The following is a 92433-nucleotide window of genomic DNA, read 5'->3' as shown; positions in this document are numbered from 1 at the left end:
AGAAATCTACTGCGATGAACATGGCCGCGTTAAGCTGCATTTCCCTTGGGACCGCTACTCCTCAGGGGACGAACACAGCTCATGCTGGGTACGCGTGTCACAAGGTTGGGCTGGCGCGCAATACGGCATGATGGCACTGCCGCGTATCGGCCATGAAGTGATTGTCTCGTTCTTAAACGGTGACCCAGACCAACCTATCGTCACGGGGCGTACCTATCACGCGACCAACACCGCGCCGTATGCCCTGCCTGAGCACAAGACCAAAACCGTGTGGCGCAGTGAGACGCACCAAGGGCAAGGCTTTAATGAACTGAGTTTTGAAGACCAGGCCGAGTCAGAAAAAGTCTACCTGCACGCGCAAAAGGACTTTGAAGCAGATGTGCTCAACGACCACACCACGCAAATTCAGCACGACAAGCACCTTACGGTAGACAACGACAGTTTTACTCAGATTAAGAACAACCATCACTTGACGGTGGAGGGCGAAAGCCGCAACAAAATCGCTAAAGACCAGACGCTGATGGTCGATGGCAGCGTGCATATCAAAGCGGGAAAACTCTGGGTCAACGAAGCGGGTAGAGAAATACACATCAAAGCAGGCCAAAAGATTGTCATTGAAGCGGGCTCAGAACTCACCGTCAAAGCAGGCGGCAGTTTTGTCAAAGTGGATGCCTCCGGCGTTAGCATCGTCGGCCCAGCGATCAACCTAAACTCTGGCGGCAGTCCCGGCAGTGGTAGCGGATTTTCTGGGCAGATAGCGACACTTCCTTTGGGGTTGGAGGCTGTGACAGAACCAGAAGAAGCACTTTACGCTCCAATATCACCAACTATGACTAGCTTATTACCAGCTTTGGCTACATTGGACTTATCTATTGCTGAGCTATGCCAGAAAAAAACAGATGGAAGTTGTCCAAAAGCTAATTGTGAGTGTGCCCAATGATTGATGGTGGCGAACTATACCTTATGTTGGTCGATACTCTTAGAGTTCTTGATGCTAAGCAAATCTGTGCACAAGAAGAGAATGAATGGGAACCTCTTTATCTCGGAACAGATTGGCAGCCTCAACTCGACAACAGCCCAATTTGGATCAAAGTAAAGCCAAATGACGCTATTTGGCAGCGCTGGGAAAACGAAGTGAATTGGGCTACCAGTGCAATCGTGTTCATTTACAGCACCGGCATTCTATTACAGGATGCAATCAATGCCTTAAAAAACAATATTACAGCCTATAGCCAAGATGGACGCTTGTTCTTTCTGCGCTTTTACTCACCTTATACATTATCTCTCATTGCAAAACATGGAGATGAAACTGTTACAAATAAGATCTTGGGGGTATCACACACCGCACGTTTATCCCCTTTAGTTAGCGCCGACTACGACGTGGATTCAATAGTACGAACAAACACAAATAATAAAAATTCATCCCTCGTTCTACCAAACACACTTATTGAGGAACTACTGCAATGAGTACTCACGAAATTAAACGCGGTGATACCTTGTCTGTGCTAGCGAAGCGATACAATACAGATGTTAGTACACTGCAACGTTTAAACGCCCAGCAAATTAAAGACATTGACCTCATCTATGATGGGAAAACTCTTGTTATACCCGACGTTTCAGACTTAACGAGTGGTGAAAGGGAAGAAAAACAGATCCTATCAAGTGAAAAGCTCCAATTAACAGAGTGCTCAAAGCCTCAATTCGTTGATGCCTTATATGTTCCGGAGCATCCCAACACTCAAAAGCAAATGCTTATACTGCTCACTGAAGAAGCAAAGAAGTATATTGTAGAAGATGATAAGCGTTGTAAGGCGGCATTGGAAGGAGACAAAGAAACTGTTCTAAAACAACTAACTAAATTAGGTGTAATGGATCAGTTTAATAGCATTGCCCACGAAGCATTTTTAAAACGTATAAGTGCAGATAAAGCCAATGACTACCGCAACTCCCTCCTAGAACACCGGGCATTATCTATCTGTTGTCGAGAAAATGAGCTGAATTTCCCTCAAGAAAATCCACGCATTGGGTTGGTTAAAATTGAATCACGCATCGCTGAAATTGAGAACCAATATCAACACGACTTGGATGATGTAAAAAAACTATCCAACGGAGCCAAGTGGTTACCTATCGAAGGAACTAGCTTTGGGGAAGTAATGCTGACGAAGGATGCAATCGCCGGAGTAGAAGCTAAGCGCATCTCACAATTGAAGAAATTACAAAAAAAGTTACTTAATAAACTTAAAAAGAACATCCAGGATTTCGAAAAGGAAGCAATCGACTTTGCGGCCAAAACATCCATTTCAGAAGAGGGACATCACTATGAATTCTCGACCAAACATGCGTATTACAGCTCAAACGTCGACTTAAAAATATACAAAGCGCTTGAAACAGTAAAAAAAGAGCGTCACAAACTAGGTTTAGACGACAGTATTACAAAAGAACAGCTAACAGTCGACACACCTATCCCATCTTTAGAAAAAGCTTATAAAAGTTATAAGTATTGGCGTGATTATGCTGACCCAGTATTAAATAGGCTAAGTAATCAGAAGTACAAATGGAATCCAAGGTCCTTTATTACAAGTTCAAATGCTGATAATCGACTGGATAATCCGAGTTTCTATGCGGCCGTATATCAATTGAATCAAACAGGCACCTTACTAAAGGAACAATGTCTCACAGAAAATCAGTTGTTTAAAGGCTGGGCTCAAGTTGAAACCGTTCGTTCTGCAATAACAGAAAAGCGCGCAAGCATCTCTGACTTAAAAAGCCTATTAGACAGTATTAATAAAAGTACACCTGTTGCCAGTGAGATGGGTTATTACGCTGTTTATACATTAAACCTAATGCTTTTGCGCGAAGTAGCACTACGCATAAAAGAGTTCTCTGAGTTGATAGGAGAGAATTTAGAATATGCTAAGTACGTAAAAGCTTTGTTTCGCTATGCAGAGCTAGCCCAACAACGCTTCGACGATCTGTTACAAATAGCTGAAGAAAATACCAAAAAGCCTCAGTGGAACTATCAAAAAGAACAAATAAAGTTTGCAGGAGAGATTCCATATTTAGAAGAAACCACTCGAACAGTGATAGTTCGCGAGTCACAGTGGCAACCTCGTAACCTCAATAATCAAATTTTCGTTGACAGCGGTATGAATCAAAGAACTGTCGTTGAGTGTGCGTTTTCGTCCGATCCGACTACTCGCTTATATATTTTATCTGACAGCCCTGTGCTTTCATCTGATTTGTCTGAAAACAAAAAATGTACATCGATCGTCAATCTAAACTTATCGAGCTCGGCGGGAAGAGAGAAAGGTAAAATTAGTGATGGTCTAAAAAGTGCTCTTGGTAGTGAAGCTGTTTTATCTAGCTTAAAATTCGAACAAACTGCCTCTTGGGCAAATGTGGAAGATATTGTCTTTCCTTGGCAGATGAAGCGTTACGAGAACGAAATGTTTGGCATTAACACCGCCTATGAAACAAGCGGTGGTGCCCAGTTTGCACGCTATGTTTATAGTGCGGGCACTGGTATTGATCATGAAGTTCTCAGCTCTGACAAACTCAGCCTTAAAGCAGACTTTAGCCTTGGGCTTTCACTTGCTAGTGTTGAGCGAACCGTTAAATTACGTTTCCCTAGTTCAGGAGAAATGTCTCTAGACATTCCCTATAGAATAAAAGATAGCAAAGAGCGTAAAACTCAAAACATTGGAACTTCTGTACTAAATATTGAAGGTAAAGTGTATGGGATTGTAGGCGCTAGTCTGAAATTGGGCACTCAACTCCACATAGGCAACATCGAAGAAAATAGTGAAGGTTTTGGTGAGCACACCGTCAAACCATTGGGCATTAAGGGGACGGTTCCAAGTAAATCAGACTACAGCTCCTACTACACCTCAGCAATTGGCAACCGAGAAGTAAAAAAAGCAAACATAGCGGCTGGTGTTAAAGCCGAAGCTTCCGCTTTTGCTGGTTTAGAGGCGGGTGGAATGCTGAGCTGCAGTTATGATTGGACTAAAGATCAAAAAACACCCAAGCAAAACCTGTTCAAGGTTAGCCAAGGATTTAAAATGAGTGCTGGCTTAGGGTACGACGGCGTATTTCAATGTACTTTCCATAATGGACGTTTTGTTTTTATTACAGCTTTAGGAGCAAGTACAGGATTGGGAATTGGCGGAAAGTTTGCCACTGAACTAAACCCGCAAGCTGCAGATGATTTTTTTGCTGCGTTACTGGGTGTAATGGAAAACAAAGGCTTCCAACGTTTTGAATTTTTTGATGAATCAGGAAAAGTTAATACGTTCGCTGAGTTTAACAAAGTGCTGACGGTTGCCGCTGCTTTTGGTCTTACTATCGGTCAAGTGTTGATGCTACCCTTTAACATTATTAGTCAATTGGAAGAACAAGCTAGCAATAAAGATAACGCCTATTTTGTAGCTAACTTCATTCTTTCGAAAGAGCACGAAAAAGAAAACCAGAAGTGGATTACCAAGATGCCTGCTGAAACGTTGGCCAAACTACTATCAGTTCTAATTCATTATAATGATATTCCAGTTTGGGGAGACAGTTCAAAAGCGATTGCAGCTACAAGAAATGAAAATCAACGCAAGGCAATTAATAAGATTTTATTATGGCTAGGTGGGGATAAAGCAGACAACAGCGGTATTCATCGCTTTGAAAATGCATTACAGCGAATGGGATTAAAACAACCTACAGAACTTAATAAATCAGAGCAATGGCAACGTTACGCCAACAACGTAATTAGTTTACGCGATTTCTTTCTTAAAGCCTATTCTCAACCTTATGAAAAGCCAAAAGATGATAAAAAAAACAATTACATGAACAGATTAAACACTGATTATAGAGATTTTCGTAGCTATTTGTTGAAATTAACCATGAGAAATAAAATTCTCGAAAAAACATCGTATACAGCAGGGCGCATTAGTCACTTCCGTAAAGATTATACTGTATTGCCAGCGAATAGTGTGGAGCGACTTGAGCAATTTAAGTCCTTGGGTTATCAACTAACAAATTGGCTACCAGAGAAATAACCATGAAAAAAGTCCTATTTATTGTTTTACTCTTTCTTCATAACAATGTTTGGGCACAAAGCCCAATCGAGCAAGGGATTCTCCTCTTCAACCAGAAAGAATACCAACAAGCAGAGGAGATCTTACAACAGCAATCGAACGACGGCAGTGCCTATGCCACATTTTGGCTAGGTGTCGTTCAATATAAAAACCGCAAACACTTTCAAGCGGGTGACACTTTTTTAAAAGCTGCCAAAATGGGTGACCCTTGGGCGATGGGTGTACTATCTGGTCATGAATACTATGTGAATAATCCATGTAGTTATTTAAGTTGGCCCTGTGACGAGAAATGGTACGATTTAGCCGTAAGTAAATGGAAACAAGAAGCAGAAAATGGCAACGGCAAAGCGCTTTTACAGCTGCAGTTTTTTACTAATAAATGGCGCAGTTACATTCCTATCTTAGGTCGATACCTCATTGACACTAACTACGTTGAATCTCTTGAGTCTGGGGGGGTGAATGCTATTTTTTATATAAGCCGTTTCAGCGATATATCGGCGGATGAAGAAGTGAGATACTTGAAGTTTGCAGCCAACCAAGGCTACGCCCCCGCCATGGAAACACTTTATTATCGAATGGATATAATTGGCCTTGACGAAGCAATGAAATGGATCAATAAAGCTATTAAACTTGGTTACGCAGAAGCAGCAGAAACTCTCTATTTCACATATTCACAAGGCGAAAAAGACCGTGCCGGTAAGGTAATTATTCAACCAGACCCTAAAAAGGCATACTACTATAATCGTTTATCTGGAGCGCTAGGCGGAGAAGAGAGGCAAAGCAATGTCACTGAAACTTTAATGATTAAAGATAGCCAAGTAGTCGTGGATGAGAATGGGGACCCTGTTTTTGAAATTCTAGTAACCGAACAAGAACAGGCTGAAATGGATAAACAAGTAGCTGAGTTTGTAAAAGATATAAAACCAAATATGTTCCTAGATGAAACATCAATTGACTTGTTTTAACTGACTTTCGTGAAGGTTGTTTTACTCCCCTAGAAAAGGTCTAGTTTAGTTATACTAGACCTTTGTCCTAATTACTAATCATGACTACCGAAGTACCACCAAACAAGATATGAGATCTATTTTTATGCCTCTAAGAGACTCTGGGTATTTTCAGGTCCATAACACTGGTACATATCTCCTATCCACCAATACTACGCTTAACCGCAACTACGGAAAACGTATGCCAGTGTTTAATTCGGCCGAGTGCGGTTTGTCCTTGTTCATCACGCTCGACAAAACGGACAATCCCAAACTGTCTAAATAGTTCTCTCACTTGAGTTTCGTTAAGTGGAGTAGTCGGAGAACGATACTCTGACGCCCAACTATCATTTATCCCCATAAAGTCACCAGCAAACACGCCGCCGATTTCCAAGCTGTCTGTGATGCGTTGCCAGGTATCAAAGAAACCATCGGGATTGGCAAAGAAGAGACTGTTGTTGGCGATGATAATTCCACTCTTAGGATAATCAAAACTCTCAAAACTGGTTTGATAAAGTTCAACCAAGGCTTGGTTCGCAAAGCGTTCACGACAAATTGAGATAGAATCAGAGTTGATATCAAACCCGTGCACTTGATAACCAAGTTCAGCCAAATAGTGAATATCACTTCCCGTACCACAGCCGCAGTCTATCGCTACTCGCGTGCGAGATTCATTCAGTTTGGCTGCCAACTCAGTCCGCGGTAAATGACGACGTTGCAGAGCTTTAGCGTAGTAATCACGCCATATTTGTTGGTGTTCTTCTAACAATGACAAATCCTTATGTCGGTCAGATCTGGTGAGAGAGCCGATAATGGGTACCAGCCAAGCGAGGGAACATAGAAATGCCCCCTCTGAGGAGCCTAAAACTCGCGATTCATCTTCTCTAGGCAAGCCAAGAGCACCGACTCTTGCTCGGAGTCGATATTACGAGTCAGGTCTTTCACTAAATCTAAGTGCAGCTGGTTATGCTGACGATGAATCGCTTGGCCCTCTTGCGTTAGCGTCACAACAATCGCGCGACGATCATCAGGATGGGCTTGACGCTCAATGAGATTCGCAGCCACCAGCTTTTCAATTTGCACCGTTAACGTACCGGTCGTAATACCTAACTTCTCGGCCAGTTCTTTCATGCGCAGCGCACCATGCACACCCAATACTTCGATGGTGTGGACCTGAGCTAAAGAGTAGCCAGTCTCTTTAACGACAGACTGCTCCCACGACGACATCTTGTCGTAGAACTCAGTAAGTAATTGGTTTAGCTGTTCAATGTTTTGCATGATTATGATGAATGTACTTCTAACGTCAGATGGCTAATCTTATCAAACTTACTTAGCTTTTGTTTGTATTCCTCAACGGTTAATCCCACCGATGCGTGTAGAGTAATTGCAGCCGAATAATGATGACCACTCACCTTCCACACATGCAAGTCCGTTACCGTACCATAAGGTGCAAGCTCTTCTTTAATCGCACTTCTGTACTCTTGTTCAATGTTTTCATCGAGCAAAATTGGGCTGGTTTGCTTGATAAGGTTCATGGTCCATTTGCTGATAACCACAGCACCAACTATCCCCATGGCGGCATCAAGCCAGTTCCAACCATAGAGTTTGCCTAGGATGAGCGCTGCAATGGCAAGCACGGACGTGAGCGCATCCGCCAAAACATGCAGATAAGCCGCTCTTAAATTGTGGTCGTGATGATGGTGATCGTGCCCATGATGATGAGCGTGATCATGTTCGTGAGAGTGGCCATGGTGGTGATCGCCAAGCAGGAACATGCTCGCGACGTTAACCGCCAAACCGATAACAGCGACGATGATAGCCTCGTTAAACTGAATGCTTTCAGGGTTAAATAATCGATGCACCGATTCGGCAAACATCAACAATGCCACAATCCCCAAGGCAATCGCGCTGGTATAGCCACCCAGTACGCTTACCTTTCCCGTACCGAAAGAAAATCGCTCATTGTTGGCGTGTTTACGCGCATAACGATAGGCGAACAAGGTAATACAAAACGCCGCCGCGTGCGTTCCCATATGCCAGCCGTCAGCGAGCAGCGCCATTGACCCAAAAAGTGTTCCAGCGGTAATTTCAACCACCATCGTAGTGAGGGTCAGCAACAGAACGTAAAAAGTTCGTTTCTCACCTTGTTGGTTGTGTCCAGAGAAGTTGTGGTTGTGCTGCTGCGAAGAGTTCAAAATGGCACCATTAGTTTGACAATCAAATTATTTGAATATCAATTTATTTTGATTATCAAACATTGTCAATGCACTAAAGGAAAAACAAGAACCGTTGATACAGAGAGGATGAGCCCAAGATTTCACTGATTCAGAGCAATACCAATCACAGTAAGTAAATGGTCAGAAATAGCGTAGGAAAAATGCTTGAGAACAAGGCAAAATTTTTCGGTAAGTAGTTATTCTACATCCAAAAATTTTAACGCAGTTATCGAGTATTTTAACAAGCTAGAATGAACAGTTATTTACTACGATTGGTATAAAACCAGCAGTTCAATAACCGCAATGGAGGTGGTAATCAAAGCTGTCATCTTCCAAAACATAACTGGATTACGCTGCAATAGTGGGCGCTCTTTAAACTCTGCTTGTAACGTTTTATTTGGAGTGTGTAGGTCAGCAACAAACTCACTTAACGCTTCGTAACGCCTTGCAGGTAAATGATGGGCAGCTTTACGAAAGGTCAAATCAATCCATACTGGAAGATCTTCACGAAAAGAACATATCGAGCGATACACCCACTTGGTATGCCTCGCCGATTGAAGATTTTGGTTAGTTGTCGGTTTATAGGGTAGCTGTCCGGTCAGCATTTCATAACCCATAACCGCAATAGAGAACAAATCGGACCGAGTGGTCGCATTATCGCCAATGATGTATTCCGGTGCGATGTAATTGACCGCTCCCAGCGGAATCACTTCTTGAGCTTCTTGCGCGATCTCTTGCAAGCCTTGCACTTTTACCGCACCAAAATCGATGATTTTTACCCCACCTGCTGGCGTGATCATAATGTTTTCCGGTTTAAGGTCTCGGTGCACCATATCCGCACGCTGAAATACCCGAGTCGCTTTGACTATCTCACCTAAGATATCCCGGACCTTTTGTAAGCTCGGCTTAGGATTATCGTACATCCATTGACGCAACGTTGTTCCTTCCACCAACTCGCAAAGTTGATAAATGAACTTTGAGTCTTTTGGCGTCGGGAACACTTTCATCACTCTGTCACTATTTAGCTGCGATCCAACCCAATACTCATTGGCGAAATTAAGCAAATATTCGCGGTCTTCACTGTACTGCATAGAAGGCACTTTCATTACCAACTGGCGACCACTATGCTCTTCCACCACTTGGTAGACATGGCTGCGCGAGCCTTCATAGAGGATTCTCTCAACTCGGTAACCGTCCAATCGATTTCCCACCTCTAAAGCAGGGGCAATGGTGCGGGTTAAGACGGCTTGCTGGTGCTCAAGCAAAGAATGTTCGGGCAAGTGCTGCACATCGACAAGCAAACAACTGACATTGTCCTGGCTGCTATTGGTTAACGCTCGATGGCAGAGTGTCTGGCAAATCTCTGAAACATCCAGCCGATCATCGCTCGTCACCTCCAGTAACTCGTTTTGCTCCAAATAATCATGCAAGCCATCAGAGGAGAGAATAAACCTGTCGCCTTGCTGCAATGACAACGTCTGATAATCCACATCCAATTTGCTATCCATGCCTAAAGCGCGTGTCAGATACGCACTCTTACCAAAATTCATTCGCTGATGATCGTGTGTGAGCAAACGCAGTTTATCGTCACGCAATAGATAAATACGCGTATCGCCGACGTGGAACAAATGGGCGGTGTTGGATTTTAGGATAAGCGCGCTAAAAGTGGTCACAAAGCCGTTATGTGATAGCTCTTTTTTGCTTCCCTCTTGATACAACCAAGCGTTGAGAGCGGTCAAAATCTGATTCGCCGACCGTTTTACACTCCAGCTCTTTGGTGTGGCGTAATAATCGTTGATGAACTGCACTACCGCAGTGTGGCTGGCCTTTTGGCTTTGCTCGCTGCAACTGACGCCGTCCGCAATGCAGGCGACGATACCTTTATGTGCCAATAGATTTGACTGCGTGGGTACCTTGACCAGAATCGCGTCTTGGTTCTCTGCACGTGTTCCGGTTAATGAAACACCAGCATGTTCCACTACGATCGTTGATGAAGAATTTGCGTTGTTCAGATTCATAAACACTCTTCAAGGTATTTGGCGAAGAACAAAAGCCCAATACAGATACTGAGCTTTTGAACGATGCGTGAGTCGCAGTAAACTAATGATTAAGCTTTACGACCCACGCATCCTCCGATTTCATAATCGGTTAATGCGAAACGTCTATCAGCGTCACGCTACCGTCTTCATTCACTTCGGCAATTTTGCCGTTTGGTTCTTCCATGAACATCAGAGCAACGAAACCTACCACTGCCGTACCCGCAATCACAAAGAAGAAGGTTTGATAGTCAACAAACGAAAGTATCGTCAGGTAAGTCACCGCGCCGACATTACCGTAAGCCCCTGTCATACCTGCAATTTGTCCCGTCATACGACGTTTGATAAGTGGCACTGTGGCAAACACCGCACCCTCGCCTGCCTGAACAAAGAACGAACACACCATAGCAGCAACCACCGCCAACCAGATCGACCATTCGCTCCCCACTTGTCCCATCACGAAGTAGCCCACTGCAAGACCAGCGGTCAGAATCAATAGCGTGGGTTTACGTCCAAAGCGGTCTGAGATCCAGCCACCGCCCGGTCTCGACATCAAGTTCATAAAGGCGTAGGCAGATGCCACCATACCGGCTAATACTGGTGACAATTCAAACGTTTCGGAAAAGAACAGCGGCAACATAGACACCACCGCCAGTTCAGAACCAAAAGTGGCAAAGTAAAGCACATTTAACACTGCAACCTGCTTAAACTTATATTGGTGCACCTCTTCAACTGGCTTCTCAAATACGGTTTTGTTTACCTTCCAAACCTGTGTGGCCTCGACCAAGAACAAAGCGATCAAGCCTGCATAAATTGAGTTCACCGCAACATCTGACAGCATACCGATTCCAGCGCCAGACAGTTTCCAAGCCAGCAACGCTAATACCGCATACATCGGGACTTTCATTAACAGCAGGAAGAAAAAATCCCCTTTTGACGTCACTTCCATAGCGGTTAGATGCTTAGGTTTGAAATACGTCGAGCCTTTCGGTGTGTCTGATACGCTGCGATAAAACACCACCGAGAAAACCAAACTCATCAAGCCTGTCACGGCAATCGCATAACGCCAACCGTCTTCACCACCAAACAGCAAAGCCGCCGTAGGCAAGGTAAATGCGGCGGCTGCGGAGCCAAAGTTACCCCAACCGCCGTAAATGCCCTCTGCAGTACCCAGTTCGTGGTGTGGAAACCACTCGGATACCAAGCGGATACCAATCACGAAGCCCGCACCGATAAAGCCAAGTAAGAAGCGCGCAATCGCGGCTTGCAGAAACGAATCGGCAAAGGCGAACATAAAACAAGGAATGGAACATACCGCCAGTAACGCCGAATAGACGACCCGAGGTCCATACTTGTCGGTCAGCATACCTATCACGACTCGCGCCGGAATGGTTAACGCGACGTTGAGGATCAACAGGGTTTTGATTTCTTGGGTGGTCAGCCCCAGGGTTTCCTTCACCATTTGCAGTAACGGCGCGAAGTTAAACCACACAACAAAGGTGATAAAAAACGCCATCCAACTCAAGTGTAAGATTTTCATCTTGCCTTTAAATGAGAATATCGAGAATTTGCTGCTTTCCATGAATCAGTCCTTTCTAGTAGTCCATTACTAGGTGCGCCAACGAGTCCTGCGTAGAGCACCTATGTGGTGTGTTAAGCCGCCTGAGAAACCGCAGCGAGAACCTGAACCGAGCCGTTATGCTCGCGGATCGGATAGGTTTTGATTTGATGATGCGGCTCCTCTAAGCACACGCCAGTTTCTAAGTGGAAGTGCTGTTTATAGAGTGGTGAAGCGACATAAGGCTGACCGTCGAGCGAGCCGATAATACCACGTGAAAGTACGTTGGCATCGCTGATCGGGTCGTAGTTTGACACCGCGTACAGCCCCCCTGTTCGAGTGCAGTTAAATACCGCCACTTGTTCATCAACCACCAACGCGCATACCCCAGCGTTTGGCACTAAATCAGTGGTTTGGCAGATAGTTATCCAGTTTTCCATAGCAAGTCTCCTTTGAAGCGAAATCGTATAACTTAATCTTGAGTGGCGGTGTTACTGCACTTCCACCACGTCGATGTTCTGTTGTTTTTTCTTGCGCTCTGATGGCTGTGGGAAGCGTTGATCGCGCATGGAGATAAACTTCAGGCGCTCATCGCGTTTATCACTGTTGATGAAGTGGTTAAAACGTTTGAGTTTTTCTGGTGATTCGAGTGTGGTTTTCCATTCACACTGGTATTTAGCGATGTTAGCCGCCATCTCTTTTTCAAGTTCTGCGCACACTCCCAACTTGTCTTCAATCACGACGCTCTTAAGGTATTCCAGTCCACCTTCAAGGTTTTCAAGCCAAACAGAGGTGCGCTGTAAGCGGTCAGCCGTGCGGATGTAAAACATCAAAATACGGTCGATGTATTGGATCAGGGTGGTGTCATCTAGATCAGAGGCGAATAGATCGGCGTGACGAGGGCGCATCCCGCCATTGCCACACACGTAAAGGTTCCAGCCGTTTTCAGTCGCGATCACACCGATGTCTTTCGATTGCGCTTCTGCACATTCGCGAGTACAGCCAGAAACCGCAAACTTAATCTTGTGTGGGGAACGCAAGCCTTTGTAGCGATTTTCAATATCTATCGCAAAGCCCACGCTGTCTCCAACACCAAAACGGCACCAAGTGCTACCGACACAAGACTTAACGGTACGCACGGACTTCCCGTAGGCATGCCCTGTCTCAAAGCCAGCATCCACCAGCTTTTTCCAGATAAGCGGTAAGTCGTTCAACTGTGCGCCAAATAAGTCAATACGCTGGCCGCCCGTGATCTTGGTGTAGAGGTCAAACTCCTTCGCCACTTCGCCCAAGATAATCAGTTTTTCAGGCGTAATTTCCCCACCCGCCACACGAGGTACAACCGAATACGTGCCATCTTTCTGAATATTACCGAGGTAAATATCGTTACTGTCTTGCAGTTCAACGTGTTTATCATCGAGGATATAGTCATTCCAGTATGATGCGAGGATCGAACCCACTGTAGGCTTGCACACACTGCAGCCCAAACCGGAACCGTGGCTGTGGAGCAACTCGTCAAAGGTCTTGATTTGATTAACACGAATAATGTCGCTCAGCTCTTGGCGCGAATACGCAAAGTGTTCACACAGGTCGTTATTGACTTCAACACCAAGGCTTAATAGCTCGTTATCCAATACCTGTTTTGCCAACGCAGAACAACCGCCGCACCCTGTTGACGCATTGGTACTCGCTTTCAGTTCTGCCATCGTGGTGCAACCTGACGCGACCGCTTGTTTGATGTCTCCTTTGCTGACATCAAAACAAGAACAGATCATGGCACTATCCGGCAGTGCATCAATACCCATTGTTGCCGAGTCATCTTCGACCGCATTAGGCAGAATCAACACCGAAGGGTTGGATGGCAACGGCATATCGTTTTGCTTCAGTTGCAACAAAGTGCCGTAAGCGTCGGCATCACCGACCAGCACTGCGCCAACAATTTTGCTGCCATCCGCCGATACAATCAGGCGCTTGTAGACCTGTTCAATCTCATCGCTGTAGGTGTATGACTGAGCACCTTCAGTACGACCATGCACTTCACCAATACTTGCAACATCAACCCCGAGTAGCTTGAGCTTGGTGCTCATATCGGCACCCGTAAACTCCGCCGGCGCGTGTTCACCAAGCAGGTGACTCGCCGCGACTTTCGCCATTTGATAGCCCGGCGCGACCAAACCAAATATTTGGTTCTGCCATAAAGCACACTCACCAATTGCGTACACATCAGGTTGACTGGTCTGGCAATAATTGTTGATGACGATACCGCCGCGCTCACCAATATCAATATGACTGTGGCGCGCTAACTCATCCTGCGGTCGAATTCCCGCAGAGAAAACAACCATATCGGTTTCTAAATGAGAGCCATCGGCAAAGTTCATTCGATAGCGAGCGCTTTCGCCAGCGACGATTTCTGTAGTCGCCTTTTCGGTATGAACCGCAACCCCCATATCTTCAATTTTACGGCGGAGTAGCGCACCGCCCCCCTCTTCGAGCTGCACCGCCATCAGGCGCGGCGCAAATTCAACCACATGAGTTTCTAACCCCAGATTCTTAATCGCATTGGCGGCCTCTAAGCCTAATAATCCACCGCCAATAACGACGCCACGTTGACTCTGTTTGCTTGATAGCTCAATCGCATCCAGATCTTCAATCGTGCGGTAGACAAAGCAGTGCTCTTGGTCGTTGCCTGGGATGGGTGGCACAAATGGGTACGAGCCAGTTGCCAAGACTAATTGGTCATACGCTTCAATACGCCCGCTTGCGGTAATGACGTTTTTCCCTTCGGTGTCCAGTTCAACGACTTTCTCGTTCACCACGTACTTAACGCCATTCTGCTGATAGTACGCTTCGTCTGTCAGGGCTAAATCGTCTGCGGTTTTGCCGCTAAAGTAAGAGGTTAGCTGCACGCGGTCGTAAGCCAGACGAGACTCTTCAGAGAAGGTGATCACCTCGATATCTTCACGCCCGCTTTGATTTAATGTCTCAATAAACTTATGGCCAACCATTCCGTTGCCCACAACGACGACTCTTTGTTTGCTCATGCTTGTGTTCCCTATTCGTAAAAATTTGCGAAGCTTGCTAGTTGGTCACAACCGACTAGGCAGAGAGCTTCATCTGTTGCTGCGCAGCATCCGTACTGCTTGAGCGTTCACTCAGTTGTTCTAGCCAGTGCATTTGGTTGGCGACCGTCACGACTTCTCCAATCACGATCAATGCAGGAGACTGAATTTGGTTTTGATTTTTCAATTGCGTTAGTTCAACCAACCTGCCAGTGAAAACCCGTTGTTTGCGGGTACAGCCATTTTCGATAAGCGCGACAGGTGTATTGCTATCCATACCGTGATGAATCAGCGAATCACTGATCATCTCGGTCTTGCTCAGCCCCATGTAAATCACCAGGGTTTGATTGAGGGTCGCAAGCGCTGACCAGTTTGCGGTTAGTTCTTTGTCGGCGTGTGCGGTGATGAAAGTGCAGCCCTGTGCTAGGCCTCGATGAGTCAGAGGAATATTGGCGTATGTAGAACAGCCTGACGCGGCGGTGATACCCGGAATCACCTCAACGTGAATGCCTTTCTTAGCCAGCAGTAACATCTCTTCCCCACCACGACCAAAAACAAACGCGTCGCCTCCTTTGACACGGCAAACATCCACACCTGACTTCGCATAGTCGATAAGCAGTTGATTGATTTCGTCCTGAGTTAGGCAGTGGTTGCCTTTGGCTTTGCCGACATAGAATTGGGTTGCGGTGTCTGGAAATAGCGCCCTGATCTCTTCACTCACTAAATTGTCGAAAACAATCAGCGTGGCTTGCTGAATAGCTCTAGCAGCTTTCACCGTTAGTAGGTCTGGGTCTCCGGGACCCGATCCGACTAATGTGACGACACCCGGTTGGATTAACTTTGTCTTCATAGCGTGTTTCCTGCGATGCAAAGAATGTTCATAAAACCGTCTAAGCAACTAGAGTGCCACGCCTATAAAACAAGTAAGGGTTATTTTTTATATGCTTTAAATTCAATAAATTAAAAACAAAATCATCACTATCACCACACAAAAGAAACAGAGCAAAAAACCATAAAACATCAAAATATGAGCATTTATGGTGCAAATAAGATCAATTCAGTGCAAAAACACATGAAAATCCCTCTATTTACTATCAAAAACCATCTACCACTTTAGAGGTATATTTAATTTTAAATATTTGTTTTTTAATATCTTTAAATAACAAAACTCAAAAGATAACCATTTGGCTTACATGTTGCTTCAACCACTTAATACAAACTCAATTGTTTTAACGGGAATTCTGGGGAGCGAGCAATATGTCATTAGTGAACGATGGATGGATTAAAACGACTTGCGCCTATTGTGGAGTGGGTTGTGGTGTTGAAGCTCGTCCTAAATTAAGCGGTGAGCTTGAAATCAGAGGAGACAAAAGCCACCCATCAAACTACGGTAAGTTGTGCACCAAAGGCATTGCTTTGGGCGATACCGTTATCCACGATGGACGCTTATTAACTCCAATAGAGAAGTCACAAAGCGGTGACAAGATACTCGATTGGGATAGCGCAACACAGTTAGTTGCGGATAAATTTTCTCATGCGATTGAACGTTATGGGTCAGATTCGGTCGCGTTTTATGTCTCTGGTCAGTTGCTCACGGAAGACTATTACGTGGCCAATAAGTTGATGAAGGGCTTTATCGGCGCGAGTAACATCGACAGCAACTCTCGCTTATGCATGGCATCATCGGTGGTTGGCCACAAGCGCGCATTTGGTTCTGATACCGTGCCGATCTGCTACGAAGACTTAGAACACGCCGACATGGTCATTCTGGTCGGGTCCAACCTCGCGTGGTGTCACCCTGTACTGTTCCAGCGTTTGCGCACTGCTAAACAAATCAATCCCGATGTAAAAATCGTCGTGATTGACCCACGAGAAACAGAAAACAACACCATTGCAGACTATCACCTAGCGCTGAATTCTGGCTCCGATGTGGCGTTGTTTAATGGCCTGCTCCACTTCTTGAATAAACACGACCACCTCGACCATGACTTCATCCAGTCAAGCACCAATCAAATCAACCAAGCTTTGGCTGCGGCAGAGTCAGACGACGATCGTTTAGAGTCAACCACAGGCCTAACGCGTAAACAACTAAACCGCTTTTACCAAGACTTCGCTCACTCAGACAAAGTGATCACCGTTTACTCGCAAGGCGTTAACCAATCTAGCATTGGCTCAGACAAAGTGAACAGCATTCTCAACTGCCATCTCGCGACAGGTAAAATCGGCCAAGTGGGCAGCGGCCCCTTTTCTGTTACAGGTCAACCCAATGCAATGGGTGGGCGCGAAGTTGGCGCACTGGCGAACACCCTCGCCTCCCATATGGAGTTTGATAACTCAGAACACCAAGCGCTGATCCGTGAGTTTTGGCAGACGGACAGACTGGCTACCAAACCGGGCTTAAAAGCGGTTGATTTGTTTGATGCGATGGCAGACGGAAAAATCAAAGCGGTATGGATCATGGCGACAAACCCCTTGGTCAGCCTGCCTGATTCAGCTAAAGTCAAAGCAGCCCTAGAAGCTTGCCCGTTTGTCGTTGTCTCTGATTGCATTGCAGATACCGAGACGTCGCGTATGGCTGACCTGTTACTTCCAGCGCAAGGTTGGAGTGAGAAGTCCGGCACGGTGACAAACTCTGAAAGGCGGATATCACGCCAACGTAGGATCATGCCAAGCCCAGGGATGGCTAAACCCGATTGGTGGATCATTAGCCAAGTTGCCCGCAAGATGGGATATCACGACGCTTTTCGCTATCGTCACGAAGGGCAAATATTTGCTGAGTATGCTCAGTTATCGACGTTAGGGAATAACAACGGAGAGCGCGATTTCACCCTTTCGGGCTTAACCCAACTAGATGAACAGGGTTACAACCAATTAACTCCGCAGCAATGGCCTGTGACTCAACTTCAAACAGAAACAACCAACCAAAGATTATTCAGCAACGGGGAATTCTATACTGCGAACCGAAAGGCCAACTTTGTTGCGGTGCACCACCGTGAGCCGCAAACCGCATGTAACGATAACTTCCCTCTACTGCTTAACAGCGGCCGCACTCGCGACCAGTGGCACACCATGTCGCGCACCGGGTTGTCTGCTCGTCTGGCGGAGCACAAACCTGAACCTTATGTGCAAATCCATCCGACGACGGCTAAAGAACACAGCGTTAAGGCACATCAACTAGTCAAACTCCATAATGCACAGGGAGAGTGTTTGGCACGGGCAGAGATCAGCGAGCAAATCCAACCAAACCAGCTATTTTTGCCTATCCACTGGAACAACGCAACGGCGAAAAACAGTAAGCCGTGTAACCTAATCGCCCCTCAAACCGACAGCCATTCTGGACAGCCTGAATTCAAGCACACGCCCGTTGCGCTAACAGTTTGTCAGCACCAAAGTCGAGCGACGTTTGCGTCAAGAACGGCATTAAACTTCAACTCACTGGATTACTGGGCAAGACAAAAGATAGCGGAAGGTTACCTGTATCATATCGAATCAACGCTTAGCGCTGATAAGCTCGCAAACTATCTCAAATCGCGACTAAAACACAACATCGAGCGATTGGTGAGTCATCAATCTAGCGAAGGGAGCGCACGTTTTCGGTTTATCGCACTCACTGCTGATAGGGTCGAACAGGCTGTCCATGTACAACCGATTCAAGATGAGCAGAGAATCAGCGAATTGACCGATATTCTCAGCACACGATTTAACCAAGAGAGTGAATCAGAGATTCTCTTGAGCTTATAAGTCCACCTGATTTGAACGGCGCGACTCTAGTAGACTCGCGCCGAAAGGAGCGTTTTTTTCACTCCACATCCACCATTTGAAGCCTCGTTGTCTCACAGAATTTCGACGCAGAATCATCAATGTTGTCATAAACAACTGCGCTAAATTTATGGACAAAAACGCCAGAACGCGCACAACACCAAGTATTAACATCTCACCAAAGATGAAAACAAAATCACCATCAACAACGCAGTGTTTCACCTCAAAAATGCCATTGAGCACCAAGCGAGTATCTATACACCACTTAATTGAGAGCTAGGTCATATCCTCCTCGGCTAAATAAATGGACAAAATTGCTACATTTTTTTGCTGTGAGTCTTGTCACTAACATTGGGCATTAAATACACAAGTATGTACAGGGAACACTCACCTCTACCAGTGGATGGATAACAATGAAATTAAAAAAAATACTCACTATCGCTGCCCTTTCTAGCATGACTGTACTTAGTGCATCTGCTCACGCATTTTTTGGTTCCAGCGATGACGCAATCAGACTTGGTTACCTTGTAAAGCAACCGGAAGAACCTTGGTTCCAAACCGAGTGGTCTTTCGCTGAACAAGCGGCCAAGCAGTACGATTTTGAACTTGTCAAAATGGCAGTACCTGATGGCGAAAAAACCCTAAACGCGATTGATACCTTGGCGGCGAGCGGTGCAAAAGGCTTCGTCATCTGTACTCCCGACCCTAAATTGGGGCCTGCGATCATGGCAAAAGCGAAAAGCTACGGCCTAAAAGTCGTGACGGTTGATGATCAATTCTTGAATGCCAAAGGCGAACCAATGACCGAAGTGCCTCTAGTGATGATGGCCGCAAGCGAAATTGGCTATCAACAAGGGACTGAACTGTTTAAAGAAATGACTAAACGTGGTTGGGATGCCTCAACAACAGGCGTAATGGCAATTACCGCTGATGAACTGGATACCGCGCGTCGCCGTGTGGATGGTTCAATTAAGGCGCTAAAAGAAGCGGGCTTCCCTGAAGGTCAAATCTACCGCGTACCAACAAAAACCAATGACATCCCAGGCGCACTGGATGCAGCGAACTCGCTACTGGTGCAATACCCAGATGTGAAACAGTGGCTCATCGTTGGTATGAATGACAACACGGTATTGGGCGGTGTTCGCGCGACCGAAGGTCAAGGCTTTGCTGCGACAAGCGTGATTGGTATCGGTATCAACGGTGTTGACGCGGTCAATGAACTGGCGAAGTCTAATCCAACTGGATTCTATGGTTCGCTTCTTCCTAGTCCTGATGTAAACGGTTTCAAGAGCATCGAATCGCTCTATAAATGGGTCACAGATGATGTTGAACCAGAGAAATTTTTTGAAGTGACTGACGTGGTGCTGATTACCCGCGACAACTTCCGTACGGAACTAGAAAAGAAAGGTCTTTAACACCAATAGTGGCGACCTTATAGGTCGCCACTCGGTAAATGGAGAGAATGGTCATGGAAACCTCCCCTACTTATCTCGAATTTTGCAATATTTCCAAGCATTTTCCGGGAGTCAAAGCGCTCAGCAACATTAGCTTTCGCGCCAACAAAGGCAGTATTCACGCTTTGATGGGTGAAAACGGTGCCGGTAAGTCGACATTGCTGAAAACCCTCAGCGGCTTACATCAACCAACCGAAGGTGAACTGCTTGTCGATGGCAAACCTTTGTCGTTCAGTTCAGCGACCGACGCTCTCGAGCAAGGCATTGCGATCATCTACCAAGAACTGAACTTGGTACCGGAACTCAGTGTTGCGGAAAATATTTATCTTGGTCAGATGCCGACTAAAGGCGGTAGCGTTAATGTTGAAAAACTAAATGCCGATGCGCGCAAACAGCTGGAACGATTGGGTGAAAACTTCGACCCAGCGCGTCCATTGAAAGAGCTCTCTATCGGCCAGTGGCAGATGGTCGAGATCGCCAAAGCCCTGAGTCGTAACGCCCAGATTATTGCGTTTGACGAGCCAACCAGCAGCTTGTCGCAACGTGAAATTCAAAACCTATTTAAAGTCATTCGCGAACTGCGCGACGACGGAAAAATCATCTTGTATGTCTCTCACCGTATGGAAGAGATCTTTGAGCTGTGCGACGCCATCACCATTTTCAAAGACGGCACACATGTACAAACCTTTGATGACATGTCATCACTTACGCACGACAAACTCGTTGAGCTGATGGTTGGTCGTGAAATCGATGATATTTACAACTACCGCGCGCGCCCATTGGGTGACAGCGGCTTACGTATCGAAAACCTCGAAGGTAAAGGGCTGACGCAGCCCGTCTCGTTTGATATCCGCCAAGGTGAAATCCTCGGCCTCTTTGGCCTCGTTGGCGCGGGTCGTACCGAATTAACCCGACTTATCTTTGGCGCAGAAAAAGCGCAGTCCGGGCACATCTACATCCACGACCAGCTTATCTCGGTCAAGAAACCGCAAGACGCGATCAAAGCGGGTATTACTTTGTGTCCAGAAGACCGTAAAGCCGACGGCATCGTGCCGATTTTATCGGTCGAAGAAAACACCAATATCAGCGCTCGACCTTGGCATTTAAAACTAGGCAGTTTGATCGACTTTTCATGGGAACGACGCAATGCCGAACAGCAACGTGAAGCGCTCAATGTAAAAACTTCGTCGTTAGACCAAGCCATTGGTCAGCTTTCTGGTGGTAACCAGCAAAAAGTGATTTTGGGGCGTTGGCTATCTACCGACATGAGCGTGATTTTATTGGACGAACCAACACGAGGTATCGACGTTGGCGCGAAGTCTGAGATCTACGATCTGATTTTTGACCTTGCTGAACGAGGCGTCACCGTACTGGTGATTTCAAGTGATTTACCGGAAGTCTTAGGTATTTCCGATCGCTTGCTCGTGATGAAAGAAGGCGCGGTAACAGGAGAACTCCAGCGCCATGAATTTAAAGAACAAACCGCTTTGAGTCTGGCCATGCTGGGCAATAACCAAGCAGCTGCTTAATGAAGGAATATCCTATGTCTGTATCAAGCCCTACCAATACATTGGAACAAAACAGTGCCAAACGCTCGTGGAATTTTGCAGGAGTCTGGGACCGATTCGGCATGCTGATGGTGTTTGCTGGTCTGTTTTTGTTATGTGCTTTCTTTGTCCCTTACTTCGCCACTTTTATCAATATGAAAGGCCTAGGGCTCGCGATCTCAATGAGCGGAATGGTGGCGTGTGCCATGCTCTTCTGCCTTGCGTGTGGTGATCTGGATTTGTCAGTCGCCTCGATTATCGCCTGTTCTGGCGTCGTGACGGCTGTTGCGATTAACGCCACCAGCAGTGTGGTTCTTGGCATCGGCGCAGGACTACTATCTGGTGTCGCTTTCGGTTTACTCAACGGTTTTGTGATTGCCAAGCTGCAAATCAACGCATTGATCACCACGCTGGCCACCATGCAGATCGCGCGCGGTTTAGGCTACATCATCTCTGACGGTAAAGCGGTTGGTATTACTGAAGAAAGCTTCTTCACTCTGGGTAACTCGTCGTTTATTGGCATCCCGACGCCGATTTGGCTCACCATCATCACATTCGCCGTGTTCGCTTTTCTACTTAATCGCACCGTTTATGGCCGTAACACGCTCGCGATTGGTGGTAATGAAGAAGCCGCACGCCTCGCTGGTGTCAACGTGGTGAAAACCAAGATGATCATCTTTACCGTTTCCGGCTTTATCTCAGCCTTAGCTGGAGTGATTCTCGCGGCGCGTATGACCAGTGGTCAGCCAATGACATCGGTCGGCTTTGAGCTCGTGGTTATCTCGGCGTGTGTGCTGGGTGGTGTATCGCTAAAAGGCGGGATCGGTAAAGTTTCTTACGTTATTGCCGGCGTATTGATCTTAGGTACGGTAGAAAACGCGATGAACCTGCTGAATATGTCTCCGTTCGCGCAATACGTGGTGCGTGGTTCTATCCTGCTCGCCGCCGTTATTTTTGACCGCTACAAACAAACTAGCCGCACTTAGTACGTTATTGGTCGAAACCAACACTAAGAAGCCAGAGCTAATTCGCTCTGGCTTTTTTTTGCGCTTAATTAGCCCGTGTACGCGCCGCTTGAGTAGTTAAGCTCGTAGCTGTGGCTGTAGATCTCAAGAATGTTGCCGAATGGGTCTTCCATGTAGATCATGCGGTATGGTTTTTCACCTGGGTAGTAATAACGTGGCGCTTTCATGCGCTTTTTACCGCCCGCAGCGACAATTCGCTCCGCCAACTCTTCAACATTTGGGTCTTGAACACAGAAGTGGAAAATGCCCGTTTTCCAGTATTCAAAGTTATCTTCTGGGTTCTCTTGGTTCTTGAATTCAAACAGTTCCACGCCGATGCGGTCACCCGTAGCTAGGTGGGCAATGCGAAACTTTTCCCAACCCGCACCAAACACGTCACTGCACATTTCACCGATGGCGGAATCGTCTTCGATAATTTCCGTCGGTTCCATAATCAAATACCAGCCAAGCACTTCGGTATAAAACTTCACTGCGGCTTCTAAATCCGGTACCGAAATACCGATGTGAGAGAAAGTTCTCGGGTAAGGTGTTGGCGCTGTCATAGACATATCGACCTCTGTATCCTGTGATTAACGTTGCTAAGTTGAGCTTAAGATACAAGCCGAAGATAAATATTATAAATTATCGTTAATTCTTATTATGATAATTTTTTATTATCAAAGTTATTCTACTCTCATGCTCAATACGCTTTGGCTCAACACCTTTAAAACCTTGGTCGAGGTCGGACACTTCACCCAAACGGCTGAAAAGCTGCACATGACCCAACCGGGTGTCAGCCAGCACATCAAAAAACTTGAAGAATCCTGTGGGCATAGCCTGCTCAAACGGGAGAAGAAGAGTTTTGAACTGACCGAGCAAGGCCGTTTGGTGTATCAATACGCACTCAAGTTAGCGGAAGATGAAGCGCTCTTGCTGGAGAATTTACGCTTTGATGACCCGTATGCGGGCCAATGCAAACTCTCGTGTTCTGGTTCACTCGCGTTGTTGCTCTACCCTCAACTGCTCTCGTTGCAACAGAGCCATCCCGAGTTAACGATTCATCTAGAAGCGGCGCCGAACCATAAAATTCTCGATGATGTGCAAGCAGGCGTTATTGATTTAGGGATCGTAACACACCAACCAAACAGCGCCCTCTATCAAAGCCAAGTGATCGGAGAAGAAGCGCTGTGTTTGGTGTTTCCACGCGCTTACGCCGATAAACCGCTCAGTGCCGAGTTGTTAGCAGAGTGCGGTTTCGTCGGACACCCAGATGCCAAGCATTACTTATCGCTTTACTTTGACGCGTGCCAAAGCGACGCGTTGACAGACATCAATCTAGACCAATTACCGCAAACGGGTTACATCAACCAACTGCATCAAATCTTGCTCGCGGTCGCAAAAGGACTCGGCTTCACCGTTCTACCAGCAGCGGCGATAGCGAGCTTCCACGATAAGGAGCGCCTGTACATTGTTGATACGCAAGCGCAAGTAAGAGAAACGCTCTATTTGGTGCAAAAGCGTCATCGTGATTTGCCTCAACGCTATCAAACCATCCGCCAAGTTCTCGAAACTGTTTTGGAACAGCATTGAGTCGATTTTTGTTCTCATGTTTGATACTGCAAGGCTATCGGTGAAACAACTTGAATGACTTCTTTATCGTATCCGGTCTGTGTCACGGCAATACGCTACAGCTGAAGTTAGTGTCTTCAGTGCCAGAATAAATATGAAGAGGGTCAGTAATATGGTTAGAACAATAACGTTGGGCTGTTTGGTTGCGGTCACGTCATTTAACGCACTTGCCGAGCAGGGTGTGACAAAAGTGACCAGCACGCACGCGGTAAAAGAAACCGCAGATAAGTTTGTCGCGATAGCTCAAGAAAAAGGGCTTAACGTCTTCGCAAGAATCAACCATCAAGAGAACGCGGCTAAGGTCGATATGACGTTAAGGCCAACTGAAGTGATCATCTTTGGTAATCCGAAAGTTGGCACTCCCTTGATGCTCTGTGCGCAAGAAGTGGCGATCGATTTACCGCAAAAAGTGTTGGTGTATGAAGACGTAGAAGGCAAAACTTGGCTAGCGTACAACGATCCGATGTATTTAAAGCAGCGTCATAACATGCAAGGCTGCGACGAAGTACTGAATAAAGTCAGTGGCGTATTAGGCAACCTAACCAACGCTGCAGCTAAATAACACTATCCTTCCGGCAAGCTGTCGTCACCAACACAATGATAACTAAGCCGCCAACCTCGTTCTGAGGTTGGTTGTTAACCTTTCTAACCTAGCTTTCTAAGCTGCATAATTTTCGCATAACCCCCCACTAGTAACATGAATAGATAAATAGAAATTACGATTTGCTATTCATACCTAACATTGAACCATTCTCATTAAAATCAGCAACCACAAACTAAAAGTGACTTCCAGCACAAATTTTGTACAGCTCGAGGCAAAGCCCAAAAAATCATGATTTGCATCAACTCCTCATCTACCCCTTAAGAGTTAGATGAAGAGTAAATAATGATAAATTGGTTAATAATATGCAGATTAGAAAAAGATACATATTACTGATTGCTTGTGTCGGGGTGGTATTGGGCTGGATTGTTTTGGGTGGTACAGCGGCCATCATGCATAAAACCTCCAGTACCGAGTTTTGCGTATCGTGCCATACGATGCAAATCCCTTACGAGGAATACCAAGGCTCCATTCACTTCACCAACGCGAAAGGCATCCGTGCCGAATGCTCTGACTGTCACATTCCGAGTGACCCTATCAATTACGTCATCACCAAGATTCGCGCTTCTAAAGACATTTATCACGAGTTTGTCACTGGCAAAATCGATACCGAAGAGAAGTACGAAGAGCACCGTATGGCGATGGCAGAAACGGTATGGGAACAGCTACGCGCTAACGATTCAGCCACTTGTCGCTCTTGTCACTCCTTTGATGCGATGGACACTTACGAACAATCTGAAGACGCGGCAAAAATGCATAAGTATGGGATTGAGAACAACCAAACTTGTATCGACTGTCACAAAGGCGTCGCGCACTTTGCGCCAGAGCCAGAACTCGACAGTGAGGCGTACAACCGCGTTATTGCTCAAACAGAAAATACGCCAGCAGACGCCAGCACCGTTTACTCTATCGCGCCAATCAGCATTGGCGAGCTAGGTTCTATCAACCCTGCGGTCGAAATGTCTGTGGTCGGCACTTCTGAGGCTGAGCGTACGGTAGCCATTGCGGGTTACCAAATGAAAGGTGCGGAACAAGTGCTCTACATGGGTAAAGGCCAACGCAGCATCATTGCCATGCTTAGTGATGCTGGTCAGCAGGCGCTTGAGGTCGGCGAGTTTAAAAGCGACGAATACGGCAACGAATGGCGCACAGCAAAACTCAAAGCCGCTATTGATGCGCCTGTATTGGCAAGCCCTGATCCTCTTTGGGGGTACGCAGAAGAACTCGACAACGTTTATTGCTCAACCTGTCACTCTAAAATTCCAGCGAACCACTTCACCGTCAATGCATGGGGACCGGTTGCCAAAGGCATGGGCGAGCGTACTGACATCTCTGAACTTGATTTGGAGATCCTAACCAAATTCTTCCAAAACCACGCAAAAGACGTGGCGGGTCACTAGAAACAAAAGGATATAGTTATGACAGATATTACACGTCGCGGATTCCTCAAAGGATCAGGTATTGCAGCCGGCGCGCTTGCTATCACATCGATCACGCCACTCACTGCAGTTGCTGCATCCAAGCGTGGTTCTGGCGTTCTGACCGCGGGTCGCATGGGCCCGATGCTATGTGAAGTCAAAGACGGCAAACTGGTTGCGACTAAAAACGCTCTACCGCAAACCGTGCCAAACAGCTTGCAGTTAACAGGGCCAGACCAAGTTTATACCCAAGCGCGCGTGAAATACCCAATGGTGCGTAAAGGGTTCTTGGACAGCCCAGCAGCACCGACGGGTACTCGTGGCAAAGACGAGTTCGTGCGCGTCTCTTGGGACGAAGCCTACAAACTTATCCACGAACAACAGATGCGAATCCGCAAAGAGAATGGTCCTGAAGCCGTGTTTGCAGGCTCTTATGGTTGGCGCTCATCGGGTGTACTGCATAAAGCGCAAACATTGCTGCAACGCTACATGAGTATGGCGGGCGGTTACTCTGGCCACCTTGGTGACTACTCGACTGGTGCGGCGCAAATCATCATGCCGCATGTAATGGGCTCAATCGAAGTATACGAACAGCAAACCACCCACCCAATGGTGCTAGAGAATAGCGACGTTGTCGTACTTTGGGGCATGAACCCAATCAATACGCTTAAGATTGCTTGGACCTCATCGGATTGCTCAGGACTTGAGTTCTTCCATCAGTTGAAAAAATCTGGCAAAACCATCATCGCTATTGACCCGATGCGCTCAGAAACCGTGGAATTCTTTGAAGACAAAGTGCAGTGGATTGCACCACGTCCGATGACCGATGTAGCGATGCTGATGGGTATCGCTCACTCACTAGTGAAAAAAGGCAAACACGACAAAGCGTTCCTCGACAAATACACCACTGGCTACGACAAGTTCGAAGCCTACTTGATGGGTAGAGAAGACGGCGTTGAGAAAACCGCAGAATGGGCAGCCGACATTACTGGCGTGCCAGCGAAGCAACTTGAATTGCTGGCGGATATCTTTAGCGACAACCGCACCATGCTCATGGCAGGCTGGGGCATTCAGCGTCAACAGTACGGTGAGCAACGCCACTGGATGATCGCGACATTGGCGGCGATGTTAGGTCAAATCGGTCTACCTGGCGGTGGCTTCGGTTTCTCATACCACTACTCAAACGGCGGTAACCCAGCGCGCGATGCTGGCGTCCTACCGGCAATCTCTGCGGCGCTCGGTGGCGGTTCGTCAGCGGGTAACGACTGGGCGGTTTCTGGCGCGGTGAATTCGTTCCCTGTGGCGCGTATTGTTGAAGCGTTGGAGAATCCAGGTGCGAAGTACCAGCACAACGGCCATGAGCGTACGTTCCCAGACATCAAGATGATTTGGTGGGCTGGCGGTGCGAACTTCACTCACCACCAAGACACCAACCGTTTGATCAAAGCGTGGCAAAAACCTGAGCTGATCGTTATTTCGGAAATCTACTGGACGGCGGCAGCGAAACACGCCGACGTAGTCTTGCCGATCACAACCTCGTTTGAGCGTAACGACTTAACCATGACTGGCGACTACAGTAACCAACACTTAGTGCCAATGAAGAAAGTGGTTGAGCCTCAAGGCGAAGCGCGCAGTGACTTTGACGTGTTTGCAGACATGGCAGAGCTAATCAAACCAGGCGGCCGCGACGTTTACACCGAAGGCAAGTCAGAGATGGATTGGCTGAAAGGCTTCTACGAAGCGGCGCAAAAAGGCGGACGAGCAGCTCGTGTTCGTATGCCTAACTTCGGTAAGTTCTGGGACGCGAACGAACTGATTGAGATGAAGTTCAACAAGAAAGCCGCGAGCTTTGTTCGTCATGCCGATTTCCGTAAAGATCCAATCATGAACCCGCTGGGCACACCGAGCGGCAAGATTGAGATTTATTCGAAAACCATCGAAGGCTACGGCTACAAAGACTGTCCAGCGCACCCAACGTGGATGGAACCAACCGAGTTTTACGGCTCCACCAAACAAGGTGAGTTGCAGTTGATGTCGGCGCACGCGGCGCACCGTCTACACAGCCAGTTCAACTACGCGAAACTGCGCGAGCAATACGCCATCGCTAACCGTGAGCCAATTTCGATTCACCCTGAAGATGCCAAAGCACACGGCATTAAGAGTGGCGATCTGGTTCGCGCCTACAACGACCGCGGCGAGGTTCTTGTCGGAGCCTTGGTGACCGATGGCATTAAACAAGGAGCGGTATGTATCCACGAAGGGGGCTGGCCAGATTTAGACCCGAATACCGGGATGTGTCGTAACGGCGGGGTAAACGTATTAACCAGCGATATCCCAACCTCTCGTTTGGGCAACGGCTGTGCGGCAAACTCTGCGTTGGTGAAAATTGAGAAATACACCGGCCAAGCACCAGCATTAATGGCATTCACTCCGCCAAAAGGCGCGTAGTTAAACTCTTCAACAACCGATTGGCCAGTAGTGAACGCTGCTGGTCTTTTTTTTGATTGCGTATTAATGAGCGAAGTTTGCCCCATAAAACGAAAAAGCCAACCTCACAAGGAGGTTGGCAAATCTTACCTAGATTGGGGGAGGTAAGATCAGGAGGTGGCAAGTACGCTGTGCACTTCTGACTTAATTGAATCAGATTGCGTGCCGAAAATCGCTTGTAAACTGTCGCCAATCACTAACACATCTCGCGCGCCGAGCGCTTTTAGCTTAGCAACATCAACGTTGGCAATGTCTTTCACCGAGACACGCAGACGAGTGATACACGCATCGACTGACTTGATGTTGGCTTTGCCGCCCAATGCAGCCACTACGTCCACCGCAATTTCATCAGGTTGTCCGGCAATCGTCACTTCTGCAATGTCGGTTTCACGACCCGGCGTTTTCAGATCCAATTTCACAATTAGGAAGCGGAACAAGCCGTAGTACAGCGTCGCCCAGATTGGACCGATGATGATGAACATCCACGCGTTGCTCGACATTGGGTAGTAAAGGAAGAACTGGATCGCACCGTGCGCAAAGTCAGTACTGTGTTTGATTTCCAAAAATGCGGTGATCGCAAACGCAATACCGGTGAGGAAAATATGAATCACGTACAGCACTGGCGCGACGAATAGGAAGGTAAATTCGATTGGCTCAGTGATACCAGTTAACCAAGAGGTCAACGCCGCAGACATCATCAAACCACCGACGATTTTCTTACGCTCTGGAGACGCGCAGTGGTAAATCGCCAGTGCCGCTGCTGGTAGTGCCCACATGGAGTACATAAAGCCACCAGACAGATAACCTGCGGTTTTATCGCCTGCGAAGAATCGTGTTAGCTCACCGGTAAACTCTTTACCAGTTTCTGGGTCTACGTAGCTGCCTACTTCGAAGAAGAACGGCGCATTCCAGATGTGGTGCAAACCAACCGGGAGCAATGAACGTTCGCCCGCGCCGTAAACCGCCCATGCGAGTACAGGGTTTTGGTACGCTGCCCAATGAGAGAATGCATCAAGAAGTTGTCCGACAGGTGGCCATGCAAACGCGAGAATCGCACCCACGACGATCGCCGATAAACCAGTGACAATCGGCACAAATCGTTTGCCGGCAAAGAAGCCCAAGTACTCCGGCAGTTTGATGTTATAGAAGCGGTTGTACATGAACGCCGCAACTGCACCGATAAAGATGCCGCCAAACACACCAGTTTGCAACGTCTCAACGCCCATGATGGTGGCGTCAGTTTCTAAGCCGCGCAGGCCTGTCACAATACCGAGCGATGCGTTCATAATGACTAGACCAACTAGGCCAGCCAATGCCGCAGCGCCGTCATTGCCTTTTGATAGTCCAAGCGCCACACCAACCGCAAACATCAACTGCATGTTGCCGAACACGCCCTCTCCCGCGGCGAGCATCACTTTGCTAACCGCGTCTGGGACAAAGGCAAAATCCGCGTTACCGATACCCAACATCAAGCCAGCAACGGGTAGCACCGCCACAGGCATCATCAAGCACCGCCCTATTCTTTGTAGTTGTCCAAATATACTTGCAAACATGGTTTCCTCCTGACAAACGTCAGTGTTGTAGGACCTGATTCCTTCAGGTCATGTTGTTTCACGTAAGGTCAGGATGATCATAGCGAGCAAGGCGGCGCCTAAGGTTACAAAAGGCAATCAGTTTGTAAGTGGTCGCTTACAAATCTCTCACACCGAGAAGTAAAAACTGTAATCGGCTCGATTGTGAATGTGCGTTTAAGAATGCATCATATTGGCCAGCGCCAAACGCAGGGACAGGCACAGGGAGAGTAGGATGGAAAACAAGCAGATACTGGTCGTCGATGACAACCTAGACCTTCGCGAAGCGTTGTCGGATTACCTTGGTCGAGCTGGGTTTGAAGTGCTTTGCGCGGAAAATGGCGGCGTGATGTGGCAACTGCTCAACGATCACCATCCTGATTTAATCATCCTCGATATTATGATGCCCGGTGAAGACGGCTTTACCCTGTGCCAGAAACTGCGCAAAAACTCCGATATCCCGATCATCATGCTGACCGCCGTCACTGAAGAGGCCGACCGAGTCGCAGGGCTAGAAATGGGCGCTGATGACTACATCACCAAGTCATTCAGTCCGCGTGAACTGCTCGCGCGCATCAAAACGATTCTGAGACGCAGCCAATCGACCGCCAATAGCAAACTGACGCGTAAAGTGCGTTTTGACGATTGGTTGTTAGATACCGTAACCCGCCAACTTATCCACGTTGCTAGCCGCGAAGTTAAACAACTCAGTGGTGCAGATTTGTCGCTGCTTGGTTTGTTCGTCAACCACGCGCAATCAATATTGTCGCGCGATGATATTGCTCGCGAGATCTGGGGACGCGATGCCGACCCGTTTGAACGCGGCATTGACGTGCAGATCAGCCGCTTGCGTCATCACCTTGAAGATAAAAACCGCTCGCTGATCCTAACGGTGCGTAACAAAGGCTACATGCTGACCACGGACGTGCACTATGAGAATTAAACGCTGGACGGGCTCATTGGTCGTTCGTACCAGTGTGTTATTGTTGCTGGTGATCATTCTGGCGCAGGTATTATCCGGGGTTATCTGGTATCAACACGCCAGCGAGCGCGATAAAGAAGGCCTGACCACCACGGTCAAAAGCTTAGCGCTGAGCGCTTCTTCCACCATCGCCTTCTTTCAAACCCTCCCTTCGGAATATCGTCACTTGGTGCTCAATCAACTGCGCAACATGGGTGGCACGCGCTTTTTCGTCTCACTCAACAATCACCAGATTGAGGTCGACCCACTACCAGAGAGCGAACGCAAAACGTTGGTCATCAACCAAGTTCGTGAGGTATTAGAAAGTGAGTTGAGCAGCATTCCTAATATCGAGGTGGAGTTCACCCAGCGCGACAAACTCAAAGTGTTCAACAACGAGCTACCTATCGACGAACTGCCGCTATTGTGGGCGCATTATTCGCTTTCGTTTGGTGACCTCAATCCGCCTATTCTGGTGATGCAGGTCGAAGTGGCGCAGAACGAATGGTTTTATCTCGCGGCGGTGCTGCCCGCGCCTTACATCAACCTAGAGACTAACTATTTTGAGCTGCGCCAATGGCTGACGTTATTGTTGTCCGCGCTAATGCTGTTGCTGTGTACCTGGTTTATCGTCCGCAAAGAAATTCAGCCAATTCGCGAGCTGGCAAAAGCCGCAACCCTGATGTCGAGCCGATTAGACGTGCCCGAAGTCTCTGAACGCGGTAGCAACGAACTGAAAGCGGCAGTACGTGCGTTTAACAAAATGAATCGACGCATCGACAGCCACATTAAAGACCGCGAAATGCTGTTCAGCGCCATCTCCCACGATCTGAAAACACCAATAGCCTGCCTAAAACTACGGGCGGAAATGCTGGATGACGACGCCGACCGAGAACGCTTTATCCGTCTGAGTAACGACCTAGATTTGATGGTCAAAGGCGCATTGCAATGCATTAAAGAGACCGATATCCACGAAGAAATCGAGCCGATCAATTTCACCCAACTGATTCAACACATTTCCTCCAATATCGCCGATGCGCCGGACACGATTCGCATCCACGGCGAAATCCGCACCCACTTTGCCGGCAAACCACTAGCGATTAAGCGCTGCATTCAGAATCTGGTCGATAACGCGCTCAAATACGGCCATCAAGCGGACATTACGCTGAGTGAAAGCCCAGAGTCGATCCAGATTGACATTGAAGATCACGGTGACGGTGTTGACGATTTATTACTTGAAAAGCTCTGCCAGCCATACTTCCGCGCTAGCAACGATAAAGAAGGCAGTGGGCTGGGGTTAACCATTTCACAGAGCATTGCAAAGGCTCACGGCGGCAGTTTGTCGCTGAGCCATTCTCAGTTTGGCGGCCTCTGCGCCACGCTGACTTTCCCGAGAGACTGACTATGAACAAACTGGCATTCTTGTTCCCACTGTTGCTCGCCCCTTGCGTCGCTCACGCGGAGCAGCCACAAGGGGTAGAGTTTTTACATTGGTGGACTTCTGACGGCGAGCAGCAGGCGCTGCAAACACTTAAAGCTCAGCTAAAACAGCACGATATTGAGCTGCTACAAAGCCCGGTGTTAGGCGGTGGTGGCGACAGCGCGATGACGGTACTGCAAGCTCGCGCGCTGGCGGGGAATCCACCGAGCTTCGCGCAAATCGAAGGGCCAAGTATTAAAGCGTGGGATGCCATCGGTATTTTGCACAACGTTAACGCGGTTGCAGATGAGCAGCATTGGGACGAAGTGCTCTACCCACTGTCTATCGAAATCAATAAAACACAAAACGGCTATATCGCCCTGCCACTTACGCTGCACCGTTTGAACTGGTTGTGGGTCAACCACAAGCTGCTTAAACAACTGAATCTGTCCGCGCCGAAAAACTGGCAAGGGATGTTCACCGCCATGGAGCTCGCTAAGCAAAATGGCATCGTGCCGATCGCAGTCGGTGAGCAGCCGTGGCAAGTCGCCCAACTTTTCGAGAACTTAGTGATTTCCACTGGCGGCGTTGAGTTCTACACCAATGCGATGGTTAAACTTGAGCGAGACAGCATCGACAGTGACACCCTGCGCCAAGCGTTGAGGCAATTTCGTCGCCTGAGTTTGTTGATCGACAACCAATTACCTGACAGTAAGTGGGATACGGCGACCCAAGCGTTAGCCGACGGTCAAGCGCTGTTTCAAATCGGTGGAGATTGGATTTTGGGTGAGCTGCTCGCCAATCAAGTCTCAGTTCCGCAAGAAATCGGCTGTTACCCAACGCCTGACAGCGATGGCGTATTCCTCTACAACATGGACAGTTTGGTGTTTATGTCGAGCAAATCGTTTTCTGCCAAAGCGGCTCAGCAAACCGCAAGCGCGCTGGCAGATGTCGAGTTTCAAGCTAGGTTCAATAAGGTAAAAGGCTCGATTCCGGTGCGCACCGATATCGACATCAGCAATTTTAATCCGTGTCAGGTCCAGTCATATCAAGACTTTCATTACGGTGTAAAACACAACCTTGCTGTGCCGAGTATGATTGATTCGATGGCGGTCAATCCGGTTGCCCAGCAAGCGATAAACTCGGAAATCTTCCGTTTTTACCGCAATCCCAAGATGGAATCCGACGAGCTGATTAAACGCATTATTGCGATTGCAGAAAGTAACTAGATAGGTAACTGGATAAGCATCCGTTCGTAAGCGTGTTTCACACTGACCGAGTTGTTTAGTTAGCGCGTTGCCACTGCACGAGCCACTTATCCAGATTATTAGCGAATTGTTGTCTGTCAGACTGGTTAAGTGGCGCGGGACCACCGGTTTGAATGCCGCTACTGCGCATGGTTTCCATAAAGTCACGGATATTAAGACGCGACTTTATGTTTTCTTTAGTGAAGAGTTCGCCGCGCGAGCTCAGCGCATGGGCACCTTTGCTGATCACTTCGTCTGCCAGTGGAATATCACTGGTGATAACCATATCACCCGCTTCACAGCGCTTAACGATCTCATTGTCTGCGACGTCAAAGCCTTGTTGCACTTGTAACATCGTTACTTTAGGTGATGCTGGAGTGCGAATGAACTGATTCGCCACTAAGGTCACTTCTACACCAGTACGTTCAGAAGCACGAAACAAGATGTCTCGAATCACCACCGGACACGCGTCAGCATCAACCCAAATTTTCATTCACTAATTCCTTAATTCTGATGAGGCGGCTATTAGACCTTAAATTTCACCGCAGTACCACTTACACTCACCATCATCATGCTGCCACCGCTACCAATCACTTCGTAATCGATATCGATGCCGACAATACCGTCCGCACCAAGAGAGCGGGCTTGCTCTTCCATTTCAGCAAACGCGATTTGTCTGGCGTTACCCATTTCTCGCTCGTACGCGCCAGAACGGCCACCAACCACATCGCGAATTGCACCAAACATGTCTTTAAAGATGTTCGCGCCCAGAATCGCCTCTCCAACTACCACCCCTAGGTAATCTTCAACGGGCTTTCCTTCTACAACTGAAGTCGTCGTTTTTAGCATTGCAGTTCCCCTGTTTCCCTCAATCACAGTGACTGAGCAGAATTTAAGCAGAACAGCTTAGGTATGGGCAAATTTGTCCGCCAGCAATGAGACATAAGGAACAATATTATTTGTATCGATTTGCGTCGTCGCAAAAATGGAATGCATATCCGCCGATTAGATATGCACCCCATAACTTATCAACCGACGATATGCAGATATTTTCTCACGTAATAAGAAGTTGTCATTATTTAACGGACAGAACTCTATGTGTTAAAAATTAGAACAATTAGATGCAGCCATTAATCGTACTGGTTAAAAATTCGTTAATTAACAGAAATTACTAGTGATAGATGTCACATTTAAAAATCCAATTAGGTTTTTTACTTTTTTATTAATTCAAGAGCCTGATAACCTCCTGAGCACCTTGAAGTGAACTCAAGGTGCATAACTATAAGGAGTGTTCACTATGAATACCAAGAAACCTATGTCACTCACCAGCCGCGTTATTATCGGTATGGTAGTGGGTATCTTGACAGGATTTGCAATTCAATCCCTTTTTGCCGACAACGGATTTGTCGACACGTACATTGTTAATGGACTGTTTGAAGTTGGCGGTAAGATCTTTGTTGCTAGCTTGAAGATGCTTGTTGTTCCACTGGTTTTTGTTTCCCTTGTTTGTGGTACTAGCTCGCTGAAAGACTTGTCTACTTTGGGTCGTATGGGGGGTAAAACTCTAGCGTTTTACATTACGACCACCGCAATCGCGATTACTCTGGCACTGACCATGGGTAACCTTTTCCAACCGGGCGCGGGTGCAGACTTAACAGCAGCAAGCTCATTTAAATCAGCGGAAGCGCCGTCTCTCGGTCAGGTAGTGATCAACATGTTCCCGACCAACCCGATCAGCGCGATGGCGGAAGGTAAAACCCTTCAGATTATCGTGTTTGCGGTACTGTTCGGTGTTGCAATCAGTGCGGCGGGTAAACCGGGCGAGCGCATCGCTTCTTTCTTCTCTGATCTTAACGAAGTGATCATGAAGTTAGTCGCGATTCTGATGCACTTAGCACCTTACGGTGTGTTCTTCCTGATGGCGAAACTGTTCAGTGGTTTAGGCTTAGGTGCTATCGTTAACCTCGCAGAATACTTCTTGGTTCTGGCAGGTACGCTAATGCTCCACGGTCTGGTGACGTACAGCGTTATGCTGAAAGGCTTCACTGGTCTTAGCCCAATCACCTTCCTGAAAAAAATGGAAGATGCCATCATGTTCGCGTTTTCTACTGCATCGTCAAATGCGACGATTCCAGTCACGATGGAAACCGTGAAGAACCGTATGGGTGTTGAAAACCGCATCTCTTCATTTACCGTTCCTCTGGGTGCGACCGTCAATATGGACGGTACGGCGATCATGCAGGGTGTGGCAACAGCATTTATCGCGCAGGCATTCAACATTGACCTGACCATGGGTGATTACCTGATGGTGATCCTGACAGCAACACTTGCATCAATCGGTACTGCAGGTGTTCCGGGGGTCGGTCTTGTTATGCTGGCGATGGTACTCAACCAAGTAGGTCTGCCGCTTGAAGGTATTGCTCTGATCATGGGTGTTGACCGTCTACTTGATATGATTCGTACGGCTGTAAACATCACCGGTGACAGCGCAGTGACTGTGATTGTCGCGAAGTCAGAAGGCGCATTGAACGAAGAGCGTTTCAACGACCCAATGGCAGGTGTGAAAGAAGAAGAAGTCCATTTAAAGCAATCTAACGCTTAGTGAACTGACATTGATAACATGGAAAGCCCCAGACATTGTGCTGGGGCTTTTTTTATTGGCTTTCGAGGCTAGAAGGCGTACTTAACGTTCAATTCCAGAGAACGCTCGGCGCCGAACCAGCAGTTATTTTGGTCGTAACACGAGTAGTACTCTTCATCAAACAGGTTGTTAGCAATCAGATTCACCGTCGCGCCAGAGAGAGATTCACTAGCCTGGCCAAGTTCATAACCCAGTGACAGATCAACCGAGGTATAGGACGGCACTTTGCCCTGCGTATTGGTAGCGTCCATCTCCATTTCACCTACATAGCGTGCCCCGCCGCTGATGCGCGTTCCGGCTAAAGCGCCTGCGTAAACATGATAGTTCGCCCATAGATTCGCGCTGTGTGTCGGCACGTAGATTGGCGTCGTTCCTTCCAGTCCGTTGCCCGCATCTTTGGTGATTTCCATATCCAGATAAGTATAAGCCGCAGAAAGGTGAAAGTTCTGATTGGCGTACCAACGCGCTTCCAGTTCGACACCTTGAGAAACCGCTTCACCGACTTGAATCTTTGGCCCGTAAATATTGGTCGGATCCGCCATCAAGGCGTTCTTTTTAGTGATGTGGAAGAACGACGCAGAGGCACTGGTCGACATATCTTGCGACAGGTATTTCACACCCACTTCCGCTTGTTCGCCTGTTTCCGGATCAAACGCGCTGCCGTTTTTGTCCACGCCCGGCGCGGGCTCAAAACTGGTCGCATAGCTAACAAATGGTGACCAACCACTGTCCAACACATAAAGCGCACCGACGCGGTAAGTAAAGTGGTCATGGTTTGATTCATGCGCGTAGTAATCGCTTTGCGACTCGTACTGGTCAAAACGTCCGCCCGCGATCACCACTAAATTGCCCAAGCGGATTTGGTCTTGCAAGTAGATACCCAACTGTGTGGCTTCGGTGTCGTCAAGATATACGCCCGTCTCGGTCACATCCGCACGGTTAAGCGCATTGTTGTTTGGATTAAGTGGGTCAAATGACACAAAACCACTGCCTGGCGCAACCGAATAAGACGTATACGCGACATCGCCATCCATCGATTGGTAGTCAACGCCAAACAGTAAGTTGTTCTCCACGCCCGCAATATCAATCGCACCGCTGACTTGGTTATCAATCACAAACCCTTTGAGCTCTTCATCGGTAGAGTACGGATAACGGGTCAATGTGCCATCCGGATTGACTGCCGTGGCGTGGTAGGTGTTTTCTTGGTTTAGATCCGCTTTCGTGACCCGCGCATTTTGCAGAAAGGTCCAGTTGGAGTTGAATTGATGGTGGATCTTATAACCCACCATGAGCAATTCACGTTCGAACTGGCTCCAGTTTACGTCGCCCATCGATACACTTGGCTCGCTCTTCTTGAGTACCTCAAGCGGCATCGATGAGTTCATTCCCATTTCTGGGTCATTTTGGTAGTAAAGATTGACGTTAATCAGCGTACTGTCGGTCGCTTGCCAATCAATCGATGGAGCCAACACATAACGCTCTTCTTCTGCATTGTCGACTTGGCTGTCCTGCTTACGAGCAAGCGCAATCAACCGATACGAAACATCGCTATCAGCAATCTGACCCGTGGTATCGATAGACGCTTCGATTAAGTTACGCGACCCAGTCGCTAAGCCCAAAGTGGTCGCCGCCTGCTGTTGTGGCGCTTTGGCAATCATATTGACCATACCACCCGGAGGCATAGCACCATATAGGACCGACGTTGGACCTTTAAACACTTCGACTTGTTGTACCGCGACCATATCGACCTGTGGCTGTAAGTTCCAGCCGTTGAGGTAGAGCATCGACAGGCCGTCATAGTAGTTGACGTTCTTGGTCGAGAAGCCGCGAATTTTAAAGTCATCAAACATGATTACCGAGTTACCACGGTTTTCAGCCGATGCTCCGGCGACATACCTCAGTGCCTGATTCACCGATGTCACACCCCGCTGCTCGAGCTGCTCTTGGTCGATGATGGTAATGCCCTGCGGCGTTTCTTCCGGCTCTAACGCGGTTTTGGTCGCGGTATTACGATACGTTTCGCCAAACACGGTGACAGCATCTAGCTCGGTCAGATCTTCGCTGGGTTGATCGCTTGAATAAGATGGGACAGAAAAAACGGCAAGTAGCGCCAACGTCAATGTTGAGCGCGGAAAGTTAGTTGGAGTTCGCATGATTCCCTCACGTACCACTGCATTTTATTTAATAATGAATCTCATTTGCATTTTACGGATTTGGGAATGATAAAGTTAACAATTTGGGGCATATGACCAACTAGCTGATCGGCACCCAATATTGCATCACCGCCTGCATCGAATCGGCCTGATAATTCTCTGAGTAGCACTCTAACTCGTAGCCTTCTACTCCTTTGTAGCCGGACTCTGGTAACCAATGCAGCAAAAACCACTCCAGCGTAGCGGGCAGAAACTCGATCGGTCCACGGTGAGAGATGACCGCGTAAGTTTGACTCGGCACTGTCAGAGTATCGAGCTGAGAAGTTCTTTTTCGCTCTAAAGTCGCAGCTCTTTGTAAGGCAACACCAGCCCAATATTGAATAGGGCTACCTTCAGAACTGGCTTGGGTAACATCCACCACACCGATACTCGAATTACACTGTAAATCCAGTGCGGTCAGTTCTGCTTCCAGCTTCCGCCATAACAGCGGCACTTTGCGCTGAAAGTCGGGTTCACTGGCAAACAAGCCGCGAATCTCACTATGCACGCCGTGGATCAAAAATGCCTCTTTCGACTCCACTTTGACTTCCGCAAAGCCCAGCCTTGGTAAAGCTTCTCGAGCGGGCAAATCGACGATCGGTTTTCTCAGTCCGGTACGTTTTCCCAGCGCGCGATAGACACGTGGACTAACGCCAAACATCTGCTTAAACGAACGGCTGAACGCTACCTCAGACGCAAAACCAAACGTAAACGCAATGTCGATGACACGCTCTGAGCTATCGATCAAACGTTCAGCGGCGGCGCTGAGCTTGAGCTCACGGACATAGGCGGCGACGGATAACCCCGTTTCAGCTTGGAACACGCGCTGCAACTGCCAGCGAGACCAACAGCTGTGATCAGCTAACTCATCAAGGCTTAATGGCTGATGAAGGTGCGTGTCAATGTAGGATAAGACCTTACGAATACGGCTATGGCCGTTAGCCGAGCGTATTGCGGTCTTGGTGTTTGCTGTCATTGTGAAGTATCTGCTGAATCGTTGAACAGACAATACCACAAATACAAATAAGAATTAATATCAACAATGAGGTAAAATATCCCCGACTGATGCCGGGGATGGAGTTTATTGAGCGATCTTTTCCAGCACTCTCATCAACAGCTTGATCCTTGGTTCGATAGACGCCAAGAGCAAATATTCTTGGTCGCTATGGAAGCCAGCACCGATTGGTCCTAATCCGTCCAAAGTCGGCACACCGAGAATTGCGGTGTTGTTGGCATCCGAGCCACCACCCACTTCTTTCCAGTTGATGTCGATCGCCAGCTCATCCGCCGCAGTTTGTACCAGCGCCATAAGTGCTTGAGTCTCTTCACTCGGCACCATGGATGGTTTATACGCTTCGCGCTCAACCTGCACCGTCATGCCCTCGCCAAATGGCTTCTGCGCTTTGGCCTTGATCTTGGTGTCAATCGCATCATATTCCGCGTTGCTCCAGAAGCGCACATCGACAATCGCTTGGGCATGCTCAGGGACAATATTCGCCCCCGCACCACCGGATACAACGCCAACGTTGAGCGTGGTACCAGACTCAAAGCTGGTCATCGAGTTGATCGCCAAAATCCAGTTGGCCATTTCGGTGATCGCACTGCGGCCTTTTTCTGGTTCATTACCCGCATGGGCAGCGACGCCGTTAAAGGTCAGTTTGTAGCGAGCCATACCTTTGCGCGCTTTCACCAAGCCACCATCGGCGCGCGCAGCTTCAGCCACCAGCACAGTTTTCGCCTGCTTCGCCACCGACTGAATCCAATCCACTGAATGGAGTGAACCCGTTTCTTCATCGGGGTTCATGCAGATACAAATCGATAGCTTGTCCAATAGCGCTTGATCTAGGTTGCGCATAGCATAAACGATGTTCAGTAGCCCTGACTTCATGTCCGATACGCCCGGACCGTACGCCTTGTCTTCGTCTGTCGACATTGGACGTTGCGCTACTGTCCCGACAGGAAAAACCGTGTCCATGTGGCCAATTAGCATCACATCGATCTGTTCGCTGTGCGGTTGGTTGCGGATCTCAAGACCTACCCCCGCTTTGCCGCAGTCGATACGTGTGACCTGCCAACCGGCAAGCTGGGCAAATTTCGCTTCAAATTGAGCGGCGATAGATTCAATCCCATCAAGCGTGTAAGTCCCGCAATCGACGTCAATCAATGGGCGCAGCTCATCAAGGTACTCATTCAAACAGAAGTTCATAATTTATCCTTAAACGAATAAGTTCATTACCAACATTGCGCCAAACGCGTTGATCACAGAGATTGCGATCATCACTGGAATGTAGCGACCCTCAGTACCGATTGGTCCCATGATGCGTCCCATGTACTGCACTTGAGACCCCATTAGGTAGATAGCTGGAGCAAGAATCGCAATGTGCGCGCCGTTTAGAATGCCTTGGTCAAACAACGTGATCACCACACCGACCGCACCACCCATCGACATCCAAGCGCCGATCAATACCGCCGCCGCTTCTCCCGGCAGGCCAAAAATCGCCATCACAGGAGAAAACACCGAGCCCATCAGATCCAGCGCACCCGTAATTTGCAGTGCCTTAATGATCACAAACGCCATCAGAACGTTAGGTAACGTCGAAGTCGTGGCAATCGTCCAACCTTTTTTCGCACCTTCGACGAAGATGTCAGTCACCATAGGTTTTTTCGCTTGTACGTCGCTCATTGTGCTGTCTCCTCTTTTAGCTGCTGCGCTGGTTTTTCTGATTTGTCTTCTTTACCTTCTGTGATATTTACGTAGATGCGGAATAAGTTAGCGCCCACAAACTTGAACACGAACATAATCGCCACCGCCAGACCAATCGAAGAAGTGACCGCCAATGAACCGTCAGCCATCGTCAGAGTAAACAGTACCGCGCCAGAAGAGAAAAAGTTCACGATGGTTGCGCCAGCGGTAAATTGGAACATGGTAAAGACGTCGGTTTCGCGTTTGGTAAGACGGCCTTCATCCTTTAGTTGGCGTGTCATCGCCGCCCCTGCATCGGTACTTTGTAGTGATGCAATCAGCGCAAGGCCAGAGCTGCCAGGAATGCCCATCAAAGGACGCAGTAGAGGAGTCAAAAGTTTGCGTGCTGCGTCTAATGCGCCGTAGTGCTCAAGCACATTGATCACACCAAGGGCGAACATCACGGTAGGGATAAGCGTCAAAGCAAAAAGGAAACCGTCACGCGCACCGCTGCCGCCTTTGCCGCGCAGTGACGTCGTCGCCGCTTCAACACCTTCTGCGGTTTCTTTCACGTCGTACGCAACTTTACCGAATGAGCCGTTTAGCGTAGTAAAATCTAAGACGCCGTACCATTCGCTAGACTTCATTAAGCCTGAGAAAAATACGACAGCGAAAGCCAGCGCAACATAGCAACCCCACGTTACTTTGCGCGCCTTTTGACTAGAATCGGACATATGTCACCTATGTATTGTTATGTGGAACAGGACACATAGGATTCTGAAGTAAATAGTATTGCCTCAGGATGATCCGCATCAATTAGTTATCTCAACTATCAATAAGCAATCAATCATTATCATATTTTGTGATCTCGGACATATGCAGAATTTTTATCCAACATGATAGATTTATATTGCAATGCCAATTGGTTCATAACACCATAATTTTCCAGTGAAAATTGGCGTAAAATCGACCATATCAAACCTATCTCACATATCAGACTGTGAATCCTGACTAGAATGATTTCATCATAACTAGAACTAAAGGATTGACGCATGAAATTGCAGTGGTCTGTTTTCGTTACTTTTTTATTACTCCCTTTCTCAACGTTGGCCGCCAATACCACACATGAAACCATCCCATTGACTCAATCGACCGTCGGTTATGCGTCGCTACTTATTTTTACTGCCGCATATGCACTGGTCATGCTTGAGGAGTACTTAAAGCTCAGAAAATCCAAGCCTGTTTTGCTCGCCGCGGGTTTAATCTGGGCGATGATCGGTTATGTCTATACCCAGCACGGGCAGATTGAAATCGCGAAAGAAGCCTTAGAGTACAATTTACTTGAGTATGCAGAACTGCTGCTGTTTTTGCTGGTAGCGATGACTTACATCAGCGCGATGGAAGAACGAAGACTGTTTGATGCCCTGCAAGCGTGGATGGTCAGCAAAGGGTTTAACTTCCGCGCCCTATTCTGGCTTACTGGTATCCTCGCGTTCTTTATTTCGCCTATCGCCGATAACTTAACTACCGCGCTGTTGATGTGTGCGGTGATCATGAAAGTCGCGGGCGATAACCAAAAGTTCATCAACCTTGCTTGCATCAATATCGTGATAGCCGCCAATGCGGGCGGCGCGTTCAGCCCGTTTGGTGATATTACCACCCTGATGGTGTGGCAAGCAGGCCACGTGTCATTCTCTGAGTTCCAGCCGCTGTTCCTACCTTCTGTGGTCAACTACCTCGTCCCTGCGTTGGTGATGTCGCTATTTGTGCCGAATATGAAGCCAAATGTTGTCCACCAGCACGTAGAGCTTAAACGCGGTGCTCGCCGAATTGTCGCGCTGTTTATCTTAACCATTGCCACCGCGGTCGCATTCCACGCGGTGCTGCACTTCCCTCCCGTGATCGGCATGATGATGGGCTTGGCATACTTACAATTCTTTGGCTATTTTCTGCGTCAAACCCTGCAAGCATCACTACATAAAAAAGCCGCACGTGCGATTGCCAATCGAGACGACCTCGCTCTGAAACGCTTAGGCTCTGTGGTGCCGTTTGACGTATTCAGACGAGTTTCACACGCGGAATGGGACACCTTGTTGTTTTTCTACGGCGTGGTGATGTGTGTTGGCGGCCTGAGTTTGTTAGGTTACTTAGGTCTCGTCTCTGAGGTGATGTACACCCAGTGGGACCCTATGTGGGCTAACATCATGGTGGGTATTCTCTCGGCGATTGTCGATAACATTCCCGTGATGTTTGCGGTGTTGACAATGGAACCTGTGATGTCAATGGGCAACTGGCTACTGGTTACCCTAACGGCGGGAGTGGGGGGCAGTTTGCTCTCCATCGGTTCAGCCGCAGGCGTAGCACTGATGGGGGCAGCTCACGGCAAATACACCTTCTTTGGTCATTTAAAATGGATGCCTGTAATTGCCTTGGGTTACATCGCCAGTATCTTGGTACACGTCATGCTTAACGGGAACTTGTTCAATTAAGAGCGCCGATAAACAAAGAGGCAAAGCGATATCGCCTTGCCTCTTCGATGTCAAAATAGACTAACATTCAACCGATATCCAGTAAGTAACCACTTACTGACGATTAACCATTTTGTTCAAGTTTGAGTAATTTCTCTTTGCGCTCAACACCGCCAGCATAACCGGTAAGTTTGCCATTTTTGCCGATCACACGATGGCACGGCACGATAATGGAGATGGGATTTTTTCCGTTCGCAAGCCCCACCGCTCGCACCGCTTTCGGGTTACCGATCGCGTCAGCTAAATCTTGGTAACTCCAAGTTTCACCGTAGGGAATCGTCGTCAGTGCATGCCAAACCTGCATCTGAAACGGCGTGCCTTTGGCGGCCAGTGGCAACGAAAACTCGCACCTTTGTCCGCTAAAGTACTCTGTTAGTTGCTTCTCCGCCTCAAGCAAAGCTGGCAGGCTACGGTCATGTCGACCTAAGTCTTCCGGTTGAGTGGTTTGGGTTTCAAACCAAGCGCCCAGTAGCCCTTCATCGTTGGCTTGAATGGTCATCTTGCCAAGCGGCGTGTCTATCGTGGTGTAACAAGTGTTCATGCGTGGCTCCAACAATGAAAAGTGGCGTAACTCCCCCAAGGAGCAACAGATTGTGCGTTAACTGACGGGAATTGTTGCAGCATTTTCTTCACCACGAGATCCCCATCAAGAAAACAATTTGGTTCTGACGCACCGCGCAGACGTGCATAGTTAATCGTCCAAGGGCCAATCCCTTTTAGTGCTAACCATTGCTCTGGCGATGCATCCGGCGTGTGCATCATAAACTGGGCAAAGCGGCTTAATGTCTCTTTGCGACTTTGCGGCATGCGTAAAAAGCTTAAATCTGCTTGGCCGACTTCTTGCGGGGTTGGAAAATGGCTAATCGCTTCAGGCTGCAGTGTAATCGCAAGTAAATTCAGTTGACCGATTGCCGCTTTAATCGACACCTGCTGGCCTAAAATCGCCCTTACGCCCGCTTCCCAAGTGCTCCAGACGCCAGGAATTCGGATCCCGCTGCGTTTCACCAATTCAGGCGCGACTTCGCCTAACTGCTTCTCGATATGCAATACATCGGCATCTAAGTCGAACATTCGTCTAAGTTGATTGACCAGCGCTTTGAGCTGACGGGTATCATCGAGTTTAAACTCGACACGCATCGTGCCAGCTTTAGCAGGATAAATTTTAAACCAGCCGTTGCTGTCGCCAAGTTTGAATGCGCGTTGATAGCTATGTTCATCCACCAGCTCCAGTCCTTCAATCGCCCTTAGACGATAGAAGTCCAACATATGCTGCCAATCGAGCGGGCCTTTAAATGCTAAGTCGATGTGGTTGATGTCATTTTCTGATTCGGTGTCTTTGCGAACTTGACGAGGGGTCAATTTGAGTACCTGTTTGAATGCATCGTTAAATCGGCGCACGCTATTGAAACCGCTGGCAAAGGCGACTTCGGTAATCGACATGCTGCTAGAGTGAAGTAGTTGCTTGGCGAACATCAACTGGTGATACAACGCGTATTGCTTCGGTGCCATACCGAGGTGATGTTGAAACAGCTGGCGCAAATAGCGATCGCTGATACCGACTCGCTCTGCTAGATCGGCTAAGGTTGCGTGTTGCAGCTCACCTTGTTCGATGAGCTTTAACGCTCTTAAAAACGTCGTCTCGACGCCTTTCCAAGCCCAAGAGCTGGGTGCGCTGTCTGGGCGGCAACGCAAACAAGGTCGATACCCTGCTTGCAAGGCCTGCGCTTTATCAACGAAATATTCAACGTTCTCTTCTTTGGGCAAATTCGCCGGGCAAATCGGACGACAAAATATCCCCGTCGTCTTAACCGCGATGTAAAACTGACCGTCAAACCGAGCGTCTCGCGCCTGCCTAGCACTTTGGAACTGCTTCAGCGCAAATGGAGAAATATCGACCACGCTGGATTTCCTGTTAATCCGTTAACTTACCCTCGAGTTTAAATCACTATTTGCCAAATACTAGCCATTTTCGGAACTCAATTGATTTGGCTAATTCACCAAACTCATCTACATTAAGAACCTCATACAACATAATAAAAAAGGAACGTTGGCTATGAATCTGTGCTCTTGCACAATTGTGCTTAAAAATAATCACACTATGACATTTGATAATGTTGAACAAACGCTTGGCATCATCGATGAACACGGTGTGAACAATATCGACAACATTACAATTGCGACATCTGATGGTAAAAATACTCTTTCTTACAATAATTTATCCATAGAAGAGTCCATCGAGAGCTTAATGAGTCTTTAAGCCAAATCTCATGCCAGTTGAGCTTCGTCAGTGCTCGACTGGCTGTTTCCCCAAGTCTATGTTCAAATTTTTTGAATTCGTTGCTCAAATTCTTCTGATTCAGTCGCTACCCTTCTCGTCATAAACTCAATCTCAACAAAAACAGGCAGGTTTATAACCTAGCGCCCAATCCAGTAAGAGAGACGAATATGACTAACACACTTGTACTAAAATCCAGCATTCTTGGCGAACACTCGCAATCAAACCAACTGATCGACCACGTACTTGAAGGCAAAACGGGCATCATTGAACGTGATTTAGCGGCAAACCCACTGCCAGTACTGGATATGAACGTTGCAACAGCCCTACGTGGCTCTGCTGATGATCTATCTGACGAACTTAAAGCGGTGTTAGATCTATCGAATCAATTGATTGACGAGTTAAAAGCGGCGGATCAAGTGATCATCGGCGCACCAATGTACAACTTCATGGTACCAACTCAGCTTAAAAACTGGTTTGACTTAATTGCTCGTGCAGGTGTGACTTTCTCGTACACAGAAAATGGTCCTATTGGACTGATTGAAAACAAGAAAGCAATCATCGTGACTACGCGCGGCGGCCTACACAAAGACTCACCACGCAACTCTATCGAGAGCTACCTAACCACTATCCTTGGCTTTATCGGTATTACAGACGTTGAATTCGTTTACGCTGAGGCGCTCAACATGGGTGAAGAATCAGCAGCAGTAGCCCGTGAACAAGCGCGCGCGCAGTTGGCTAAACTGGTATAAAAACCACACGCAATAAAAAACCTCGGCATGCCGAGGTTTTTTTGTTGTTATCGCTGAGTAGTATTACTCGTCGACCGGAAAATCCGCCATTTGCTGCAAGCTGTATGCGGTCACTGGGTCGATGTTTTTTACTAACTCTTCCAGTTGCTTGATCGCCTCAATTGAAGTGCTCGCTTTACGGTAGCTCAAGTAGATTGGGCGACACCAATCGGCAATCCCTTTCACCTTATGAAGTTGCCCACTGGCAAGAAACGGCTCCACTAACGACGCAGGTAAGTAAGCGCTTCCTCCCTTCTCGAGAATGAAATCTAAAGCGATACGCGCGGTCGATGTTCTTAAATAAGGCGCTGGTACTTTGGGATGACGCTCTGCGTGCTCTGACGCAAACTTGGTGCCCCAATCCACGTAGACGTATTTATCCTTGAACACTTGGTCTAATTCATTTTCATGCGTTGAGACTAGGATCAGCACCACATCGGCAACTTTCTTACAATTAAGCTCATCCGCTTTGATCGGGTCAAAGGCAAACGCCATATCCAACGTGCGCTCTTGCAGGCTGCGATTCAACGATTCACGGCTGAGGATTTCGGCCATAAAGCCATAGCCTTCGAACGCATCGGTCACTAGGCTCAAACAGTTTTGCAGGTAGGCATCCCATACGTTTGGCGTCCCGCCAAGCGTCAATTGCAAGGCTTTACCACTCTCAAGCGAGAGCTCCAACTTGGCTTGTTGTAACGTAGACACCATGATCTCTGCGTAGCCAATCAACCGCTCGCCTGCAGACGTCAGCTTAATGTTATTTCTGTCACGGATAAACAGTTGAGTATCAAAATAACTTTCAAGCTGTTTGATGCGCGCACTGACGGCGGCTTGGGTGATATACAGGTTTTCAGCGGCACGACCAAAGTGGCGCACATTGGCGAGTTCTAAAAACGTCCTGAAGACTTTTACGTCCATCTACTTTCCTCTAGGTGCAATCTTCCAAGGGTAACAAATAAGGAAACTTTACTGACCATCTCTTAAACAAACTGTTACCTATGCTTCATAAAAATGTTTAATTGAGACGATAAAAAGGTTTTGTTTTTCTTTTATTAAATTTGCGCCTAATTTTCGCTTTGTACCGTTCAGGGTAATTATCAATGTAGGTTTATAGAGGCTACTGAAATGTCTGACACTCAATTCCGTCACGGCAAAAAACGTTTTTACGACAACAGCAAATTTCCACGAGGTTTTGCTAAGTCTGGTGATTTTACGCTTGCAGAAGAAGAAATTCTAATGCTTTATGGCGACACTATGGCTGGCTTGGAATCGGGTGAACTATCTCCTGAGAACTCTGAGGAGAAGCATTTCGTAAAAGTAATCGAAAACCCAGGTAAGGCTAAAACAAAACTCGAACGAGTTTGGTTGAAGTACACACAGTTAGCGCGTGGACGCAAACGCTTCCATACATTAAATGGCCGCAATAAGCCGGACGCATCTGAAGATTACTCTGACGACGCAGTATTGGAAGAAGACTAATCTTTCTCCACAAAGCCCCTGAGCAAAAGCGAAGGGGCTTTGTTTTATCTGCTATCTCAAGCGAGCAAAATCGTCTCCACGCAGCGACCGCTCCCTTCCCCTTCTCTACTTGGCTAACATCGCGACTTTTTTCAAAAAGCTATCACGCAAGTGTTCTTGGTCGTACTCAAGATGATAAGTGTTATGAAAACCGACTTTGAGTTCCACACCATTGCCGCGCATATACACGTTGTAACCGTCGTAATCGGAAAAGGCTTCGACGCCCTCATAGATTTTGCCAAATTCGGTTGGTGTCCCGTTCGCCATCACGTTCTCATAAGCTTGTAGCACTTTGGCCGGATCGAGTTCATTTCTCATCGGTACTATCCTCATTACTTTCACATTTTAAGTATCGGCAGCAACAGGTGGTTTTGCCATTTTACCGCGTGCGTCAGATCAAAATTCGAGCGCGTTTTTTGTCCTTCTAACCCAGAGGAATATTAATCAATAAGACAAAACTATTTTGTTAGACTCAAGGCGTGTTTTGTCCGTTAATGCGCTCGTCACGGTCGCCTTTATAAACCCAACCTCAGCGTCGTGTCAGGTATGATTTCAGGCCCTTCTGATTCATGTTTTATTCTCTCTGTTCTTTGTGAGATTAGATGTGGAAATAACTTCCAAACTCGATCGCGTCCGCGCTGATTACAACGTTCAACACTGGAGCCAAGGCTTCTACGGTATCGACAACCAAGGCGAAGTGTATGTATCGCCAGCTTTCGGTCAGGATCATCAAGTACCTTTAAGCCGTATCGTTACCCAGTTGGAACAGCACCAGCTTAATCTACCGGTATTGGTTCGCTTCCCGCAGATCTTGCACCAACGTGTGCACGGTATTTGCCACGCGTTCAACCAAGCGATCGACGAGTATCAGTATCAGAATAACTACCTGTTGGTTTACCCAATTAAAGTTAACCAGCAAAAAGAAGTGGTCGACGAGATTCTCGCCAGCCAAGCGCAGCTAGAGACCAAACAGCTTGGTCTCGAGGCGGGCAGCAAACCTGAATTGTTAGCGGTATTGGCGCTGGCGCAAAAAGCCAGTTCGGTGATCGTCTGCAACGGCTACAAAGACCGCGAATACATCCGTTTGGCGTTGATTGGTGAAAAGCTAGGCCACAAAGTATTTATCGTCCTAGAAAAGCTTTCTGAGCTGGATTTAGTGCTAAAAGAGGCGCGCAGCTTAGGCGTAAAACCACGCATGGGTATCCGTATTCGTCTTGCGTCACAAGGTGCGGGGAAATGGCAATCAAGCGGTGGCGAGAAGTCTAAGTTTGGTTTGGCGGCGTCTCAAGTGCTGACTGTGATTGAGCGCCTAAAACAAGAAGAGCAGCTTGATGCGTTGCAATTGGTGCACTTCCACCTCGGCTCGCAAATGGCGAACATCCGCGATATCCGTAACGGCGTGAATGAGTCTGCACGTTTTTACTGTGAACTGCGAGAAATGGGTGCACAAATCCAATACTTTGATATTGGTGGTGGTTTGGCAGTGGACTACGACGGAACACGAAGCCAGTCATCGAACTCGATGAACTATGGTCTGATTGAATACGCGCGTAATATCGTTAACACTGTGGGTGACGTATGTAAGCAGTACCAACAACCGATGCCGACGATTATTTCGGAGTCGGGGCGTTCTTTGACGGCGCACCACGCGGTGTTAATCACCAATGTGATTGGGACCGAAGCGTACTACCCAGAACAAGTTAGTGAGCCAGAGTCTGACGACCCAATGCTGCTACAAAACATGTGGCGTAACTGGCAAAACCTACAAGACGACGGCGATGCTCGTGCGTTGATTGAGATTTACAACGACACTCAAAGTGACTTAGCAGAAGTGCACTCTCAATTTGCTACTGGCGTGCTGAACTTACAACAACGCGCGTGGGCGGAGCAGCTTTCTCTGAGAATTTACTTCGAGCTAAGCCGTAAGATGAGCACGAAAAACCGCTTCCATCGCCCTATTTTGGACGAGTTAAGCGAAAGACTGGCGGATAAGTTCTTTGTTAACTTCTCACTGTTCCAATCACTACCAGACTCTTGGGGGATTGACCAAGTGTTCCCTGTACTGCCATTGTCAGGGCTGGATGAAGTCGAAGACCGCCGCGCAGTTATGCTGGACATCACCTGTGACTCTGACGGTGCGATCGAGCAGTATGTTGACGGTCAAGGTATTGAAACTAGCTTACCCGTACCGGCTTGGAACAAAGATAAGCCGTATTTAATGGGCTTTTTCCTAGTCGGCGCGTATCAAGAGATATTGGGTGATATGCACAACCTGTTTGGTGACACACACAGTGCGGTGATTACCGTTAACGCGCAAGGTGAACCGGTTATCGAACGTATTGATGAAGGCGACAGTGTCGAAGACATGATGCGCTATGTACATATTGATGTAGACAATATTCGCAGCCACTACCGCGAATTGGTTGCTGAGCGTGTTAACCACGCTGAGCAGCAAAGTGTACTCAACGAACTTGAGCAAGGCTTAAGTGGCTACACCTATTTAGAGGATTTCTAAATGAACGATTTATTTAGTAAAACCGATTACTCGCTTTACTCGAACTCGATGAGTTTTATGCGCCTACCTTACGTGCGCAATCCAGTCGATACCGAGGCGGATCTGGTTGTGCTGGGTGTGCCACTCGACATGGCGACATCCGGTCGCCCTGGTGCACGTATGGGACCGGACGCGATTCGTCGCGCTTCGGTTAACCTAGCGTGGGAAGGTAAGAAGTTCCCTTGGGACTTCAACGTATTTAAACGTGCAAAAGTGATTGATGCTGGTGATTTGGTCTTCGATTGTGGTGATGCGGAAGACTTTACTTACCGCTTGGAAGCAGCGACTAACGAAATCATCAAAAGCGGTAAGACGATGTTGGCGCTCGGTGGTGACCACTTTATCACCCTGCCAATCCTGCGCGCGTATGCGAAACACCACGGTGAAATGGCATTGATTCACTTCGACGCCCATACTGACACCTACGCAAATGGTAGCGCTTACGACCACGGCACGATGTTTTATCACGCGCCAAATGAAGGACTGATTTCACCGAAACACTCGGTTCAGATTGGTATTCGTACCCAGTATGAGCAAGAAGATCACGGTTTTAACGTCATCAACGCCATGGAAGCGAATGATCTAGACGCTGAGTCGATCGTCACTCGTATCCGCGACATCATCGGCAACAAGCCAGTGTATGTGACGTTTGATATCGACTGTCTTGACCCAGCTTTTGCACCGGGTACAGGTACACCAGTTTGCGGTGGTTTGAACTCAGACAAGGTGCTGAAGATTTTGCGTGGCTTGGCGGGTGTGAACATTGTCGGCATGGACGTGGTAGAAGTATCGCCTCCGTACGACCACAGCGACGTGACCGCACTGGCTGGTGCGACGATCGCGCTTGAGTTGATGTACGCGTGGGCAAGCAGCCGCGAAGAGCAGTAATCGCGATTAAGCGATGAAAAAAGGGAGCCGATGGCTCCCTTTTTGTTTACTCCGTTGGATTAAATCCAGAACGTCATCGCAATAAAGCTTAGCGCGATAATACAAGCAATATTGAGGATGATACCGACTCGCATCATCTCGCTCTGTTTCACGTGACCAGAGCCAAATACGATCGCGTTCGGCGGCGTTGCCACTGGCAGCATAAACGCACAAGACGCCGACACCGCAATCAGCACTGACAAGACCACTGGCGACATTCCGAACGCTTCCGCAACAGTAGCGAATACCGGAATCAAGAGCGCCGCACTTGCTGTGTTACTGGCAAATTCAGTCAAAAACACAACGAAGATGGCGATAACTGCCACGATAAAGAAGAATCCTAGGTGAGAAATCATGTCGCTTAGCTCATTCGCCAAGAAGACACTGGTACCGGTTGCTTTCAAAACGTTGCTCAGACAGATACCACCACCAAACAGTAGCAATACGCCCCAGTCTGCGGTCTTTTCAATGTCTTTCCAATGCACCACGCGAGCAAAGCTCACCGCCACAATGGCACAAAGCGCAACAATCGTATCGAACTTCGCGTAACCGCCAAGCATTGCGTTAATCGGCTTGCTGAAGATCCAGCAGATTACGGTCGCCGCGAAAATCGCCAGTGTAACCACTTTACCTTTGTCCCAGTCAACAGGCTCAGCATTCAGCTCAAACTGGCCGTTTAGATCAGGCTTAAGTACGAAGTAAAGAATCGCAATCATCATAGGCATCATGATAAGCGCAGTCGGTAAGCCAAAGCTCATCCACTCAGTAAAGCTCAAACCCACTTCTGCAGCGGCAATGGCGTTTGGTGGGCTACCCACTACGGTTGCGATACCACCGATACTCGCACTGTAGGCGATCCCTAACAGAACAAACACGTAAGTTTTATGGCCGCTTTCTGAGTTCACTTTGCTGAGTACGCCCAGTACCAGCGGCAGCATCATCGCGGTGGTTGCGGTATTACTGATCCACATTGAAAGACCAGCGGTCACACCGAACAACATAAACACCGCGACGCTCATTTTGCCTTTAGCAAAAATCAGCACCTTGTCTGCGATGACTTTGTCGAGTCCTTGGCGATGCATAGCCGCAGCCAGTGCAAAACCGCCAAGAAAGAGGAAGATGATCGAGTTAGCGAAGTTATTGAGCGCTGTTTGCGTATTAAATACGCCAAACAACACTGCCATGATTGGCACTAAAATCGCGGTAACGGTGACATGCAGGGCTTCGGTCAACCAAAGAATCGCAACAAACACCAACATGCTGAGTCCCAAAACAACTTGAGGCTCAAATGGCAGCGTAAAATACATCAACGCAAACAAAAAGATGTCTGCGATGATGATCATACTGTTTCGGTTTAGAAACCATTCTCGGGTATTAGTGGGCAAAGGGACACTATCATTTCTATTCATTATTATATTTCCTTAAGAGGGCCTTGTGGCATAGCAAATGATCCCACACAACCTGTTAGAGAAATAATTTTTCATTGCGAATTTGTTAAGCATATCAAGTTCATGCGTACGAATGTTAACAATGTGAATAGAATGCACACTAAACCATACGAGGAGTGATTACTTAGTCATCAACCTATCAAAACTGTCCATTACTTGTTGGCATTTCATCACTCGTCCATGACCTTGTCCTTGGGTAGCAACTAAGCTGACATTGTCCATCTCTTGCGCCACTTTTTCAGAGATAGAGAATGGCGTAAATTTGTCCCCTTCATCATGAACAATAATCGTCTCTGCCGTGCGCTGTTTCAGTTTTCCGATTGGATCGATCGACTGAAGCGGATAGCGGTATTGCGTTTGAACCTTATCGACTACCGCATTAAACAGTCGCATGGAATATCCTGAACGCTCCACACTGCCAAACAAGTTGTTGAGGTAGTCGAGCACCGGGGCAATCAACAACATAGGTTTATCCACCAGCTTTTGATGATGGCATTCAATCGCCGACACCGTACCCATACTGTGACCCACAATCCCCGCCACATCCTCTAAGCTATCGAGCACCGCTTCCAGACCTAACACAAACGCAGGAATGTGCCCGTACACACCTTCACTTTGACCGTGCGCAGGGTGGTCGTATGCCAGCGCGGTAAATCCTTGGTTCGCGATATGTTCCATCAAGGGATAAAACTGGCTCGAGCTGCCTGACCAGCCGTGGGTAAGCACCCAAACAGGTCCGCTCCCCAAACGATAGGTTTTCAGTATGCCTTCTTTCGACTGCACTTCACCTTTGACCAGCCCTTGCGGCTCTGCGTTTTTAGGCTTAGTTCGGGCCGGTGTGAGCAGTAATTTACGCGCGGTCTTCTCCGCGTGTTTCGGCGTTAGCGTGTGGTGCAAACGGGTACTCAAGTTGATCATGCTTTTCTTAAAGCTGAACTTTTTCGACGTATTAAAGTAGATCTTCTCACTCATTGGAGTTGTCCTATATGTCGCCCGTAAAAAAAACGAACGACCGTGCTATTTTTAATTAAACAATAAGCCGAACACACAGTTCAGCTTGGATTATCACTTCCAGCTAGCGATTAGCCTTTCAACACCATTCCAGAAGTGATCATAACTCGCTTGTTGTCCGTGTATCGAGTAGAACAGGTGCGCACTCAGATACAGTCCATACAGCTCAAACGTCGCCTGCTTCGGGTCGAGGTCGGCTCGAAACTCTTGGCGTTCTACCCCTTTGGCAATTTGAATACGCAAATACTCAATCCAGGTTGCGATGGTCTTCTTCAGCTTCTGCTGGGTGGGCGTAGGCTCAACGCCGGCTTCTTTCCACGCATCCAAAAACATACAACTGCCTTGAAATGAGTGGTTCCAACCCAACCAGTTATCCAAAAGGGTATGAATCTTTTTCTCTATTGTCTGTTCACTCTGCTCGCGAGCAGGTGCGATCACGCGTTGAGTAAACACCTGATTGGCGTACTCCAATACCGCGACCTGGAGGTTATCTTTCGAGTTAAAGTGCGCGAACAAGCCGCTTTTTGACATGCCACAATGCTTTGCCAACTCACCAATAGTCAGGCTTTCTAAACCGTTCTCACTCGCCAACGCGAATGCTTTACTAAGGATATTTTCTTTGGTGACTCTGCCTTTACTCATACAACTCTCTCTTACAGACTTATTTATTTTTAGCACGAACGTTCTTTTTTTCAACTTTTATTTTGCCTACATCTATGAGCATGGAGACCACGCGCATAGATCTTAGCGGAGTGAAGTGAGTCGCAAATCCGTCAACCTGCTCGTCTTTAATATGCAACCTAGGTTCTGAGACAAACCTCTCAGTGAATAAGTTTGATATACCTTGCTTCGTTTTTTAATTTTATAAAATGTCGTTATGCAAACTAAAAAGATTCAAAGTATTGAGTTCGGCCGCGTGGTAGCCATTTTTGCGATTCTCGCGATGCACTGCCAGCTATTCGTCAGTTACTGGCAATATGATGGAACCCCTTGGGTAGCGTATATTTTCAACCAGTCGACCCGATTTGCCGTTCCGCTATTTTTCTTGATTTCAGGGTATCTTATCCAACCAAAGCTGGTCGCAGAGCCGATGGCGATGTTGCGTCGCTACTGCTCACCTTTGCTAAGAGTGTTTGTGGTTTGGAGCATCATCAGTCTACTGATGCCGTTCAACTTTCAGGTGCTCGCCGAACACGGTTACTTAGCAGAGCGTCAAGGATACTGGGGCTTTCTGGCCCAAACGCCACTCAATTCGCTGCTGGAAGGCGGGCTCGTTCACCTATGGTTTATCCCAGCACTGATCTTGGCGGCGGCAATCACCGCCTGTTTAGCGAAAGCCAAACGCCTTGAGATGTTGATACCGCTTGCGTTTGTTCTTTACGTGTATGGGGTACTAGCGGGCAGCTACCAAGTTGTCACGGACTTCTGGTCGCCGTTTTTCACCCGTAACGGACCGTTCTTTAGTACCTTGTTATTTGCGATTGGCTTTACTATCCGTCAAGACAACATTAAAGCCACCAGCCGACAAGCGTTACTGCTTGCAGGGGTTGGCATGCTGTTACACTTTGGCGAAGCGCTGTTTCTCAACGGTCATGGGCAAGCGTTCAATAGCAACGATTACTTATTTGGCACTTTCTTGTGGGGCACAGGCATCTTCTTATGGCTATTAGCTAAACCTGAGTTCGGCGCAGGCCGTTGGATTACTTCCCTGTCGAAGTATGTACTCGCGATCTATGTTGCCCACCTACCTGTGATCATTTTGATGATGAACTTTGCCGGCTTTCACGGCCTAACTGGGCTTGGACACGACCTCACGGTATTGTTTGGCACCGTGCTGTTAACGCTATTGCTGGTCAAAGGCTTAGAAAAAACGCCGCTCTACCCGTGGCTATTCCGTTAGATGTAACGCGTTACTAAAACAAACAAAAAGCGATGGTCTCATACCATCGCTTTTTTGTATTTTTCACATCGACAAAATGACTACTTTGACGGTGGGTTTGAAGCACAGACACTGTCAGCGTGGCAATCCTCTTCTGTGCAACATTCCGCTTTAAGAAAGCCAATCACTTCGTCAAGGCATTGATACTCGGCAACGCAGTACAAGGTTCGCCCTTCTCGGCGCTGACTCAATAGACCCGCCGACGCCAAGCTGGAAATATGGTGGGACAGTGTGGAACCCGGCACATCAAGCCTTTCTTGGATCGCGCCGACCGCGACGCCCTTATAGCCCGCTTTTACGATGGTCTTGTAAATAGCCAAACGAGTCGGATGCCCTAATTCTTTTAGTGCTTTCGCGACAACTTCCAGTTCCATTTAAAACTCCCAAACAAACTAACATTTCCAAAATAATAGAAATATGTGTTTTTTGCAATCACCGTTCGCCAATAACTGTGTGACTTGAGCTATTTTGAGCTTAAAACCCTATCACTAACCCCAATTCCCCCGCCTGTAGCAACCCAAAATCAAGCACTTACAGGATGTAGTTCGGCGAATATTAATCTGTATCAAAGTTCATGTTTGTTTCATAAATAAGCGCCGAACGCTGTCCTACACTTAGTGGGAATATAGGCAGACTAATCAAGGAGCAAACAATGATCTCGGTACACAGACAATACGAGCTGAAAGGCACCACGCACTTCCATGCTCATATTGAAGTTAACCCTGTTGGCATACTGGACGTGGAAATTATTGAGAATAAGCAACACCACAAAGCAGAACTGTGCGACGTTGGCTTTAAGAAACTGAGTGGTAGCACTCGAGTTTTTGGCAAACAAGGTAAAGCGCAATGGGCACTGGATCTGCACGATAAAGACGCGTCTGAACTAAACCACTTAATCGTGGAAGCCAATGAAGAGTTTGAAACCTTAATGCGTGATTTATGAATTTCACGCCCTTTTCTAACATTCCGTTGCTCAGAGTCTGCTGTAGCGCAGCGGAGTGTTGACTGCCCGTTCTGTGTGTATTACTCCACCAACTGAACTAAGCGTTGCTGAAGCTTGTACGATATCCCTTCAAAGGTTGGCGTTAACATGTACACCAACGCTATAAATGACGCCGCACCGATAAGATCAACCGGTCTATGCATGCCTAGCCACAATCGACTGTAAGCAACACTGAGCGCCCAGACGAGCAAAACCGCACTCAACGCATACTGTTTGCGTTGCAACAAGATATTGCCAAAGAACGCCAAGCAGATCGCGACAAACACCGTATGACCCGATGGGAAAGAGTAATCCGTCTCACCCTGCCAATGCTGGATTCGCCAAGGGCTGACTTTCTCTGCCACTTTTATAAGAACCTGAGTTTGTTGCTCTGTGGTCAGATTATAAAAGTGTTCGGGTTGTGGAATGAGCAGTTCGTGAGCAAGTACTTCTGTGTACGGGCGCGGGCTTTCTGTCATCTGCTTTAATCCTGTTTTAGCGGCAAAGCCAATCACCAAAATGACACCAAGTTGTAGAAGTTGAGCCAGTAGCTGACGATTCACACCAGTCAGTTTGACCATAACAGCGAGTAACAGACCAAGTGTTAAAAGAAAACCACGCGAGCCTGCTGAATCCGTCAAAAGAGTAAAAAACATCCCCGCGTGATCTGACACTTTACCCGTCAGATTAATCGGAGATACAACGAATGAGACCACGGCTGTCACAAGAATAAATGTGACCAGCAGTGCTAATCCAGCTCGCTTGTTTATTAGATACTCTTTCACGTGTGCGCTTCATTGGTCGTTGATAGACGATGAATTCTATTAGACGCCTCTGCGTGATTTCTTTAATCAACTTCTTGTCAATTTCGTGAAAGTAAGTCTTTAAGGTGAGACAAATTCCTACACGGTCAAATGCACCTTAACGCACATTGACATGGCCATTGAAGAAATGGTGCACCGGCCCATGACCGCCACCAACCGAGAGTTCGTCAGCGTGGGCAATCGCCTGCGAGATGTATTGTTTACCAAGGTAGACCGCTTTGTGTAATCGGTTTCCTTGCGCCAGATAAGAAGCGATCGCCGAAGAGAGCGTACAACCAGTACCATGAGTGTTTACCGTTGGGTGACGTTTGGCACGCAACAATTCGCTGGAGTGCGGTTGGATAAGCAGATCATTGCTGTTGGCGTCTTGCTCAAGATGCCCCCCTTTCAGCAGCACCGAATGTGCACCTAACGCGCGTAAATCGGCGATAAGAGCACCCATTTCTTCTTCACTTTGCGGCACAGGTTTCCCCACCAATGCCGCCCCTTCAGGTAAGTTTGGCGTCAACAAATCAGCCATAGGGATCAACTCTTGTTTGAGGGTACTGATCGCACTCTGTTGCAACAAAAGATCACCGCTGGTGGCGACCATCACAGGGTCAATCACCAAAAACTTTGGCGTGTATTGCCTTAGCTTACGCGCCACCAGCTGAATGATATCCGCATCCGCCAGCATGCCGATTTTCACCGCGACGATATTGAGGTCGGAAAACACCGCGTCGAGTTGGCTTTCAATATGTTCGAGTGGCACGGGATGTATTGCGCTGACACCGTGGGTGTTCTGAGAGGTAATCGCGGTGATCACCGAACATGCGTAGCTGCCGGTGGCAGAGATGGCTTTGATATCGGCTTGAATTCCCGCACCGCCGCCGCTGTCTGAGCCTGCGATGGTTAATACGATTGGGGTGGTGTCTTGTGAATGCGGCATGGTCGCTCCTACTACAAGACGTATAAGAACTGACTCAGCCCAAGTAGAGAATGGAAGTATTCCACTTACAGCGAGTGCCTCGCACAGAAATAAGGTGCGACGCTAATAGTTCCCTACGCCAGTGCTAACTGAATCAGGTTCTACGGGTCTCGCTATGCGATCTCAGCCTTTCGGCTCCCCGACTATTTCCAGCAGATGATAGCAGTATTTAAAATGCGAATGCACCAATAATTTGCCGGCGAAAAGACAACCAGAGAAGAAACAAACGGTTTAGCGGTGCTAGAAACGACAAAAGGAGCTCAATGCTCCTTTTTGTCTCTACTTCGCTGAGCGAACTACGCTTCTAAGACTTCCTCGCCTAACACTTCAGCGAGCAATAACTGATCGGACTCATCAAGCTTCATACCAAGAACTGGCAATCCATGCTGTGCGGTCCAGCAGCCAAAGAAAACAACGATGGCTAATGCGAATATAATCACTGAAACCATAACCTACCCTCCCCTTGTGGTTAAACACCAGTACCTGGCTAACCCAAGATGCAGCTTCGGATGAAGTTAAAGGCCGTTATGCAATACTTTATTCTTTTACGTTTTGGATTCACTCTCAACAAGCCGCACTTGTTAAGGCTCGTGTCTCTATTGCGTTCAGTTTATTGTATTCACTTAAAAAGTTATTCGGTCTCTACACCTTGATGTTATTGAGGTACCTTTTCAATATAGGGTTACCGTATGACGCTGGCAACTACATTTAGTGGTAAATAATCTCTGAGTCACAAATATTATGCGGATGGGCGCATAAATATCCCGCCTTTACCCAACAATAAAAAAAGGGGCGTTGAGCCCCTTAAACTACTGGTTCTGGTTAAAGCGATTACGCGCCAATCACGCCGCCATCTTCACGAGTAATCGCCACAATGGTCGAACGCGGTTTGCTGTTGCCACCAGCTGGGAAGTGCGACGGTGCGCCGTCTTCACCTGGGTGTTGAACGCCAACAAACATGGTTTTGTAATCTGGCGAGAAAGTCAGACCGGTAATTTCACACGCGATTGGTCCGGTTAGGAATCGACGCACTTCACCCGTCATTGGGTCACCACAAAGCATCTGGTTATTCCCCTGCCCTGCAAAGTCACCTTTGTTCGAGTATTTACCGTCGGTTTGAATCCACAAACGACCCGCTTTATCGAAGCCAATACCGTCAGGGCTGTTGAACATGTTATCTGCGTTGATGTTCTCGCTACCCGCGTAAGGCGTGCCTTTGTGTACCACTGGGTTACCGGCAATGAGGTAGAGATCCCACTCAAAACCGCTCTTAGTGTGGTCGCCACCTTGAGGCATCCAGCGTACGATTTGGCCGTAGTTGTTTTGCGCACGAGGGTTAGGGCCACCCACTGGTTGGTTTTCTTTGACGCCACGGTTTTTGTTGTTGGTCAAGGTACAGAAAACGTGTTTGTTGTCTGGGTGAACCGCAACCCATTCAGGGCGATCCATCGTCGTTGCACCGACTTGAGTTGCCGCACGACGAGCGAAGATCATTACCTCAGCTTGATCGTTAAATCCGTTTTCTTTGGTTAAGCCATTTTTGCCGTAAGTCAGCTCGATCCATTCACCGTTGCCTTTCAGCTCTTTGTCGTCCATGTCGAATCTCGCGACATACAAAGTACCTTCTTCCAACAGATCGCGGTTAGCCTTGTCGTTGCCAGGTTTGTATTTATGCTTAGAGACGAACTTGTATAGGTGCTCACCGCGCTCATCATCACCTAGATACACCACCACGTGACCGTCGTCGTTCACCACAACCGCTGCGTTTTCGTGTTTAAAGCGGCCAAGTGCAGTACGTTTTAGTGGCGTTGCGTCTGGATTATGCGGGTCGATTTCCACAACCCAACCAAAACGGTGCGGTTCATTTGGGTGTTTAGCTACGTCAAAACGCTCGTCGGCGTCGTGCCATTGGTAGCTGCTTGCCGCCGCTTTAATACCATAGCGCTTGTGGTCAGCAGAAATATCAGCGCCTTCCTCACGAGTACCGAAGTAACCGTGGAAGTTCTCTTCACACGTCAGGTATGTACCCCAAGGTGTTTGACCGTTTGCACAGTTGTTGAATGTACCCAGCGGCTTCATACCAGATGGATCAAGCTCGGTTTTCATCAGTGCATGACCAGCAGCAGGACCAGTTAGCATCATCTCTGTGTTTGCGGTGATGCGACGGTTGCGTTTACCGCTTTTATCTAGTTTCCACTCGCCACCAGACTTAACGATCTCAAATACGGTGACACCGTGCGCCGCTTGCGCTTTTAATACATCATCCGCTGTCATCGCGTCACCGCCATGATCAAACAGGTATTCATAGTTGGTGTATTCGTTGTTTACCGCGATCACCGCGCGATCGTCGCTGATCGGGAACAGACTCATACCATCGGTGTTATCACCAAACTGACGTTGTTGTGCTTTAGAATCTTGTTTACCACTTTGATCAAACTCTGGTGCGCCCGGGAAAATTGGGTCACCCCATGATAGTAGTGGTTTTGCTTTGTAGCCTTTCGGTACGACGATCTCGTCTGACGTAGACACTGGCACCGCCTCAAAATTGAGCAGTGCGCTTTGCTTGTCTGCTGCGAACGCTTTTGCAATTGGGTTTAATGAAAGGAAGGCACCAGCGCTCACCGCTGCTGTACCGACTAAAAAACGACGGCGAGACAATCTCGCTTCGATCATTTGGCTAAACTGCGAATCTTGCTCATCACGGTTCCACATCGCTGACTCCTTGCTGGATTAGTTTTTATTCGTTAGCGAGCAGATGCTAGGCAACCAAGATGACAAATACGTTAAGCTATTGTTTATTTAAGATTAATTGCAGATTACAGTTTTTCTCGATTTGCATGACAAACTTATTAAAGTGCGTTGCTCTTCAATTTTACAGAGTAATATATCGAACTTATGCAAAAAAATGTGATCTTAAACCTAGCTAAATTTTAAGTTGCTGGATAAATTGGATCCTGTTCATGAGGAACCAAAATCAAATAAGCTCAATGACGAGCACAAATGTTCTAAATGAGGGAATATCATGAAGAAAATGAGAAAAGCACAATTGCATCGCGTTCGAATTCAGTACTGGAAAGACTCAAGCAAAAACGCGAACAAACAATCTTAATGTGCAAACCCAAAAAACTAAGCTGGCTTTAACGCCAGCTTTTGTGTTTTTAGCGCCTGACAAATTTATGGCTTATCAGGCCGCTCGATGATTAACCGGAAACATCTCCGCCATATCATGCAGCAGATTCAGTGTCTGTTTGGAGTACAGGTGCTTGTCTTTGTATCCGACCAACTGAATGTGACGCACCTTTCCTGATATTAAAAGCTGTCTCAGCATACGGCTCACCATTTGCACGTCCAGCCAGCTTGCTGACTCCAAACGAGCACTCGGGTATAAGCTCTCCAGATCAATGTTCACGACGATATCCTCACAATGGGATAAGTAACTCGCGAGTTGCTGTTTGACGTGAAAGCGATGGCTGAAGCCGCACTCTTGCATCGTCATCCAGTCACAACCTAAATCTTCGGCGTATTCAATACTGCGCTCATCGTTTTGTGAATTATCGATACCAATACAGAACAGACGACATTCGTTGTAGCGAGACAGCGCAAAGTGGTAAGCCGAACCAATATCCGGTTCAAGCGGTGCTTTAAGTTCAAAGCGGCGACCAATATGGATGATGCCTAACTCTCGGCGCGGCGTATGCAGTAAAGGCAAGCTGTGCAGCAACGTCTCGGTGTTATTGGTCAAAACCACTGGCAACGAGTCTGAGCCCAAGTGACGGCTGAGGTGCAGTTGGAACTTACCTCTCGGCTGCTGCTTGAGATTGAAATGTCCACCATTCAACCAATGGTGTCTGTCTTGTTGCGATAGCCATTCATACACTTCTTCTAAGCTCTGGTCTGCCATTTCGAAATCCACCAGCTTCATTGATTTAAGCTGTTCGCTCACGCTGATCAGCGTAAGTTGGTGAGACGGAAGTCCAATAATATTCTCGGTTTTGTTGCGTCGAAATAGCCCAAACATTGCGATTACCTTTCTGGGGGCAAAGCCCTCGCTGCCTGAAGAACATGTAAAATGATTTTTTGTTGATTCGTTTCAACCCGATGTGCCGGCGCCATTACAGAAACGGCACCTACCAGCTTGCTGCCTTTCATCACAGGAGCACTGATCCCGGAAACGCCCGGGTCAATCTCAGAAGTACTGACGGCATATCCTTGGTTGCGAATTTGCTCCAGCTTTTGTTGCCATTGAACAATTTTGTCTTGCTCACCAAAGTATCGCAGTATTTTTTCGCACCGCTGAGCAGGCATATATGCCAGCATGACTCGGGATGAGGCGCCTCGCAGCAGGGGTTGACTTTGACCCTGGACGTAACTGCAACGAAGCGCCTGCATGCTCTCTTTTCTGCTCACACACAACGCTCGATAGCCAACCGGAACCATGTAAGCCGACATTTCGCCGGTTTGTTTTTGCAGTCGATTCAATACCAAATCCACTGCATCTAAGTCGTGTTGGCTATTCTTGTAGCTGCGCATTAGCATCAATGCTGCCGGACCGATGATCAAGGTTTTGTCACTTGGACTTTCTTCGATTAGATTCCATTCTTTCAATAGCTTGATGTGGCGATAGAGGCTGCTGATTGGCGTGCCTACCTGGTCGCTCAACTGCTTGGCGGTGACGGGCTCGTCATTCACCGCCACTTGCATCAAAAGCTGCAATACCTTTTCGTTGACCTGTCCATTGCTTTGTTTCATCGAGTTGGTGCTCATGTTGTATCGTCAGATAATTTCTTCGACAAATTTTATTCTCAATAAGTAAGAATATATAAACAATTTAAACAACTATTTCTCATAAGATAAGAAAAACACCGAACAGCAACCAGTTAAGCTTCATTTGTGCGAAGCACAGCAAAACCAGCTTTGCCGCCTGCCCCAATTGCTTACTTAAATGCTAGGCGTATGAGAAGGAATAAACGCGACTCGGAAAATGAAAAACGCTTGAGTAGTCAAAGAGATGAATATGAGAATTTTGTGATTAATTCGCGATCTGCACGACACCAATTTCGCTTAATTAAGACTATGCTTAAATTGTCGATTTCAGTTAGGGGTTGGATATGCAATACAAACACATCATGGTCGCTATTGAGCTTTCAGAGCAAAGTAACATCCTTATTGAGCGAGCGACGTTTTTAGCGAAGCAGCTTGGCTCTGATATCTCGTTTATTCACATTGATGGTACTCATGGGGAGATCTATCCTGATTTGGTGGATATTAAGGCTAACCCCGATTTGAGACCGGTTAACGAACACACAATGGAGCAGTTAAAAGAATTTGACGCTAGCACCGATTATCCAGTGAAAAAAATCATCGTTGGTACGGGTGATCTGAGTGAAAAACTGCATGAAGTAATCGCAGGCAATGGAATTGATTTGCTGATTTGTGGCCACCACCAAGATTTCTGGAGCCGCATCATTTCCTACTCTCAACACCTGATCAACAAATCACCTGTCGATATTTTAGTGGTGCCAATTCAGTCATAGCGTTCCGCTGATAACACTAATAAAAAAGCCCGTAAACACGGGCTTTTTTGCTGTCTAGAGTCCACCAAAACAGAGGTACTTGATATTCATATATTCATCGATACCTTGCTTGGCTCCCTCGCGGCCAATGCCGGACTGTTTAACGCCACCGAAAGGTGCCACTTCAGTCGAAATAATACCTTCGTTAATACCCACCATACCGTACTCAAGTGCTTCTGCAACGTTCCATACTCGAGCAATATTCTGGCTATAAAAGTAAGAAGCTAAGCCATAAATGGTGTCATTGGCCATTTCGATCAGCTGCTCGTCGCTGTCGAACGCAATCACTGGCGCGACAGGGCCAAAGATCTCTTGTGACACAATCTCCATGTCATGGCAAACATTTTTCAGCACCACTGGCGCGACAAATAAACCGTCATGCTCGATGCGTTTTGTTGCCACTTCAGCACCTTGTTCGAGTGCCCGTTCAACCAGCGCAAGAATGTTATCTCTCGCCGTTTGGCTGATCACCGGGCCGACGTTAACCCCCTCTTCTAAACCGTTGCCGACGTTAAGTTGCTCCACCTGTGCGGCAAACTTCTCGATAAACTCATCATATACGCTGCTATGCACATAAAAGCGGTTGGCACATACACACGTTTGCCCCGCGTTACGGAACTTAGACGCGATCGCGCCCTGTACGGCAGCATCGATATCCGCGTCGTCAAACACAATAAACGGCGCGTTACCACCCAGCTCCATTGAGGTGCGTTTAATATCGTGCGCACTTTGTTCCATCAAAATACGACCAACGCGCGTTGACCCGGTAAACGATAGCTTGCGAATCAGAGGATGCGAGGTAAATATCGCCCCTACTTGCGCCGCGTCTTCTCCTAACACCACTTGCAACACATCGCGTGGGATGCCCGCTTGATAGGCCAGCTCCGCCACAGCAAAAGCCGATAGCGGGGTAAGCTCTGCAGGTTTAACGATAAAACTACAACCGGCTGCCAACGCAGGTGCGGCTTTACGGGTAATCATCGCAATCGGGAAATTCCACGGCGTAATGGCACTCGCCACGCCAACAGGTTGTTTGATGGTGACAATACGCTTGTCACCAGAAGGGGCAGGAATCGATTCACCGTAAGTGCGCTTGCCCTCTTCGGCAAACCACTCGACAAAGCTGGCGCCATACAGCACCTCCCCTTTTGCTTCGGCAAGCGGTTTACCCTGTTCTAAGGTCATCAAACGCGCGAGGTCATCTTGGTTGTCCAGCAGCAAGTGATACCACTTGTTCAGCAGTTGTGAGCGGCTTTTTGCAGGTAATTTGGCCCACGCTTGCTGCGCTTGATGCGCACGTTCCACCGCTGCTTCAATCTGCTGGTGTTGCAAAATAGGTGCATAACCGAGCAGTTCACCAGTCGCAGGGTTGTTCACCGCAAGTGCTGGTTCCTGCTTCGAAACCATAAACGTAAGGAGGTCAGAATTCGTTATTTGATGCATGGGGTAATCCAATTAATACGAGTGGTTTATTTATAGTACACCCTCGCCAAATAAACGGGACGATTACGAGCTGCTAGCGGTGAAAACTATGTTTACTCAACGCGATAACGTCACGTTGGCGATTTACAGTGTAATTTGGGCTAGGATGAGCGGTTACTCAAACTCAGCAAGGCAGAGCTTGAGCATTTGGTTAAGCTGCGCTTTGTGCTCGACGTCCATTCCGCTGATCAAGCGGTGCTGCAGTTCAACGTGCAATTCCAGCAATTCATCAATCAATCGGATGCCCTTCGCCGTCAGTTTCACCGTCACACTGCGGCGGTCTGCTGTGCTATGAGTACGCACAATAAGCTGTTTAGACTCTAGCTTATCTAGCCGATTGGTCATCGCACCAGAAGTAAGTAACATCGAGCCCATTAATTCTGACGGCGTGAGACAAAACGGCTCACCACTGCGTCTTAGTGTTGCAAGCACATCGAACTCACCGAGTTTGAGTCCATAGCGTTTGTGCAGTTGCGCGACTTCGATTTCCATGTGTTTAGCAATACGCAAGATCCGCCCCATAATAGCCATAGGTTCGGTATCCAGTTCCGGTTTTTCCAACGCCCATTGTTGGGTCAGACGATCCACAACGTCCATCGACGCTTCTCCGCAAACAAATTGAGACTGGCAAGTATCTTAACATAAAGATACTTTACAACGAACTAATCAGGGCGTACATTTCAAGCCAATTATCTTAACGTAAAGATAAAATTGATGAACATATTACTCGCTATGATTCCTTCATTTTTTTGGGGAACAACCTACGCGGTGACCCAATTTACGCTGACGGATTGGCCACCATTGTTGCTGGGTGCACTGCGTGCGCTTCCGGCCGGATTATTGCTGCTGATGATCAAGCCCACCTTGCCAGCGCGAGACGAATGGAAAGTGTTACTGACACTTGGAACGATCAATATCGCGACCTTCTTTGCGCTGATCTTTGTTATGGCATTAACGCTACCTTCCGCGATCTCCGGCGTTGGCATGGTATCTGTGCCAGTATTTGCGATGCTGTTTCATTGGCTTAAAAACAAACAGCGCCCCAATGCGATTCAAGCGCTGTGCGGCGCCGCTTTGGTATTGCTCGCATGGATGCTGTTTGATCCAAGTTCAATCCGCCTAAACCCAATCGGTTTACTGGCGATGCTCGCGGCGATCTCTTGTATCGTCGTCGGCAGTTCGATCACCAAATCACTCGGCACACGCATGCACTGGTGGAAGGTACTAACGTGGCAACTGATCTTGGGCGGATTGGTGCTGGTGGTGCTGTCAGCCATTCATTCGGTGCTTGCCACAGATACCTACGTAACGGCGCTGAGCGGCATCTCGCTAAAAAACGCGTTGGGGCTGATTTGGGTGGCGGTGCTAAACACGGCACTGGGTTACGGTATGTACGTATGGCTATTGCAACGTATGAGCGTGGTGGACTTTACCTTTGGCGGCATCGCCAACCCGATTGCAGGAATTGTCACCGGATTAATACTACTCGGTGAAAACTACACGGTTGTCCAATATGGATTAATGGCAGGGATGATCGCCATGTCGTTGTTGCCACAATTAGTTATCGCACTTAAGCAGCGTAAACCTGTACACACAATAAATCATTGAGTGGAAAACGCGGTCACTGATCCACAAACAAAAACGCTAAGTCTGGTATCAGGCTTGGCGTTTTTTATAGCTTAACGATCGCTTGGCGGAAGATGGCTTTGAGCGGTTCCAGATTAAGATACACACCGGCGATATTGGCATCCACCCAATGGGCTTTGGAAAGCGGCGGCCAAGTTAAATCGTAGCCGAGGACAAATAACATCTCTTCGAAGAAAAAGCGCTGTACGCGGCCGTTACCTTCGCGAAACGGATGCAGCAAATTAATCTCGCAAAACAGCGAAGCGACTTCCTCAATCAACTGTTCTTGATCGGAAATCTCGGCAAGCTTAGGGATCAATTTGAATAGCTTTTCCCCTTCAACTGCAATTCTCGGCACGGTGCAGAAGCGAGTATCGCCTTTTGAAATATCCACTTCGCGCAGTTGTCCTGCCCAGTGATACAAGTCTTGGAAAAGGTGGAAGTGTAAGTCTTTAAGATGGGAAAACGTAAACTCTTCGATAGACGTGAGTTCACTTTGATAGGTACGATAACGCTCTGCCGTAATGGCTATTTCAGCCTCAGCAAGTTCGTCACCGTCCCTCAGATTCAGCAGGTTAGTAAGAACGTCGCTCTCTGGGTAACAGTATCTGTCATGATAAGCGCCATATTTATCTCGCATACTTCCTTTTTAACTCGGCTATCGAGCGGTTTTCACACTCTTCCTTCAGCGACATGCCCTCATATTTTAGACTAACTTTGTAGTTTTCAGGTTTTGGTGAAAATGTTTTTTTCTTTTGTGCCGTTGAATCAGAAGATGGATTGGACATAGATACCCCTGCGTTGAATTACGTGGTTAAGTTTAACTCACATTGAACCTTGCTTCTACAAGCGAGCAATGGGCTCGTTATAGTTGTAGCGGAACTAACGGCCGCCAGCGAGTTCGATAAACGAGCCTGTGACGTAAGACGCACTGTCAGACAATAACCAAGCGATCGCTTCCGCCACTTCTTGCGCAGTGCCACCGCGTTGCATTGGCAGTTGTGAAGCCAAGCGGTCCACTCTGTCGGGTTCACCCCCATCGGCGTGCATCTCAGTATAAATGCACCCTGGCCTTACGCCATTCACGCGAATGCCTCTGGCAGCAAGCTCAAGCGATAGCCCTTTGGTCAATGAATCCATCGCTCCTTTTGACGCTGCGTAGTCAACATATTCAAACGGCGCTCCGCTTCTCGACGCCGCAGACGATACATTCACAATCGCCCCTTGGCTGTGCTCGCTGAGCTGATTGATAAAGGTTTTACAGCAAACAAAACAGCTGATGACGTTGCTATCGAGTACGTTTTTAAAACGTTCGACTGAGATTTCGTTAAGCGTTGACTGGGTAAACAGAATACCGGCGTTATTCACCAAGTGCGTCACTTCACCGAAATGCTCGGTTACGGCACGAAACATCGCTTGGACTTGCTCTTCTTGTGACACATCCGCTTGGTAGGCAAATGCTACCCCACCACTTTGCGCAATTTCTTCAACGACTTGATTAGCACGTCGCTGATTCTTGAGGTAATTCACGCACACCGCGTAACCTTAGAGACGCCAACAGTTTTGCGGTTTCTGCGCCGATTCCTCGCCCTGCCCCAGTGACGATAACAACTTTATTCATCTTCTATCCTTAGACCTTATTTGAGACTCAACTTTACACTGTAAAATGATGAGTGATTGGCATTTTTTCAACGCCTTTTAACAAACGTTCGACTAATAGCGTCAATGCTTTGGGTTGATAACGACGCTGGCGGTACACCAAATACGCTTGGCGCGGGCTGCGTTTATACTGCGGCAAAACTCGCACCATGTTCATCTCTTCATGCACATGACGAAACGGTAGAGACGCCACGCCCAAACCTTTTTCGACTGCAGTACAAACCGCAAGAATGTCGTTGACGATCAACTTAGGTTTAACCTGAATGATGTCGACGAGACGTTCGCCTTGGTAGACCGGAATATCATTTTCTCGGTCAACACTGACCCAATCTAAACTGGCAAGTGAAGCGAGGTCTTCGACGGCTGGTGCGTTGGCGAGATAATCCGGACTGGCAAAAAAACCGTGCTCGGCCATAAACAGTGGTCGAGCAACCATGTCATCCATTTCTGACAGGTCGAAGGTGATCAACAGATCTCGGTCAGTTTGCGGGACCGCCTGCTCTTGGCTCAGCACCAAATCCAGCGACACTTGAGGATACTCGGCGAGAAAGTCTTCCACCACTTCACCGACGAAAGCGCGATAAAAGTTGTGCGGTAGAGCGAGCTTGATTTTTCCTGACACTTCTTGAGTGTGCGAAATCATCTGGGCGAAGCCCGACTCTATCGATTCCATCCCGCTACGAAGCCGCTCAAACGCCTCTGAGCCACTTTGCGTTGCAACTAACTCTCTGCCCTTCTTTTCCAACAAACGCGTGTTAAGGCGCGCCTCTAGCGCTGAAATTCGGCGAGACATCGTCGATACAGGCAACTGAAGCTTCTTCGACGCAGCAAGCAACGAGCCTTCTTCCACCACACTACAAAATAGATATAAGTCGTCAATGTTTCCAAATATGGAATTCATAGTTCTAAACCTGACTATTTTTTTCAGTATTGAGTAGTTATATCCTCACTGACAACAAAATAACAACACCAAAAGAGGAGAATCTATGAACCGTAAACAATTTTGGGTCACGACCCTACTTTCTTCGTTTACGATGGCGTTCTTGATGTCAGGGCTGATGAGCGGAATTAATCTCGGTTTTAACGCGGCTTGGCCGGCAATCTGGATGAAGGGCTTTGTGCTCGCTTGGCCATCAGCGCTGCTACTCAACCTGACGATTTTGCCGCAAGTGCGTAAGTTGTCCGCATGGATTATCAACCCGAATGTGGTTTCCAAGGCATAAAAAAACCGAGCATTAATGCTCGGTTTTGTATTTTGGCTTGCGATTACATCTCAGCGTTGTGGTAAACCTGCTGAACGTCATCACAATCGTCTAGAAGATCTAGGAACTTCTGGAATTTCTCAGCATCTTCACCCGCGATTGGCGTGTGAGTTTGCGGAACGAACGTGATCTCTTCAACGTCAAGAGTCAAGTCAGGGAATGCATTGTTTAGCGCAGTCTTTGTTTTGAAGAACTCAGTGTGAGGGGCAAATACTGTGATCACACCATCTTCAAGTTCAACGTCAGTCACATCAACGTCATCCATCATCAGCGTTTCTAGAATGACTTCGTCGTCATCGCCTTTGAACTGGAATACCGCTTGGTGATCGAACATGTGAGACACAGAGCCTTCAACACCAATTTTCGCGCCTGTTTTTACAAAACACTGGCGAACATCTTGGAAAGTACGGTTGCCGTTATCTGTTAGACAATCAACGATGACACTGGTGCCACCTGGGCCAAAGCCTTCGTAACGCGCAGGAGCGTAATCTTCACCGCCACCACCACTTGCTTTGTCAATCGCTTTGTCGATAACGTGTGCAGGAACTTGGTCTTTTTTCGCTTTCGCGATCAGGTGCTTAAGCGACAAGTTCATGTCTGGGTCTGCACCGCCATTTTTCGCGCACATGTAAATTTCTTTACCGTATTTGGAATAAACTTTAATTTTTGCGCCCGCTGTTTTCGCCATTGAGGCTTTGCGCACTTCAAAACTTCTTCCCATCGGGATGTTCTCTCTAATTCAATTTAACGCGAAGGATTTTAGCAAAAAGCGTCATCATTTCAATTTTTCGCCATTTGCAAAGAAATGGGGATCAAGCCACGCCCATTACTTGCTTATATTTAGCCACAGATTCTAAGAAGAACGACCTTTCGCTTTCATCTCGGATTTTCGCTGCTTCCTGATCGATTTCATCAGGACCGGCTTTCGCTTCTCGCAGCTTCCACACCAAAAACGATGCTTGTTTATCTAGTTCAACCTTATTTTTCTCTTCAGCAGGAAGGTTTGAAAGGTTAATCGACATAGGACAGCTCTGTATCTGTAAAAATATGGAGTGGGAATATACCACATCAAACTGGAATGTTGAGAAGGAATCGAGGTGGGAGTAGCGGATCAGATCAAAAAAATACTGAAAAACAAAGGGTGGCTAACTGCGCCACCCTAACGTATTTGCAATGTGAGTAAGAGCTAGTGAATAAGGCCCAGCTCTTTTGCCTCTTCAATCGTTAAACCACTTTCTCGGATCTCTCTCAATGCTTCAATACGACGACGAGCTTCCGCTGATTTAACGCTTCTGACTGGCTTTTGTGACTCTACTTCTTCCGTGAAGTCCCACGTTTCTGCAATTTTAGTCATTTCATCATGGTCAATAGAATTAATGGACATTGTAACCTCCGAACAAACCATGCAAGGGACAGCTAATCTGTAGCAAAAGCACGATACCCTTGTTAAGAATTTTAGCTCCAGAATGTGATACCGCTAATAGATTAGAAACTCTTACCAATTTTTCTATAAATAGGCTTTGCTAGACCCCAATAGTGGCAGTACATTTAAAGAATTGTCCCTACTATTTATGAGTAGATCGCGCTCTCATTTTTCTCTCCCTCGATGCGCTCTTTTCGCACACTCTCAGCCCTAGGAGTTGTCGTTCAATCGTCGATTTATCGAGCCAGCTCACAACCTTATTCACGTTGTACGATTTGGCAAAGCACCATTTCCTCAACCACACTGATACAAAAAGCAAACCCAATTCATCTCGATAGATTAATTTTCTGGGGGGAATGGTATGAAACGACTAGACAAGTGGTTAGACGATATCGCAGATCTGCATCAAAACCGGAAACATGATCAAGAGCTGGAGGCTTTGATCCTCAACACCCCTACTGAATTGTGGGGACCCGAAGTCAACGAAACGCAAAGTGCCGCGCTCGGATATTGGCTCGACGGTTGCCTGCAGATATACTTGCAAACTCGATATAACGCACCGGAAAAAGCCTACCAATACTTGCAATTCGCCTACAGTCGCCTTCAGCAAGTTGCGTGTAACCCTACTAATGAGCTTAACCTGAGAGATTGGTGCATGAAGCGCTTGCAGCACTTGGCGGTACTGAGTCTCGAGTTTTGTAATCAACAGACACAACAGAGATGGCTGACGCGCTCACATCAGTTGATCGAAGCTCACGTGCACTTTATGGCGGCTCAGTCTTGGAACGAAACTCGGAAAGATGATCAAGGAAAATTCGCCTCATCGAACCAAATTCACTAACTAAATCGGAAGAATGATCAAGGGAATAAATGTACAGAAGAGTGAAGTTACTGAATTTTAGACAAAAAAATAGCGAGTTAAAAAACTCGCCAAAATATTCAGAATGAATGTAACAATATGAGCCAATCTATCAGGGGATGGAGATCCCTATCCATCAAGAAAGGACTAAGGTTGTCTATTCGGGATAAATCATAACCAGTTGCAGTGCGCCATATGTCAGTTGACTGTCAGAGATGTGTGCGGTTTGTGTCGTTTATTGCGAGAGGATACATTAGCGGCGATATAAAAAAGCCAGCGTTTCAGCTGGCTTTGTATTTCGTATTTCTTACACCGCGACTTCGTCTAATGCGCGGAAGACGGTTTCGTCCAAATGCCCTTCCAGCACTTGTTTACACACTTTCCGGCGCACCGCTAAGCCAGCAATCAGGCGCTCAATCGATAAATGTTTGTTTTCGCTCTGGCCATTATACAGCTCAACCATTTTGCTCAACGTCTCGTATGGGATCGCTTCTTCACCAACACGCAGGTAATCAAGCTTGTCTATGAGCTCCAGACACTCTTCTTGGATAGAACCATGGGAATGCCCGGTCATCGCCGCTAACGCGGTTATAGAGCGTTCTAGAGCCTCTGGGGAGGTATACTTAGATAGAGTAATGGTGATCTCGTCAGCGTTGATCTCTACCAAGTGTTTACGCAGCTTCACGCGACGACCTAACTTTCCTTTTGGCGATCGTTCTTTGCGCTGGATCGGTTCAAACTCGCCATCGATGATCTGAGACATCTCATCAAGTTGCTGCTTGGTCACCATTTCATTACGCAGTGGGTTAGGCAACGTCGGCGCCATATTACGCTTACCCGCGTTAGTCGTACGGGCACGTGAGTAACGCAATACTTCTTCTGCGTCGCACTTAATATCAAACTGGTAATCTTTGATCTTACCTTTTTCAACGATTGCCGAGATCGTCAAATGGTAACCCCAAAGGTTGACCACAAACAGATCCTCACTCCCCTTCCCGTCCGATAGCCGTTTCAGTTCTCGGATCAGATCCATCGAGAAACGACGCCATTCGATATTGCGCGCCAACTTCTGGTTAAGTTCGCTTAGCAACATAACGTCGGTATGGCGACGAGACATGCGGCTGCGGAAGTAACTGTAGAGTTGGAATACCAAGGTGTGCTGCTTCAGAATTTCCGGTGGGAACAAGAAGAAATAATCGCGTGTTAGCAGCTCTTCATAGAACGAAGGCTCCCACACTAGGATGTATAGGTTCGGTTTTATGCGTATTTCGCCGTCAGCGCCCTCTGTAGGGGCTTCTTCGGATGCAGTAATGGTACGGGCCAAAAATCGGAAACGATCGCTCTTAAAGCCTTCTGGCATGTTCTCGCTGAGCCATCGACCCGTCAGTTCGTGCAACTGGAAATCGGTAAACTCGATCCGATCAATACTGTCGCGGATCGAATCGCGCGCCGGACCACTGTCTTTCTTGCCACGCAAAGACAAAATATCGGTGATGTACAACGGGGTTTTGTTCGGCACGTGCGTACCGTCTAACTGGTACTGATGTTGGTGGTGTTCGTGGTATTGCACCGTGAGCGTAAACAGTGCAAACAACGTCATCAGATCGTCGACTGTCATGATGTTTTTCGACGATCGAGTTTCTATCACCGCACGTGTACCGGAGATCGACACCATACTTTTTTGGTATTGCTTGCGTGTACGTGGTGGCGCAAGTGCTTGGTCAATGATCCCTGCCCAATTTGTCGGCGATACAACAAACTGATCCGCTTCGTCTTTCATCACTGGCGGTGTATTTAACCCATGTTCATTAAGCAGACGCTTATTGACTTGAGTTTGAGCCAGCGCTTTTGATCGTTTTTGCTTTTCGTTTTGCTTAACCGATTCGGTGACTAAGCTGGTGGCACCAAGGACAGAGATAAGTTGGTTAGGATTGATGAAGCGATGCAGCATGGTTTTGCCCGCTAACCCTTCTTCAAAGCGTACTGGGACTTGTTGGAACAAACCGATGTTTACAGCCGCTCTCAGTCTTTGCTGGATAGCCGCTCGCGTGACTTGTCCATCTGTGGCGTCGATCAGTTCTGTTGTCGAGACCAAACCATCTTTGCTGCTAAATCCACGCAGTGAGATAAGGTTCAGAAGTTCAACGATACTTTTCGTTACCCCTTTGAAATGTTGGTATTGCTCTATCCAGTTAACCGCCGTTTCAGACACCTCGAACAAATGTCCATCTTTGTGGCTTCTTGGGGCTTTGATCAGTATTTTTTCTTCAGAACTCATTATTGGATCCGCATCACACTAGCCGTAATATTGCTATAGTTCCTGAAGAATAAAGAAAAAAAGATCATAAATAAAGAAAAAACTTGTTGTTTTAAATAACTGATCTTTCTGATTAATATGATCTAAATTGATTATATGATCTATTGATCAGGCAAGCGATTTGCTTATAACGTCATGTAATTAAATAAGTTTTTTTTTTAGTCTCTGAAAGCATGATCATAAGATTCTCGAAAGCATGATCAATAAGTTATTGAAAGCATGATCAAAAACGTTCAGAACCATGATCATCAAACTTAGGAACGCATGATCAAAGAGATATCAGAAGCATGATCATCAAAACAACACACGTTATCCACAAGTGAAAGAATAACTTTACTTTTTCTCTCTGAGTTTGCTTTACGCCATGACTAATTTTTACGAAAGAATGATCAAGGCGGAGTGTAAAATAGCCAATTTTTCCACATCAATGCCAATCAAAACCATTTGAATGACACGCCCATATTGTTATCCACATCTCAGAGTGAAAACCAAATTTGTCGAAAGCATGATCAAGAAAACCGCGGAACGATGAACAATCAACCGTAAGTAGCTCGACGAAGGCAGTAATCTAACCTGAAATCCCCTCAAACCTTAGTCCAACTGCATTCGTCCGTAATTCGTCTTGAAATTTTCATGCTTCCGGAGCGTTCTTCACTTGATCATTGTTCCGATCAATTTAGTCAAACGATCAAGTAAATAGGAATGTGCTCGATGCGCTGTAAATTCCTTGATCATTGTTCCTATAAGACAAATTATACTCGAAAGCATGATCAAGAATGCTCCCTTGATCATCGTTTCGTGTTTTCTTTAGTTTGATTTTCACCCTCCGAGTGATGCCCTACCCGAGCTAGATCGCATTGGTTAAATTACCCGCATTCAAAGTCAAAATGACATCCGCCGTAAAGTATGCTCGAAAGCTAATCGTTCCGGTGGTTAATTTAGTTATGTCATGTTTACAATGTAAATATGTGACGTGGTAACACTTTCGTTTTGTGTCTGTTTGAAGTGCATTATCAACGTAGAAAATTGACAGTTTTGGTTTGCTTTTTGTTAATAGTCATTAAAACAACTGAAATAATTCTATTTAATGTGATGTTAATGCAGAAGTGAATGTTCACCTTTTTATTGTATATGTCTTTAAATGCTGTACAATCGTAAGCAAATCATTAATAACGGAATTTGGCAATGAAAAGAGAACAAACGATAGAAAGTCTCATTCAGCTAGCTGAGCAAACTGCACAGGTCCAAGCTGACCGTATCGAGATTGTGTTAGAAGAACGTAGCGATGACCACTTTCCACCGATGTCGAAAGCATTAATGGAAACACGGTCAGGTTTGACAAGACGCAAGCTTGACGATGCGATCAATAAACTGGAAGAGTCTGGTCACCAGTTCACTAAAAACAACGCAAACCATTATTCGATTTCTTTACAAGAAGCACATATGTTGATGGACGCTGCGGGTATACCAAAGTTTCATGAACGTAAGAAAAATGGTGACAACAAACCATGGATCATCAACGTACAGAACCAGAAGGGTGGTACGGGAAAATCGATGACCGCAGTACACTTAGCGGCGTGTCTAGCGTTAAATCTTGATAAGCGTTACCGCATTTGCTTGATTGACTTAGACCCACAGGGCTCACTTCGTTTGTTCTTGAACCCGCAAATTAGTCTGACTGACCACGAGAATATCTACTCGGCTGTCGACGTAATGTTGGATAACGTGCCTGAAGGGACTGAAATCGACAAAGAGTTCCTGCAAAGGAATGTCCTGCTTCCTACCCAGTATCCAAACTTGAAGACGGTATCGGCATTCCCTGAAGATGCCATGTTTAACGCTGAAGCTTGGCAGAATCTATCGCAAAACCAATCTCTGGACATCGTGAAACTGCTAAAAGAAAAGCTGATCGATAAGATTGCAGATGAGTTTGACGTCATCATGATTGATACTGGTCCACACGTTGACCCGTTGGTATGGAATGCGATGTACGCGTCAAACGCGCTGCTAATTCCGTGTGCGGCGAAGCGTTTGGACTGGGCATCAACGGTTAACTTCTTCCAGCATCTTCCTACGGTATACGAAATGTTCCCGGAAGACTGGCAAGGTTTAGAGTTTGTACGCCTGATGCCAACAATGTTTGAAGACGACAACAAGAAGCAAGTCGCGGTACTTACTGAGATGAACTACTTGTTGGGTGACCAAGTGATGATGGCGACTATTCCTCGTAGCCGCGCATTTGAAACTTGTGCAGATACGTACAGCACGGTATTTGACCTCACAACCGGTGATTTTGAAGGCGGTAAGAAAACCCTCGCTACCGCGCAGGACGCAGTACAAAAGAGTGCTTTAGAGCTTGAACGCGTTCTCCACAGTCATTGGTCATCACTGAATCAGGGGTAATTAGGTTATGGCAATTAAAACTTCAGATTTAAACGCAAGATTATTTGGTAAAGCAAACAAACGCCATGTGACGACGCCTCAACAAGCGCAGCAAGCTGCAAAAGAGCAGGCACAGGTGATTGAACTTGCAGTGGCAGGGGAACAGACGGTTCAGTTTGAACTTGTGCGTATTCCCGCAGATCAGGTTAGTGAACAAACGGTTGTGTTTGCAGAAAATGCGCGTGAGCAGTCTTTCTTAAACGAGCACGCTCTTTCTGATGTGTTGGTTACACTGCGTGAGCGTGGTCAGCAATACCCAGCGGTTGGTCGCAAACGCGAAGACGGCAAGATTGAAGTATTAGACGGTAGCCGCCGTCGTATGTCTTGTATCCTAGCGGAAAAAGAGTTCCTAATTTATGTTGGTGAGAATATCAGTGGCGAACACGCTAAGTTCTTATCTGACGTGGCAAACGCTCATAAACCGTTGTCTCTTTTCGAGAAGGGCAAAGAGATGTTAGCCAAACTCGAAAGCGGCGAAGCAGAAGACCAAAAAGCACTAGCGAAAATGTTCCAGTGTAGCGAAGCACTAGTCAGTGGCGCGCTTAAGGCTGCTGATTTGCCGTTGGAATTACTTCAAGCATATCCAAATGTTGCGGACTTGGGGCGTCCAACTATCGTTAAACTGCACAAACAGTACAATACGCTCAGCGACGAAAAGCGTTCCGTACTACTGGAAAAATGCAGTTCTAAGGACGGTTTTGTTTGGCAACGTAGCTCAGCACAAGGTGTGGCGCGTATCACTAAAGACGTGACCGAAACTATTGAATCCTGGATAGAAGAACTGTCACCAAAGAAAGCGGCAGTTTCTACTAAGACTGATTTGGTCAAAGGCAGAGCGAGCTACACGCGTAAAGGCAATAGTTTGTCGCTCAACTTGAAGAAAGTTGACGATGCGCTGATGCAGGAAATTCTAGACTTCGTATCGGGCAAGCTGCAATAGCGCCCCAAGAGAGATGAAAAGCCGCCGAGAGCGGCTTTTTTTATGCCATAATATTGCTCTCATTCATCTAATTATCCGCTTGAGTACTCCATGGTTGAGAACAGAAACTACATAAATCAGCTATTCGCTAGTGCTGCTACACGTCGTCACCGATTTGGTGTGGCGCTTAAAGGCGACGAACAATGGCAACAATCATGGTTACAGCAAGCGGCAGAGCACATTGCGCCTCAGCACGTATTTCAACTTGGTGGTCAATCGCCGGATTATGTGAGCAAGAGTGTAGGGAGCGCCAAAGGGCATCAATTATTGGGGCAGGAGTGTCGTCTTCTCATCTGTGATTTTGATGATGGCTTTGACGCGAATAGCTTTAGCGCCGCAATTGGCTGCGTTGTTGGTGGCGGCTTGGTGGTGATTCTACCTAAGAAAAATCAACCGACGTCGTTTGGTGAGCGTTGGCTGCAACGCGCATTGGAACAACTGCTTACAATCGAACAAGACAAACCACTACCGGTGGTCCCTGATAGCCAAGCGTCGCTGGTAGAGCCATTTTCCCAGCAGAAAAAAGCCGTCGAGCTGGTGAGAAAAGTGGTTGAAGGGCACCGAAAGCGTCCGTTAGTTATCACGGCTGATCGTGGGAGAGGAAAGAGCAGCGCCTTAGGCATTGCTGCGGCAGAACTAATAAACCAACGTAATATTCATATTGTTTTGACAGCACCGTCTATAGCGACGGTTCAACCTGTATTTGAACACGCGTTACGGTTACTTAATGGTGCAGAGCAAACACAAGGTTGCATTGTTTTTGGAGAATCGATATTAGAGTTTGTTGCGCCGGATGAAGTATTGCGCCGTCTTCCAAAATGCGATTGTCTGTTGGTCGATGAAGCGTCTGCGATTCCTATCCCAATGCTCAAGCAAATGGTTGAGCACTATCATCGCACCGTCTTTTCCACCACGGTGCATGGTTACGAAGGTTGTGGCCGAGGTTTTACGCTTAAGTTTCAAACTTGGTTGAGTGCTAATCGTCCCGGTTATCACCACTATCATCTTGAACAACCTATTCGCTGGAATAACCTAGATCCACTAGAAGAGTGGCACTTCAGCACATTTCTCCTCGATGCTGAGCTGGATGATGTGGCGAGTTCAGTTGGTGATGGTGAACTTGAGTTACTTGATAAGCAACGTTTGTTCGAACAACCTGAATTGCTTCGCTCTTGCTTTGCGTTGTTGGTCAACGCTCACTACCAAACCTCACCAAACGATTTGATGTTGCTGCTCAACGATGATGCAATTCGTGTCTATGCGCGATTTGAGGAGCAAGTTTGTGTTGGCTGCATGCTCACCGTTGAAGAAGGTGGACTGTCTGATGAGCTGATCGCAGACATTCAGTACGGCAAACGTCGGCCGAAAGGACATTTGGTCGCGACGACGTTGGCCAATCAACTCGGCTTGGCTGAGGCGGCAAAGATGCGTAGCTTGCGTGTTATGCGTATTGCAGTCCATCCGCAGCGTCAACGTAGTGGAGTAGGGCAGACGATGTTGTCGCAACTGATTGAAAAGGGTAAATATGATTTCTACTCAACCAGTTTTGGTGCGACAGACGAGTTGGTTTCCTTCTGGCAAGGTTGCGGATTCCAATCGGTGCGATTAGGTAGCAGTAGAGAACAAGCGAGCGGCACGCACTCCTTGATCATGATTCATGGTTCTAGTGAATTGATTAAACAAACCAGAGTTTACTTCCGTCAGTACATTCAGTTTTCATTGCCGTCTTTGTTCCAAGATATTGAGATTGACCTCGTCCGTAAATTGGTCGCGCAAGAGGATGCTTTCGTTGAATTACCTAACGTGCCGGCGTTGATTCGTCATTACTGTCATGGCGGAGCGAGCTACGACAGCATTGCCCCTGTACTGGACTCGTTATGGAAGCATTCGCCAGAGTTCGTTTCTCTGTTTAGTGATTTAGTAGTTCGCAAGGTCGTGCAAGGTTACACTTGGCAACAGTGTGTAGAGGAGTTTGCACTTACAGGTAGAAAGCAAGCCGAGCAGCAATTCCGACACGATTTAAAGACTAGGTTGTTAGCAAGCCAGCCATCGAGCGGTTGAATTTACACTGTAAACGCGAGTGTTACGACTGCTTGGCTGGTCGATTTACAGTGTAAAGGGTTTTTATTTTACACTGTAAATTCATAAGCTTAGTTTGATTTTTATCTCTGCTACAAACGTCGCGTCACTTCTTGTAGTTGATATTATTATTGATTACCCCATTTTGTTATCTCGATTCCAATTACACTTCCGATAAAAATAGCGACCAATAAGTGACTAGCGTCTAATTTGTCATATTTTTGATACAGGTCGGCGAGCAAATTGCATACACTCGGAACAGGGAGTTTTACGGGCTGATGTTCATATGTGGGATAAATTTGTCGCTTTGTCAGATGATAACCGTTCCGTTATCGCAAAGTTGTTGCCTGAAGTCGATGTTGATAAGAACTTCGACCGTCGAGGCTTGTCTGATGCGTTGTCGTTAATTGGTGCAAGCCAGTTTTTCATTCTCGAAGAAAGTGTCGAGATATTTATCAACCTGGCAAAAAACGGCAACCCAGAGGCATATGAAGGGACAACAATTGCCGAAGTCAGAGACGCAACGCTGGAAGTCGAGCTTAAAGATCACGATATGTTGGCCGTCATCACTGTCACTGGCGCGTACAAAGGACAGCCCCTCAAAGGACCGCAAATTGTTCAAGCGTTAGCAGAAGCCAAGGTAAAACGAGGTATCAACAAGCTAGCGCTAAAAAAAGTGTTAGTAATGAGCCACCAGCTCAGTCCTGGTGAGCGCTTTACGCAGGCTGTCGCCAAAGGTACTGATCCCGTTCAAGGTCAGGACGCCAAGTTTATTCCCTTAGTAGAAGACCCAGCCAAACAAGTCCTTGCGCCTAAAGAGGGCAAGAGTGAAGGCAAAGTGGACATGCTGGACTTAGGTGAAACCATCAATGTGTCTGAGCATCAACCTGTGATGCGTCGAATGCCTGCAACACGCGGCAAACCCGGCATCACTGTGCTCGGGCAAGTTATCCATCCTAAACCTGGCAAAGATGCCTTACTCAAAGCGGGTAAAGGCACGGAAATCTCGTCTAAAGATCCGAATCTACTTATTGCGACCGTCTCGGGTATGCCGACTTTCAAAGACCGCAGTGTCGATGTGAGTGATGCTCTATGTTTACCTGAGATCGGCGTAGCGACAGGGCACGTAAAGTTCAAAGGTGATGTGATTGTACTCGGCAACGTTGAGTCCGATATGATTGTTCGTGCGATGGGGAATATTACAATTGGTGGATTCATTGAGTCAGCGGACGTGCAGGCTCAGGGCGACATACAAGTTGCAAAAGGGATCATTGGCCACAACTTGTCGGAAACCGAACCACGAAGCTGTGTGGTGAAATCTGGCGGGAATATTACCGCGCAATACGCCCAATTTAGTGAGCTGCAAGCGGGTGAAGATATTCACCTCACCCTTCACTGCATGAACAGCGAAGTGAAGTGCGGTAAGAACCTTACCATTGCTGACGGGCCCGAGAAGCGCGGTACACTCAGCGGCGGCCACACAAAAGTCGGCGGAAAAATTACTTGTGTTGAACTTGGCGTTGAGGGCGACACCGCTACACACGTACAAGCGTTTGCCCGTTTCCAGATGTATAAAGACCGTCAAAACAAACTCAAAGAGCAATACAACCAAGCTCAGGAAGCGACGATGAAGTTGGTGAGAAAAGAGCTTGAGCTAAAGAAAACACCGAAATCGGAACGCGCTGAAGGACAAGAAGAAGCGTTGGAAAAAGAAAAGCAACAAGCCAACGCACAGCTCGAAAAGATTAAACTAGCGCGCGACTCCAATGAGCATGAGCTAAATAAAGCGCTAGAAGAAAATCGTATCGAGGTGAAAAGCAAAGTCTTTTCCCACGTTACGATTCAGTTTGGAGAAGAAAAAGTCATCACCAAACGTTCTCATGGACCAAGTATTTTCTCATTTAATCAGTACGAGATTAAGAGTGCTTCAATGCTGGACGAAGAAGCGTTTGAAGAAGAATTGTAATCATGAAAAAGTGATTACGGATGGTTTGATTAAGGTTGACTGACCGCTTTCTGCATATAAACAAAATGCTCGTCTTGCGCTGTGATGGTGAATCCAAAACGCTGATAGAGTGAGTGAACGCGATTCCCTTGTAAGTGAGTGAGCTTTAACAGCATCGTATTCTGCAGCTTTCTTCAACTCAAACAGAAATAAAAAATCCTGTTTGTTTGCCAAGCGGGTCGTTATTGGCATTCTAACCTCGCTGCACAGACAGCAGCTTTTCGACAGAGCGCTTATTGGTTTTTGCGATGGTTTGCATCAGTGAAAACGTAGGTGATGCGATGCCACTGTGCTCGAGATCATTCACCATCAACATCCATAATTTGGCTGTCATCTCAGCATCTGCTAACGCGCGGTGAAACACGCCGTCGTGGTCGATGTTTTTGTAGCGCACGAGATCGCCCAGTTTATGTGTCGGCGCGTGCTGGATAAGACGACGAGAGATCAGCAACGAGCATGCAAACTCGCCAGCGTAGTTTGTGTTCAAGCGTTCAAGTTCAGCGTCGAGAAAGCGTTTATCAAACGAAGCGTTGTGGGCTACTAAATTGTCGTTACCGATGAAGTGATTAAATTCGGCCATCACCTGCTCACAACTCGGTGCGCTAGCCAACATTGCATTGCTGATCCCTGTATAGCTCTCGATAAACGAGCTGACTCTAAATCCCGGATTCATTAGTTGCTGAAAGGTATCGACCACTTGTCCATCAACCAGTTTAACTGCGCCGATTTCTATCGCTCGATCGCCCATATTGGGAGACAAGCCAGTGGTTTCAAAGTCGAGAACGATAACGGTGTTTGCAGCAGACATGGAAGAGTTCCTGAGAAAAATTACGCAACGCAAGAGTAGCATAATTCTACGTAACAAAAGCCGTCAAAAGAGGGATATTAAGTAGCAATAACTCGAGTGTGTTGAGTCGAAAAACGAAGGAAAGGGTGTGGTTTACAATGTAAATAGCTAGCCTTGAATCGTGCTCAAGGTTAGCTAATCGGTTGGTTACTTAAAACATACCTCAGCCCAACGCGCGAGGCCTGCTGTGACGGAGCCAAAGTAGTTGCCACTCACAACCGGAATGTTAGGTAAGATCTTTTGTACTGCGCCGCGCAAAATTGGTGAGCGGGCTGAGCCGCCAGTCATGAAGATCGCATCAGGTGTTACGCCGCCTTGTTCAACGGCTTCTTTAACTAGCTCGGCCATTTTCTGCTTCGGTGATGCTATCGCTTCAACCATGTCGTTGAAGTCGATATCCACTTCAAGTTGTTCCGACAGCACCTGCATCATTACGCGATATTGAGGTTGTTCAGAAAGCGCTATCTTTGCTTCTTCTGCTTGTCGGACGATTCGATAGCCCAATGTTTCGTGGAACACGTCCAACAACCTTGCCAGTTTTTCTGGCTCTTGTGCGTCTTTCTTCAGTTGATTGAGGGTGGCTAAGTTAGCGCGAGAGTAGAAATCACTCTGTGCATCCACGCTGTTAATCGCGATGGGATTCCAAAACTGAATCGTCGGCATCACAATATTCGCGGTGGTTTTACTACCAAGGCCAAAAGGTGCCATCAGCTGTTTGAACGCGAGCGCAATATCTAAGTCATTACCACCTACTCGTTGTCCACTGTGTGCCAACAGACTTTGCGTTCGGTCTGCTTGCCCGCGCCAGCTCGGCCCCATTTCAATTAAAGAGCAGTCGGTGGTACCGCCGCCGATATCTACCACCAGCACGGTTTTGTTGTCGCTAAGCGTCGCTTCGTATTCCAATCCAGCTGCGACAGGCTCGAACTGAAACTCGACATTTTTGAAGCCCGCACGTTTAGCCGCTTTAAGCAAAATGCTTTCAGCTTGTTGGTTGGCGACTTCGCTGTCTCTGCCGTGGAAGTTAACCGGACGGCCGATTACGGTATCAGTTATGATTTGGTTGGTATGAGCTTCAGCATTGCGTTTAATGTTATCCATCATCGCGCAAACAAGATCTTCAAAAAAGCTGACTTGCACATCACGCAGACCGGATGCGCCCAAAAAAGATTTTGGTGACTTTACATAGTAAGTATCGCTAGGGTCTTCGAGATACAGATCCAAAGCCGCGTTGCCAAACGCTAGGTCTGAAGCTTCAAGCTCGATACTTTCTTCGCGATTAAAGGCGATTGCGCGTCTTAAAACTTGCTCACCAATCGCATCATAAGGCTTGATATCGCGAAACTTAAATAAGTACTCTGCAACGGATTCACGCGTAGGCGCCGCTAGTGTGGAGGGGATATAGACGTTATTGCCTTCTAGCTTTAAAAGCTCTGGTTTGCCGTGCTCCATTTTTGCCACAGAACAGTTTGCGGTACCGTAGTCAAAGCCAATAAACATAAAACCTCCAAGCGATAAAAAAGGTCGGCAATGCTACCGTAATGAGCAGGGGAATACTACCTTAGCGCTGTATTGTTCGCTTTTGCGAATTGACAGTTTTATTTCGTTCTACCTGTCATCAACGGACTTAGATCTCAAATGAGTGGCTGGATTGCTGCTAACATTGATTAAATAACCATCGATTTTGTCGTTCCAACATGAACTAAAGAAGGGGTTAATATGTTAGGTGAAGACCATTCTCTGTTAAGTGAATTTCCTGAATACAAAGACACCATTACCGCGCTAGCAAAATCTGACGAAACGTTTCTTGATGAAATGAAACAATACGACCTATTGGATAAAGAGATCCGTAAATTAGAACTAAGGGATTCCCCTATTAGTGATGAAGAAATGCTTAAGATGAAACAAAATCGAGCTGCGATGAAAGACGAACTCCACGCGAGAATACAAAGCGCAGCAGAATAGTAACAAGTATTGCTATGTTGAAATCTAAAGGCGCATTTGCGCCTTTTCTGCTTTTGTTATGAATGAAAAATCAGAACGACGCGGATTCTGCGTTACAAACGTAAAAAGCATGATAATCTGTTGGAACAATAAATAATTACAAAGATAGTGAGCTGATGAATACCGCGTTGCTGGGGATGTTTATTCCTACCTTTTTCTTCGTTTCAATCACACCAGGGATGTGTATGACCCTCGCACTGACACTTGGCATGAGTGTCGGATACAAGCGTACTTTATGGATGATGGCTGGTGAACTGGTCGGTGTGGGTTTAGTGGCTGTTGCGGCGGTGTTGGGGATCGCGGCGGTCATGCTCAACTACCCTTGGTTGTTTGTCGCGTTAAAACTGATTGGTGGTGGCTACCTGTTTTATTTGGGCGTTCAAATGTGGCGCTCCCGCGGTAAGCTGGCGATTAACATGGACGACAGCCCAAGCGCACCACAAAGTGATTGGGATCTTGTGGTGCAGGGATTTGTGACGGCAATAGCCAACCCGAAAGGCTGGGCGTTTATGATTTCGTTACTGCCGCCATTCATCGACCAAAATGTAGACCTTGCGCCGCAGCTTGTGGTGTTAGTCGCGATCATCTTGTGTTTCGAGTTTATCTGTATGACGCTTTACGCAACGGGCGGTAAAGGATTAAAACGTGTACTAGGACATTCGCAAAACGTGCGGCTGATGAATCGTATTGCAGGCACTTTGATGATGGCTGTTGGCGTTTGGTTGCTGCTCAGTTAGTAAAGCCCGATGGCGATTCATTCTAAAGTTTAAAAGCGACCAAGCAGGTCGCTTTTTTGTTACCTAAGGTTTGTGATTCTTGCCCTGTTACGTAACAAATGCTCTACTTTACGCAAAAGGTTGCAAAGCTTCTGAGGTGAATATGCGCAGAATAAACGTAGTAGGGACCAGTGGAAGTGGTAAATCCACCTTTAGCCGACAACTTGCACAAGCGCTTAACTATCCGCATATTGAAATGGATCGCCTGTATTGGAAAAAGGACTGGCAAGGGACAAACGACGAAGAGTTTGTCCAAAAGCTATCGGAAGCCTTGTCGGTCGAACATTGGGTGCTAGACGGGAACTACAATCGCACCCGATCCGTCAAATGGCAGGATGTGGATACCATCGTATGGATCGACTACTCCTTTCAGCGCACTCTTTATCAAGCGCTATCCCGAGCGTTTCAACGCTGTGTCAGTGGTAAAGAGTTATGGCCGAACACCAACAATGTGGAAACATTCTCCCGCTCGCTGTTTAGTCGGGATTCGATTTTATTGTGGACACTAAAGACGTACCACTCCAATAGGCAGCGTTATATTGAAGACATGGAAAACGAAGAGTATCAGCATATTCGTTTTATTCGTCTCTGTTCCCCACACATGGCACAAGAATTTTTGCAGCAGATAAGTGAATCTCAAGAAGTAAAAAAGCCCGCGTAGTCACGGGCTTGTTTGTATCTCAATTTACACCGTAAATCGGTCAACAAGTTCGTACAGTTGAGTGGCTCGTTGGTTGAGTTCTTGACTACCAGAGCGGTTCTCGTTCGCCAAATCCGCAGACTGGTAGCTTTGGTCTGAGATGACAACCACGCGTTGAGAGATCTCTTGACCAACAATGCTTTGTTCTTCGGTGGCTGTGGCGATCAGCGCGTTCATGTCCATGATCGTGCCGATGGATTCTTGAATCTTCACCAAAGCTTGGGTGGCAGAATTGGCTTCTTCTACCGTGCTGTGGCTTAAGGTTTGGCTGGAGTCCATCGCCTTAACCGCGGCATCAGACGCCGATTTCAACTGCTCTATCATCTGATGTATTTCTCCAGTACTCTCTTGTGTGCGGCTTGCCAGTTTGCGGACTTCGTCTGCGACGACGGCGAAACCACGGCCTTGCTCACCTGCGCGTGCCGCTTCAATTGCGGCATTAAGAGCGAGTAGGTTGGTTTGTTCGGCAATGTCTTGAATCACACCCAACGAAACCGCGATGTTTTTCACATTGCCTTCGAGGTGAGAAATCACACTGCTCGCTTGCGAAACTTCATTGGCAAGCGCTTCTACGGATTTAGCCGCAGAATTAACAATGTCCTGCGCGTCTTTAGCGTTGTCGTCCGCTTCTTTGGCGGATTGCGCCGCTTGGCTTGCGTTGTTGGAGATTTCGCTCGCTGTAGTGGTGAGCTCTGTCATTGCGGTGGCCACCTGTTCCGTTTCCTCACGCTGACCAGTGGCTAACTCATCTACTTGTGCCGCCCTGTTGGACATGCTGTTGGTTTCATCGACGACTTGCTGACCGACTTCACTGACGCTGCGGATAATAGACTGTAGGCTTGCGACAAAGGCGTTAAAGCTCTCGCTTAAACGAGCAAACTCGGGGGCGTTAAAGGTCTCCATACGCGCGGTGAGGTCAGCCTCACCCGTGGCAAACGCACTGATTGACTCGTCAAACTTTTTCAGCGGTTGCATGATGCTTCGATTCACCACGACGGCAAACAATGCGACGATCGCAGAGATAACAATACAGAAAAGGAAAATTGTCGATAGGGTTGCTTCTAATGCTTCATTAGAGGTTTGCTCCATACTCGCGATCACTGCATCGACATCGTCGGTATAGAACCCTGTACCTAGCATGACGTCCCATTCAGGGATGAAGACTGAAAAGCTCAGTTTAGGCAGTGCTTCGGTTTCGCCCAGTTTTGGAAAGTAATAGGTGGTGTAGTCACCAGTTTTGGCATTTCGAATCAGGTCTTGAATCAGGAAGTTGCCTTTCTTGTCTTGCAAGTCCCAAAAGCTTTCACCGATACCTTTATCGCTGTCGCCAGTAACGATTCGTACCCCTTTAGAATCGTAGGCAAAGATATATCCGGTTTCACCGTATTTTAAACTTCTTAGTATTGGCAGTGCGTCTTCAAGTGGTGCTCCTTGCTTTAAAAGCGGTTCAACTGACGATGTTGCCAGTTGGAGGAACTGTTTTAACTCAGATTTTTTAGTATCCATCATATTTTGGCGAGTGACTTGTGCCTGCTCTAAGTTGAGACTACTGGTTTTCAAGTAGGTTACGCTCAACATTCCGATGGTAATTGCGAGTAGGGGGATCAGCGCTAAAACATATAGACGGCTTTTTATGCTCAGACTCATACAAACTTCCTGTATTGAATTATCCCTGAGAGAGATTCATTTAACTAATGAAACAATGAGTTACTAGTAACACATTAGTTTGTTTAATAGCTTAACCAAAAGTTTAGAGTCGGACTGTGAAACGAGGTGGGTAAATGTATGCTTAGTGTTAGACATTAGTCCTACAATGTTAAGAACATTGGTTGTTGTCACACTTTCTACTGCCGAGAATCCACTTCGATACCGTATATCGGTTGTTAGCAAAGCGCAGGTAAGCCCAATCGGCGAACGGTTTGATGAGTGGCCAGCGTAATGGCGCGTAAAGCCAGCCTTTACCAACTAGTTTCCACGCTTGGTAAGTCACATCTAACCCGAGCCATAAGCGGTGGTTCTCGTCTAAGGCGTGCAAGATGGTTGCTGCTTCTTGAGCATCGATTTGTGGGTAGTGCTCAAAGTCAGGATGAAAGATATCCACCAATATGATGCGGTTGGCTTTGTCGTACTGCTTTAACGCACGCATTTCTCTCGCGCAAATCGGGCAAGTACCATCATAGAATATGGTGAGATTTTTCATTTTTCCTTTCAACTCTCATAGCGACATTGATTGCTTCTAGTAAGTTTAGCTTACGTGATTTTGCCAAGTTCGGATCAAACGGCACTCAATTTATTTTCGTGTGTTATTTATTGCCGATACGCATCCGCTTAACTTATAAATCACGTTGGGTATTAATATATTAATAAAGTTAAAATCAGTAATATTTAATTTAGACAACACTGTTTTTATGCAACTTAATGTTATAAGGTTATAAACAATATTAATAACCTGTAGAGGTAAATAAATTAATGTCGTAGCTGATTCATATGTGTCATTATATATTTTTATTGTCATATAAGAATAAAAATATATTTGAATTTAATTATTGTGTTTTTGGATCTAATAATTAAATAAATTTCCGATAGTTTACCAAATCATGACATTTCTATCATTGCTTTCAACAAGTCTTAACCGGAATTGTAGTTTTGTAGGAAAACATGAATGTACAGGTTTACGTTTCTAACTATAGCGTTATTTTCGGTTCTAATATCGTCATCGGGGCTAAAAGCAGAAGTTAAAAATGGCGAAGAAAAAGAAATTGCGCGCGTCGTTGTGTCTGAAGCAAGATTAAAAACAGTACCGCTAGAAATTTCTGATGTCGGAAAAATGTACGCTGTCGACTCAGTAGTATTAAGTTTTAATATAGCTGAAAAAATTAACGTTATACATTTTCAAGATGGCGATGAAGTTAAACAAAATCAAGTTGTTGCTGAATTAGATAGCAGCATTGCTAGAACAGATGTCGCCAAAGCGCGAAGCGAGTTTAACCTCGCGAGAAACAAGCTCAGTCGCAGTCAAGATATGATTGATCGAGAGCCTGGCTCTATTCCGCCACAAAAAATTTACGAGCTCAACGAGCTAGCCAATCTGGCTAAGGCGGAGTTGGAACAAAAGAAAGCCATTCTTGATAACTACCGTGTGTTAGCTCCATTTAGTGGCAGGTTAGCCGACTTCAAGCAGTCCGTTGGCAGTTATATTGAATCGTTTGATCCACTTGTCACGCTTTATAAGCGCGATCCCATCGAAGTATTTTATTCTGTCAGCCAAGATAAAATTGAAGAAATAGCTTTAAATCAAAAAGTTGAAATTACATCTGCCGCTGTTAAGGATAAAAGATTTTTTGGCGTCGTTAATTATATTTCACCAAGCGTGAATATTAACTCTGGTAGAGTCGATGTACATGCCCGAGTCAAGAATCCAGACTTTAAATTATCTCCAGGCATGTTCGTTAATGTTAAGCATTTTCTTGATACTAAAGAGGAAAATATATTAATTCCGCAAACAGCAATTAATGTCAAAGACAAAGAACGCTATGTTTGGCTGTTGTCCGATGACAACACGGTATCAAAAAAAACAGTGGAGTTAGGTAGCAATCTAAATGACGGGAATGTGGTGATAAAAGCTGGCGTCGAGGAAAACGATCGGATTGTGACGATTGGCAGTCAATGGCTAAAAGATGGCATGAAAGTCAGTGTGAAAGATTCAAACCCCAATCATGTAGAGCCTTAGATTCAAATAGAAATGAAGACATTCTCTAGATCATATCTACCCCGAGTTCTCACACAAGTGACAGCTGTTTTCGGAGATTAAGTTAATGAAGTTAACAGAAGTTTGTATCAAACATCCTGTTATTGCCATGGTTTTTAGTATTGCGATTGTTTTGCTTGGTGTTTGGTCGTTTCGTTCATTGGATATCCAATATTTCCCTGAGCATCGCAAACTGACCGCAACCGTCGATGCCACTATTGAAGGAGCCAGCGCGCGGTTTATGTCAAAGAATGTGGCAGAAAAACTGACAGAAGCCGCTGCGATTATTGGCCGAGTAAAAACCATGTCGACCGACTGCCAACATGGGAGTTGTTCCTTAAAACTCGTTTTTCATGATGATGTTACCGATGTGGAGTACGTTAACCTGCTCAATAAACTTCGTAGCCGGATTGAAGCGATTGACGACTTTCCTGAGAGTATGGAAAAGCGTCCCAGTATTACCGACAACTCATCAGATGCTAGCTTCGCCAGCAATATCATTTCTTTTGTCAGTGAAGGGGAGATGACGAAGCAGGAGTTGGTGGACTATATCAGGCAACAACTCATGCCTCAGTTTAGGCGATTAGATGGTGTAGGAGCGATTTGGGGCCCCTATGGCGGGAGTGCCGGTGCAGTACGTGTTTGGCTTCTGCCCGACCGTATGAAAGCGCTTAAGGTCAACCCATCGGAAGTTGTTGATACGATAGAAGCCTACAGTGAGAGTTTCACCGCTGGCAGAATCATTGGTGAAGGGCGTAGCTACTCGATTAATCCGGAAACGCCAATATCCGATGTGAACGAGGTTGCCAACCTAGTAGTACGAGCTGAAGCTGACAACACCGTGAGATTAAAAGACGTCGCTGACGTGGTGATGGGGACGCATGTCATTGATCCGAGCATTCTAACGGTCAACGGTAGTCCAGCAATGGCGTTGCAAATTAAGCCGCTACGCAGCGCGAATCCGGTTACGGTTGCGAAACTTGTTAAGGATAAGGTGGAGCAATTACAAACCGCTTTGCCAGATGGCGTGAAAATGAGCGTGGTCTATGACCAAGCGGATTTTATTGAGTCTTCAATTCAAGAAGGATTCAATGCGCTCATTGAAGCGATTATCCTCGTTTCGCTGATCATGGTTTTATTTCTAGGCTCGTTGCGTCTGGCCTCTATTCCCATCATCACTATCCCCATTTGCGTCATCGGTGTGTTTTCTGTCATGGCCATTTTGGGTTTCAGCATTAATGTTCTTACCGTACTTTCGATCATTTTGGCGATTGGATTAGTGGTTGATGATGCCATTATCGTGGCTGAAAACTGTTATCGACGGGTCGAAAGCGGTGAGTC

General features: G+C 47.1%; 81 protein-coding genes, 1 pseudogene and 1 riboswitch (1 of these 83 running past the window's edge). Of the genes and pseudogenes, 37 read left to right on the top strand and 45 right to left on the bottom strand.

Going from position 1 to position 92433, the window contains the following annotated elements; all coding sequences use genetic code 11:
• From AKJ31_RS12180 to AKJ31_RS12165, 4 genes are all read left to right on the top strand, one after another.
• Positions 1 to 940: type VI secretion system Vgr family protein (locus AKJ31_RS12180; protein ID WP_157052353.1), on the top strand; the 940-nt coding region annotated here is incomplete at its 5' end.
• Entirely contained in the window at positions 937 to 1467 is a 531-nt protein-coding gene (locus AKJ31_RS12175; protein WP_053409369.1) for a DUF4123 domain-containing protein, read from the top strand. The genes AKJ31_RS12180 and AKJ31_RS12175, both read left to right, overlap by 4 nt.
• Entirely contained in the window at positions 1464 to 5042 is a 3579-nt protein-coding gene (locus AKJ31_RS12170; RefSeq protein WP_053409368.1) for a LysM peptidoglycan-binding domain-containing protein, read from the top strand. The genes AKJ31_RS12175 and AKJ31_RS12170 overlap by 4 nt, the downstream gene beginning before the upstream one ends.
• A 2-nt stretch (positions 5043 to 5044) precedes the next feature.
• Complete coding sequence (locus tag AKJ31_RS12165) at positions 5045 to 6046, top strand: SEL1-like repeat protein (RefSeq protein WP_053409367.1); 1002 nt, start codon at positions 5045 to 5047, stop codon at positions 6044 to 6046.
• Positions 6047 to 6224: 178 nt separating this feature from the next.
• On the opposite strand, the gene AKJ31_RS12160 is transcribed toward AKJ31_RS12165, so the two are convergent.
• The 8 genes from AKJ31_RS12160 to cobA form a co-directional block, all read right to left on the bottom strand.
• Positions 6225 to 6833, bottom strand: a complete 609-nt coding sequence (locus AKJ31_RS12160) for a class I SAM-dependent methyltransferase (protein WP_053409366.1) — start codon at positions 6831 to 6833, stop codon at positions 6225 to 6227.
• A 92-nt stretch (positions 6834 to 6925) separates the two neighbouring features.
• Positions 6926 to 7342: a MarR family winged helix-turn-helix transcriptional regulator gene (locus tag AKJ31_RS12155; protein WP_053395974.1), complete on the bottom strand. Its 417-nt coding sequence runs from the start codon at positions 7340 to 7342 to the stop codon at positions 6926 to 6928.
• A 2-nt stretch (positions 7343 to 7344) separates the two neighbouring features.
• Positions 7345 to 8259: a CDF family Co(II)/Ni(II) efflux transporter DmeF gene (gene dmeF, locus AKJ31_RS12150; protein WP_053409365.1), complete on the bottom strand. Its 915-nt coding sequence runs from the start codon at positions 8257 to 8259 to the stop codon at positions 7345 to 7347.
• Positions 8260 to 8546: 287 nt separating this feature from the next.
• Positions 8547 to 10298, bottom strand: coding sequence for a bifunctional protein-serine/threonine kinase/phosphatase (locus AKJ31_RS12145; RefSeq protein WP_053409364.1), 1752 nt, complete (start codon positions 10296 to 10298; stop codon positions 8547 to 8549).
• A gap of 130 nt (positions 10299 to 10428) precedes the next feature.
• Positions 10429 to 11898: a NarK family nitrate/nitrite MFS transporter gene (locus AKJ31_RS12140; RefSeq protein ID WP_053409363.1), complete on the bottom strand. Its 1470-nt coding sequence runs from the start codon at positions 11896 to 11898 to the stop codon at positions 10429 to 10431.
• Between the two features lie 71 nt (positions 11899 to 11969).
• Entirely contained in the window at positions 11970 to 12314 is a 345-nt protein-coding gene (gene nirD / locus AKJ31_RS12135; protein ID WP_053409362.1) for a nitrite reductase small subunit NirD, read from the bottom strand.
• Between the two features lie 51 nt (positions 12315 to 12365).
• Positions 12366 to 14915, bottom strand: coding sequence for a nitrite reductase large subunit NirB (gene nirB, locus AKJ31_RS12130; RefSeq protein WP_053409361.1), 2550 nt, complete (start codon positions 14913 to 14915; stop codon positions 12366 to 12368).
• A 55-nt stretch (positions 14916 to 14970) separates the two neighbouring features.
• Positions 14971 to 15783 (bottom strand): uroporphyrinogen-III C-methyltransferase, encoded by an 813-nt coding sequence (cobA, locus tag AKJ31_RS12125; RefSeq protein ID WP_053409360.1) that lies wholly within the window; start codon positions 15781 to 15783, stop codon positions 14971 to 14973.
• 407 nt (positions 15784 to 16190) lie between these two features.
• Between cobA and AKJ31_RS12120 the strand changes: the two genes are divergently transcribed.
• The 4 genes from AKJ31_RS12120 to araH all read left to right on the top strand — a co-directional run bounded on the left by AKJ31_RS12120 (position 16191) and on the right by araH (position 22679).
• On the top strand, positions 16191 to 18674 hold the full coding sequence (locus AKJ31_RS12120; RefSeq protein WP_053409359.1) for a molybdopterin oxidoreductase family protein: 2484 nt from the start codon (positions 16191 to 16193) through the stop codon (positions 18672 to 18674).
• Positions 18675 to 19105: 431 nt separating this feature from the next.
• Positions 19106 to 20107, top strand: coding sequence for an arabinose ABC transporter substrate-binding protein (locus AKJ31_RS12110; RefSeq protein ID WP_083439978.1), 1002 nt, complete (start codon positions 19106 to 19108; stop codon positions 20105 to 20107).
• Between the two features lie 53 nt (positions 20108 to 20160).
• Positions 20161 to 21675 (top strand): L-arabinose ABC transporter ATP-binding protein AraG, encoded by a 1515-nt coding sequence (gene araG, locus AKJ31_RS12105; protein ID WP_053409357.1) that lies wholly within the window; start codon positions 20161 to 20163, stop codon positions 21673 to 21675.
• Positions 21676 to 21689: 14 nt separating this feature from the next.
• Positions 21690 to 22679, top strand: coding sequence for an L-arabinose ABC transporter permease AraH (gene araH, locus AKJ31_RS12100; RefSeq protein WP_053409356.1), 990 nt, complete (start codon positions 21690 to 21692; stop codon positions 22677 to 22679).
• A 68-nt stretch (positions 22680 to 22747) separates the two neighbouring features.
• Here araH and AKJ31_RS12095 read toward each other — a convergent pair whose 3' ends face one another.
• Complete coding sequence (locus AKJ31_RS12095; RefSeq protein WP_053409379.1) at positions 22748 to 23260, bottom strand: lactoylglutathione lyase family protein; 513 nt, start codon at positions 23258 to 23260, stop codon at positions 22748 to 22750.
• 133 nt (positions 23261 to 23393) lie between these two features.
• Here AKJ31_RS12095 and AKJ31_RS12090 point away from each other — a divergent pair, with 133 nt between their 5' ends.
• From AKJ31_RS12090 to AKJ31_RS12075, 4 genes are all read left to right on the top strand, one after another.
• Entirely contained in the window at positions 23394 to 24287 is an 894-nt protein-coding gene (locus AKJ31_RS12090; RefSeq protein WP_053409355.1) for a LysR family transcriptional regulator, read from the top strand.
• A 151-nt stretch (positions 24288 to 24438) separates the two neighbouring features.
• Positions 24439 to 24888 (top strand): DUF302 domain-containing protein, encoded by a 450-nt coding sequence (locus AKJ31_RS12085; protein WP_053409354.1) that lies wholly within the window; start codon positions 24439 to 24441, stop codon positions 24886 to 24888.
• 344 nt (positions 24889 to 25232) lie between these two features.
• Positions 25233 to 26327, top strand: a complete 1095-nt coding sequence (locus tag AKJ31_RS12080) for a NapC/NirT family cytochrome c (RefSeq protein ID WP_157052351.1) — start codon at positions 25233 to 25235, stop codon at positions 26325 to 26327.
• An 18-nt stretch (positions 26328 to 26345) separates the two neighbouring features.
• Positions 26346 to 28793, top strand: a complete 2448-nt coding sequence (locus tag AKJ31_RS12075) for a molybdopterin guanine dinucleotide-containing S/N-oxide reductase (RefSeq protein ID WP_053409353.1) — start codon at positions 26346 to 26348, stop codon at positions 28791 to 28793.
• 149 nt (positions 28794 to 28942) lie between these two features.
• Here AKJ31_RS12075 and ptsG read toward each other — a convergent pair whose 3' ends face one another.
• On the bottom strand, positions 28943 to 30385 hold the full coding sequence (gene ptsG, locus AKJ31_RS12070; protein WP_072161321.1) for a glucose-specific PTS transporter subunit IIBC: 1443 nt from the start codon (positions 30383 to 30385) through the stop codon (positions 28943 to 28945).
• Between the two features lie 253 nt (positions 30386 to 30638).
• Between ptsG and AKJ31_RS12065 the strand changes: the two genes are divergently transcribed.
• From AKJ31_RS12065 to AKJ31_RS12055, 3 genes are read left to right on the top strand one after another with little or no spacing between them, the layout of a single operon-like run.
• Positions 30639 to 31346 carry a response regulator gene (locus tag AKJ31_RS12065; RefSeq protein ID WP_053409351.1) on the top strand — a complete coding sequence of 236 codons (708 nt, stop codon included), beginning with the start codon at positions 30639 to 30641 and terminating at the stop codon, positions 31344 to 31346.
• Positions 31336 to 32766, top strand: a complete 1431-nt coding sequence (locus tag AKJ31_RS12060; RefSeq protein ID WP_053409350.1) for an ATP-binding protein — start codon at positions 31336 to 31338, stop codon at positions 32764 to 32766. Before AKJ31_RS12065 ends, AKJ31_RS12060 begins: the two co-directional genes overlap by 11 nt.
• A gap of 2 nt (positions 32767 to 32768) precedes the next feature.
• Positions 32769 to 34013, top strand: a complete 1245-nt coding sequence (locus AKJ31_RS12055) for an ABC transporter substrate-binding protein (protein WP_053409349.1) — start codon at positions 32769 to 32771, stop codon at positions 34011 to 34013.
• A gap of 55 nt (positions 34014 to 34068) precedes the next feature.
• On the opposite strand, the gene AKJ31_RS12050 is transcribed toward AKJ31_RS12055, so the two are convergent.
• Together AKJ31_RS12050 and AKJ31_RS12045 are read right to left on the bottom strand one after the other, a co-directional pair.
• A complete protein-coding gene (locus tag AKJ31_RS12050) occupies positions 34069 to 34524 on the bottom strand; it encodes a YaiI/YqxD family protein (RefSeq protein WP_053409348.1) in 456 nt (151 codons plus the stop codon).
• A 32-nt stretch (positions 34525 to 34556) separates the two neighbouring features.
• The gene (locus AKJ31_RS12045) at positions 34557 to 34880 is read right to left on the bottom strand and encodes a heavy metal-binding domain-containing protein (protein ID WP_053409347.1); all 324 of its coding nucleotides are present in this window, start codon (positions 34878 to 34880) and stop codon (positions 34557 to 34559) included.
• A gap of 448 nt (positions 34881 to 35328) precedes the next feature.
• Here AKJ31_RS12045 and AKJ31_RS12040 point away from each other — a divergent pair, with 448 nt between their 5' ends.
• Positions 35329 to 36633: a dicarboxylate/amino acid:cation symporter gene (locus AKJ31_RS12040; RefSeq protein ID WP_053409346.1), complete on the top strand. Its 1305-nt coding sequence runs from the start codon at positions 35329 to 35331 to the stop codon at positions 36631 to 36633.
• 68 nt (positions 36634 to 36701) lie between these two features.
• On the opposite strand, the gene AKJ31_RS12035 is transcribed toward AKJ31_RS12040, so the two are convergent.
• The 5 genes from AKJ31_RS12035 to AKJ31_RS12015 form a co-directional block, all read right to left on the bottom strand.
• On the bottom strand, positions 36702 to 38825 hold the full coding sequence (locus AKJ31_RS12035; protein WP_053409345.1) for a TonB-dependent siderophore receptor: 2124 nt from the start codon (positions 38823 to 38825) through the stop codon (positions 36702 to 36704).
• Positions 38826 to 38925: 100 nt separating this feature from the next.
• Positions 38926 to 39840 (bottom strand): AraC family transcriptional regulator, encoded by a 915-nt coding sequence (locus AKJ31_RS12030; protein ID WP_053409344.1) that lies wholly within the window; start codon positions 39838 to 39840, stop codon positions 38926 to 38928.
• A gap of 105 nt (positions 39841 to 39945) precedes the next feature.
• Entirely contained in the window at positions 39946 to 41070 is a 1125-nt protein-coding gene (locus tag AKJ31_RS12025) for a M20 family metallopeptidase (protein WP_053409343.1), read from the bottom strand.
• A 9-nt stretch (positions 41071 to 41079) separates the two neighbouring features.
• A complete protein-coding gene (locus tag AKJ31_RS12020) occupies positions 41080 to 41547 on the bottom strand; it encodes a YjiG family protein (RefSeq protein WP_053409342.1) in 468 nt (155 codons plus the stop codon).
• Complete coding sequence (locus tag AKJ31_RS12015) at positions 41544 to 42281, bottom strand: nucleoside recognition domain-containing protein (protein ID WP_053409341.1); 738 nt, start codon at positions 42279 to 42281, stop codon at positions 41544 to 41546. Before AKJ31_RS12015 ends, AKJ31_RS12020 begins: the two co-directional genes overlap by 4 nt.
• Before the next feature lie 318 nt (positions 42282 to 42599).
• On the opposite strand from AKJ31_RS12015, the gene nhaD reads away from it, so the two are divergent.
• On the top strand, positions 42600 to 44036 hold the full coding sequence (nhaD, locus tag AKJ31_RS12010) for a sodium:proton antiporter NhaD (RefSeq protein WP_053409340.1): 1437 nt from the start codon (positions 42600 to 42602) through the stop codon (positions 44034 to 44036).
• Positions 44037 to 44139: 103 nt separating this feature from the next.
• Here the strand turns inward: nhaD and AKJ31_RS12005 are convergent, their stop codons facing one another.
• Both AKJ31_RS12005 and AKJ31_RS12000 read right to left on the bottom strand, forming a co-directional pair.
• On the bottom strand, positions 44140 to 44616 hold the full coding sequence (locus tag AKJ31_RS12005; RefSeq protein ID WP_053409339.1) for a methylated-DNA--[protein]-cysteine S-methyltransferase: 477 nt from the start codon (positions 44614 to 44616) through the stop codon (positions 44140 to 44142).
• Complete coding sequence (locus AKJ31_RS12000) at positions 44613 to 45974, bottom strand: DNA-3-methyladenine glycosylase 2 family protein (protein ID WP_053409338.1); 1362 nt, start codon at positions 45972 to 45974, stop codon at positions 44613 to 44615. Before AKJ31_RS12000 ends, AKJ31_RS12005 begins: the two co-directional genes overlap by 4 nt.
• Positions 45975 to 46128: 154 nt before the next feature.
• On the opposite strand from AKJ31_RS12000, the gene AKJ31_RS11995 reads away from it, so the two are divergent.
• Complete coding sequence (locus tag AKJ31_RS11995; RefSeq protein WP_053409337.1) at positions 46129 to 46332, top strand: hypothetical protein; 204 nt, start codon at positions 46129 to 46131, stop codon at positions 46330 to 46332.
• Between the two features lie 188 nt (positions 46333 to 46520).
• The gene (locus AKJ31_RS11990) at positions 46521 to 47102 is read left to right on the top strand and encodes an FMN-dependent NADH-azoreductase (RefSeq protein WP_053409336.1); all 582 of its coding nucleotides are present in this window, start codon (positions 46521 to 46523) and stop codon (positions 47100 to 47102) included.
• Between the two features lie 63 nt (positions 47103 to 47165).
• Here the strand turns inward: AKJ31_RS11990 and AKJ31_RS11985 are convergent, their stop codons facing one another.
• A complete protein-coding gene (locus AKJ31_RS11985; protein WP_053409335.1) occupies positions 47166 to 48059 on the bottom strand; it encodes a LysR family transcriptional regulator in 894 nt (297 codons plus the stop codon).
• Between the two features lie 207 nt (positions 48060 to 48266).
• Between AKJ31_RS11985 and AKJ31_RS11980 the strand changes: the two genes are divergently transcribed.
• The gene (locus tag AKJ31_RS11980) at positions 48267 to 48620 is read left to right on the top strand and encodes a MaoP family protein (protein ID WP_053409334.1); all 354 of its coding nucleotides are present in this window, start codon (positions 48267 to 48269) and stop codon (positions 48618 to 48620) included.
• A 105-nt stretch (positions 48621 to 48725) separates the two neighbouring features.
• Here the strand turns inward: AKJ31_RS11980 and AKJ31_RS11975 are convergent, their stop codons facing one another.
• Positions 48726 to 48977, bottom strand: coding sequence for a DUF3081 domain-containing protein (locus AKJ31_RS11975; protein ID WP_053409333.1), 252 nt, complete (start codon positions 48975 to 48977; stop codon positions 48726 to 48728).
• A 274-nt stretch (positions 48978 to 49251) separates the two neighbouring features.
• Here AKJ31_RS11975 and speA point away from each other — a divergent pair, with 274 nt between their 5' ends.
• A complete protein-coding gene (gene speA / locus AKJ31_RS11970; RefSeq protein ID WP_157052349.1) occupies positions 49252 to 51174 on the top strand; it encodes a biosynthetic arginine decarboxylase in 1923 nt (640 codons plus the stop codon).
• A complete protein-coding gene (gene speB / locus AKJ31_RS11965; RefSeq protein ID WP_053409331.1) occupies positions 51175 to 52101 on the top strand; it encodes an agmatinase in 927 nt (308 codons plus the stop codon).
• A gap of 59 nt (positions 52102 to 52160) precedes the next feature.
• Here speB and AKJ31_RS11960 read toward each other — a convergent pair whose 3' ends face one another.
• The 3 genes from AKJ31_RS11960 to AKJ31_RS11950 form a co-directional block, all read right to left on the bottom strand.
• Positions 52161 to 53549 carry an SLC13 family permease gene (locus AKJ31_RS11960; protein WP_053409330.1) on the bottom strand — a complete coding sequence of 463 codons (1389 nt, stop codon included), beginning with the start codon at positions 53547 to 53549 and terminating at the stop codon, positions 52161 to 52163.
• 159 nt (positions 53550 to 53708) lie between these two features.
• Entirely contained in the window at positions 53709 to 54560 is an 852-nt protein-coding gene (locus tag AKJ31_RS11955; RefSeq protein ID WP_053409329.1) for an alpha/beta fold hydrolase, read from the bottom strand.
• Between the two features lie 93 nt (positions 54561 to 54653).
• Positions 54654 to 55241: a TetR/AcrR family transcriptional regulator gene (locus AKJ31_RS11950; RefSeq protein WP_053409328.1), complete on the bottom strand. Its 588-nt coding sequence runs from the start codon at positions 55239 to 55241 to the stop codon at positions 54654 to 54656.
• A 235-nt stretch (positions 55242 to 55476) separates the two neighbouring features.
• On the opposite strand from AKJ31_RS11950, the gene AKJ31_RS11945 reads away from it, so the two are divergent.
• The gene (locus AKJ31_RS11945) at positions 55477 to 56499 is read left to right on the top strand and encodes an acyltransferase (protein ID WP_053409327.1); all 1023 of its coding nucleotides are present in this window, start codon (positions 55477 to 55479) and stop codon (positions 56497 to 56499) included.
• Between the two features lie 80 nt (positions 56500 to 56579).
• Here the strand turns inward: AKJ31_RS11945 and AKJ31_RS11940 are convergent, their stop codons facing one another.
• Positions 56580 to 56912, bottom strand: coding sequence for an ArsR/SmtB family transcription factor (locus AKJ31_RS11940; RefSeq protein ID WP_053409326.1), 333 nt, complete (start codon positions 56910 to 56912; stop codon positions 56580 to 56582).
• A 278-nt stretch (positions 56913 to 57190) separates the two neighbouring features.
• On the opposite strand from AKJ31_RS11940, the gene AKJ31_RS11935 reads away from it, so the two are divergent.
• Entirely contained in the window at positions 57191 to 57481 is a 291-nt protein-coding gene (locus AKJ31_RS11935; protein ID WP_053409325.1) for a hypothetical protein, read from the top strand.
• Between the two features lie 80 nt (positions 57482 to 57561).
• Here AKJ31_RS11935 and AKJ31_RS11930 read toward each other — a convergent pair whose 3' ends face one another.
• From AKJ31_RS11930 to AKJ31_RS11910, 6 genes are all read right to left on the bottom strand, one after another.
• Positions 57562 to 58305, bottom strand: a complete 744-nt coding sequence (locus AKJ31_RS11930) for a phosphatase PAP2 family protein (protein ID WP_053409324.1) — start codon at positions 58303 to 58305, stop codon at positions 57562 to 57564.
• Between the two features lie 136 nt (positions 58306 to 58441).
• Positions 58442 to 59272 carry a bifunctional hydroxymethylpyrimidine kinase/phosphomethylpyrimidine kinase gene (gene thiD / locus AKJ31_RS11925; RefSeq protein ID WP_053409323.1) on the bottom strand — a complete coding sequence of 277 codons (831 nt, stop codon included), beginning with the start codon at positions 59270 to 59272 and terminating at the stop codon, positions 58442 to 58444.
• Positions 59273 to 59365: 93 nt separating this feature from the next.
• A riboswitch (TPP riboswitch) is annotated at positions 59366 to 59463 on the bottom strand.
• 144 nt (positions 59464 to 59607) lie between these two features.
• Positions 59608 to 59760 carry a hypothetical protein gene (locus AKJ31_RS23250; RefSeq protein WP_167421311.1) on the bottom strand — a complete coding sequence of 51 codons (153 nt, stop codon included), beginning with the start codon at positions 59758 to 59760 and terminating at the stop codon, positions 59608 to 59610.
• 382 nt (positions 59761 to 60142) lie between these two features.
• Positions 60143 to 62023 carry a PhoX family protein gene (locus AKJ31_RS11920; protein ID WP_053409322.1) on the bottom strand — a complete coding sequence of 627 codons (1881 nt, stop codon included), beginning with the start codon at positions 62021 to 62023 and terminating at the stop codon, positions 60143 to 60145.
• Between the two features lie 472 nt (positions 62024 to 62495).
• Positions 62496 to 63329 carry an arginase family protein gene (locus tag AKJ31_RS11915; protein ID WP_053409321.1) on the bottom strand — a complete coding sequence of 278 codons (834 nt, stop codon included), beginning with the start codon at positions 63327 to 63329 and terminating at the stop codon, positions 62496 to 62498.
• A gap of 5 nt (positions 63330 to 63334) precedes the next feature.
• The gene (locus AKJ31_RS11910; protein ID WP_171385370.1) at positions 63335 to 64075 is read right to left on the bottom strand and encodes an IclR family transcriptional regulator; all 741 of its coding nucleotides are present in this window, start codon (positions 64073 to 64075) and stop codon (positions 63335 to 63337) included.
• Positions 64076 to 64419: 344 nt separating this feature from the next.
• Here AKJ31_RS11910 and AKJ31_RS11905 point away from each other — a divergent pair, with 344 nt between their 5' ends.
• Positions 64420 to 64845, top strand: a complete 426-nt coding sequence (locus AKJ31_RS11905) for a universal stress protein (RefSeq protein ID WP_053409320.1) — start codon at positions 64420 to 64422, stop codon at positions 64843 to 64845.
• A gap of 54 nt (positions 64846 to 64899) precedes the next feature.
• Here the strand turns inward: AKJ31_RS11905 and AKJ31_RS11900 are convergent, their stop codons facing one another.
• On the bottom strand, positions 64900 to 66327 hold the full coding sequence (locus tag AKJ31_RS11900; protein ID WP_053409319.1) for an NAD-dependent succinate-semialdehyde dehydrogenase: 1428 nt from the start codon (positions 66325 to 66327) through the stop codon (positions 64900 to 64902).
• Positions 66328 to 66480: 153 nt separating this feature from the next.
• Positions 66481 to 66963 carry a MarR family winged helix-turn-helix transcriptional regulator gene (locus AKJ31_RS11895; protein ID WP_053409318.1) on the bottom strand — a complete coding sequence of 161 codons (483 nt, stop codon included), beginning with the start codon at positions 66961 to 66963 and terminating at the stop codon, positions 66481 to 66483.
• Positions 66964 to 67080: 117 nt separating this feature from the next.
• On the opposite strand from AKJ31_RS11895, the gene AKJ31_RS11890 reads away from it, so the two are divergent.
• Entirely contained in the window at positions 67081 to 67974 is an 894-nt protein-coding gene (locus AKJ31_RS11890) for a DMT family transporter (RefSeq protein WP_053409317.1), read from the top strand.
• A gap of 64 nt (positions 67975 to 68038) precedes the next feature.
• Here the strand turns inward: AKJ31_RS11890 and AKJ31_RS11885 are convergent, their stop codons facing one another.
• From AKJ31_RS11885 to AKJ31_RS11875, 3 genes and pseudogenes are all read right to left on the bottom strand, one after another.
• Positions 68039 to 68632, bottom strand: coding sequence for a Fic/DOC family protein (locus AKJ31_RS11885; protein WP_053409316.1), 594 nt, complete (start codon positions 68630 to 68632; stop codon positions 68039 to 68041).
• Between the two features lie 242 nt (positions 68633 to 68874).
• Positions 68875 to 69613, bottom strand: a pseudogene (locus AKJ31_RS11880) (glucose 1-dehydrogenase).
• 33 nt (positions 69614 to 69646) lie between these two features.
• Entirely contained in the window at positions 69647 to 70552 is a 906-nt protein-coding gene (locus AKJ31_RS11875; protein WP_053409315.1) for a LysR family transcriptional regulator, read from the bottom strand.
• Between the two features lie 85 nt (positions 70553 to 70637).
• Between AKJ31_RS11875 and AKJ31_RS11870 the strand changes: the two genes are divergently transcribed.
• Entirely contained in the window at positions 70638 to 70874 is a 237-nt protein-coding gene (locus AKJ31_RS11870) for a DUF2798 domain-containing protein (protein WP_053409314.1), read from the top strand.
• A 43-nt stretch (positions 70875 to 70917) separates the two neighbouring features.
• Here AKJ31_RS11870 and AKJ31_RS11865 read toward each other — a convergent pair whose 3' ends face one another.
• From AKJ31_RS11865 to AKJ31_RS11855, 3 genes are all read right to left on the bottom strand, one after another.
• Positions 70918 to 71634, bottom strand: a complete 717-nt coding sequence (locus AKJ31_RS11865) for a YebC/PmpR family DNA-binding transcriptional regulator (protein WP_053409313.1) — start codon at positions 71632 to 71634, stop codon at positions 70918 to 70920.
• 91 nt (positions 71635 to 71725) lie between these two features.
• A complete protein-coding gene (locus tag AKJ31_RS11860) occupies positions 71726 to 71935 on the bottom strand; it encodes a DUF3283 family protein (RefSeq protein WP_053409312.1) in 210 nt (69 codons plus the stop codon).
• 164 nt (positions 71936 to 72099) lie between these two features.
• Complete coding sequence (locus tag AKJ31_RS11855; RefSeq protein WP_053409311.1) at positions 72100 to 72297, bottom strand: PA3496 family putative envelope integrity protein; 198 nt, start codon at positions 72295 to 72297, stop codon at positions 72100 to 72102.
• A gap of 400 nt (positions 72298 to 72697) precedes the next feature.
• Here AKJ31_RS11855 and AKJ31_RS11850 point away from each other — a divergent pair, with 400 nt between their 5' ends.
• The gene (locus AKJ31_RS11850; RefSeq protein ID WP_053409310.1) at positions 72698 to 73177 is read left to right on the top strand and encodes a hypothetical protein; all 480 of its coding nucleotides are present in this window, start codon (positions 72698 to 72700) and stop codon (positions 73175 to 73177) included.
• Between the two features lie 325 nt (positions 73178 to 73502).
• Here the strand turns inward: AKJ31_RS11850 and AKJ31_RS11845 are convergent, their stop codons facing one another.
• The gene (locus AKJ31_RS11845; RefSeq protein WP_053409309.1) at positions 73503 to 75473 is read right to left on the bottom strand and encodes a replication initiator protein RctB domain-containing protein; all 1971 of its coding nucleotides are present in this window, start codon (positions 75471 to 75473) and stop codon (positions 73503 to 73505) included.
• A 1224-nt stretch (positions 75474 to 76697) separates the two neighbouring features.
• On the opposite strand from AKJ31_RS11845, the gene AKJ31_RS11840 reads away from it, so the two are divergent.
• The 4 genes from AKJ31_RS11840 to AKJ31_RS11825 all read left to right on the top strand — a co-directional run bounded on the left by AKJ31_RS11840 (position 76698) and on the right by AKJ31_RS11825 (position 82978).
• Positions 76698 to 77915, top strand: coding sequence for a ParA family protein (locus AKJ31_RS11840; protein WP_053409308.1), 1218 nt, complete (start codon positions 76698 to 76700; stop codon positions 77913 to 77915).
• Positions 77916 to 77922: 7 nt separating this feature from the next.
• Positions 77923 to 78894: a ParB/RepB/Spo0J family partition protein gene (locus AKJ31_RS11835; protein ID WP_053409307.1), complete on the top strand. Its 972-nt coding sequence runs from the start codon at positions 77923 to 77925 to the stop codon at positions 78892 to 78894.
• A gap of 90 nt (positions 78895 to 78984) precedes the next feature.
• Positions 78985 to 80994, top strand: coding sequence for a tRNA(Met) cytidine acetyltransferase TmcA (locus AKJ31_RS11830; RefSeq protein ID WP_053409306.1), 2010 nt, complete (start codon positions 78985 to 78987; stop codon positions 80992 to 80994).
• 304 nt (positions 80995 to 81298) lie between these two features.
• A complete protein-coding gene (locus AKJ31_RS11825) occupies positions 81299 to 82978 on the top strand; it encodes a flagellar assembly protein A (protein ID WP_053409305.1) in 1680 nt (559 codons plus the stop codon).
• A gap of 29 nt (positions 82979 to 83007) precedes the next feature.
• Here the strand turns inward: AKJ31_RS11825 and AKJ31_RS23530 are convergent, their stop codons facing one another.
• From AKJ31_RS23530 to yegD, 3 genes are all read right to left on the bottom strand, one after another.
• The gene (locus AKJ31_RS23530; RefSeq protein ID WP_281173347.1) at positions 83008 to 83133 is read right to left on the bottom strand and encodes a hypothetical protein; all 126 of its coding nucleotides are present in this window, start codon (positions 83131 to 83133) and stop codon (positions 83008 to 83010) included.
• Between the two features lie 77 nt (positions 83134 to 83210).
• Positions 83211 to 83825 (bottom strand): 3'-5' exonuclease, encoded by a 615-nt coding sequence (locus tag AKJ31_RS11815; RefSeq protein ID WP_053409303.1) that lies wholly within the window; start codon positions 83823 to 83825, stop codon positions 83211 to 83213.
• Positions 83826 to 84011: 186 nt separating this feature from the next.
• On the bottom strand, positions 84012 to 85364 hold the full coding sequence (gene yegD / locus AKJ31_RS11810; protein ID WP_053409302.1) for a molecular chaperone: 1353 nt from the start codon (positions 85362 to 85364) through the stop codon (positions 84012 to 84014).
• A gap of 219 nt (positions 85365 to 85583) precedes the next feature.
• On the opposite strand from yegD, the gene AKJ31_RS11805 reads away from it, so the two are divergent.
• From AKJ31_RS11805 to AKJ31_RS11795, 3 genes are all read left to right on the top strand, one after another.
• Entirely contained in the window at positions 85584 to 85829 is a 246-nt protein-coding gene (locus AKJ31_RS11805; RefSeq protein ID WP_053409301.1) for an HP1242/YdcH family protein, read from the top strand.
• A gap of 155 nt (positions 85830 to 85984) precedes the next feature.
• Positions 85985 to 86605, top strand: a complete 621-nt coding sequence (locus tag AKJ31_RS11800; protein WP_053409300.1) for a LysE family translocator — start codon at positions 85985 to 85987, stop codon at positions 86603 to 86605.
• A 142-nt stretch (positions 86606 to 86747) separates the two neighbouring features.
• The gene (locus AKJ31_RS11795; protein WP_053409299.1) at positions 86748 to 87305 is read left to right on the top strand and encodes an AAA family ATPase; all 558 of its coding nucleotides are present in this window, start codon (positions 86748 to 86750) and stop codon (positions 87303 to 87305) included.
• 24 nt (positions 87306 to 87329) lie between these two features.
• Here AKJ31_RS11795 and AKJ31_RS11790 read toward each other — a convergent pair whose 3' ends face one another.
• Together AKJ31_RS11790 and AKJ31_RS11785 are read right to left on the bottom strand one after the other, a co-directional pair.
• Positions 87330 to 88991 (bottom strand): methyl-accepting chemotaxis protein, encoded by a 1662-nt coding sequence (locus AKJ31_RS11790; RefSeq protein ID WP_053409298.1) that lies wholly within the window; start codon positions 88989 to 88991, stop codon positions 87330 to 87332.
• A gap of 169 nt (positions 88992 to 89160) precedes the next feature.
• Positions 89161 to 89544, bottom strand: coding sequence for a thiol-disulfide oxidoreductase DCC family protein (locus AKJ31_RS11785; protein ID WP_053409297.1), 384 nt, complete (start codon positions 89542 to 89544; stop codon positions 89161 to 89163).
• Between the two features lie 462 nt (positions 89545 to 90006).
• Between AKJ31_RS11785 and AKJ31_RS11780 the strand changes: the two genes are divergently transcribed.
• Both AKJ31_RS11780 and AKJ31_RS11775 read left to right on the top strand, forming a co-directional pair.
• Positions 90007 to 91074 carry an efflux RND transporter periplasmic adaptor subunit gene (locus AKJ31_RS11780; RefSeq protein ID WP_053409296.1) on the top strand — a complete coding sequence of 356 codons (1068 nt, stop codon included), beginning with the start codon at positions 90007 to 90009 and terminating at the stop codon, positions 91072 to 91074.
• Positions 91075 to 91159: 85 nt separating this feature from the next.
• Positions 91160 to 92433, top strand: partial view of an efflux RND transporter permease subunit gene (locus AKJ31_RS11775; protein WP_053409295.1) — the start only. The gene runs 1792 nt beyond the window's last position; only the first 1274 of its 3066 coding nucleotides appear in the window; its start codon is at positions 91160 to 91162; its stop codon lies off the right edge, out of view.

The sequence above is a fragment of the Vibrio hepatarius genome (genome assembly GCF_001274785.1).
Lineage (GTDB): Bacteria > Pseudomonadota > Gammaproteobacteria > Enterobacterales > Vibrionaceae > Vibrio > Vibrio hepatarius.
This window is presented reverse-complemented; position numbering and strand designations above follow the sequence as displayed.

Excerpts from the sequence above, each read along its gene's own strand:
- AKJ31_RS12175 (WP_053409369.1), top strand. The coding sequence starts at position 937 with ATGATTGATGGTGGCGAACTATACCTTATGTTGGTCGATACTCTTAGA.
- AKJ31_RS12170 (WP_053409368.1), top strand. The coding sequence starts at position 1,464 with ATGAGTACTCACGAAATTAAACGCGGTGATACCTTGTCTGTGCTAGCG.
- AKJ31_RS12165 (WP_053409367.1), top strand. The coding sequence starts at position 5,045 with ATGAAAAAAGTCCTATTTATTGTTTTACTCTTTCTTCATAACAATGTT.
- AKJ31_RS12155 (WP_053395974.1), bottom strand. The coding sequence starts at position 7,342 with ATGCAAAACATTGAACAGCTAAACCAATTACTTACTGAGTTCTACGAC.
- AKJ31_RS12145 (WP_053409364.1), bottom strand. The coding sequence starts at position 10,298 with ATGAATCTGAACAACGCAAATTCTTCATCAACGATCGTAGTGGAACAT.
- AKJ31_RS12140 (WP_053409363.1), bottom strand. The coding sequence starts at position 11,898 with ATGGAAAGCAGCAAATTCTCGATATTCTCATTTAAAGGCAAGATGAAA.
- nirD (WP_053409362.1), bottom strand. The coding sequence starts at position 12,314 with ATGGAAAACTGGATAACTATCTGCCAAACCACTGATTTAGTGCCAAAC.
- nirB (WP_053409361.1), bottom strand. The coding sequence starts at position 14,915 with ATGAGCAAACAAAGAGTCGTCGTTGTGGGCAACGGAATGGTTGGCCAT.
- cobA (WP_053409360.1), bottom strand. The coding sequence starts at position 15,783 with ATGAAGACAAAGTTAATCCAACCGGGTGTCGTCACATTAGTCGGATCG.
- AKJ31_RS12120 (WP_053409359.1), top strand. The coding sequence starts at position 16,191 with ATGTCATTAGTGAACGATGGATGGATTAAAACGACTTGCGCCTATTGT.
- AKJ31_RS12110 (WP_083439978.1), top strand. The coding sequence starts at position 19,106 with ATGAAATTAAAAAAAATACTCACTATCGCTGCCCTTTCTAGCATGACT.
- araG (WP_053409357.1), top strand. The coding sequence starts at position 20,161 with ATGGAAACCTCCCCTACTTATCTCGAATTTTGCAATATTTCCAAGCAT.
- araH (WP_053409356.1), top strand. The coding sequence starts at position 21,690 with ATGTCTGTATCAAGCCCTACCAATACATTGGAACAAAACAGTGCCAAA.
- AKJ31_RS12095 (WP_053409379.1), bottom strand. The coding sequence starts at position 23,260 with ATGACAGCGCCAACACCTTACCCGAGAACTTTCTCTCACATCGGTATT.
- AKJ31_RS12090 (WP_053409355.1), top strand. The coding sequence starts at position 23,394 with ATGCTCAATACGCTTTGGCTCAACACCTTTAAAACCTTGGTCGAGGTC.
- AKJ31_RS12085 (WP_053409354.1), top strand. The coding sequence starts at position 24,439 with ATGGTTAGAACAATAACGTTGGGCTGTTTGGTTGCGGTCACGTCATTT.
- AKJ31_RS12080 (WP_157052351.1), top strand. The coding sequence starts at position 25,233 with ATGCAGATTAGAAAAAGATACATATTACTGATTGCTTGTGTCGGGGTG.
- AKJ31_RS12075 (WP_053409353.1), top strand. The coding sequence starts at position 26,346 with ATGACAGATATTACACGTCGCGGATTCCTCAAAGGATCAGGTATTGCA.
- ptsG (WP_072161321.1), bottom strand. The coding sequence starts at position 30,385 with ATGTTTGCAAGTATATTTGGACAACTACAAAGAATAGGGCGGTGCTTG.
- AKJ31_RS12065 (WP_053409351.1), top strand. The coding sequence starts at position 30,639 with ATGGAAAACAAGCAGATACTGGTCGTCGATGACAACCTAGACCTTCGC.
- AKJ31_RS12060 (WP_053409350.1), top strand. The coding sequence starts at position 31,336 with ATGAGAATTAAACGCTGGACGGGCTCATTGGTCGTTCGTACCAGTGTG.
- AKJ31_RS12055 (WP_053409349.1), top strand. The coding sequence starts at position 32,769 with ATGAACAAACTGGCATTCTTGTTCCCACTGTTGCTCGCCCCTTGCGTC.
- AKJ31_RS12050 (WP_053409348.1), bottom strand. The coding sequence starts at position 34,524 with ATGAAAATTTGGGTTGATGCTGACGCGTGTCCGGTGGTGATTCGAGAC.
- AKJ31_RS12045 (WP_053409347.1), bottom strand. The coding sequence starts at position 34,880 with ATGCTAAAAACGACGACTTCAGTTGTAGAAGGAAAGCCCGTTGAAGAT.
- AKJ31_RS12040 (WP_053409346.1), top strand. The coding sequence starts at position 35,329 with ATGAATACCAAGAAACCTATGTCACTCACCAGCCGCGTTATTATCGGT.
- AKJ31_RS12035 (WP_053409345.1), bottom strand. The coding sequence starts at position 38,825 with ATGCGAACTCCAACTAACTTTCCGCGCTCAACATTGACGTTGGCGCTA.
- AKJ31_RS12030 (WP_053409344.1), bottom strand. The coding sequence starts at position 39,840 with ATGACAGCAAACACCAAGACCGCAATACGCTCGGCTAACGGCCATAGC.
- AKJ31_RS12025 (WP_053409343.1), bottom strand. The coding sequence starts at position 41,070 with ATGAACTTCTGTTTGAATGAGTACCTTGATGAGCTGCGCCCATTGATT.
- AKJ31_RS12020 (WP_053409342.1), bottom strand. The coding sequence starts at position 41,547 with ATGAGCGACGTACAAGCGAAAAAACCTATGGTGACTGACATCTTCGTC.
- AKJ31_RS12015 (WP_053409341.1), bottom strand. The coding sequence starts at position 42,281 with ATGTCCGATTCTAGTCAAAAGGCGCGCAAAGTAACGTGGGGTTGCTAT.
- nhaD (WP_053409340.1), top strand. The coding sequence starts at position 42,600 with ATGAAATTGCAGTGGTCTGTTTTCGTTACTTTTTTATTACTCCCTTTC.
- AKJ31_RS12005 (WP_053409339.1), bottom strand. The coding sequence starts at position 44,616 with ATGAACACTTGTTACACCACGATAGACACGCCGCTTGGCAAGATGACC.
- AKJ31_RS11995 (WP_053409337.1), top strand. The coding sequence starts at position 46,129 with ATGAATCTGTGCTCTTGCACAATTGTGCTTAAAAATAATCACACTATG.
- AKJ31_RS11990 (WP_053409336.1), top strand. The coding sequence starts at position 46,521 with ATGACTAACACACTTGTACTAAAATCCAGCATTCTTGGCGAACACTCG.
- AKJ31_RS11985 (WP_053409335.1), bottom strand. The coding sequence starts at position 48,059 with ATGGACGTAAAAGTCTTCAGGACGTTTTTAGAACTCGCCAATGTGCGC.
- AKJ31_RS11980 (WP_053409334.1), top strand. The coding sequence starts at position 48,267 with ATGTCTGACACTCAATTCCGTCACGGCAAAAAACGTTTTTACGACAAC.
- AKJ31_RS11975 (WP_053409333.1), bottom strand. The coding sequence starts at position 48,977 with ATGAGAAATGAACTCGATCCGGCCAAAGTGCTACAAGCTTATGAGAAC.
- speB (WP_053409331.1), top strand. The coding sequence starts at position 51,175 with ATGAACGATTTATTTAGTAAAACCGATTACTCGCTTTACTCGAACTCG.
- AKJ31_RS11960 (WP_053409330.1), bottom strand. The coding sequence starts at position 53,549 with ATGAATAGAAATGATAGTGTCCCTTTGCCCACTAATACCCGAGAATGG.
- AKJ31_RS11955 (WP_053409329.1), bottom strand. The coding sequence starts at position 54,560 with ATGAGTGAGAAGATCTACTTTAATACGTCGAAAAAGTTCAGCTTTAAG.
- AKJ31_RS11950 (WP_053409328.1), bottom strand. The coding sequence starts at position 55,241 with ATGAGTAAAGGCAGAGTCACCAAAGAAAATATCCTTAGTAAAGCATTC.
- AKJ31_RS11945 (WP_053409327.1), top strand. The coding sequence starts at position 55,477 with ATGCAAACTAAAAAGATTCAAAGTATTGAGTTCGGCCGCGTGGTAGCC.
- AKJ31_RS11940 (WP_053409326.1), bottom strand. The coding sequence starts at position 56,912 with ATGGAACTGGAAGTTGTCGCGAAAGCACTAAAAGAATTAGGGCATCCG.
- AKJ31_RS11935 (WP_053409325.1), top strand. The coding sequence starts at position 57,191 with ATGATCTCGGTACACAGACAATACGAGCTGAAAGGCACCACGCACTTC.
- thiD (WP_053409323.1), bottom strand. The coding sequence starts at position 59,272 with ATGCCGCATTCACAAGACACCACCCCAATCGTATTAACCATCGCAGGC.
- AKJ31_RS23250 (WP_167421311.1), bottom strand. The coding sequence starts at position 59,760 with ATGGTTTCAGTGATTATATTCGCATTAGCCATCGTTGTTTTCTTTGGC.
- AKJ31_RS11920 (WP_053409322.1), bottom strand. The coding sequence starts at position 62,023 with ATGTGGAACCGTGATGAGCAAGATTCGCAGTTTAGCCAAATGATCGAA.
- AKJ31_RS11915 (WP_053409321.1), bottom strand. The coding sequence starts at position 63,329 with ATGTTTGGGCTATTTCGACGCAACAAAACCGAGAATATTATTGGACTT.
- AKJ31_RS11910 (WP_171385370.1), bottom strand. The coding sequence starts at position 64,075 with ATGAGCACCAACTCGATGAAACAAAGCAATGGACAGGTCAACGAAAAG.
- AKJ31_RS11905 (WP_053409320.1), top strand. The coding sequence starts at position 64,420 with ATGCAATACAAACACATCATGGTCGCTATTGAGCTTTCAGAGCAAAGT.
- AKJ31_RS11900 (WP_053409319.1), bottom strand. The coding sequence starts at position 66,327 with ATGCATCAAATAACGAATTCTGACCTCCTTACGTTTATGGTTTCGAAG.
- AKJ31_RS11895 (WP_053409318.1), bottom strand. The coding sequence starts at position 66,963 with ATGGACGTTGTGGATCGTCTGACCCAACAATGGGCGTTGGAAAAACCG.
- AKJ31_RS11890 (WP_053409317.1), top strand. The coding sequence starts at position 67,081 with ATGAACATATTACTCGCTATGATTCCTTCATTTTTTTGGGGAACAACC.
- AKJ31_RS11885 (WP_053409316.1), bottom strand. The coding sequence starts at position 68,632 with ATGCGAGATAAATATGGCGCTTATCATGACAGATACTGTTACCCAGAG.
- AKJ31_RS11875 (WP_053409315.1), bottom strand. The coding sequence starts at position 70,552 with ATGAATTCCATATTTGGAAACATTGACGACTTATATCTATTTTGTAGT.
- AKJ31_RS11870 (WP_053409314.1), top strand. The coding sequence starts at position 70,638 with ATGAACCGTAAACAATTTTGGGTCACGACCCTACTTTCTTCGTTTACG.
- AKJ31_RS11865 (WP_053409313.1), bottom strand. The coding sequence starts at position 71,634 with ATGGGAAGAAGTTTTGAAGTGCGCAAAGCCTCAATGGCGAAAACAGCG.
- AKJ31_RS11860 (WP_053409312.1), bottom strand. The coding sequence starts at position 71,935 with ATGTCGATTAACCTTTCAAACCTTCCTGCTGAAGAGAAAAATAAGGTT.
- AKJ31_RS11855 (WP_053409311.1), bottom strand. The coding sequence starts at position 72,297 with ATGTCCATTAATTCTATTGACCATGATGAAATGACTAAAATTGCAGAA.
- AKJ31_RS11850 (WP_053409310.1), top strand. The coding sequence starts at position 72,698 with ATGAAACGACTAGACAAGTGGTTAGACGATATCGCAGATCTGCATCAA.
- AKJ31_RS11845 (WP_053409309.1), bottom strand. The coding sequence starts at position 75,473 with ATGAGTTCTGAAGAAAAAATACTGATCAAAGCCCCAAGAAGCCACAAA.
- AKJ31_RS11840 (WP_053409308.1), top strand. The coding sequence starts at position 76,698 with ATGAAAAGAGAACAAACGATAGAAAGTCTCATTCAGCTAGCTGAGCAA.
- AKJ31_RS11835 (WP_053409307.1), top strand. The coding sequence starts at position 77,923 with ATGGCAATTAAAACTTCAGATTTAAACGCAAGATTATTTGGTAAAGCA.
- AKJ31_RS11830 (WP_053409306.1), top strand. The coding sequence starts at position 78,985 with ATGGTTGAGAACAGAAACTACATAAATCAGCTATTCGCTAGTGCTGCT.
- AKJ31_RS11825 (WP_053409305.1), top strand. The coding sequence starts at position 81,299 with ATGTGGGATAAATTTGTCGCTTTGTCAGATGATAACCGTTCCGTTATC.
- AKJ31_RS23530 (WP_281173347.1), bottom strand. The coding sequence starts at position 83,133 with ATGCTGTTAAAGCTCACTCACTTACAAGGGAATCGCGTTCACTCACTC.
- AKJ31_RS11815 (WP_053409303.1), bottom strand. The coding sequence starts at position 83,825 with ATGTCTGCTGCAAACACCGTTATCGTTCTCGACTTTGAAACCACTGGC.
- yegD (WP_053409302.1), bottom strand. The coding sequence starts at position 85,364 with ATGTTTATTGGCTTTGACTACGGTACCGCAAACTGTTCTGTGGCAAAA.
- AKJ31_RS11805 (WP_053409301.1), top strand. The coding sequence starts at position 85,584 with ATGTTAGGTGAAGACCATTCTCTGTTAAGTGAATTTCCTGAATACAAA.
- AKJ31_RS11800 (WP_053409300.1), top strand. The coding sequence starts at position 85,985 with ATGAATACCGCGTTGCTGGGGATGTTTATTCCTACCTTTTTCTTCGTT.
- AKJ31_RS11795 (WP_053409299.1), top strand. The coding sequence starts at position 86,748 with ATGCGCAGAATAAACGTAGTAGGGACCAGTGGAAGTGGTAAATCCACC.
- AKJ31_RS11790 (WP_053409298.1), bottom strand. The coding sequence starts at position 88,991 with ATGAGTCTGAGCATAAAAAGCCGTCTATATGTTTTAGCGCTGATCCCC.
- AKJ31_RS11785 (WP_053409297.1), bottom strand. The coding sequence starts at position 89,544 with ATGAAAAATCTCACCATATTCTATGATGGTACTTGCCCGATTTGCGCG.
- AKJ31_RS11780 (WP_053409296.1), top strand. The coding sequence starts at position 90,007 with ATGTACAGGTTTACGTTTCTAACTATAGCGTTATTTTCGGTTCTAATA.